At 46.4% G+C, this 114238-nt stretch carries 129 protein-coding genes (1 of these 129 running past the window's edge); 92 read left to right on the top strand and 37 right to left on the bottom strand.

The annotated features are described in order from the left end of the window. Window positions 1-159: 159 nt before the first annotated feature. A complete protein-coding gene (locus BVI01S_RS02985) occupies window positions 160-3120 on the top strand; it encodes a carbohydrate binding domain-containing protein (RefSeq protein ID WP_061809177.1) in 2961 nt (986 codons plus the stop codon). Between the two features lie 167 nt (window positions 3121-3287). On the opposite strand, the gene BVI01S_RS02980 is transcribed toward BVI01S_RS02985, so the two are convergent. The 6 genes from BVI01S_RS02980 to BVI01S_RS02955 form a co-directional block, all read right to left on the bottom strand. Beyond that, window positions 3288-4868, bottom strand: coding sequence for an FMN-binding glutamate synthase family protein (locus tag BVI01S_RS02980; RefSeq protein WP_034761283.1), 1581 nt, complete (start codon window positions 4866-4868; stop codon window positions 3288-3290). Window positions 4869-4919: 51 nt separating this feature from the next. Next, complete coding sequence (locus BVI01S_RS02975) at window positions 4920-6641, bottom strand: pyruvate oxidase (RefSeq protein WP_061809176.1); 1722 nt, start codon at window positions 6639-6641, stop codon at window positions 4920-4922. A 162-nt stretch (window positions 6642-6803) separates the two neighbouring features. Then, the gene (locus BVI01S_RS02970; RefSeq protein WP_061809175.1) at window positions 6804-7601 is read right to left on the bottom strand and encodes an endonuclease/exonuclease/phosphatase family protein; all 798 of its coding nucleotides are present in this window, start codon (window positions 7599-7601) and stop codon (window positions 6804-6806) included. A gap of 3 nt (window positions 7602-7604) precedes the next feature. Further along, on the bottom strand, window positions 7605-9239 hold the full coding sequence (locus BVI01S_RS02965) for a PTS transporter subunit IIBC (RefSeq protein WP_034761289.1): 1635 nt from the start codon (window positions 9237-9239) through the stop codon (window positions 7605-7607). A 418-nt stretch (window positions 9240-9657) separates the two neighbouring features. Further along, a complete protein-coding gene (locus tag BVI01S_RS02960) occupies window positions 9658-11574 on the bottom strand; it encodes a heavy metal translocating P-type ATPase (RefSeq protein WP_034761290.1) in 1917 nt (638 codons plus the stop codon). 212 nt (window positions 11575-11786) lie between these two features. Further along, window positions 11787-12971, bottom strand: a complete 1185-nt coding sequence (locus BVI01S_RS02955; protein ID WP_034761292.1) for an MFS transporter — start codon at window positions 12969-12971, stop codon at window positions 11787-11789. Window positions 12972-13101: 130 nt separating this feature from the next. On the opposite strand from BVI01S_RS02955, the gene BVI01S_RS02950 reads away from it, so the two are divergent. Continuing rightward, a complete protein-coding gene (locus tag BVI01S_RS02950; RefSeq protein ID WP_034761296.1) occupies window positions 13102-13485 on the top strand; it encodes an OsmC family protein in 384 nt (127 codons plus the stop codon). Between the two features lie 148 nt (window positions 13486-13633). Here the strand turns inward: BVI01S_RS02950 and BVI01S_RS02945 are convergent, their stop codons facing one another. Beyond that, a complete protein-coding gene (locus tag BVI01S_RS02945; RefSeq protein ID WP_034761300.1) occupies window positions 13634-14047 on the bottom strand; it encodes a pyridoxamine 5'-phosphate oxidase family protein in 414 nt (137 codons plus the stop codon). Between the two features lie 86 nt (window positions 14048-14133). Here BVI01S_RS02945 and cax point away from each other — a divergent pair, with 86 nt between their 5' ends. The 4 genes from cax to BVI01S_RS22440 all read left to right on the top strand — a co-directional run bounded on the left by cax (window position 14134) and on the right by BVI01S_RS22440 (window position 19149). Then, window positions 14134-15192, top strand: a complete 1059-nt coding sequence (gene cax, locus BVI01S_RS02940; RefSeq protein ID WP_079530810.1) for a calcium/proton exchanger — start codon at window positions 14134-14136, stop codon at window positions 15190-15192. Between the two features lie 125 nt (window positions 15193-15317). Beyond that, on the top strand, window positions 15318-17792 hold the full coding sequence (locus BVI01S_RS02935) for a transthyretin-like family protein (RefSeq protein ID WP_156477292.1): 2475 nt from the start codon (window positions 15318-15320) through the stop codon (window positions 17790-17792). Window positions 17793-18024: 232 nt separating this feature from the next. Continuing rightward, on the top strand, window positions 18025-18867 hold the full coding sequence (locus BVI01S_RS02930) for a YfkD famly protein (protein ID WP_061809172.1): 843 nt from the start codon (window positions 18025-18027) through the stop codon (window positions 18865-18867). 105 nt (window positions 18868-18972) lie between these two features. Next, complete coding sequence (locus BVI01S_RS22440; protein ID WP_156477291.1) at window positions 18973-19149, top strand: hypothetical protein; 177 nt, start codon at window positions 18973-18975, stop codon at window positions 19147-19149. 238 nt (window positions 19150-19387) lie between these two features. Here BVI01S_RS22440 and yfkAB read toward each other — a convergent pair whose 3' ends face one another. Continuing rightward, a complete protein-coding gene (gene yfkAB / locus BVI01S_RS02925; protein ID WP_061809171.1) occupies window positions 19388-20515 on the bottom strand; it encodes a radical SAM/CxCxxxxC motif protein YfkAB in 1128 nt (375 codons plus the stop codon). A gap of 116 nt (window positions 20516-20631) precedes the next feature. Here yfkAB and BVI01S_RS02920 point away from each other — a divergent pair, with 116 nt between their 5' ends. The 10 genes from BVI01S_RS02920 (at window position 20632) to BVI01S_RS02875 (ending at window position 29264) form a co-directional block, all read left to right on the top strand. Continuing rightward, on the top strand, window positions 20632-20814 hold the full coding sequence (locus tag BVI01S_RS02920) for an SE1561 family protein (RefSeq protein WP_034761313.1): 183 nt from the start codon (window positions 20632-20634) through the stop codon (window positions 20812-20814). A 200-nt stretch (window positions 20815-21014) separates the two neighbouring features. After that, complete coding sequence (locus tag BVI01S_RS02915) at window positions 21015-21461, top strand: GNAT family N-acetyltransferase (RefSeq protein WP_061809170.1); 447 nt, start codon at window positions 21015-21017, stop codon at window positions 21459-21461. 84 nt (window positions 21462-21545) lie between these two features. After that, on the top strand, window positions 21546-23102 hold the full coding sequence (locus BVI01S_RS02910; RefSeq protein ID WP_061809169.1) for a fumarate hydratase: 1557 nt from the start codon (window positions 21546-21548) through the stop codon (window positions 23100-23102). A gap of 124 nt (window positions 23103-23226) precedes the next feature. Continuing rightward, window positions 23227-23799 carry a DUF4825 domain-containing protein gene (locus tag BVI01S_RS02905; protein WP_061809168.1) on the top strand — a complete coding sequence of 191 codons (573 nt, stop codon included), beginning with the start codon at window positions 23227-23229 and terminating at the stop codon, window positions 23797-23799. Window positions 23800-23963: 164 nt separating this feature from the next. Continuing rightward, window positions 23964-24740: a delta-lactam-biosynthetic de-N-acetylase gene (gene pdaA / locus BVI01S_RS02900; protein WP_094075130.1), complete on the top strand. Its 777-nt coding sequence runs from the start codon at window positions 23964-23966 to the stop codon at window positions 24738-24740. Between the two features lie 119 nt (window positions 24741-24859). Next, window positions 24860-25729, top strand: a complete 870-nt coding sequence (locus BVI01S_RS02895) for a DNA-3-methyladenine glycosylase family protein (RefSeq protein WP_061809167.1) — start codon at window positions 24860-24862, stop codon at window positions 25727-25729. A gap of 15 nt (window positions 25730-25744) precedes the next feature. Further along, on the top strand, window positions 25745-27145 hold the full coding sequence (gene rlmD / locus BVI01S_RS02890) for a 23S rRNA (uracil(1939)-C(5))-methyltransferase RlmD (protein ID WP_061809166.1): 1401 nt from the start codon (window positions 25745-25747) through the stop codon (window positions 27143-27145). Between the two features lie 192 nt (window positions 27146-27337). Continuing rightward, window positions 27338-28459, top strand: a complete 1122-nt coding sequence (locus tag BVI01S_RS02885) for an NADH-dependent flavin oxidoreductase (RefSeq protein ID WP_034761325.1) — start codon at window positions 27338-27340, stop codon at window positions 28457-28459. Window positions 28460-28634: 175 nt separating this feature from the next. Continuing rightward, window positions 28635-28829: a helix-turn-helix transcriptional regulator gene (locus BVI01S_RS02880; protein WP_061809165.1), complete on the top strand. Its 195-nt coding sequence runs from the start codon at window positions 28635-28637 to the stop codon at window positions 28827-28829. A 3-nt stretch (window positions 28830-28832) separates the two neighbouring features. Then, entirely contained in the window at window positions 28833-29264 is a 432-nt protein-coding gene (locus tag BVI01S_RS02875) for a hypothetical protein (protein ID WP_034761329.1), read from the top strand. Between the two features lie 192 nt (window positions 29265-29456). On the opposite strand, the gene BVI01S_RS02870 is transcribed toward BVI01S_RS02875, so the two are convergent. Further along, on the bottom strand, window positions 29457-30230 hold the full coding sequence (locus tag BVI01S_RS02870; RefSeq protein ID WP_061809164.1) for a TerC family protein: 774 nt from the start codon (window positions 30228-30230) through the stop codon (window positions 29457-29459). A 354-nt stretch (window positions 30231-30584) separates the two neighbouring features. Between BVI01S_RS02870 and abc-f the strand changes: the two genes are divergently transcribed. The 9 genes from abc-f to BVI01S_RS02825 all read left to right on the top strand — a co-directional run bounded on the left by abc-f (window position 30585) and on the right by BVI01S_RS02825 (window position 42065). Further along, window positions 30585-32213: a ribosomal protection-like ABC-F family protein gene (gene abc-f, locus BVI01S_RS02865; protein ID WP_061809163.1), complete on the top strand. Its 1629-nt coding sequence runs from the start codon at window positions 30585-30587 to the stop codon at window positions 32211-32213. Between the two features lie 160 nt (window positions 32214-32373). Further along, window positions 32374-33492 carry a sugar ABC transporter substrate-binding protein gene (locus tag BVI01S_RS02860; protein ID WP_061809162.1) on the top strand — a complete coding sequence of 373 codons (1119 nt, stop codon included), beginning with the start codon at window positions 32374-32376 and terminating at the stop codon, window positions 33490-33492. Window positions 33493-33568: 76 nt separating this feature from the next. After that, the gene (locus BVI01S_RS02855) at window positions 33569-35089 is read left to right on the top strand and encodes an ATP-binding cassette domain-containing protein (protein WP_061809161.1); all 1521 of its coding nucleotides are present in this window, start codon (window positions 33569-33571) and stop codon (window positions 35087-35089) included. A 14-nt stretch (window positions 35090-35103) separates the two neighbouring features. Beyond that, on the top strand, window positions 35104-36276 hold the full coding sequence (locus BVI01S_RS02850; protein WP_061809160.1) for a sugar ABC transporter permease: 1173 nt from the start codon (window positions 35104-35106) through the stop codon (window positions 36274-36276). Window positions 36277-36431: 155 nt separating this feature from the next. Continuing rightward, window positions 36432-37412: a sugar ABC transporter substrate-binding protein gene (locus BVI01S_RS02845; protein WP_156477290.1), complete on the top strand. Its 981-nt coding sequence runs from the start codon at window positions 36432-36434 to the stop codon at window positions 37410-37412. Next, a complete protein-coding gene (locus tag BVI01S_RS02840; RefSeq protein ID WP_061809159.1) occupies window positions 37409-38869 on the top strand; it encodes a sensor histidine kinase in 1461 nt (486 codons plus the stop codon). Before BVI01S_RS02845 ends, BVI01S_RS02840 begins: the two co-directional genes overlap by 4 nt. After that, the gene (locus BVI01S_RS02835) at window positions 38844-40370 is read left to right on the top strand and encodes a response regulator (RefSeq protein ID WP_061809158.1); all 1527 of its coding nucleotides are present in this window, start codon (window positions 38844-38846) and stop codon (window positions 40368-40370) included. Before BVI01S_RS02840 ends, BVI01S_RS02835 begins: the two co-directional genes overlap by 26 nt. A 15-nt stretch (window positions 40371-40385) precedes the next feature. Beyond that, on the top strand, window positions 40386-41438 hold the full coding sequence (xylF, locus tag BVI01S_RS02830) for a D-xylose ABC transporter substrate-binding protein (RefSeq protein ID WP_061809157.1): 1053 nt from the start codon (window positions 40386-40388) through the stop codon (window positions 41436-41438). Window positions 41439-41621: 183 nt separating this feature from the next. After that, the gene (locus BVI01S_RS02825) at window positions 41622-42065 is read left to right on the top strand and encodes a hypothetical protein (protein WP_156477289.1); all 444 of its coding nucleotides are present in this window, start codon (window positions 41622-41624) and stop codon (window positions 42063-42065) included. 143 nt (window positions 42066-42208) lie between these two features. Here BVI01S_RS02825 and BVI01S_RS02820 read toward each other — a convergent pair whose 3' ends face one another. Further along, window positions 42209-42400, bottom strand: coding sequence for a hypothetical protein (locus BVI01S_RS02820; protein ID WP_061809155.1), 192 nt, complete (start codon window positions 42398-42400; stop codon window positions 42209-42211). A 230-nt stretch (window positions 42401-42630) separates the two neighbouring features. Between BVI01S_RS02820 and BVI01S_RS02815 the strand changes: the two genes are divergently transcribed. The 3 genes from BVI01S_RS02815 to BVI01S_RS02805 are packed head-to-tail and all read left to right on the top strand — an operon-like array spanning window position 42631 to window position 45134. Then, on the top strand, window positions 42631-43059 hold the full coding sequence (locus tag BVI01S_RS02815) for a DUF6526 family protein (RefSeq protein ID WP_061809154.1): 429 nt from the start codon (window positions 42631-42633) through the stop codon (window positions 43057-43059). A 60-nt stretch (window positions 43060-43119) separates the two neighbouring features. Then, a complete protein-coding gene (locus BVI01S_RS02810) occupies window positions 43120-44046 on the top strand; it encodes an ABC transporter ATP-binding protein (RefSeq protein WP_061809153.1) in 927 nt (308 codons plus the stop codon). Next, window positions 44043-45134 (top strand): ABC transporter permease, encoded by a 1092-nt coding sequence (locus tag BVI01S_RS02805; RefSeq protein WP_061809152.1) that lies wholly within the window; start codon window positions 44043-44045, stop codon window positions 45132-45134. Before BVI01S_RS02810 ends, BVI01S_RS02805 begins: the two co-directional genes overlap by 4 nt. Window positions 45135-45172: 38 nt before the next feature. On the opposite strand, the gene BVI01S_RS02800 is transcribed toward BVI01S_RS02805, so the two are convergent. Both BVI01S_RS02800 and BVI01S_RS02795 read right to left on the bottom strand, forming a co-directional pair. Further along, window positions 45173-45790, bottom strand: a complete 618-nt coding sequence (locus BVI01S_RS02800; protein WP_061809151.1) for a sterol desaturase family protein — start codon at window positions 45788-45790, stop codon at window positions 45173-45175. Further along, a complete protein-coding gene (locus BVI01S_RS02795) occupies window positions 45787-46479 on the bottom strand; it encodes a GntR family transcriptional regulator (RefSeq protein WP_034761351.1) in 693 nt (230 codons plus the stop codon). Before BVI01S_RS02795 ends, BVI01S_RS02800 begins: the two co-directional genes overlap by 4 nt. 186 nt (window positions 46480-46665) lie before the next feature. On the opposite strand from BVI01S_RS02795, the gene BVI01S_RS02790 reads away from it, so the two are divergent. The 11 genes from BVI01S_RS02790 (at window position 46666) to BVI01S_RS02740 (ending at window position 56183) form a co-directional block, all read left to right on the top strand. After that, on the top strand, window positions 46666-47118 hold the full coding sequence (locus tag BVI01S_RS02790) for a MarR family winged helix-turn-helix transcriptional regulator (protein ID WP_060671363.1): 453 nt from the start codon (window positions 46666-46668) through the stop codon (window positions 47116-47118). Continuing rightward, window positions 47115-49523, top strand: coding sequence for an MMPL family transporter (locus BVI01S_RS02785; protein WP_061809150.1), 2409 nt, complete (start codon window positions 47115-47117; stop codon window positions 49521-49523). The genes BVI01S_RS02790 and BVI01S_RS02785 overlap by 4 nt, the downstream gene beginning before the upstream one ends. A 395-nt stretch (window positions 49524-49918) precedes the next feature. Then, on the top strand, window positions 49919-51418 hold the full coding sequence (locus BVI01S_RS02780; RefSeq protein WP_061809149.1) for a malate:quinone oxidoreductase: 1500 nt from the start codon (window positions 49919-49921) through the stop codon (window positions 51416-51418). A gap of 72 nt (window positions 51419-51490) precedes the next feature. Next, complete coding sequence (locus tag BVI01S_RS23045) at window positions 51491-51616, top strand: hypothetical protein (protein WP_256503986.1); 126 nt, start codon at window positions 51491-51493, stop codon at window positions 51614-51616. Window positions 51617-51638: 22 nt separating this feature from the next. Then, on the top strand, window positions 51639-52457 hold the full coding sequence (locus BVI01S_RS02770; protein WP_061809148.1) for a P-loop NTPase family protein: 819 nt from the start codon (window positions 51639-51641) through the stop codon (window positions 52455-52457). A 134-nt stretch (window positions 52458-52591) separates the two neighbouring features. Beyond that, on the top strand, window positions 52592-53182 hold the full coding sequence (locus BVI01S_RS02765; protein ID WP_061809147.1) for an aminoglycoside phosphotransferase/kinase family protein: 591 nt from the start codon (window positions 52592-52594) through the stop codon (window positions 53180-53182). 72 nt (window positions 53183-53254) lie between these two features. Continuing rightward, a complete protein-coding gene (locus BVI01S_RS02760) occupies window positions 53255-53539 on the top strand; it encodes a hypothetical protein (RefSeq protein WP_061809146.1) in 285 nt (94 codons plus the stop codon). Continuing rightward, window positions 53536-54270, top strand: coding sequence for a DUF5694 domain-containing protein (locus tag BVI01S_RS02755; protein WP_061809145.1), 735 nt, complete (start codon window positions 53536-53538; stop codon window positions 54268-54270). Before BVI01S_RS02760 ends, BVI01S_RS02755 begins: the two co-directional genes overlap by 4 nt. A 27-nt stretch (window positions 54271-54297) precedes the next feature. Continuing rightward, window positions 54298-55215 carry an MBL fold metallo-hydrolase gene (locus BVI01S_RS02750; RefSeq protein WP_061809144.1) on the top strand — a complete coding sequence of 306 codons (918 nt, stop codon included), beginning with the start codon at window positions 54298-54300 and terminating at the stop codon, window positions 55213-55215. Then, window positions 55208-55972 carry an alpha/beta fold hydrolase gene (locus BVI01S_RS02745; protein ID WP_061809143.1) on the top strand — a complete coding sequence of 255 codons (765 nt, stop codon included), beginning with the start codon at window positions 55208-55210 and terminating at the stop codon, window positions 55970-55972. Before BVI01S_RS02750 ends, BVI01S_RS02745 begins: the two co-directional genes overlap by 8 nt. Window positions 55973-56000: 28 nt before the next feature. Continuing rightward, window positions 56001-56183 (top strand): DUF4177 domain-containing protein, encoded by a 183-nt coding sequence (locus BVI01S_RS02740; RefSeq protein WP_034761370.1) that lies wholly within the window; start codon window positions 56001-56003, stop codon window positions 56181-56183. 38 nt (window positions 56184-56221) lie between these two features. On the opposite strand, the gene nagZ is transcribed toward BVI01S_RS02740, so the two are convergent. The 3 genes from nagZ to BVI01S_RS02725 form a co-directional block, all read right to left on the bottom strand. Continuing rightward, window positions 56222-57421: a beta-N-acetylhexosaminidase gene (gene nagZ, locus BVI01S_RS02735; RefSeq protein ID WP_051758359.1), complete on the bottom strand. Its 1200-nt coding sequence runs from the start codon at window positions 57419-57421 to the stop codon at window positions 56222-56224. A 153-nt stretch (window positions 57422-57574) separates the two neighbouring features. Continuing rightward, on the bottom strand, window positions 57575-58267 hold the full coding sequence (locus tag BVI01S_RS02730) for an LrgB family protein (RefSeq protein ID WP_034761372.1): 693 nt from the start codon (window positions 58265-58267) through the stop codon (window positions 57575-57577). Beyond that, window positions 58252-58635 (bottom strand): CidA/LrgA family protein, encoded by a 384-nt coding sequence (locus BVI01S_RS02725; protein ID WP_034761375.1) that lies wholly within the window; start codon window positions 58633-58635, stop codon window positions 58252-58254. The genes BVI01S_RS02730 and BVI01S_RS02725 overlap by 16 nt, the downstream gene beginning before the upstream one ends. Window positions 58636-58800: 165 nt before the next feature. Between BVI01S_RS02725 and BVI01S_RS02720 the strand changes: the two genes are divergently transcribed. The 3 genes from BVI01S_RS02720 (at window position 58801) to BVI01S_RS02710 (ending at window position 61250) form a co-directional block, all read left to right on the top strand. After that, window positions 58801-59232 (top strand): MarR family winged helix-turn-helix transcriptional regulator, encoded by a 432-nt coding sequence (locus BVI01S_RS02720; protein ID WP_034761377.1) that lies wholly within the window; start codon window positions 58801-58803, stop codon window positions 59230-59232. 138 nt (window positions 59233-59370) lie between these two features. After that, window positions 59371-59976 carry a TetR/AcrR family transcriptional regulator gene (locus BVI01S_RS02715; protein WP_034761380.1) on the top strand — a complete coding sequence of 202 codons (606 nt, stop codon included), beginning with the start codon at window positions 59371-59373 and terminating at the stop codon, window positions 59974-59976. Next, on the top strand, window positions 59976-61250 hold the full coding sequence (locus BVI01S_RS02710; RefSeq protein WP_034761382.1) for an MFS transporter: 1275 nt from the start codon (window positions 59976-59978) through the stop codon (window positions 61248-61250). Before BVI01S_RS02715 ends, BVI01S_RS02710 begins: the two co-directional genes overlap by 1 nt. A gap of 35 nt (window positions 61251-61285) precedes the next feature. On the opposite strand, the gene BVI01S_RS02705 is transcribed toward BVI01S_RS02710, so the two are convergent. The 4 genes from BVI01S_RS02705 to BVI01S_RS02690 form a co-directional block, all read right to left on the bottom strand. Further along, window positions 61286-62047 carry a DUF3891 family protein gene (locus BVI01S_RS02705; protein WP_034761385.1) on the bottom strand — a complete coding sequence of 254 codons (762 nt, stop codon included), beginning with the start codon at window positions 62045-62047 and terminating at the stop codon, window positions 61286-61288. Between the two features lie 101 nt (window positions 62048-62148). Further along, window positions 62149-62613, bottom strand: coding sequence for a FixH family protein (locus tag BVI01S_RS02700; RefSeq protein ID WP_061809142.1), 465 nt, complete (start codon window positions 62611-62613; stop codon window positions 62149-62151). Between the two features lie 16 nt (window positions 62614-62629). Next, window positions 62630-63961, bottom strand: coding sequence for a PepSY-associated TM helix domain-containing protein (locus BVI01S_RS02695; protein ID WP_082804645.1), 1332 nt, complete (start codon window positions 63959-63961; stop codon window positions 62630-62632). 16 nt (window positions 63962-63977) lie between these two features. Next, a complete protein-coding gene (locus BVI01S_RS02690) occupies window positions 63978-64547 on the bottom strand; it encodes a DeoR family transcriptional regulator (protein WP_061809140.1) in 570 nt (189 codons plus the stop codon). Between the two features lie 382 nt (window positions 64548-64929). On the opposite strand from BVI01S_RS02690, the gene BVI01S_RS02685 reads away from it, so the two are divergent. From BVI01S_RS02685 to BVI01S_RS02675, 3 genes are all read left to right on the top strand, one after another. Next, window positions 64930-65325 (top strand): VOC family protein, encoded by a 396-nt coding sequence (locus tag BVI01S_RS02685; RefSeq protein ID WP_034761399.1) that lies wholly within the window; start codon window positions 64930-64932, stop codon window positions 65323-65325. 72 nt (window positions 65326-65397) lie between these two features. After that, window positions 65398-65631 (top strand): DUF3953 domain-containing protein, encoded by a 234-nt coding sequence (locus tag BVI01S_RS02680; protein ID WP_061809139.1) that lies wholly within the window; start codon window positions 65398-65400, stop codon window positions 65629-65631. Between the two features lie 55 nt (window positions 65632-65686). Beyond that, complete coding sequence (locus BVI01S_RS02675) at window positions 65687-66364, top strand: MBL fold metallo-hydrolase (RefSeq protein ID WP_061809138.1); 678 nt, start codon at window positions 65687-65689, stop codon at window positions 66362-66364. 58 nt (window positions 66365-66422) lie between these two features. Here the strand turns inward: BVI01S_RS02675 and BVI01S_RS02670 are convergent, their stop codons facing one another. Both BVI01S_RS02670 and BVI01S_RS02665 read right to left on the bottom strand, forming a co-directional pair. Then, window positions 66423-67355 carry a nucleoside hydrolase gene (locus BVI01S_RS02670; RefSeq protein WP_034761403.1) on the bottom strand — a complete coding sequence of 311 codons (933 nt, stop codon included), beginning with the start codon at window positions 67353-67355 and terminating at the stop codon, window positions 66423-66425. Between the two features lie 54 nt (window positions 67356-67409). After that, entirely contained in the window at window positions 67410-68378 is a 969-nt protein-coding gene (locus BVI01S_RS02665; RefSeq protein ID WP_061809137.1) for a helix-turn-helix transcriptional regulator, read from the bottom strand. Between the two features lie 109 nt (window positions 68379-68487). Here BVI01S_RS02665 and BVI01S_RS02660 point away from each other — a divergent pair, with 109 nt between their 5' ends. The 3 genes from BVI01S_RS02660 to BVI01S_RS02650 all read left to right on the top strand — a co-directional run bounded on the left by BVI01S_RS02660 (window position 68488) and on the right by BVI01S_RS02650 (window position 70630). Next, the gene (locus BVI01S_RS02660; RefSeq protein ID WP_061809198.1) at window positions 68488-69321 is read left to right on the top strand and encodes an SDR family NAD(P)-dependent oxidoreductase; all 834 of its coding nucleotides are present in this window, start codon (window positions 68488-68490) and stop codon (window positions 69319-69321) included. Between the two features lie 111 nt (window positions 69322-69432). Next, window positions 69433-70143 (top strand): YwaF family protein, encoded by a 711-nt coding sequence (locus tag BVI01S_RS02655; protein WP_244886843.1) that lies wholly within the window; start codon window positions 69433-69435, stop codon window positions 70141-70143. 46 nt (window positions 70144-70189) lie between these two features. Next, window positions 70190-70630, top strand: coding sequence for a hypothetical protein (locus tag BVI01S_RS02650; RefSeq protein ID WP_061809135.1), 441 nt, complete (start codon window positions 70190-70192; stop codon window positions 70628-70630). A 39-nt stretch (window positions 70631-70669) separates the two neighbouring features. Here BVI01S_RS02650 and BVI01S_RS02645 read toward each other — a convergent pair whose 3' ends face one another. The 3 genes from BVI01S_RS02645 to BVI01S_RS02635 all read right to left on the bottom strand — a co-directional run bounded on the left by BVI01S_RS02645 (window position 70670) and on the right by BVI01S_RS02635 (window position 74127). After that, window positions 70670-71131, bottom strand: a complete 462-nt coding sequence (locus BVI01S_RS02645) for a GNAT family N-acetyltransferase (RefSeq protein ID WP_034761410.1) — start codon at window positions 71129-71131, stop codon at window positions 70670-70672. 154 nt (window positions 71132-71285) lie between these two features. Continuing rightward, the gene (locus BVI01S_RS02640) at window positions 71286-73028 is read right to left on the bottom strand and encodes an ABC transporter ATP-binding protein (protein WP_061809134.1); all 1743 of its coding nucleotides are present in this window, start codon (window positions 73026-73028) and stop codon (window positions 71286-71288) included. 499 nt (window positions 73029-73527) lie between these two features. Next, entirely contained in the window at window positions 73528-74127 is a 600-nt protein-coding gene (locus BVI01S_RS02635; RefSeq protein WP_061809133.1) for a dienelactone hydrolase family protein, read from the bottom strand. Between the two features lie 170 nt (window positions 74128-74297). On the opposite strand from BVI01S_RS02635, the gene BVI01S_RS02630 reads away from it, so the two are divergent. Both BVI01S_RS02630 and BVI01S_RS02625 read left to right on the top strand, forming a co-directional pair. Next, on the top strand, window positions 74298-75680 hold the full coding sequence (locus BVI01S_RS02630; RefSeq protein ID WP_061809132.1) for a vWA domain-containing protein: 1383 nt from the start codon (window positions 74298-74300) through the stop codon (window positions 75678-75680). Window positions 75681-75844: 164 nt separating this feature from the next. Next, window positions 75845-77701, top strand: a complete 1857-nt coding sequence (locus BVI01S_RS02625; protein ID WP_061809131.1) for a dienelactone hydrolase family protein — start codon at window positions 75845-75847, stop codon at window positions 77699-77701. An 89-nt stretch (window positions 77702-77790) separates the two neighbouring features. On the opposite strand, the gene BVI01S_RS02620 is transcribed toward BVI01S_RS02625, so the two are convergent. Together BVI01S_RS02620 and BVI01S_RS02615 are read right to left on the bottom strand one after the other, a co-directional pair. Next, on the bottom strand, window positions 77791-78360 hold the full coding sequence (locus tag BVI01S_RS02620) for a DUF6434 domain-containing protein (protein ID WP_061809197.1): 570 nt from the start codon (window positions 78358-78360) through the stop codon (window positions 77791-77793). 58 nt (window positions 78361-78418) lie between these two features. Continuing rightward, window positions 78419-78745, bottom strand: a complete 327-nt coding sequence (locus BVI01S_RS02615; RefSeq protein WP_061809130.1) for a YnfA family protein — start codon at window positions 78743-78745, stop codon at window positions 78419-78421. A 261-nt stretch (window positions 78746-79006) separates the two neighbouring features. Between BVI01S_RS02615 and BVI01S_RS02610 the strand changes: the two genes are divergently transcribed. The 4 genes from BVI01S_RS02610 (at window position 79007) to BVI01S_RS02600 (ending at window position 80808) form a co-directional block, all read left to right on the top strand. Next, a complete protein-coding gene (locus BVI01S_RS02610; RefSeq protein WP_061809129.1) occupies window positions 79007-79378 on the top strand; it encodes a PH domain-containing protein in 372 nt (123 codons plus the stop codon). Between the two features lie 117 nt (window positions 79379-79495). Further along, entirely contained in the window at window positions 79496-79864 is a 369-nt protein-coding gene (locus tag BVI01S_RS02605; protein ID WP_061809128.1) for a YkvA family protein, read from the top strand. 145 nt (window positions 79865-80009) lie between these two features. Further along, window positions 80010-80174, top strand: coding sequence for a hypothetical protein (locus BVI01S_RS22435; protein ID WP_156477288.1), 165 nt, complete (start codon window positions 80010-80012; stop codon window positions 80172-80174). 1 nt (window position 80175) lies between these two features. Beyond that, on the top strand, window positions 80176-80808 hold the full coding sequence (locus tag BVI01S_RS02600) for a type II toxin-antitoxin system VapC family toxin (protein WP_061809127.1): 633 nt from the start codon (window positions 80176-80178) through the stop codon (window positions 80806-80808). 86 nt (window positions 80809-80894) lie between these two features. Here the strand turns inward: BVI01S_RS02600 and BVI01S_RS02595 are convergent, their stop codons facing one another. The 4 genes from BVI01S_RS02595 to BVI01S_RS02580 form a co-directional block, all read right to left on the bottom strand. After that, window positions 80895-81212 (bottom strand): DUF3221 domain-containing protein, encoded by a 318-nt coding sequence (locus BVI01S_RS02595; RefSeq protein WP_061809126.1) that lies wholly within the window; start codon window positions 81210-81212, stop codon window positions 80895-80897. An 80-nt stretch (window positions 81213-81292) separates the two neighbouring features. Further along, the gene (locus tag BVI01S_RS02590) at window positions 81293-81487 is read right to left on the bottom strand and encodes a hypothetical protein (protein WP_061809125.1); all 195 of its coding nucleotides are present in this window, start codon (window positions 81485-81487) and stop codon (window positions 81293-81295) included. Window positions 81488-81503: 16 nt separating this feature from the next. Then, complete coding sequence (locus BVI01S_RS02585) at window positions 81504-81956, bottom strand: hypothetical protein (protein WP_061809124.1); 453 nt, start codon at window positions 81954-81956, stop codon at window positions 81504-81506. 33 nt (window positions 81957-81989) lie between these two features. Beyond that, window positions 81990-82772, bottom strand: a complete 783-nt coding sequence (locus tag BVI01S_RS02580; RefSeq protein ID WP_082804643.1) for a CPBP family intramembrane glutamic endopeptidase — start codon at window positions 82770-82772, stop codon at window positions 81990-81992. Window positions 82773-82887: 115 nt separating this feature from the next. On the opposite strand from BVI01S_RS02580, the gene BVI01S_RS02575 reads away from it, so the two are divergent. From BVI01S_RS02575 to BVI01S_RS02485, 20 genes are all read left to right on the top strand, one after another. Further along, complete coding sequence (locus BVI01S_RS02575) at window positions 82888-83502, top strand: HAD-IA family hydrolase (protein WP_034761435.1); 615 nt, start codon at window positions 82888-82890, stop codon at window positions 83500-83502. Between the two features lie 348 nt (window positions 83503-83850). Continuing rightward, complete coding sequence (locus BVI01S_RS02570; protein ID WP_061809123.1) at window positions 83851-84492, top strand: SDR family oxidoreductase; 642 nt, start codon at window positions 83851-83853, stop codon at window positions 84490-84492. A 98-nt stretch (window positions 84493-84590) separates the two neighbouring features. After that, window positions 84591-85334 (top strand): hypothetical protein, encoded by a 744-nt coding sequence (locus tag BVI01S_RS02565; RefSeq protein ID WP_156030079.1) that lies wholly within the window; start codon window positions 84591-84593, stop codon window positions 85332-85334. Continuing rightward, window positions 85331-86068 carry a hypothetical protein gene (locus BVI01S_RS02560; protein ID WP_061809122.1) on the top strand — a complete coding sequence of 246 codons (738 nt, stop codon included), beginning with the start codon at window positions 85331-85333 and terminating at the stop codon, window positions 86066-86068. The genes BVI01S_RS02565 and BVI01S_RS02560 overlap by 4 nt, the downstream gene beginning before the upstream one ends. 98 nt (window positions 86069-86166) lie before the next feature. Beyond that, window positions 86167-86607, top strand: a complete 441-nt coding sequence (locus tag BVI01S_RS02555; RefSeq protein ID WP_061809121.1) for a hypothetical protein — start codon at window positions 86167-86169, stop codon at window positions 86605-86607. Next, entirely contained in the window at window positions 86600-87010 is a 411-nt protein-coding gene (locus tag BVI01S_RS02550; protein WP_061809120.1) for a hypothetical protein, read from the top strand. Before BVI01S_RS02555 ends, BVI01S_RS02550 begins: the two co-directional genes overlap by 8 nt. A 5-nt stretch (window positions 87011-87015) precedes the next feature. Continuing rightward, on the top strand, window positions 87016-87459 hold the full coding sequence (locus BVI01S_RS02545; RefSeq protein ID WP_244886849.1) for an NUDIX hydrolase: 444 nt from the start codon (window positions 87016-87018) through the stop codon (window positions 87457-87459). A 90-nt stretch (window positions 87460-87549) separates the two neighbouring features. Next, on the top strand, window positions 87550-87693 hold the full coding sequence (locus tag BVI01S_RS22430) for a hypothetical protein (protein WP_156477287.1): 144 nt from the start codon (window positions 87550-87552) through the stop codon (window positions 87691-87693). A gap of 37 nt (window positions 87694-87730) precedes the next feature. Then, the gene (locus BVI01S_RS02540; protein WP_061809118.1) at window positions 87731-88255 is read left to right on the top strand and encodes a hypothetical protein; all 525 of its coding nucleotides are present in this window, start codon (window positions 87731-87733) and stop codon (window positions 88253-88255) included. A 73-nt stretch (window positions 88256-88328) separates the two neighbouring features. Beyond that, window positions 88329-89414 (top strand): hypothetical protein, encoded by a 1086-nt coding sequence (locus tag BVI01S_RS02535; RefSeq protein WP_061809117.1) that lies wholly within the window; start codon window positions 88329-88331, stop codon window positions 89412-89414. A 96-nt stretch (window positions 89415-89510) separates the two neighbouring features. Then, the gene (locus tag BVI01S_RS02530) at window positions 89511-89954 is read left to right on the top strand and encodes a cell wall hydrolase (protein ID WP_034761460.1); all 444 of its coding nucleotides are present in this window, start codon (window positions 89511-89513) and stop codon (window positions 89952-89954) included. Between the two features lie 125 nt (window positions 89955-90079). Continuing rightward, window positions 90080-91042 carry a DUF2268 domain-containing putative Zn-dependent protease gene (locus BVI01S_RS02525; RefSeq protein WP_061809116.1) on the top strand — a complete coding sequence of 321 codons (963 nt, stop codon included), beginning with the start codon at window positions 90080-90082 and terminating at the stop codon, window positions 91040-91042. Window positions 91043-91121: 79 nt separating this feature from the next. Next, window positions 91122-92894, top strand: a complete 1773-nt coding sequence (locus BVI01S_RS02520) for a M3 family oligoendopeptidase (RefSeq protein WP_061809115.1) — start codon at window positions 91122-91124, stop codon at window positions 92892-92894. 218 nt (window positions 92895-93112) lie between these two features. Next, complete coding sequence (locus tag BVI01S_RS02515; protein WP_061809114.1) at window positions 93113-94675, top strand: phosphodiester glycosidase family protein; 1563 nt, start codon at window positions 93113-93115, stop codon at window positions 94673-94675. Between the two features lie 179 nt (window positions 94676-94854). Continuing rightward, window positions 94855-95643, top strand: coding sequence for a class I SAM-dependent methyltransferase (locus BVI01S_RS02510; RefSeq protein WP_061809113.1), 789 nt, complete (start codon window positions 94855-94857; stop codon window positions 95641-95643). A 4-nt stretch (window positions 95644-95647) separates the two neighbouring features. Beyond that, window positions 95648-96361 carry an alpha/beta hydrolase gene (locus tag BVI01S_RS02505; RefSeq protein WP_061809112.1) on the top strand — a complete coding sequence of 238 codons (714 nt, stop codon included), beginning with the start codon at window positions 95648-95650 and terminating at the stop codon, window positions 96359-96361. A gap of 116 nt (window positions 96362-96477) precedes the next feature. Beyond that, the gene (locus BVI01S_RS02500; RefSeq protein ID WP_439951093.1) at window positions 96478-96909 is read left to right on the top strand and encodes a GNAT family N-acetyltransferase; all 432 of its coding nucleotides are present in this window, start codon (window positions 96478-96480) and stop codon (window positions 96907-96909) included. Between the two features lie 27 nt (window positions 96910-96936). Further along, complete coding sequence (locus tag BVI01S_RS02495; protein ID WP_034761476.1) at window positions 96937-97554, top strand: NUDIX hydrolase; 618 nt, start codon at window positions 96937-96939, stop codon at window positions 97552-97554. Window positions 97555-97599: 45 nt separating this feature from the next. Next, on the top strand, window positions 97600-97887 hold the full coding sequence (locus BVI01S_RS02490) for a TIGR04104 family putative zinc finger protein (protein WP_034761477.1): 288 nt from the start codon (window positions 97600-97602) through the stop codon (window positions 97885-97887). An 18-nt stretch (window positions 97888-97905) separates the two neighbouring features. Then, window positions 97906-98508, top strand: coding sequence for a hypothetical protein (locus BVI01S_RS02485; RefSeq protein ID WP_034761479.1), 603 nt, complete (start codon window positions 97906-97908; stop codon window positions 98506-98508). A 587-nt stretch (window positions 98509-99095) separates the two neighbouring features. Here the strand turns inward: BVI01S_RS02485 and BVI01S_RS02475 are convergent. Beyond that, window positions 99096-99647, bottom strand: coding sequence for a GNAT family N-acetyltransferase (locus BVI01S_RS02475; protein ID WP_051758366.1), 552 nt, complete (start codon window positions 99645-99647; stop codon window positions 99096-99098). Window positions 99648-99675: 28 nt separating this feature from the next. Beyond that, window positions 99676-100101 carry a YybH family protein gene (locus tag BVI01S_RS02470; protein WP_034761481.1) on the bottom strand — a complete coding sequence of 142 codons (426 nt, stop codon included), beginning with the start codon at window positions 100099-100101 and terminating at the stop codon, window positions 99676-99678. Window positions 100102-100245: 144 nt separating this feature from the next. Here BVI01S_RS02470 and BVI01S_RS02465 point away from each other — a divergent pair, with 144 nt between their 5' ends. Both BVI01S_RS02465 and BVI01S_RS02460 read left to right on the top strand, forming a co-directional pair. Next, complete coding sequence (locus tag BVI01S_RS02465; RefSeq protein ID WP_082197445.1) at window positions 100246-101187, top strand: RNA polymerase sigma factor; 942 nt, start codon at window positions 100246-100248, stop codon at window positions 101185-101187. A 77-nt stretch (window positions 101188-101264) separates the two neighbouring features. Further along, a complete protein-coding gene (locus tag BVI01S_RS02460; protein WP_034761484.1) occupies window positions 101265-101639 on the top strand; it encodes a VOC family protein in 375 nt (124 codons plus the stop codon). A 39-nt stretch (window positions 101640-101678) separates the two neighbouring features. On the opposite strand, the gene BVI01S_RS02455 is transcribed toward BVI01S_RS02460, so the two are convergent. Beyond that, window positions 101679-102152: a GNAT family N-acetyltransferase gene (locus tag BVI01S_RS02455; RefSeq protein ID WP_034761487.1), complete on the bottom strand. Its 474-nt coding sequence runs from the start codon at window positions 102150-102152 to the stop codon at window positions 101679-101681. 127 nt (window positions 102153-102279) lie between these two features. Between BVI01S_RS02455 and BVI01S_RS02450 the strand changes: the two genes are divergently transcribed. From BVI01S_RS02450 to BVI01S_RS02395, 13 genes are all read left to right on the top strand, one after another. Next, window positions 102280-102750 (top strand): DinB family protein, encoded by a 471-nt coding sequence (locus BVI01S_RS02450; RefSeq protein ID WP_034761488.1) that lies wholly within the window; start codon window positions 102280-102282, stop codon window positions 102748-102750. A gap of 15 nt (window positions 102751-102765) precedes the next feature. Continuing rightward, the gene (locus tag BVI01S_RS02445; RefSeq protein WP_061809110.1) at window positions 102766-104526 is read left to right on the top strand and encodes a M3 family oligoendopeptidase; all 1761 of its coding nucleotides are present in this window, start codon (window positions 102766-102768) and stop codon (window positions 104524-104526) included. After that, a complete protein-coding gene (locus BVI01S_RS02440; RefSeq protein WP_061809109.1) occupies window positions 104523-104741 on the top strand; it encodes a hypothetical protein in 219 nt (72 codons plus the stop codon). The genes BVI01S_RS02445 and BVI01S_RS02440 overlap by 4 nt, the downstream gene beginning before the upstream one ends. Before the next feature lie 23 nt (window positions 104742-104764). After that, complete coding sequence (locus BVI01S_RS02435; RefSeq protein WP_061809108.1) at window positions 104765-105415, top strand: uridine kinase family protein; 651 nt, start codon at window positions 104765-104767, stop codon at window positions 105413-105415. Window positions 105416-105485: 70 nt separating this feature from the next. Beyond that, window positions 105486-105881, top strand: coding sequence for a hypothetical protein (locus BVI01S_RS02430; protein ID WP_061809107.1), 396 nt, complete (start codon window positions 105486-105488; stop codon window positions 105879-105881). Between the two features lie 70 nt (window positions 105882-105951). Continuing rightward, window positions 105952-106374 carry an NUDIX hydrolase gene (locus tag BVI01S_RS02425; RefSeq protein WP_061809106.1) on the top strand — a complete coding sequence of 141 codons (423 nt, stop codon included), beginning with the start codon at window positions 105952-105954 and terminating at the stop codon, window positions 106372-106374. A gap of 94 nt (window positions 106375-106468) precedes the next feature. Next, a complete protein-coding gene (locus BVI01S_RS02420) occupies window positions 106469-106783 on the top strand; it encodes a hypothetical protein (protein WP_244886842.1) in 315 nt (104 codons plus the stop codon). A gap of 14 nt (window positions 106784-106797) precedes the next feature. Then, complete coding sequence (locus BVI01S_RS22845) at window positions 106798-107043, top strand: GNAT family N-acetyltransferase (protein ID WP_244886840.1); 246 nt, start codon at window positions 106798-106800, stop codon at window positions 107041-107043. After that, a complete protein-coding gene (locus tag BVI01S_RS22840) occupies window positions 107016-107375 on the top strand; it encodes a GNAT family N-acetyltransferase (protein WP_369690871.1) in 360 nt (119 codons plus the stop codon). The genes BVI01S_RS22845 and BVI01S_RS22840 overlap by 28 nt, the downstream gene beginning before the upstream one ends. Continuing rightward, window positions 107372-107896: a 5' nucleotidase, NT5C type gene (locus BVI01S_RS02410; protein ID WP_061809104.1), complete on the top strand. Its 525-nt coding sequence runs from the start codon at window positions 107372-107374 to the stop codon at window positions 107894-107896. The genes BVI01S_RS22840 and BVI01S_RS02410 overlap by 4 nt, the downstream gene beginning before the upstream one ends. Before the next feature lie 33 nt (window positions 107897-107929). Next, window positions 107930-109855 (top strand): DUF2207 domain-containing protein, encoded by a 1926-nt coding sequence (locus BVI01S_RS02405; protein WP_061809103.1) that lies wholly within the window; start codon window positions 107930-107932, stop codon window positions 109853-109855. 31 nt (window positions 109856-109886) lie between these two features. After that, on the top strand, window positions 109887-110201 hold the full coding sequence (locus BVI01S_RS02400; RefSeq protein WP_061809102.1) for a hypothetical protein: 315 nt from the start codon (window positions 109887-109889) through the stop codon (window positions 110199-110201). Next, the gene (locus tag BVI01S_RS02395; protein ID WP_244886838.1) at window positions 110198-110791 is read left to right on the top strand and encodes a non-canonical purine NTP pyrophosphatase; all 594 of its coding nucleotides are present in this window, start codon (window positions 110198-110200) and stop codon (window positions 110789-110791) included. Before BVI01S_RS02400 ends, BVI01S_RS02395 begins: the two co-directional genes overlap by 4 nt. Before the next feature lie 199 nt (window positions 110792-110990). Here BVI01S_RS02395 and BVI01S_RS02390 read toward each other — a convergent pair whose 3' ends face one another. Genes BVI01S_RS02390 through BVI01S_RS02380 form a run of 3 tightly spaced genes read right to left on the bottom strand, consistent with a single transcriptional unit; the run spans window position 110991 to window position 112723 of the window. After that, the gene (locus tag BVI01S_RS02390) at window positions 110991-111371 is read right to left on the bottom strand and encodes a hypothetical protein (RefSeq protein WP_061809101.1); all 381 of its coding nucleotides are present in this window, start codon (window positions 111369-111371) and stop codon (window positions 110991-110993) included. Between the two features lie 16 nt (window positions 111372-111387). Next, window positions 111388-111828, bottom strand: a complete 441-nt coding sequence (locus tag BVI01S_RS02385; RefSeq protein ID WP_061809100.1) for a hypothetical protein — start codon at window positions 111826-111828, stop codon at window positions 111388-111390. Further along, a complete protein-coding gene (locus BVI01S_RS02380) occupies window positions 111821-112723 on the bottom strand; it encodes a WD40/YVTN/BNR-like repeat-containing protein (RefSeq protein WP_061809099.1) in 903 nt (300 codons plus the stop codon). The genes BVI01S_RS02385 and BVI01S_RS02380 overlap by 8 nt, the downstream gene beginning before the upstream one ends. 97 nt (window positions 112724-112820) lie before the next feature. On the opposite strand from BVI01S_RS02380, the gene BVI01S_RS02375 reads away from it, so the two are divergent. Genes BVI01S_RS02375 through BVI01S_RS02365 form a run of 3 tightly spaced genes read left to right on the top strand, consistent with a single transcriptional unit; the run spans window position 112821 to window position 113601 of the window. Next, window positions 112821-113018, top strand: coding sequence for a hypothetical protein (locus BVI01S_RS02375; protein WP_061809098.1), 198 nt, complete (start codon window positions 112821-112823; stop codon window positions 113016-113018). Continuing rightward, window positions 113015-113308 (top strand): hypothetical protein, encoded by a 294-nt coding sequence (locus BVI01S_RS02370; RefSeq protein ID WP_061809097.1) that lies wholly within the window; start codon window positions 113015-113017, stop codon window positions 113306-113308. The genes BVI01S_RS02375 and BVI01S_RS02370 overlap by 4 nt, the downstream gene beginning before the upstream one ends. After that, window positions 113305-113601, top strand: coding sequence for an RNA polymerase alpha subunit C-terminal domain-containing protein (locus BVI01S_RS02365; protein ID WP_061809096.1), 297 nt, complete (start codon window positions 113305-113307; stop codon window positions 113599-113601). The genes BVI01S_RS02370 and BVI01S_RS02365 overlap by 4 nt, the downstream gene beginning before the upstream one ends. A gap of 425 nt (window positions 113602-114026) precedes the next feature. On the opposite strand, the gene BVI01S_RS02360 is transcribed toward BVI01S_RS02365, so the two are convergent. Then, window positions 114027-114238, bottom strand: partial view of a class I SAM-dependent methyltransferase gene (locus BVI01S_RS02360; RefSeq protein WP_082804649.1) — the 3' portion only. The gene runs 520 nt beyond the window's last position; the window shows 212 of its 732 coding nt (coding positions 521-732); the start codon falls outside the window, past its right edge; it ends in the stop codon at window positions 114027-114029.

Below are 114238 nucleotides of genomic sequence, written 5' to 3'. Positions count from 1 at the left end.
TTTTACTTTTGCCCATTCTTCTTTATCCATTAAGGACGGGCTTTTTCTAATAAATAAGAAATCATTATGGTAGAAAAATATTGTCAAACGAAGTTGGTGGTTTTATAGTTATACACAAATGTCCCACGTGAGACATAAATGAAAACAGGAGGAGTTCACATGTTAAAAAAAGCAGTCACTTCGTTTACCGCTGCATGTCTCATCATGACTCTGCCACCCGCGAACATAGGTAGTGCCGCACCACAAAAAGACAAACCTTTTCACCTCAAAGATTCAACCTTAGAAGATAGAACGATAGAAGGCGACCTCGTGATCACACCGGCTGCCGGAAAGGACATTATCCTTGAAAACGTGACGGTAGAAGGAAAGACGCTGATCAAGGGAGAAGCACCCGACACCCTTCAATTGACAGATTCCGAGTTGAAGAGTCTTTCAGTTGAAGGACCCGGTCATTTGTCGAAGATCACGGTTTCCGGGGATTCGGTCGTTGAACAGACCCTCCTGGGAGGAAATGTGTTATTGGAAGAAAACGAGATTACTTCCGAAGGGTTTCAAGACGTTGCGGTCTCGGCATCAAATGTAAAAACGAAAAATGCCGAGTTGAAAGGTGAATTCGATACGATCGAGACGACAGGGAAAAAGGGAGAAGCGCAAGTAGAGCTTGACGGTATTGCCGGTCGGTTAGAATTGAACGCGCTTTCAAATGTCTTCCTTACGCCTGATGGGATGGTGAAGGAGCTCCTCGTATCGAAAGCAGGGGAGGGATCGGCCATCGATGGAGAAGGTTCCATCGAAAAAGCCACGCTGGATGGCGTCATCGTATGGAATGGAACAGAAACAATTGAAGCCTCTTCGGTTGTCACGCCATGGACCCTTGTGTGGAATGATGAATTCAATGAGGATGAGATCGATCGCGACAAGTGGACGTTCGATATCGGAAACGGATATACCGATGCGAATGGTACTTTCATTTCAGGATGGGGGAATAATGAAAAGCAATACTACACGGACCGTCCTGAAAATGCGCGGACTGAAGACGGGAAGCTTCTGATTACGGCTAAAAAAGAAAACTATCAAGGATACGGCTATACGTCTTCCCGTTTGAAGACGAAGGGCCTGTTTTCCAAAACGTATGGAAAATTTGAAATGAAGGCCTCCCTCCCGGTTGGAAAGGGATATTGGCCGGCGTTCTGGATGCTTCCGGAAGATGACCGGTATGGCGGATGGGCTGCATCCGGTGAGATTGATATTTTAGAAGCACAGGGCAGCAATCCGGGTGAAGCGATCGGGACGCTTCATTACGGGGAATCGTGGCCAAATAATAAATACACCGGCGATCATTATGCCTTTGAAGATGGAAGGACGATTGCGGACGAGCATGTGTACTCCGTTGAATGGGAGCCGGGGGAAATCCGCTGGTATGTGGATGGGAAACTCCGCCAGACCCAGAACAATTGGTACAGCAAAGGGACCGGCAACGCTGCCAACTTCACGTACCCTGCGCCGTTTGATCAATCCTTCCATATGCTGTTGAATCTTGCGATAGGCGGAAATTTCGACGGTGAACCGACGGAAGAGACGATGTTCCCTCAATCCATGGATGTGGATTATGTGCGTGTGTATGACTTGACGGGAAGACCGTATCAAACGCCCGAACTGCCGGAATTTGAACAAGCTCCACTGCCTGACGATGCAAAGCAGCCACTGGAAGACGGAAACCTCATGTACAATACCGGATTTGATCAGGAATGGGAAGACGTTGACGGGATTCCAGGAGTGGAAAATACGGATTACTGGTACTTCTTGACCGTCCCTGATTTCGGAGGGAAAGCCAATGTCTCCCTTGATCAGATCGAGGGAAGAAATTTTGCCAAAGTGGATGTGGAAGAACCGGGAAGCCAGCCTTATTCCGTTCAGCTCATCCAGGACGTATCACTCGGAAAGGGACGTTACTACCGGGTTTCCTTCGATGCAAAATCGACGGGATCACGGAAGGTCAATGTAAAAGTCGGCGGGGGTGAAGCCAGGGGATACAGTGCCTATTCAAACAGTGAATCTTTTTCACTGAAAGATGGGGTGGAATCCTATGAAATGGTGTTCCAGATGACCGAGGAAAATGATTTGGCAGCACGTGTGGAATTTAATCTCGGATTGTCCAAGCTCCCTGTGTGGCTCGGAAATATCCGGGTGGAAGAGATCCCGCCTGTGGAAGTGGATCCGGATGCTTCCAAACCTGAACTGCCGACGGGGAACCTTATTTATAATGGGACGTTCGACCAGGGATTCCCTGACCGCCTTCTTTATTGGCATCTGCTAGGTTCCGGGAATACGTTGGGAGTGGACCCTGCTGAGCGGGTATTCTCAGCCAAGCCTTCTAGCGAAACGGAAGAAGCCGGGCTGGTGCAAAAAGGCATCCAGCTTAAAGCGTTGAATGAATATGAATTGACGTTTGACGGAGTGGCAGAAAGTGGTCGTGATATACAGATCGAGATGAGAAGCAAGGATGGGGAAGAGGTGTACGCAACGGAAACGATCCCTCTCACCGCTGATTGGGAGGGTCATGCCCTGACGTTCACGATGCCGGATGTGACGGATTTGGAGTCACAGCTGGTGATTGATCTGGGTGGCAGTACCGATGAAGTGAAGATCGATAACCTCTCATTAAAGAAGAAAGCGGGACCTCCTGGTGCAAACGTCATCCAAAATGGTTCGTTTGATTCCGATTTAGAATACTGGGCAAATTACATCCATTTTGATGCTGTTGCCGGTATTTCTTCTGAAAACGGACAGGCTAAGATTTCAATCGGAAATGAAGGAATGGAACCTTGGAGTGTACAACTTTTCCAAGAAGGGCTGAAGCTTAAGCCGGGAGTGGAATATACCCTTTCCTTCGATGCGAGTTCGACAGTGGACCGGACGATGGAAGTGACGATTGAAAATGCTGCGTATACGCGCTATTTATCAGAAGTCGCTCAGCTGGGTGGAGAGATGACGCATTATGAGTATACATTTACGCCACCTGTTGGCGAGGACACGAGCCTTAAATTCCTGATTGGGAAGACTAGTGGATCGCCGATTGGTGCTCATGATGTAGTGATTGATAATGTGGAATTGAAGTAGGAGTGTGGGGCACGGCGTCTTGTTTTGGGGGCGCTGTGTTTTTTTGTGGATAAACTTGACTGAGCGCTCGGTCTGGAAGGGGGCGGGTTTTGTCGGGAATGAAGAACGGTCAATATCCACTCCCGTCACCAAAAAAAGAAGCAGCCGACATCGGCTGCTTCTTTCCATTATGACAGTGCCTTTTCCGGTTTGACCGGATGCAATCGTCCGTCTTCATCCCGGAATACAATGTGCTCACGCCCGAATTTTGTCGGTGTATCGATCCCTGCAGCTGCAGCCATATTGTACAGGCCTTCACGGAGGGAGATGATGTAGTTGCAGACGCGAAATGCTTTTTCTTCGACGATCAGTGCCCGCTGCAGTTTCTTGTCGGTGGTGGCAACGCCGACGGGACAGTTGTTCGTGTGGCATACTTGAGCCTGGATGCAGCCCACGGAGAACATCAGTCCCCGGGCGATGTTGACAAAGTCGGCACCGAGGGCGAGTGCGAAGGCAATTTTGTCGGGTGTTAACAATTTTCCGGAAGCAAAGATCTTCACTTTGTCCCGTACGCCGTATTTCACCAGGGTGTCGTGAAGGAAGGGAAGGGCGGATTTGATCGGGACTCCGGCAGAAGCCGCAAGTTCCTGATACGATGCACCTGTTCCTCCTTCTCCGCCGTCCACGGTGATGAAGTCGGGATGTTTTCCGGAAGTGGCCATGTAGGAAGCGAGGCTTTCAATATCATTCGTGTTCCCGACGACCAGTTTGATCCCGACGGGTTTGCCGCCGACTTCCCGGAGTTGTTCGATGAAATCCAGCATCTGTTCGTTGTTGTTGAATTCCTTGAAGCGGTTCGGGCTGTCGATGGATTTCCATGGCTCGACGTTACGGATGTTGGCAATCTCCTGTGTCACTTTTTTTCCGTCAACGTGACCGCCGCGCGTCTTTGCGCCCTGGGCGAGTTTCAATTCGAAGGCCTTTACTTCTTTGAGATCACTCTTTTTCTTGAATTCTTCCCATGAAAATTCGCCGTCCTTCGTTCTGACGCCGAATAAGCCCGGTCCGATCTGACAGATGATGTCGACTCCGCCTTTCAGGTGATGCTTGGATAATCCGCCTTCCCCAGTGTTCATCCACGACCCGGAAGCAAGGTTCAACCCGGTTGAAAGAGCCGTGATGGCCTGCTCACCGAGGGAGCCGTAGCTCATGGCGGACTGACCGACGAGTCCTTTCACTGTAAAGGGATGCCTGCACGTATGTTCACCGATGACAGGGGCATCTTCGTCTTTCAGGAGAAAGGGATCGGTTTCAGTTTCTTCACGGTGTTCCCTGCGGCTGAGCAGATTATCTTTATCGATTTTATAGATTTTGGTGTTTACTTTTTGTGAGTTGTCGATGCGGAGTTCGTCCCGTTGGACAGGGAAAAGGGTGTTTCGTATGTAGTAGCCTTCCTTTTCGAAGTCCCGCTCGGAACCAAAGCCGAGCATCCGGGATTTGTATTTACCCGCCATGACGGTATTCGTGTATTCAAGTCTCGAGAAGGGCTTTCCTTCGTTGTCATTATGAAAGAGGTATTGTCTCAGTTCAGGGCCGATCTTCTCGAGGATGTACCTCATTTTTCCGAGAACCGGAAAGTTCCTCAATACCGCATGCTCCTTTTGTTTTTCATCGGTCATCCATAAATAAAAAATAAGGACAGCTGGGATAAGCAGTGCGAGTACGATGATGATAAGGAGAATCCACTGAATGATGGATATGCTGTTCATTTTCATTCCTCCAATAGGGAAAAGGAGCCCTTTTATAGGCTCACTTCTTTGTTAAAATAGTCGTTTCATGGCTTTGCGTAACGGTGGCATTTCGGCTTCATGCTTCTTGAAGAATTTCTTCATGACATGCTTTGAATAACCGGCGGCCTGTTCGAAGTTGATCTTACCGGGTAGCGGTGGCTGATCTTCGATGACACAATCGATGATGACCGGCTTATTGGATTTTGCAGCCATATCAAAGGCAGGCTGAAGATCCTCATGTTTCATGACACGATAACCTTCCCCTCCACATGCTTTGGCGAACTGGGCGAAATCGATGTCCTGAAGATCCGTTTCATATTCCAGGTGGCCGATGGATTCCTGTTCATACTTGATCATGCCGATTTTACTGTTGTTCATGATGACGACGATGATCGGCAGCTTGTATTTGACCGCCGTAACGAAATCATGCATCACCATGGTGAACCCACCGTCTCCGCATACGGCAATCGACTGGCGCTCAGGCTCTGCCAGGCCGCTTGCGATCGCCCCTGGTAGTCCGCATCCCATGGTCGCCATCCAGCTGGAAATAATCATTTTCTGATTGGTCATCTTGAAGTGTCTGGCGGTCCAGACGGTTACATTGCCGACATCGACGGACAGGATCGCATCGTCGTCTGCAATCTTCTGGAGGGCCGCAATGACTTGAGGAGCCTTCATGGGCATCGTCGCTTCTACTTCGTCTTTTTCAACATGCTTCCACCAGTTCTTCATATTGTTCTGGCATTCTTCCAAAAAGGATCGGTCCTCTTTGACGGGAAGCTGTTGATTCCATCGTTTTAATACAAGGTTCGAATCTCCGACGATCCCGACGCTAACGGGATATCTCTTTCCGATTTGTGCCGGATCCGCATCGATCTGAACGGCTGGCGTATCATCGGGAAGAAAATCACGATAAGGGAACGACGTACCGATCATGATGAGAAGATCTGCTTCCTCCATGGCTTCATAAGCAGGTTTTGTCCCGATTTGACCGAGCTGTCCGAGATTATGGGGATGCTTGTCAGGGAATATTCCTTTAGCCGGAAGCGTAAAGATGACCGGAGCCGCGATCTTTTCAGCGAAAGCCTCAAGTTCACGTGCTGCATGCCTGGATCCCGTTCCTGCAAGGATGACCGGACGCTGTGCCTTATGTACATATTCCATTCCGGTCTTCATATCTTGTTCAAGGGGAGCGGCGATGGTTGCAGCCGGGATACTGGACGTATCTTTTATGGAGTCCTTGATTTTTTGCCCGGGGATGTCGTCGGGGATGATCAGCACGGACACTCCTTTTTTTGCATAAGCGGTCCTGATGGCCTGATTCATGAGATCGGGAAGTGATTCAGGTGATGAGACCAGTTCACAGTATACGGAAACGTCCGCAAACACCCGGTCCAGATGAACTTCCTGGAAGGAATCCATTCCAAGCTCTTCTGTCGCGACCTGTCCGGCCAAAACCAATACGGGTGCTCCGTCCGCCTTTGCGTCATACAATCCATTTAACAGGTGGATGGCACCGGGTCCGCCAATGGATAAACATACCCCGATATTTCCCGTAAGTTTTGCATACGACGAGGCGGCGAGTGCCCCGACTTCCTCATGTCTGACTTGGATGAACTCGATTTCCTCTTTTTCACTTCGCAGTACGTCGACAAAGTGATTGATGGAATCACCGGGAAGACCGAATACATGCTTGATCTTCCATTGTTCCATGATGTCGGCAGCTGCCTGCCCTGCGAGTTTATGTCCCATAGTTGAACCTCCTTTTAGTGTATAGTGATTTTTTTACCACTGATGGGGATTTATTAAACGTGGGGGGAATAGGGAGGTTGAGAGGTTTGTTAATAGATGTAGAACGGTCGATATCTTCCCGTAAGACCTTTTCGAACGCAAAAAAAAGCAACCGATCCACGATCAGTTGCTTTCTACTAACTCAACTTCCACTCCGAAATGATCCGATACGACAGGTTTATTACCATCATTGAAGATGACCCGGGAGGAAGCGACATCTATTTTTTTACTGGAGAGGATAAGATCGAGCCGTAAATCGACTGTATTCTCATCCCAACCGGCAATGTTTCCGCGGACGGTGATGCCGTTGTCCCGTTCAAGGGCTTCCCCGAATGTATCTGTGAGTCCTTTGGAAAGGAGATAATCGTATCCTTCATCACGAACCAGGGCATCGTTATTGAAATCGCCCATCAGGAAGAAGGGGGATTCCGGGGTGACCTGTTCCATTAAGGAGTCTGCCTGGTACTTGAATGGTTCTTCTTCGTCCGTCCACCAGCCGAGGTGGCAGGAGTAGAAGGTGAGGGGCTTACCATGATAAGAAATGGTGGCCCCGACGATCTTACGGGTTTTCCAATAGGATGGATCATGGCTTTTCGAGATGAAGAAGCGATGTTCCTCAACTATGGGGTACTTCGTCAAAATGGCGACGCCTTCTTCGTAGACATCATAGCCGATATGAGCGAAGTCCCAGACGAGTGTGTAATTTGTCACGCCTCGCTTCTCAAGTTCCCCAAGTAGGACAAGGGCGAAATTGTCTTTTTTGACCAGGCCATGGACGATTTCGCTTTCGATCAGCTGACTGACTTCCTGAAGGGCGATGACATCATAGGATTTCTCCGCGATGTCATCGGCTAGAATCGAGATCTTGTCGAGCTGGTTGTCTTCCTGCCAGGAGTGACAATTAAGCGTCAGTAATTTCATGGCTTACGCTCCCAGCAGGTCTTGAATGTCCGACTTGATGACGTCTGCTTTCGGACCGTAAATGGCCTGGACGCCTTTATCTTTTAGGATGAGGCCGAGTGCCCCGTTTTTCTTCCATTCCTGTTCCGTGCCGACAAGGCTTGTGTCTTTTACCGTTACACGAAGACGGGTCATGCAGGCATCGACGTCCACGATGTTTTCTTTACCGCCAAGCATGGCAACGACTTTTGGCGCGATGGAATCGGCACTTACCGTACCTCCGCCCGTCGAAGCTTCATCTTCAATGTAGTTTCCATTACGGCCCGGTGTCGGGAAGTTGAACTTTTTGATCAGTAAGTTGGCAACGGCAAAGTTCAGACCAAAGAATACGAGGCAGGCAATGACAAAGTTTACAAGATCTACCCACAGACCTGCTTTAATGATCATCGGTACACGGGTGAGAAGCTCGATGGATCCAAAAGAGTGAACGCGGATGTGGACGATATCCACAATCGCAAAAGCAAGTCCCGTCATGATCGCATACACAACATATAAAAGCGGGGCAGCGAACATGAACATGAATTCAATGGGCTCGGTAACTCCCGTTAAGAATACAGCCAATCCTGCTGAGAAGAACATAGATTTGTATTTCTTCTTTTTATCTTTATCCACATTGCGGTACATGGCATACGCGATACCGATCAGGGCAGCTGTGGATAAAATCATTTGACCGACTTTGAAACGTGCCGGTGTCACATCGTTTAACAATTGTTTATAGCTTGCCGTGTCTCCTGCAGCCAGGAAATTGTTTAAGTCGGCGATCCAGGCAAGCCATAATGGATCTTGTCCCGCAACCGTCGATCCTGCGCTTGAACCTGTCAGGATTGTATATGTTCCGCCAAGTTCCGTGTAGTTGATCGGAACGGTCAGCATATGATGCAGACCGAATGGCAGTAACAGTCGCTCTAACGCACCGAATACGAAAGGCGCGATGATGGGTGCCGTGTTACGTGATGTGGCGATCCATTGACCAAAGTCATTCAGTAACCCTTGAATGAACGGCCATACAATTGACATGATGACGGCGATGATGACAGAGCCGACGATGACCACAAATGGTACGAAACGTTTTCCATTAAAGAAGGAAAGGGCATCAGGCAATTTGCTGTAGTTGTAATACTTGTTGAAAAGATTCGCTCCAAGGAAACCGGAAATGATTCCGACGAATACCCCCATGTTAAGGGCAGGTGCACCAAGGACCGAAGTGAAATAATCCGAAACGACCAGCGTTTGGCCGAATAGGGAAGAGACCGTTGCTTCAGGGTCTGAAAGCATATCCCCGCTCACTCCGAAGATCGCTCCTGTGATCCGGTTGATCAAAATGAAGGCGATCAGGGCAGCGAAGGCTCCGCCTGCACGTTCTTTCGCCCATGAGCCCCCGATGGCTACGGCGAAGAGGATGTGAAGATTCGTAATGACGCCCCAACCAATATCCTCCATTACTCTTGCAATCGTTTGCACTAATGTGATGTCTCCACCCATCATGGCAATCAACTTACCGAGGGAAATCATGATCCCTGCAGCTGGCATGACGGCCACGACCACAAGCAATGCTTTCCCGAACTTCTGCCAAAAATCAAATGACAATACATTCTTCATAAACCCGTTTCCTCCTTTGATATCAATCTATTTGACTATATTTCTTACATTGGATGACATGTGTGCGTTTACATTTCAGTTTAAAGTGAAACGCGTGTCGCTGTGTCTTCATAGTATGGTGCTATGTAAGTGAAAATAGATGCATAATAGATGCAACCGTTTGCACTAGCTAAACACATTTTATGATATCCCTTTCAAGAAAGCAATAACAAAATAGTATTTTAGTAAAATATTAGTGGTGTGAGGGACGGACCTTGGTAGTAGGAGGGCTGCGGTGGGGACGGGGAAGTGAGAGGTAGTTGTTTAGTAGTGGGTGAGAGGTTGTGGATAGTATTTGAAGGTTTCGAAAGTTATTCACATGTGGATAAAAGAGGTTATTCCTATACAAAAAGAGCACCCGGCCGGATGCTCTTCATCATTATTTCAGTAACCGTAATCCATTTAAAATAACCAATATCGTACTTCCTTCATGTCCGATGACTCCATAAGGGAGGTCGAGGATCTGCAGGAAGTTGGAGGCAATCAACAGCATGATGACCGCAATGGAGAAAACGACGTTTTGCTGGACGATGCGCTTCATCTTTTTCGATAGTTTGATGGCTTCAGCGATACGTGTCAGATCGTTTTTCATCAAGACGACATCGGCTGTCTCCAAGGCGACGTCGGTTCCTTCTCCCATGGCGATTCCGACGTTGGCCGTTGCGAGGGCCGGTGCGTCATTGATGCCGTCTCCGACCATACCGACCGTTCCGAATTGATCCTTCAACGTTTTCAATTCTTCAACTTTCGTTTCCGGCAGGCATTCGGCAATGAAGGAAGCGACGCCCGCTTCTTCTGCGATGGCACGGGCCGTTTTTTCATTGTCGCCAGTCAGCATGATCGTCTGGACGCCTTCTTTTTCCAGAAGCTTCAGTGCTTCGATGGTTTCATTCCGGACGACGTCCTTCAGGGCGATCAGTGCGACGATTTCATTTTCTTTTGCCACAAAAACGGTCGTCTTTCCTTCAGAGGCGATTCTTCCGTATGCTCCATTCATAAACGTTTCTGCCAAACGTTTATTCACAAAGTCGGCTTTCCCGATTTTCCATTCGGACCCGTCCACAAGGGCTTTGACTCCCCATCCGGATACATCCTCCAGGGAATCTGGCTGGAATAGTTGTACGTCGAACTCGCGGGTTGCGTGACCGACGATGGCCTGTGCGAGTGGATGGTTCGACTGATTCTCTATGGAAGCAACTGCGCTTATTACGTCACGTTCATTCATCGTATCTGCAATCAGGATATCCGTCACTACGGGTTTTCCTTTCGTCAACGTTCCTGTTTTATCAAAGGCAATCGCTTTGATATTACTCAAATTCTCCAAGTGGGCGCCGCCTTTGAAAAGGATCCCGTGGCGGGCACCGTTTGAGATGGCCGAAAGACTGGCCGGCATGATGGCTGCGACCAGGGCACACGGGGATGCGACCACCAGGAGGACCATGGCACGGTAGAATGTTTCCGTCCAGCTCCATCCGAGGATGAAGTGAGGGAGAAACATCATCAGGAACACGACGGCGAGGACGATTTTTACATAGGTCCCTTCGAAGCGTTCGATGAACTGCTGTGAAGGGGATTTTTCGCTTTGGGCCGATTGAACCAGGTCGATGATTTTTTGGAAAAGGGTTTCGCTGCTCGGTTTGGTCATTTCCACCGTGATGGCACCGTTGATGTTGACCGTTCCCGCGAACACTTCATCTCTTTGACCTTTTGTGACAGGGACGGCTTCACCGGAAATCGCTGCTTCATCGATGGATGTTGTTCCTTTTACGACCACACCGTCCGTCGGTACCCGTTCACCCGGTTTGATCAGGATGTGATCACCGATTTCGAGGCTTGAAACATGGACTTTCTTTTCGCCTGAACCTGTGACAAGCCATGCTTCTTCCGGTTGAAGCTGCATGAGGGCGGAGATTTCCTTCTGACTTTTGTTCATCGTATAGGTTTCAAGGGCTCCGCTGACGGCGAAGATGAAGATCAGGATCGCCCCTTCCGTCCAGTACCCGATGATGGCAGATCCGACAGCGGCAAAAATCATCAGCATCTCAACATTCAGTTCTTTGTTTTCGATGGTTTCTTCAATTCCTTCTTTCGCTTTCGCAAAACCGCCGATGGCAAAGGCAAGGAGGTAGAAGATGATGCTCATGCTTGAGTCATTATGAGATGTCAGCCATCCGAGTAATATGAACACACCGCTGATAAGGGCCGCGATTAGTTCGGCATGAGGCTTTATTTTTTCAAGGAAGTGCATGGTATCTTTCGGTGACCCCATGGATAGTGCTTTGGATTGTGAGCTCATAGGTATTCCTCCTTTTAGTAAATGAAAATGGGGGTTTCTCATTGAGAATAATAATCAACGTCATTACCCCTATAAAACGACGAAAGCTGCCACCAATGAAAGGTGACAGCAAAACGGCACGTGCTCTTAGCTGAAACTATATGAAGTTTGTAATTTGTAATGATTATAATCTAATCCTACCACATGTATATGAGGATGGGAAGGATTTTGTGCTAGTTATTCTGGGTTATTTCTCCACGCCTATTTTGCATGGAAAAGACAAGGAGACTCACAAAAATCATCAGCATCATGCAGGCAATCAAATAGAAGAAGCTTGATCCTTTGAACCAGTCGATGGTGATCCCGCCGATGAAAGGACCGATCATGCTGCCGAAGCTGAAGAAGATCCCGCACATGATGTTTCCGGCAGGAAGTAATTCCTTTGGCAGGAGGTCCGTCATGTAGCTGATGCCGAGGGAAAACGTGGAACCGACGGCCATGCCGGCAAGTGTGAAGCAAATGAACAGTCCGACCGTGGACTCAGAAACGATCCCGGCAGCTGAGAAACAGAGGAAGCCGATCATCATGACGATGAGGAGGACATTCTGTCTACCGTATTTGTCGCTCAGGATACCAAGGGGCACCTGTGAGATGATGCTTCCCACTGCAAACGCAGGGAGTAGGATGGCGACGGCTTCAATGGAAAGGCCGTTTCTCAGGGCGAAAACAGGGAAGTTCCCATTTAATGAAGCTTCCAGGAAGCCATACCCGAGAGGCGGCAGCAAGGCGACCCAGGCATATTGAAGGACCTTTCCGAAACGGTGGAATGATCCGAGGAAAGAGGCGCTGCCGATGTTCTGCTGTTCGGGAAATTCATTTTGCAAGCGAAACACGAACATCCATACTGTCAGGCTCAATAAGGAAGAAATGATGAACGGTAAGGCTTGATGGATCGTGATGAGCTGCGTCATCACCGGGCCGACGGCGAATCCGATCCCAAAGGATACCCCGTAAATGGAGATGTTCCGTCCCCTGCGTTCTTTCGGTGAAAACGACGTGATCCACGTCTGGGTCGCGAAGTGGAGCATGTGGTCGCCGATCCCGATGAGAAGGCGAAGGGCGAACCAGAACCAGAAGGACTTCCAGACCGGGAATAGTAAGAGCGAGACGGCGACGATGATCCCACCGATGATGATCATCGGTTTATAGCCGACTTTCTGCAGTGGTCTTTCCATTAATGGAGAGGCGAGCAGGATTCCGATATAGAGGGCCGTTGCGTTCAACCCGTTCAGGGAAGAGGACAGTCCATCCTGTTCGAAAATGATGGCGATGAGGGGAAGGAGCATTCCCTGTGAGAAACCGGAAATGGCGACGATCCCGACCAACACCTTGAAACGGAAAGCTAATGTTTGATTCATTTTGTCAAAACTCCCAATCGTAGTAAATATCTTCTTTGATGGTACCCTCAATTTCAATGTTTGGCAATACGGTGGGAATAGAGTAAAATCAAAACAACTACTAGCATATTAGGGAAGGAATGATGAAGAAATGGAATATAACATGCAAGAAGGCGGATTTTACAGTGATTTAGGGTTTGGGAAGCTGGAGGTATCGGGTAACGAAGAGTATGGTTTCCGACCATTTCAATTATTAGTGTCATCCGTTGCCGTATGCAGCGGTGGCGTACTACGCAAAGTACTGGAAAAAATGCGTATACAATTTGATGACATCCACATCAAAGCCGACGTCACCCGCAACGAAGACGAAGCCAACCGCGTCGAAGCCATTTCCCTCCACTTTACGATCCGAGGGACGGACCTTGATGAAGCCAAAATCGAGAAAGCCATGAAGCTCACACGCAAGAACTGTTCCATGGTGCAATCGGTCCAGGACAGCATCAAGATTGAAGAAACGTTCGAGTTGGTGGGATAAAGAATGGTGAGGGACGGACCTCAGAACGTTTTTGTTTTGGTTGAGGTCCCTAAAAGTGAAGTGCGTAAAGAGAAGAGGGACGGACCTCGAAATGGAAAGAACGCGTGCATGCGTCTGACCATCTTAAGGTCCGTCCCTCAAGAAATCCCTACAGCTCCTGGGGCTCGCTGCCGGGTTTTGAGTAGTAGAGGATGGTTTTGGGAGTGAGTTTGAGGAGCAGGTATTCGGGATCATCGGGGCTTGCGATCCAGTGTTTGAGCTCCTCTTTCCAGAATTTCGCTTTCAGGTCCGGTGAGTCTTCGACGGACGCCTCAGCTTCGATTTCTACATAATGTTCATGATCGGAATCGCGGTCATAGCCGAGGAGGATGTGCACATGAGGATTCTGTGCAATGTCTTCCGCCTTATGGGCATGTTCGTTGGTTGCCGTATACAGAGTAAGATCGTCGTGATCGAACATCATAAACCGTGAGTACGGTTTGTTGTCACGGATGGTGGCAAGAGTGCCGATTTTATGATGGGAAAACAGCTCTGTTATTTTATCTTTTAAGGTTTGTGCCATGGATATCCCTCCTAATTGGGTTCTATCTATAATGTGTCTAAACAGGCCTGTTTTAATCAAATTTATTATAAAGGATGGATCGTAACGTGAATAAAGTATTTACGCTGCTTGTATTTGCAGGGGTCCCGATTTCGGTGATCGGTTCCCTGCTTCATTGGCCGAGTGTCATTATGTTCGTCATTTATTGCGTCACGATCATTGCCCTAGCTGCGTTTATGGGTAGGGCGACGGAAAGCCTGGCGGTTGTGTCGGGCCCCCGTATCGGCGGACTCCTGAATGCCACATTCGGGAACGCCGTGGAACTGATCATATCCATTTTTGCGCTGAAGGCCGGTTTGATCGGGGTCGTATTGGCTTCCCTGACCGGGTCCGTCCTCGGGAATCTTCTCCTGGTGGCAGGATTGTCCTTCTTTGTTGGAGGTGTGAAGTTCAAACGTCAAAAGTTCAATGTGTTCGATGCGCGCCATAACTCAGGGCTCCTCATGTTCGCCATCATCGTGGCCTTTGTGATTCCTGAAGTGTTCTCCATGGATATGAATGAAGGGAGGACAATGAGCCTCTCCATCGGTATATCGATCATTTTGATCCTCCTCTATCTATTCGCCCTGTTCTTCAAACTCGTGACACACCGCGGTGTATATCAGAGTGAAAACAGCGAAGCGGCTCACGGTCATGATGAGGAACCGGAATGGAGCAAGGGGAAAGCGTTACTCATCCTCTTTCTCTCGACTCTTGCCGTCGCCTATGTATCGGAACGACTTGTCCATACGTTTGAAGAAGTGGGGGAAGCGTTCGGCTGGAGCGAGCTCTTCATCGGGGTCATCATCGTCGCCATCGTAGGAAATGCGGCGGAACACGCTTCAGCGGTGATCATGGCGTATAAAAACAAGATGGATGTTGCCGTTGAAATCGCCGTCGGTTCCACCCTGCAGGTCGCCATGTTCGTAGCACCTGTGCTCGTGCTGGTTTCATTATTTTTTGAAAAAAGCATGTCACTTGTGTTTACATTGCCGGAACTTGTGGCCATGGTGGCCGCGGTCCTCCTTACAGTGATCATCTCAAATGATGGGGAAACGAATTGGTTTGAAGGATTAACCCTTCTTGCCGCTTACTTCATCATGGGAATCGGATTTTATTTATTATAGGTGTCAAGATAAGACCCGGCAGGATGTCTGCCGGGTCTTTTCGGTGGAAAATCAATTCCGTGAGAACCGCCTACTCATTCTTGAATAAGATAACAGGAGAGTTTTTGTGCAAAGGAATGAGTAGCGTGAGAAAAAAGAAAAAACCGATGAACGGTAAAGTCATTGATTGTAAAATCGATTTACCTCCGAGGGGATGTCCAGGGATTTTTCCTTTTGAAGGATGCACGAATCCAACGATCCAATTGGATGATATCGGCATCATCAGCTGCGAAGGCATCATCAGTGGAAGGGTCCTGTGCGATTATCAGCCCCTTCAGGGTGTGACGGTTACGCTTAAATCCTCGTTTACGGGTCTCGTCTTTGAGGATCCCACACCTGTCACGGACAGTACGGGCCGGTTTTCCACGAGGGTGACCGTGCCACTCGGGACTCCGATTACACCGAATGTCACGATCACAGCAACGGCGGTCGTGATCGGAAAGACCATCAGTGATACGATTTTTGTCAGGGTGGATTGCATCCTTTGTAAAAACCCAGTGCTTACACTCGAGCCGGTTCCTTGTCCGGTTGGATGCAAGGGTACACAGATCAGAGGCAGACTTGTTTGCGACGGTCAGGCAATAGGGAGTGCAGCCATATCATTTATCATCGAATCCGCCTCGATCCGCGTTGTCATCACCCCGAATCCCGCGATTACACAGAGTGACGGGAGATACACGGCGACACTGGTCCCTTTTCCCGATGTGGATGAAACGATCCGCATCACGGCTGTGACGAAAATCGGGGGATTAAAGGTCGTTTCGAAAACGAGGGAAGTGGCTGTGCGATGTGTGAAGTGTAAAAATCCCGTCATCAAGCTGAACAATTTGAAGAAAATGGACTGCCGCTCAACCATTTCAGGGAAAGTCACATGTGATGGTGTCCCACAGGCGAATGTACCGGTCACATTATCAGGATCATCCATTCTGATGTTCCAGACACCGAATCCCGTCACGGATGAAAACGGAAGATTTTCATCCATTGTCACCGTGAAGAAAGGGACACCGTTTCATACCGCTTCCTATACAGCGACAGCCGTGATCGATGGGAAGTCCATCAGCGCCACGGATACCGTCATAGCAGGATGCAAAAAGTGCCGCAAGCCTAAGTTGACCCTTGAAGTACCGTGTGAGACCGTCACGTGCGAAGGGACGAAATTGACGGGAAGGCTGACATGCGACGGAGCGCCTGTTAAGCATGCCAGGATTTCGTTTACGGTCAAGGCCTCGGAGCCCGATGCAGTGGAGATCAATCCGAATCCGGCGTTTACGGATGAAGAAGGCAGATATGTCACGGAGCTCTGCCCACGACTCGGAGTCCATGAAACGATCATCATCAAAGCGTCTGCCACCGTGGAAGGGGAGCAGATCGTCGCGTCCCGGGAGGTCACCATCGATTGTCGATGCAAGCATCCAAAGATTCATATCAAAGAAAATAAAAAGCTGAATTGTAAGGGGATCATTTCAGGCTGTCTATCCTGTGAAGGATTTCCCCTGGCGAATAAAGAGGTCTCGCTTTCAAGTCCAGTGCTAACCTTTAAGCCACAGGTTGTCACTACTGATGAGAACGGGGAATTTTCAACCCTTGCCTTTGTTCCCCCGAATACCCCATTCCGGGAGGTCCCATTCACGGCGACGGCTGTGGTAGGTGGAAAAGCGGTATCGGAAATGGTGTTCGTCTATGCAGGGTGCCTCATATGCGAGAAGCCTAAGCTGACCTTATGTGTACCTGAGTGTGTGGAATGTGAAGGAGCAGCGGTTACCGGGAAATTCACCTGCAATGGAAGGCCGGTCGCCAATGTGGAGATTAAGCTGAACGTCACCCCGAGAGTTGCAACCATTACGCCTGATAAGATCAAAACGAATGCAAAAGGGGAATATGAAGCGGTGCTTACCCCGGATTCACATGTATCCAAAGAAGTGATGATTCAGGCAACTGCTTTGATCGAGGGGAAGGAAATAATCGTTGAGAAGAAAACGATCAAGATTCATTGCACATGTCCCCATCCTGAGGACGATGTGGATGAAATGGAACCAATCGACTGCTGTGATGAAGGTAGAGGGGATGGAGAGTGTGACAGCAGTGCCCGGGAAGACGGTGAAGGTGAATTGCACCCGCACCTTCCTGAAAAAAGAGCGGATGACTCAAGCTGTTCAAATGACTTCACAGTGACTTCAAAAGCAGAAGCTGACAGTATTCCTGCAGAACCGGAAAGCATTTCAGTTGAATCCAAGGAACACGTGAAGCCGAGTGTGTCCCTGAAAGTTCCGGTGATTGTAAGCTGCAAGGGAGGCTGTCTCACAGGGAAAGTTCAGTGTGAAAAGATGAAACAAATCGAGGTATACTTCGAAGTATTGGAAGAACATTTGAAACATACCATCAAACCGAATCCTGCGATCCCCAATGAAGAAGGGAATTACTCAGCAGACATCATCCCAATACACGGTATGACCGAGTGCATCACGATCCGGGCCTTCATCTTTTGGAAGGGGAAGAGGATCGTTTCCCATCCGGGTTGCACGATTCTGGCATGTTCTTCTAAAAATAAGGATGACGATTAAAAAAGCCATGGAATCTTAGGAGATTCCATGGCTTTTTTTAGGGAATGCAGGAATGATCGGAAACGCCGATTTGCTTTGTAGGAGAAGCTCGGACGTTCCCGCTTCAATAAAGATAGTATAAAATAAAATGCGAATTTTGTAAATATTCTTTCTAATGAAGTTTTTTGGATAAGCTTCACCTTCTAGGAAAAACTAACGGCAAACCCTTATATGCTTGAAAGGAGTCAAATACATGAAACTAATGCGCACTGCTCTTATGGTCATACTCGCATTTTTCGTTGCAACTACAGGGATTCACGCTGCAAATAATTCCAAAAAAGAAAGTAAACCAAAAACGGAGAAAACTCCACAGTCAGTCGAGGATACTTCTATAAAGGTCCCGAACTCAGTATTGAATATCGCCAAGGAAAATACGTATCCGAACTCCACACAGGATCAGCCGTATCTTCAACCGAGCGAATGGAGTCAGGAGCTGATCGAAACCTCCAATGTGAGAATCGAAAATCCGAACCTGATCCGCATGCTGAACGAGTCAACGGTCAATAAAGCACCGACGATCGGACTTCGTGCCACCATATATCTTGGGGAATGGCCGCTGAACTATGCATCAACCGAGACCTCCCCGAACTGGGAGTACCAAAAGGTCAACACGAATTACTTTGATAACCGCGGAGGAAAATCCAACTATCAAATTCATTACGTTCAGGAAGCTCAGAAGGTCGTAAAGGGTGGACTCACGGCAAAGGTTCCCCATGCAGATGATGTGGAGAAAATGATGCTCATCAAAGCCATGGATAAATCCAAGCTGCCACTCGCCTTCCAGACCATCGTGGGGGCAGGCACCAAAAAAGATCAAGTGTACAACATCTCCCCTAAACGACTTGGCTATCTATATGCATATGCACCAGCTATCAATGAAAAGGGAAAAGTGACATATGGGGAAGTGTACCTCGTCATGAAAGGAACCAAGCGCTCCATCATCGTCAAAAACGTTACCTCACAAGGAGTGGGGGCCTGGATTCCGGTTCAGGATCATGTCCACTTCGGATTCATGGCAAGCGAATCTCCAAGATAAAGGTTTAAGAAAGAGTGAAATCGGGTAAATCCTAATTTCACTCTTTTATTATTTCTGGTCATATGTTATAATAATTAGAATATTCTGAATTAAAGGAGGGATCACATGGAGTATCTATTACTATTCGGCGGACTGCTGGTGGCATTCATCACACTTCGCGTATGGTTCGGCGCCAGAAGAGCGAGAATCTACGCAGAAATCAAGAAACAAAAATACAACGTCATGGACCCGGCACTCGAAAAAATCACCACCACAAACAGTGACCGCAAACCCATAGGATAAAAAACACTCCGGATGTACATCCGTGGTGTTTTTTTTTTGCAGATTGGAGGGACGGACCTTGGTTTTGGATGGGGAAATGGCGTGGTATAAGGATTTTGGTGTGGAATGGAGGGACGGACCTTCGGCAGTTCTTCACTATTTGGAATGTCTAAGTGTGAATAAAGAACTCTACGCTCCTATTACTGAACTCATCAAAAAAAGCCCAAATCCATCACAGATTTGAGCTTTCACCTTCAGTTTATCGGGAAATCTTCGCTTCACGCTTCGAAAAGTCTACATCTTTATAGTACATCGACTTCACGAGTACATTCGGTCCGAGGCAGCGGGCCATGGGACAGTGACAGTTCAGTTCTTTTGCGAGAGGCTGACCTTTCCACTTTTCGAAAATATCAGGCAGTGTATCTTTGGTGATATTCCCGAGTGGCGGAGTGTCACCAAAGTCGGTGACGATGACGTCTCCCGTAAAGATGTTAACGTTTAGACGGGAACGGCCGTCGGGGTCATTCCTCACGCTCACTTTTTTCGCCGAGTACAGCTCCTTCAGGAAATCCAAATCTTCCTGTGAAGAGCTGCATGGATAAAATGGCAGAGTGCCGAATAGCATCCACACATTCTCATCACGGAACCTAAGGATATCCCGGATCGCTTCACGTGTTTCTTCCAAAGATAGAGTCTCAAGGCTTGATGCAAAGTCGGAAGGATACATCGGATGAATTTCGTGACGTCCGCATTTCATTTCATCGACAACCTGGCGATGGATCTTTTCGAGGTACGGCAGGGTGTTTTTATTTAGCATGGTTTCTGCGGAGACAAGGACCCCGCGTTCTGAAAGGGCACGGCTGTTTTCGATCATGCGGTCAAACAACTTCCGGCGCTGCTCCCTCGTTGGCTTCCGTTCCATATTGGCAAATCCTACATCGATGAATTCATCGATCGTTCCCCAGTTATGGGAGATGTGCAGGACATCGAGGTACGGGGCGATCATCAAATAGCGGTCGAGATCCAGGGTCAGATTCGAGTTGATTTGGGTATGTACGCCCCTGGAATGTGCATACTTGAGTAAGGGAAGTACATAATGTTCTACGGATTTTTTGGACATCATCGGCTCCCCACCGGTAATACTAAGGGAACGGAGCGTTTTGATATCGTCGAGTTTCTGCAGGATCAGTTCAATGGGCAGGGCACTTGGGTCCTTCGGTGACAATGTATATCCGACGGCGCAGTGCTCGCATCTCATATTGCAGAGGGTCGTGGTCGTGAATTCGATATTGGAAAGCGTAATATCACCATGCTCATCCACATCTAAATAAGCCTCCCAAGGATCATGGTCAATGGACATTTTCTTGGAGAGAGTGTCAATTTTCATTTTGTAAAAGCTCCTTTATGATTCGGTCATCTATCCATTATTGAGAAAGGGCCAGCCCTTGTCAATCGCAAAGTTATTGGTTACCATAGTAAACGTATTGAAAGGAGAGAGAACTCTTGGGTAAAGCTATCAATGATAAAGACTCACAAGTAAGCTATCTGAAACAACGCCTGAACCTGTTCGTCGACGTGCTGGATTCAATCGACCCGGAACAAGCGGACATTGACGATATCGATCGCCTGATCGCCATGATCGATGACATAGAAGTGAAATGCGAACAATTTAAGAAAAGCGAGTAGGAGTCCTGGATGGGGCTCTTATTTTTTTGAGGGACGGACCTTGGGGATAGCGATTGCTGGTGCTGATCGGGAAATTTGTCATGTCTTGTAGAACCGTCCATTTCCCCATCCATCACACGCCCTCCGAATCCACAAGCAGGAATTCCCCGCGGAAACGTCAAACTTTAATACAAAACCATCTATTAAAGGAGCGACACCCCATGATCATCACACCCATCCAAGTACACCAAAGCGAGCAGGCAAAAAACGTGATCCTCTCTGGATTCCTTGAACGGTTCGGATTCATCGATCACTCGCTGAACCCCGATATTCATGATATTTCCACAGAGTATGACGGCACGCAGCATCATTTTTTTGTAGGAAAAGAGAATGAAAACATCATCTGTACCGGCGCGATCCGGAAAGAATCAGAGAACACCTATCAGATTGTCCGGATGTCTGTGCTGTCCCCATACAGAAAACGTGGACTGGGCCGCATCATGCTTCGACATCTGGAAGGAAAAGCACACTCCCTCGGTGCCCAACGACTCGTCCTCGAAACAAATAAACAGTGGGCGGATGCCATCCAATTTTATCAAAACAATGGGTTCATCTATATGGAAGAAGACGAGATTTCTTGTTATTTCGAGAAGGAAATTCCATTGTGAAATCCCTTTCAATCTTATTCTTATAGGAGTATAATGATGTATGAAAATTACGACTGTTATTGAGATCTTTAGAGGGGGAGAACGATGAATAAAGAGACATTACAGCAAAGTATGTACGATCTGATTGTGGAAACGTCCACGAACCTGCCAAAGGATGTGCGCCGTGCGATCCGCTCGGCAAAAGCCCGTGAGAACGCAGGCACGCGTGCAGCGATGAGCCTGGACACGATTTCAAATAACGTAAAGATGGCGGATGACAATGTATCCCCGATTTGTCAGGATACAGGTCTTCCTACTTTTAAAATAAAAACACCGGTCGGCGTGAATCAGCTCCAGATCAAGGAAGCGATCTATGCGGCCATGGTACAAGCGACAAAGGACGGAAAGCTCCGTCCAAACTCTGTAGATTCCTTGACGGGTGCGAATTCAGGGGACAATCTCGGTCTTGGGACGCCTGTCATCAAGTTCGAACAGTGGGAAAAGGATTATATCGATGCGCGCCTGATCTTAAAGGGCGGCGGTTGTGAAAATAAAAACATCCAGTACAGCCTTCCGTGTGAGCTTGAAGGTCTGGGCCGTGCAGGACGTGACCTTGACGGGATCCGTAAATGTGTGATGCATTCGGTGTATCAGGCGCAGGGACAAGGCTGCAGTGCCGGTTTCATCGGTGTCGGAATCGGTGGGGACCGTTCTTCCGGTTATGATCTGGCCAAAGAACAATTATTCCGTTCCGTCGATGACGTGAATCCGCATGAAGATCTTCGTAAGCTGGAAGAGTATGTGATGGACCATGCCAACGAGCTTGGAATCGGCACGATGGGATTCGGCGGGGAAACGACTCTTCTTGGTTGTAAAGTGGGCGTCATGAACCGGATTCCGGCAAGCTTCTTTGTATCCGTTGCGTATAACTGCTGGGCGTTCCGTCGTCTGGGTGTGAAACTTGATCCGGCAACTGGTGGAGTCGATGAGTGGTTCTATCAGGAAGGTGACAAGATCGATCTGACAGAAGGATCAGCGGCCGAGCTTGAAACGGCAGCGGCAAGTTCAGGGGAACAGCCAAATGTAGTCGTTCTTGAAGCTCCGATCACGGAAGAGAAAATCCGTGAGCTGAAAGTGGGAGACGTCGTTCACATCAACGGTCGCATGTACACAGGCCGTGACGCGATCCACAAGCATCTGAGCGAAAACGATGCACCGGTTGATCTTGACGGACAGATCATTTATCACTGTGGACCGGTCATGCTGAAGGATGATGAAGGGAACTGGCACGTGAAAGCAGCCGGACCGACAACGTCCATCCGTGAGGAGCCTTATCAAGGCGATATCATGAAGCGCTTCGGTATCCGTGCCGTCATCGGTAAAGGCGGAATGGGTCCGAAAACCCTTGCCGCCCTGAAGGATCATGGCGGAGTGTACTTGAATGCCATCGGTGGAGCGGCTCAGTACTACGCAGACTGCATCAAAGGGGTAGACGGCGTCGATCTGATGCAGTTCGGTATCCCGGAAGCGATGTGGCACTTGAATGTAGAAGGCTTCACGGCCGTTGTGACAATGGATTCACACGGAAACAGTCTGCACGCGGAAGTCGACAAATCTTCTTTAGAGAAGCTGGCTCAGTTCAAGGAAAAGGTGTTTAAATAAGAAATTGGTACCATCCCGTACGTGCTGCGGGGTGGTTTTTTATTGGTTATTTATGTTAAAATCAGGATGAAACTTTCACGAGTGTTCATTCGTATGTCATACAAACAGGAGTTGGAGGGCGAGTATGATTTTTAATAAATTATTTGGCATGTTGATTCTTACCTTGATGATTTTCTTAACAGGATGTGCGGCCAATCCTGAAAAAGAAGCGGATATCACGTCCATTGAGGATGTGAATGTGGATATGTTAAAAGAAAATAGCGGAACCTATGTAGGAGATAACTCGAAAGTGCAGGCGATCCTGCAAGAGCTGCCCGGTGGGGAAACCATCAAAGAAATCGATCTTTCCGGTGAAATGGTGAAGGTGACATACGGCTATGAAAAAGAAGGGAAGCTATCTGAAAGCGATGTGAATGAATTCTGGTTCGACGGCAGCAACGTCAACCGGAAGAACTTTTACTACAACGCCATTTATCTGACGCTTCTTGTACCGAATGCAAAGGAGTATCACTTCACCGTCGATGAATCCATGGTGTCGGTCTCCAGGGATAAAATGGTCGCAGGATTATCCAAAGAATTCAGCGACTTCCCGAAAAACGACGACATCTGGGACAATAAAACCGTCTCCACCTTCATCGAAGAACACGAAGGCAAACTGACCGAAATGGCAACGAAGTATCAGACTTTTTTTGAGTAGAGGGACGGACCTTGGGTTTGGAAAAGGAATGGCAACGCGAACAACCTGTATGTCGGTTGCAAACCAAAATCACCACATGAACACCCATTTCTGGATACTATTAGTACACATGAATCCTTCCCGTTCTCAAAAACTAAGGGAAATGCAAGGGAAAGAAGGGTTCAATGTTGCGAAAATCACTAAAAGTGTTGATCATAGCGGCAATCTTAGTATTGCTCATACCCGCCGAGGCTTATGCAGTATCCAATAATCCGATCGGCTGGGGTTTCAAAAAGAGTCAAAATGAAGAACAGCCGGAAGCAGGCGCTGCCTATGACCAGCTCCTCGATAAATACGATGCCTTCTATAAAGGCTCACCGGATAAAAAGGTGCTTTATGTCACTTTCGACAATGGATACGAAAACGGCTATACAGAAAAGATCCTCAATGTACTAAAGCGGGAGAAAGTCCCTGCCACCTTCTTCGTGACAGGTCACTATCTGCTCAGTGCAGAAGACCTCGTGAAGCGCATGGCGAAAGAGGGGCATATCATCGGGAACCATTCGTGGCATCACCCGGACTTCACGGCAAGCTCCGATCAAAAGATCAGGGAAGAGCTCGAGAAGGTGAAAGTGAAAACGAAAGAATTGACCGGCCAGAAAGAAATGAAATATCTGCGTCCGCCAAGGGGCGTCTTCTCGGAACGTACGCTCCAAATCGCCAAAGAAGAAGGCTACACACACGTCTTCTGGTCACTTGCCTTCATCGATTGGAAGACCGACCAGCAAAGAGGATGGAAATACTCCTATGACAACATCATGGCCCAGGCGCACCCAGGTGCCATCATCCTTCTGCATTCCGTCTCCAAAGACAACGCAGACGCACTCGAAAAAGCCATCCAAGACCTCAAAAAACGGGGCTACACATTCAAAAGCCTCGATGAGCATCCGATGATGAAATAAGAAGCTGAATAAGAGGGACGGACCTTCATTCCTAGGACTTGGTCCTAGGAATGAAGGTCCGTCCCTCTTCTGTTTATGCTATAATACACATACAAGTTTTGTGCGGAAGGGTGAGGACAATGGCAGGCAGGAGTGTTAAGGTAGAAGGTCCGTATGATTTTGACCGGGTGCTGGACAGGCTGGCTTTAGATCCGTTGAATGCCGTGGATCAGGAGAATCGAAGCGTGAAAGTCCCGTATTATCTAGGCGGAGAAAATGGTGAGGTGATCGAGATTCAGGCAACGGGAACAACAGATGAGCCCGAATTCATGATCACGTTTGAAAATGAAGAAAATCTGGAAGCGAAACAAAACCGCATCTCAGACATTTTCCAATGGCAAACCGGTCTCCACGACATGCACGCGCATTTTCTGGAAACCGACCTGAAGCCGATCTTTGAGGAGCATGTCGGAACACCGCTCGTCCTTGAGTTCGATCCCTTCGCAACCATCGTGAAAAGCATCATCCATCAGCAGCTGAATCTGAAGTTCGCCTTTACCCTGACCCATCGATTCGTCACCACGTACGGTTGGGAAAAGGATGGAGTCTGGTTCTACCCGTCACCTGAGAAAGTAGCGGTCCTCACAGTGGAAGAACTCAGGGAGCTCCAATTCAGTCAGCGGAAAGCGGAGTATGTGATCGGCATTGGACAGAAGGTGTCAACCGGCGAACTCGACCTGAATCAACTGGCGAAACAAACAGACGAAGAGGTCATCAAGGAGCTCACAAAAATCCGCGGCATCGGACCATGGACGGCACAGAGCTTCCTCTTATTCGGGCTCGGAAGGCCGAACCTTTTCCCGAAAGCGGACATCGGCATCCAAAACGCCATCAAACAATTATTCCAAATGGAACAGAAGCCGACTATGGACGAGCTGGATGAATTCAGTGCGGCCTGGCACCCTTATTTAAGCTATGCATCACTCTATTTATGGAGAAGTATCGAATAGAACGGACGTGAACCAATGAAAAAGCAATACGCAAAAAAGCCACAACATAATGATGTGAAAATCGAGCTGAAACAACAGTTTCCTCTGACCATAAAGAAAATCGGTATCAACGGGGAAGGAGTCGGTTTCTTCAAGCGTAAGATCGTCTTCGTACCGGGAGCCCTTGCAGGGGAAGAAGTGGTCGTAGAAGTGACGAAGGTCCACCCGAAATTCACCGAAGCCCGTATCAAGAAGATCCGGAAAAAGTCACCACAGCGTGTGAAAGCACCATGCCCGGTCTATGAGCTATGCGGAGGCTGCCAGCTTCAGCATCTGTCTTACGAAGGACAGCTAGATGCCAAACGCGACATCCTTCTTCAATCCCTTGAGCGCCACACGAAGCTTAAGCTTGAAGACATGGACATCCGTCCGACGATCGGCATGGATAACCCGTGGCATTACCGGAACAAAAGCCAGTTCCAGGTCGGGACGCAAAACGGCAAGGCCATTGCAGGCTTGTACAGCATGAATTCCAACAAGCTGATCGACATCGATGAGTGCATCGTGCAGCACCGGCTCACGAACAAAGTGACAAACGAAATCAAACGTATCATCAACGACTTCAACATCCCTGTTTTTGATGATAAAAAGAAAAAGCCGATCCTAAAAACGATCGTAACGCGTGTCGGATTTGAAACAGGGGAAGTGCAGGTCGTCCTTGTGACGTCCGAGAAAAAAATCCCCCGCAAGGAATTGCTGATTTCGGAAATCCAGAAACGTCTTCCTGAAGTCGTTTCCATTGCCCAAAACATCAATCCGCAGAAAACGGCCCTCGTCTTCGGGGACGAAACGATCCATCTTTCTGGAAAAGAAAGCATCGAAGAACGCCTGGAAGAGTTCACCTATGAATTGTCCGCACGTGCCTTCTTCCAGCTGAATCCGATCCAGACGAGCAAGCTGTATAACGAAGCGAAGAAAGCGGCAGCCCTTACTGGTGAAGAAAGAGTCGTCGATGCCTACTGTGGAGTCGGGACGATTGGATTGTGGCTAGCAGGTGGAGCGAAAGAAATCCGGGGAATGGACGTCATCAAGGAAGGAATCGATGACGCGAAGAAGAACGCGAAGAAATTCGGAGTCGAGCATGCCGAATACTTTGTCGGCGGTGCTGAAACCCTCATGCCAAAATGGAAAAACGAAGGCTGGCGTCCCGATGTCGTCGTGGTGGATCCGCCGAGGACGGGCTGCGACAACAAGCTTCTCGATACGCTGAAAGAAGTGAAGCCAAAGACATTCGTGTATGTATCGTGCAACCCGTCGACGCTTGCGAAGGATATCGACTATTTGAAGAAGCAGTACCGGGTGGACTATTTGCAGCCGGTGGATATGTTCCCGCAGACAGCGCATGTGGAGGTTGTCGCGAAGCTGGTTCTTAAGTAATAAGTGGATTCACTGTAAACACTCTCTATTTTACTGGTTACGATCACACTTTAAAGCAAATACTAGGGCATCCCTCCATCATCGAGGGATGCCCATTTTTGATCATACCGGCACATCCTTCAAGCAGATGACTGTTCAAATAGTTAAACATCTATTAAGATTTCCTTTGAACAACCACAAGGAGGCAAAATCATGAACAACAAATATAAAGAGTTATTAACACCCTATACATTTAAAAACGGAGTCGAATTAAAAAACCGGATCATCATGGCACCGATGACGAACTTTTCATCGGATGAGAAGGGCAATGTCACGGATGCGGAAGTTGCCTATTATGAAAGACGTTCTCAAGATGTCAGCATGGTGATTACGGCCTGCACATATGTAACGCCTGATGGAAAGGGGTTCCCCGGTGAGTTTGGCGGGGATTCCGATGAAATGATTCCAAGCCTGGAACGATTGGCGAAAGGAATCAAGGATCAAGGCGCTAAAGCGGTCCTCCAGATATTCCACGGGGGTGTACAATGCCCACCTGACCTGGTTCCTGATGGGGATGTTGTTAGTGCCAGTGACGTAATGGGTGAAAATGGAGAGAAGAAAGCGAGAGGCTTATCGGAAGCTGAAATCGAGAATATCATCGAAGCTTTCGGTGAGACTACCCGCCGCGCGATTGAAGCAGGCTATGATGGCGTCGAGATTCACGGAGCTAACGGGTACCTGATCCATCAGTTCTTTTCACCGATGACCAATCAGAGACAGGACCGTTTTGGCGGCAGCCTTGAAAAACGCATGACGTTCCCACTTGCCATTGTGGATAAAGTGAAGAGTGTGGTCGCGGAGCATGCGGATCCATCCTTCCTCGTTGGATACCGTTTCTCACCAGAAGAGCCGGAAGACAATGGATTCACGATGGGGGATACCCTTACCCTTGTGGATGCCCTTTCTGACAAGGGTCTTGATTACCTTCATGTATCCCTGTTCGATTTCTTCTCGAAGCCAAGAAAAGGCGTGGAGGATCTCGAGAAATCAAGAATGGACTATCTATTGGAAACGATCGGTGACCGCGCGCCATTGATCGGGGTAGGTTCTATCTACTCTGCAGACGATGCCCATAAAGCATTAGGTTCAGGTGTGCCGTTACTGGCTCTCGGCCGCGAACTCATCATCGATCCTGATTGGCTGAAGAAAATCAAAGAAGGAAAAGAAAATGAAATCGTGACGGAGATCGACAAAGGAAAGCAGGAAGAATTGGTCGTTCCTGATCCGTTATGGAATGCGATTGTGAACACTCCTGGCTGGTTCCCTGGAGTATAAGATTTCGATCAGGCATTGAAAGAAAATGGCGTGCCATCTGACACGTCATTTTCTTTTTTTTTGTTGAATGGATGGTAGCTTAATAAAATCCGCACAAACAGATTACAAAATGTCAATTATAATTGACATTTTGTAATCTGTTTAATAGTATATATATGGAAGGAGATGAATTTCCTTGAAAAACAAACGGATGAAGATAGCCCGCGTTGAATCTGATGTATCTCAAGAACAATTGGCAAGGATTGTCGGAGTGACCAGGCAAACCATTAATTTAATCGAATCAGGTAAATACAACCCTAGTCTAAAACTATGTATTGACATTAGCAAAGCACTGAATAAGACGTTAAATGATTTATTCTGGGAGGAATGAAGAATGAATGCTGGAAAAATTGTGAAAGAAGTAAAATGGACCATTCTTGTATCGTTGCTTGTCAGCCTGGCCCTTTTAGTTACGTGGTTTATTTTCGAAATATCGGATATTCCATTCGCCAACAAATCCCTCTTAGCTCTTTCCCTCATTTCTTCTAGCGCAGCCCTGGCTTCTTTCCTAAAACTATTGAAAATAAAAAAGGATCCTAATGTGATGGTGTCCGAGACGGATGAACGATTGGTAGCAGAGAAAAATGAAGCCGATTCGAAAGCCCTGAAGTTACTTCAAGGTGTTTTGTTTTTATCGTATTTGGGATACACATTTATCATTCCAGAGGATATCTTCAAAGCGACCGGCTGGTGGATCTCGCTGGGGACCCTGCTTTTATCCTTGTTCGCTCCATTGATGTTTCGACGTATCACGAAAGAAATGTAAGTGAATCAGTTGGTATTCCTTATGGTCATGTGGAAGTAATTCATGAAGAAAGGTGGAAGTAAAAATGGCAAAGGGTATGTTTTTACTCATTATTGTATTAACCGTAGTCATTATTATAAGAAGAAAAAAGAAATAAATCTTCAAAAAATGGCGTGGTCATATGACCACGCCATTTTTTCTTACATTGCTTTTTTATCCCACATTTTGCTCAGAACCCTTATTACCGGGAGCAAACCAGCCCAACAAGGCAATCCCCACCAGTACTCCGTAGAATATCAGGGTCCATACGGTACTATGCGGAAAATCATGATCGAGCACCCCGATATCCTCATGGGCTAGGGTGATGACGGCAAGCTTCACTCCGACCCAGGCAACAATGGCATAAGCTGTCGTTTCCAGAGCAGGGCGCTTTTCCAGAAGCTGAACGAACCAGGTGGCTGCATATTTGATGAGGATCAATCCTGCAATTCCGCCAAGAACGACCACAATGAATTGTCCGCCGTCCATGCCGCCGAAATCTCCAAGGGGAGAGTCAGGCAGGCCAAGTGCAAGGGCGACAGCGGCAAGGATGGAATCAATGGCAAAAGCAAGGTCTGCCAGGGCGATTTTTCCAACCGTCGGCCAGAATCCTTTGCCGGCAGCTTCTTCTTCCGTTTCTTCCTGATTCTTCTCATTATCTTTCCCGAACTTCGCTTTGATGACATGTTTGAGCCCCAGATACAGCAGGTAAGCTGCACCGATCGCCTGGATCTGCCAGACATTTGCGATGAATGAAATGGCAAAAAGGGCCACAAACCTGAAGGCAAACGCCAGGAAAATCCCGTATTTTATCGCTCGTTTCTTTTCATCTTCTGGTAAATGCTTCGCGATGACTGCGAGCACGAGGGCGTTATCTGCTGACAATAAGCCCTCGAGGCCGATTAAGATTAATAAAGTCCATCCATATTCTAACCAAATTGATTCCAAGTGTATCGCTCCCATCAAAAATGCTAGCCTAAAAGTACTCTTTAGCTTATCTTACCACTTATTTTCCATCTAATACGAATCTAAAATGGTTTTGCACGATAGGAGGTTTTCGTGTTATAGTAAATTTACTAATTATGACAGGAGTGATGGGTGGACGATGAAGAACTAATCTTATTTTCGAGACGTTTGAAATTCCATATTTCAAATTAACCTAAATAGGATTAGTCTGCCCATTTTTATACATGTTTTTAGCTATTGATCATCCATAGCTTTCTTTGTGCGCAGTGCTAATCCTTCCAGAACCATTGGGAGGATTTTTTTGTTCTCCCTTTTTTGAAGAGAGGGGAAGATGGTATGAGAGAATTGATGAAACTATTGAATATAAGCTATGAAGTGATGGACGGGAAGATTTTTGAAGGGGTGAATGCCGGCGTGCAGGAAGGGGAGGTCATCGGGATCATCGGACATAACGGTGCCGGAAAGTCGACGCTGCTGCAACTGATCGCAGGTGAACGGACCCCAACGGAGGGGCAGATTCAATGGCTTCGGGATGCAACCATCACCATGGTGGAGCAGGAAACGGAGACCCATTCTTCGGAAGGACTGACCCCTTCTGAAAGTAAGCTGCGGGAGAAATGGCAGGTGCCGACGCATGAATTTCAGCAGTTGAGCGGGGGAGAGAAGCTGAAGGCGAGACTCGCCAACGGGTTCTCTCAAAAGGCTGACCTCCTGTTATTGGATGAGCCGACGAATCATCTTGATCAAGAAAGCCAGAAATTCCTGACCACACAGATCAGGGACTACAAAGGGACCATCCTTCTCGTTTCCCATGACCGCTATTTCCTGGATGAGGCTGTGACGAAGATCTGGTCCATCGAAGGAAAGAAGCTCATTGAGCATAATGGGAATTATTCCAGTTATATGGATGCGCGGAAGCAGCGGAGGCTGACGCAGCAGCGGGAATATGAAAAGCAGCAGAAAATGGTGGAGCGGATCGAGAGCCAGATGAAGGAACTCACCTCCTGGTCGAAAAAAGCCCACGCCGAGTCCACGAAACAGGAAGGGTACAAAGAACATTACCGCGTCAAAGCAAAACGCATGGACACCCAGGTCAAATCCAAGCAAAAACGCCTGGAGAAGGAACTAGAGAAAGCAAAGGTGACAGAGGTCGAAGAAGAACATAACGTCCGCTTCAGCATCCAATCCACACACAAAACAGGGAAACGGTTCCTTGAAGTGAGGAATCTGAAAAAATCCTTTGAGGGACGGACCTTATTCAAGAACGTCCATTTTACCATCCAGCATGGGGAAAAAATTGCGGTCACAGGACCGAACGGAAGCGGGAAAACGACATTGCTGAAGATCATCCTTGGAGCGGAAGCGGCAGAAGGGGATGTTTGGGTGTCGCCGTCTGCCACGATCGGCTACCTGACCCAGGAAGTGTTCGATCTGCCCCTCGACGAGACACCGGGAGAGCTTTTTCATAAAGAAACCTTTGCGGAAAGAGGGAAAGTCCAGACGTTGATGAAGCATCTTGGATTCCAGACGTCTCATTGGAAGGAACCGATCCGAAATATGAGCATGGGAGAACGGGTGAAGATTAAGCTGATGAAATATATCCTGGAGGAAAAGGATGCCTTAATACTGGATGAACCGACGAACCACTTGGATCTCGCTTCACGTGAACAGCTGGAGGAAACCCTTTCCCAGTACAATGGAACTCTGATCATCGTCACCCATGACCGATATTTCCTTGAGAAAACGACGGACATCAAGCTGGTGATCGAAAACGGGACCATAAAGAAGGAGCTGGATGAGCCGGCATCTGAACGTGATGACAAAGAAGAACAGCGGATGAAACTCGAGACGGAGAGGCAGGAAGTGCTGGGGCGTCTCAGTTTTATGGTACCGGGAGATGAGGGATATGCAGAACTCGACAGGAAGTTTATCGAATTGAGTAGACAGATGAATGAATTGAAGTGATAAAAGGGACGTTCCGAATCAACATGGAACGTCCCTTTTTTTATCACCTATACCAAAAAAGTCCAGACAATACCAAAAGAGTGCTAGTGAAAGCGATTACAAACACTCAGAATTCTCAATATAATTAACCTTGAGCTTGATAACAAAGGGGGAGTAAGAAATGAGGAAAACGGTAAAAGTTGTTTCAATGTTAATGGTTCTCATTCTATTCATGGGTATGCTTGCAGCATGTAACAGTAGCAGTACGGGTGGCAAGAAGGGTGTCAGTGTAGGAATCGTCCTGCCGACAAAAGACGAACCGAGATGGGTGCAGGATGAAAAGCGCTTTAAAGATGCGTTGAAGGATTCCGAGTATACCACGGAAATTCTGTTCAGCCAAGGCTCTTCTGCCAAGGAGAAAGAAAATGTAGAAACTCTGATCAATAAAGGGATCGACGTACTGATCATCACGCCGCAGGATGGGGCTGCAGCAGCGGCTGCCGTTGAGTCAGCGAAGAAGGAAGGCATTACGGTCATTTCATATGATCGTCTGATTACGAATACAGATGCGGTTGATTATTATGTGACATTCGACAGCGTAGCCGTTGGGGAAGCCCAGGGACAATACCTGATCGATCACGCTGAGGGCAAGGATGTACCACTTTACTTGTATGCCGGTGCAGCTTCCGATAACAATGCGTTCCTGTTCTTTGAAGGCGCTTGGAAAGTCCTTCAGCCGAAGATTGCAGATGGAACATTTAAAATCGCGAATTCAAGTGAAGCAGAGTCACTTAAGGATACAGCTGAGTTAAGCCGTGACGAAATGAGTAAAATCCTTGGCCAGGTGACAACGAACTGGGATCCGAACGAAGCGAAGAACAAAGCACAAACACATCTGACAGCAGCAGGCGCGGATATGAAGGGGAATGTGGCCGTCCTTGCACCGAATGATGGTACAGCACGTTCCATCGCGGATGTATTTGCTTCTGACAAAGCAGTAACCAGCTACGTTGTCACAGGTCAGGATGCAGAAAAAGCGTCTGTTCAATATGTGATTGATGGTAAACAGTCCATGATAGTCTTCAAAGACGTACGTACGCTTGTAACGGATGCCATGGGCATTGCCGTTGACGTACTGGATGGAAAAACACCTGAAACGACGGGTTCTTATGATAATGGTAAGAAAGATGTTGAAGCGAAGCAAACGGAAGTCATCGTGGTTGATCAAGACAATGTGAAGGAAGAACTGATCGATTCAGGATATTACAAAGCGGACGAATTTACAGGATTAAAGGAATAGCCATAAGCGGGATGGTGGCCGGAAAGCCGCCGCCATCCTGTATTGTCATTGCTTTTGTTAAAGGGGGTTAAGTGTGATGAAGAAGTATTTGTTAGAAATGAATGATATCTCCAAGGAATTTACGGGTGTCAAAGCACTGAGTGATGTGAATTTCAAGGTGGAAGAAGGGGAGATTCATTGCTTGATAGGTGAAAACGGTGCTGGGAAATCCACGCTAATGAAAGTGCTGAGCGGGGTGTATCCGTATGGGACGTATACGGGGGACATCGTGTTCGATGGAGCCGTTCAGCAATTTAACAAAATCAGTGACAGTGTCAACACAGGGATTGCCATCATCTATCAGGAGCTGGCTCTCTTTCCGGATCTGACCGTTTATGAAAATATTTTTGCAGGGAATGAAGTAAAGCTCGGTGGTTTCATTGATTGGAACCGGACCATCGTGGAGGCGCAGAAGCTTCTGAATAAAGTGAAGCTGGATGTGAATCCCGATACTCTTGTGAGGGACCTCAGCGTAGGGAAACGCCAGCTGGTCGAGATAGCGAAGGCTTTGAGCAAAGACGTGAAATTATTGATTTTGGATGAACCGACAGCAGCATTGAATGAAGACGACAGTGAGAATCTGCTGGAATTACTGAAGGATCTGAAAAAACAAGGCATCACATGTATCATGATTTCCCACAAGTTAAAGGAAGTCATTCACATCGCCGATAAGGCGACCGTTCTCAGGGATGGTAAAACCATTTGCACCCTGGATGCATCAAAGGAAGAAGTATCGGAAGGGATCATCATCAAGAATATGGTGGGCCGTTCCATTGAAGATATCTACCCGAAACGACCGAATAAATCCCATGGTGACCCCATTTTGGAACTTCAAAATTGGTCTGCCTATGACCCGCAGCTTGGCAGACAGGTGATCAAGAATGTGGACCTTCATGTGAAAAAAGGGGAAATCGTAGGGATTGCGGGCCTCATGGGATCTGGTCGAACAGAGCTTGCCTTGAGCATATTCGGCAATGCGAAATCATACAAGCTTGAAGGAAACCTTATATGGAATGATAACCTTACCACACTCAAACATACGAAGGATGCCATCAAGGCAGGAATCGCTTATGTAACAGAGGATCGTAAAGATGACGGGCTTTTCCTTTTGCAGGATATTAAAAGTAATATATCGGCTGCCAATTTAGGCGGAATCTCCTCCAAAGGGGTGATCAATGATAATGAAGAAATCAAGGTGGCTGAACGCTATCATTCTTCTCTTCATATCAAGGCATCTTCCCTTGAACAGCTCGTCGGGAACTTGAGCGGGGGGAATCAGCAGAAAGTATCCATCGGGAAATGGCTCTTCGTTGGACCGAAGCTTCTCATTCTGGATGAACCGACCAGGGGAATCGATGTCGGGGCGAAGTTCGAAATCTATACGGTGATGAACGAGCTGATCGAGCAGGGACTCAGCATCATCATGATTTCCTCCGAGCTCGGGGAAGTACTCGGGATGAGTGACCGTGTATACGTCATGGCCCAGGGTGAGATCAAAGGGGAACTACAAGTGGACGACGCCAGTCAGGAAAAAATAATGGAACTTGCAACGCAATAAGGGGGTAAACACATATGAATATCTTTCAAGAAACTAGAATGCTGATTCGCGACAACATCCGTGATTACGGCATGTATATTGCACTATTCGCTATCATACTTACATTTACGTTTATGACGGACGGGTTATTCATGACGTCAAGGAACATTAGTAATCTATTGGATTCTGCAGGTTATATCGCCGTGCTTGCTGTCGGGATGACCCTTGTCATCGTCATCCGGCATATCGATCTGTCTGTCGGGTATGCGGCGGGATTCCTTGGTGCCATTGCAGCCATCCTGCTGACACAAGCGGGTCTTTCCACATGGCTGACAATTCCGATCATCCTCATCATCGGAGCCATCGTCGGGCTATTCAACGGTCTTCTTGTGGCGCAGATCGGAATTCCATCTTTCGTGGCGACGTTAGCCGGAATGCTGATTTTCCGCGGAGCGCTTTTGCAGGTGACGGAGAAGACAGGGACCATCATCATTCAGGACGACCATTTTAATGCCATTGGAAACGGGTTTATCCCATCCCTGATGGAAGTGGGCGGACTTCATCTTCTATCCCTTCTTGTGGGGCTCGTCGGGATCATCCTCTATATTTATAGTGAAATCTCGACAAGACGAAATAAGATCAAATACGAGTTTGAAGTCATCTCTTCACCGATTTTCGCCTTGAAGCTCGTCTTCGTTTCAGCCATCATCGGATATGTGACATGGATTCTTGCGGGATATCACGGATTTTCCTGGACGGTCATCATCATTCTGATCGTTGTGGTCGTCTATCACTTCCTGACCTCCAAAACGGTCCTTGGCCGCCATATTTATGCCGTGGGAAGCAATCCCGAAGCGGCCCATCTCAGCGGGATCAATGTAAAGAAAATCACCTATATCGTCTTCGGTTCAATGGGGATGCTTGCAGCTCTATCCGGTATATTGTTCACATCACGTCTTCAATCCGCCACGACCACTGCCGGAACGTTATTTGAACTGGATGCCATCGCTGCTGCCTACGTGGGAGGGGTATCATCTGCAGGCGGTGTCGGGAAAGTGACGGGTGCCATCATCGGGGCCATCGTCATGGCTTCATTGACAAGTGGCATGAACCTCCTTGGCGTCGGGATCTCCTATCAATATATGATTCGCGGAGGGGTGCTAGCAGGGGCTGTCATCTTTGACGTCATGACCCGCAAGAAAAGATAATCGAAGCAGCCGGATTCCTTAGGAGTCCGGCCTTGTTCTTTTTTTAAAAAATGCTGTTGTTGATTGAGAATATTCAAAAAGTACATGAACCGTCCCAAAGTTTCCTGTGCTATGATAAAAGTAATAGTTCAAACTGATGGGAGGGGGCGTGTCGGGTGCGTAAGATCCGTTTTGTCGGCCTTGTAGTGGTCGTACTTATGTTGTGTCATTTAACATTTTTATCTGCAAAAAAGGTAATCGAAGCCGACGCGCACCTACCTGGTGAGATGGGGATGGCGGGTGAAGACCGGCACAGGCTCGTGCTGATTACTCAGGATACCCGGACGCCGTTTTGGGACAAGGTAGCAAAGGGTGCAAAGCGGCAGGCAGAAGAAGAGGGTGTGAGCCTTGAAGTATGGGGAAGCTTCGGGAAAAATCAGGAGGAGTTCCTGAAAAATATTGAAATCGCCATTCAATCGAAGGTCGATGGGATCCTGATCCAGGGGACGGATACACCTGATTTCAAGGAGCTCACAAAGGTGAAGGCTTCCTTCAACGGGATTCCTGTCATAACGGTCGCCAACGATGTTCCGATGGAGGAGAGCTTGCGCCGTACATATGTAGGGTCTGATCAATATGAAGCAGGGAAACTGGTGGCAAAAGAGCTTCTCCGTAAAATGGGGGATAAGGGAAAGATTGTCCTCATGGTGGATCGTGATCAGGAATATTATCAAAAAGAACGGATCAGGGGCATCCGCGATGTGATGAAGGGATACCCCTACATAGAACTGGTGGACGGTGAAACAGGAAGGGAACGGGATCAAATCATCACAACAACGAGGGATGTCATGAACCGCTACCCGGATATCGATGCGTTCATCTCTGTCAATGCAAGTAATCTCGGGGCCATGATCGATGAAATAAGTAAGCGCTCTCAAGAAGAATCGTATTTCATTTATTCCTTTGATGATGGACCGGAATCGTTGACCCTATTATCACGGGGGATGATTGACGGTGTGGTGGAGCAGGAGCCGGAGAAAATGGGCGAAATGAGCGTCCGTCTCATGGAAGAGTGGCTGAATGGGGATACCGTCCCCCTTGACGAGAAAGGGTATCTGACCGATTTGAAGATGTTGAAAGTGGAGAAGGACCAATGACAAACATCCAGAAAAAAATCCTTACCCTCACCACGGTGGTCATGATCATCATGTCCGCCATCTGGCTCGCCCTGACTTACTATAATTATAGGACACATGAGGAATACAATGAGATTCTCAAGCGCTATCTGAACATGAATGAAGTATCAAGGGCAAGTCAGCAGGTGGTCACCGACTTGAATAACTACATGGTCGACACCAATGACAAAACCCTTAAACAACTGGAGAAAAGCAAGGAAGGACTTGAATCGACCAAGTCCGGTGTCTATTCCCTGCGAAATCGGGATAACGACTTTACCTTGACCAACTATCTTAACCTGATTGATAGTCTGGTAGAAACGACGGACCGATTGATCCTGTTCCAGAAAGAACGGGATGCCGAAGCTTCTGCACAGGAGTTTGCCGAGGCAAACCGGATATCAGGCTATATTTCTGAGATGACCCTGACCCTCATCGACAAAGAATTGACGACGTACAATGTGATGTACAGGGGAATCATGGAACAGTCAGCGGAGGTCATCAAGCTTGGGATTTGGGTGCTCCTTCTCATTACTTGTCTGCTCCTGATCGCTTCCTATTGGTTCTCACTCGGGATTACGCGTCCGGTCTTTCAGTTGACGAGAGCCGCAAATGAACTGTCAAAGGGGAATTTCAGTCGGCAGGTAAAGGTAGAGGGAAGCGATGAAATCGCCTTTTTGGCGAAGACCTTCGACCGCATGAGGATCAATATTAATAATCTGATCTCGGAAATCAAGCAGAAAGCGGCACTGGAACGGGAACTTCAGGAAAGTAAGCTCCTCTTGCAGGAAAGCCAGTTTAGAAGCCTCCAGAGTCAGATCAATCCACATTTCTTATTTAATACGTTGAATACCCTTTCGAAGAAGGCGTACTTGGAAGGATCAGAGGAAACGAGCGACCTCCTCGTGAGTGTGGCGGGGATCCTCCGTTATAATCTGAAACGACAGAACAGGTCTGTTACCTTGAGGGACGAAATTCATGTACTGGAACAATATATGCATATTCAAAAAGCACGTTTCACTGATCGATTGCAGCTTCATATGGAGGTCGATGAAGCCTGCATGGACGTTCCAATCCCGGCACTGACCCTGCAGCCCATCGTGGAAAATGCCGTCATACATGCGGTGGAACCGAAAGAGGATGGGGGGACGATCTGGTTTCGTGTCCGTGAAGAAGACAGTATCATCCTGGTTGAGATACAGGATGATGGCGTGGGGATGTCACGTGAGAAAATGCGGCAGATCCTCCAGGAAGAAGGATCCCGTGAAGGCCATTCAACAGGGATTGGCTTTAGCAATGTAGTAAAGCGGCTTCAATTATTTTATGGGTTTGAAGATGTCCTCCGGATTGAAAGTGAAGAGGGCAAGGGTACTAAAATTTCGCTGAGGATTATAAGGGAAGGAGCAGGTGTGGATGATCAAGCTTCTCATAGTGGATGATGAGCAGTTGGAACGTGAAGGAATGCAGACGATTTTACAGAAGAATTTTCCCGGACTTGACATTCAGCAGGCAAAGAACGGGATGATGGCTGTGGAGAAGGCAAAGGAATATTCTCCCGATCTGATTTTGATGGATATTAAAATGCCTGTCATGAATGGTCTTGAGGCTATGGAAATCATCAACGGGGAACAGCCCCATATCAAATTCATCATGGTGACGGCCTATGATACCTTTTCGTACATGAAGGCAGCCATCAAGCTTGGTGTCAAGGACTATATACTGAAGCCCAGCAAAGCTTCTGAGATCGTGCATACAATCAGCAAGGTGCTCGAACAGATTGAACAAGAGCGTGAACGGCATGTAGAAACCTTGCATCAGAAGGAAAAGTGGCAAAAGACACAGAGGCTGGTTGAAACCGATGTGGTCACCCAGCTATTATTCGATCACGTCCATGAAGTTCATGTCGATATGCTCATGGACATGCTCGAAATCCCTTCGTCAGAGGAAATGTTCGTGATGGTCCTGCACCTTCCTGAAGGAGGAGAAATACAATACTCAGCCATCCGGAAGAAAGTGTTACAAAGTGGATGGACCGGGGCGTTATACGGCAGGCAGCTCCCCATCATCGTGTTCAGGCAGCCTGCGACCACCTACAGGTCCCAGGCAACCCTCTTGGCAAGGGAATTACTTTCACTTGCTAAAGACAATGAAAAGGAATGGTTCATCGGAATCGGAAAGGTATATCATTCATTGGATCAAGTGCGTCATTCCTATCAGGAAGCGATGCTTGCCACTGTCGATACACTGGTGAAAAAAAAATACCGCTTTTTCGAAGAAATCCCCCTGGAGCCCGGAAAACGGAAACAGGCCATGATGGATCAGAAGGACTTAATGGAAAAAATCAGACTGGGGAAGTGGGATCAGGTGCATGCCCGGATCATGAATTCTTTCACATTATTGGAGAAAGAACGGACGCCCCTCGTTTACACCCAGCAACGGACCCTCGAGGTACTGTGGATGATTTCCCGGACCTTGAGTGAATGCGGGGTCGAAACAGCCACGCCTCTTTTCGCGGTACAGCCAATGGATTATCGCCAGTTGCGGGAAGAGACCGAACGGCTCCTAAGCGGGATGAAGGACTCTTATACAGAACGCTTCAACCGGATGGAGAGCGATACATTTCAACAAATCAAACAGTACATCCAAGATCATTCCCATCAAGACATATCATTGGATACCCTCGCACAAAAAGTGAACCTGAGCCCTATTTATATTAGTAAGATGTTCAAGGAGAAACAAGGGGTCAACTACATCGATTTCCTGACGGAGTGCCGTATGGAGAAGGCGAAAACGCTGCTCAGTGACATGGAGAAAAGCATAAAGGAAATCACATTCGAAGTGGGATACCATGACCCGAATTACTTCAGCAAGGTCTTTAAGAAAATGACCCATTATTCTCCAAAAGAGTACCGAAAGACATTGCTTGGCCAACATGCATGAAGGGGAAGAGACACCATGGTGCATTGGAAGAAACGGATAAACATAGGCTGGATAATGATCATCGTGCTGATACTGACTGCATGCGTGCAGAGGGATCCCGTCGAACAGGTGCATAAGGAAGAAGAGAATACCCCTCCCGACGTCGTGAAAATCGGATTCTCAATGGATACACTTGAGGAGGAACGATGGGTGAGGGACCGTGATCTATTCAAACAGGCAGTCGAAGACCTGGGGGCGGAAGTGGAGATCATGGAGGCAAGAGGGAACGATGCCCTTCAAGTCCTTCAGGCAGAAACGTTGATCAGTCAGGGGATCGATGTGCTTGTCATCGTCCCTTATAACGCGGAAGCCGCGGCGGCCATTGTGCAGAAAGCCCATCGAGCCGGCATTAAGGTGGTTTCGTATGACCGGCTTGTGAAAAACGCCGACATCGATCTGTATATCTCATTTGATAACGAACGGGTAGGGGAGCTCCAGGCAAAAGCCCTTACAGAACGTGTCCCTAAGGGGAAGTATGTGTACATTGGAGGGGCCGATACAGACTACAATGCCCACCTGATGAAAAAAGGGGTCTTCAGCGTATTGGATTCTCTAATTGACCAAGGGGATATCCAGATCGTCTATGATCAATGGACAGATAACTGGCTGCCCGGGAACGCCTATTCCAATATGAAAGAGGCACTGACAGTCAACCACAATGAAATAGACGCGGTTATTGCGGCCAATGATGCAACCGCCGGAATGGCATTGAAGGCACTGGAAGAAGCAGGCCTCGAAGGGAAAGTCCCCATCGCCGGACAGGACGCAGAGCTTGCCGCTGCCCAAAGAATCGTTCGCGGTACCCAAACGATGACCGTCTACAAACCGATCAATACCCTTGCCCGTGAAGCGGCATCCCTTGCCATCGCACTCGCCAAAGACGAATACATCGACACCGATAAAAAAATCAACAATGGTAAAATCGAAGTCCCATCCGTCCTCCTTGAACCCATTGCCGTAAATCGGGACAACCTTGACCGCACCATCATCGCGGATGGTTTTCATTCAAAGGAGGACGTTTATAAGTAATCCTGTGCGAGAAAAGCATCCGAAATATCGGGTGCTTTTATTTTATTCTTTTTATAGGAAAACACTGTGCAATCGTACCTCTCGTCAAGAAAATGGGAAGAACCCTGCAAAAATAGTACTTTCATAATTTTTCCAATTCAATTATACTCAACATAAACGAATGGAATGGGGGATGGGGAAATCGTGCGAAAAATGGCTTTTATGTTCCTGACAGGTTCTTTACTCTTTGCAGGCTGTTCAAATTCAGAACAAGCAGATGCCTACACCGTGAAGGAAGCGACTGACAATGGTGACACGCTGGTCGATGAGGAAGGGGAAGTAACCAACCTGGACAAACTACTGCGTTTTGTAGATGGGGTACAGGAGAAGAAAGAGTCTGAAGTGACGGTATCGAACTTCTTCAACAACCAGATAAGTGTGAATGAAATCTCGTTCGATGGAAATAAAGTCAATTATCTTTTAAAGACCGGAACCGGGGAAGAAAAGAGAAGTGCGGTTTGCGAAGGAATTGAAGAGAGGAGCGGATTCATCTCTTTGCAGGGGTGCGACGGCGAAGAGGAATCCATTGGGATCGTGCAGGTCTCGGAATATAAAATAAATAAGGCCAGGGCTTCCATGAAAGACTGACTGGCAGCATCCATATCCTTTAGATAAGAAAGGTTACTCCCCAGAGAGTAACCTTTTATACATTTGCTTGGTGGAAGAAGCTTTACTTTGCGCTACTACGTTCGTCAGAGTTGAATCAAGCGATAAGGAGAACGATCTTATCCTTACCGGCCTCCCGTCCAAAACTTCAAATGATTGGACTGTCCACGACAATAGGCATCATACCCTTCGTTTTTATGGGTATCATAGCAATCCCCTGTTAAGTACCCTTGTGAAAAATATCTCTCCTTAATACTGCCCACGATGACAACTCCCATCATGAATGAAAAGGGAATCAAGACGAATAACCAAACCATCAGCACAACCTCCTTTTTTAATAGGAAAAGCAGGTGAACTTCCAACTCTTGTCATATCTATTACTATCGTATCATATATGATATGGAAAAATATAGATAATCATTCTGGGTAAGGCATTCCTTTTGTCCTCCGCATACCTCAAGATATTACCGAATATGATTTTTAACAGGACGGTCCTATCCGTAGGCCATCTGGTATATAATGAATCTATCACCCTCAGGAGGTACATATGAAACAGCAAAACTATGAAAATCACAGCAAGGTCGATCCGGTGTTTCATGTAGGGATCGCCCTGTCAGCCCTTGTCACCCTTATTTTGACGATTATATTTTTCGTGAAGAATGTGGGCACGGAGACATTGCTTAGCTTTATTCTTCTCCTAGTCGTGATCACATTGATCCTGGTCGGGGTGAGGCTCCGGACGTATGCCCTTCAGGTGCAGGACCGTGTTATCCGTACGGAAGAGCAATTCCGTTATTATCGGTTAACAGGTAAAGACCTTGACGGCCGGCTATCCCTGAAGCAGATCATCGCACTCAGGTTTGCTCCGGATGAAGAATTTCCGGTGCTGGTCGAACGGACACTGGCGGAAAACTTAACACCCAATGACATTAAAAAAGCTGTGCAGAACTGGCGTGCAGATCATCATCGTGTATAAACAACAAGGATTGGACCGCTCATTCATGGGCGGTTACGTTTTTTTAGAAGGAGGCTCGTTATGCCGAACGAAATCATGGTGGATGTGAAAGAGTTAGTGAAAAGATATGGTTCCTTTACGGCCGTGAAGGGAGTCCGTTTTCAGGTGGAGAAGGGTGAAATCTTCGGATTGCTCGGGCCGAACGGGGCCGGGAAGACGACGACGATCGAGATGCTCGTGGGACTCCGGAAGCCGGACGCGGGGACGGCAACCTTAGCGGGATTTGACGTGAAAAAAGATGTGAATAAAGTAAAGGAAGTGATCGGGGTCCAGCTTCAGTCGACCTCACTGTTTGAACTGCTCAAGGTGGAGGAAATCCTTCATTTGTATGCGAGCTTTTATCCGAAGAATGTGGACATCGATCAACTGATTGAGGACATGCTGCTGACGGAGAAGCGGAAGGACCGGATCAAGGGACTTTCCGGCGGACAGAAGCAGCGTCTGGCGATTGCCCTGGCACTGATTCATGATCCGAATATTGTGTTCCTAGATGAACCGACAACGGGACTGGATCCTCAGGCAAGGAGGACGCTTTGGGATATTGTGCTTCGACTCAAGGAGAGGGGAAAGACGGTGATCCTGTCGACTCACTATATGGATGAAGCCCATGTTCTCTGCGACCGTATCGGCATCATGGACCAGGGGGAGCTGATCGCCCTCGATACGCCGACGAATCTTGTGAAAACGTTGCAGTCAACGAGTACGATCGAGTTCCATTTGGACAATCCTCCTGAGCAAGTTTGGTTTATGAAGATGGATGGAGTGGAAGAAGTAGCGATCAAGGATACCTTCGTCCAGCTTTACACCGATGAGCTGCAAAGGGCGTTGACTTCCCTGATTACCTTGTCGACAGAGCATGATTTGAAAATCGAGGACCTCCAGACGCGTCAGGCGACGTTAGAGGATGTCTTCATTCATATGACAGGAAGGAGGCTGCGGGAATCATGAGAGCGTATTGGCAGCTGACACTGGCACAATTGCGGATTTTTGCACGAAACAAACAAGTATTATTCTTCACTCTTCTCTTCCCGGTCATCCTGATGGTGGCCCTCGGTTCATTCGCAGGGGGAGGGGACTCGGTTTCGCTCTCGGTAGGGATGGTCGACAATGATCAAACCGGTGCCTCAAAGGATTTAAAGGACTTATTCTTAAAAAATGATGGAATCGAAACAGCAAAATTTGACGACATCAAAACGGGGAAAAAAGCCGTGAAGAACGGTGATATCCAGCTTCTGATCACAATTCCGAAAGGATACAGTGAAAACGTGAAGGCACGGGAAGAACCATTTTCGATTCCCGTTTACTATAACGAAAAGAACCTGGCAACCGCTGAGCTTGGACTTACGGTTGTGAATGGGATCATCGATCAATACAGTAAGGACCTTGTCGATTACAAGCCTGTCGTGACGGTGGAAAAAGTGGGAATCGAAGCATTGAACATTCGCTATGTCGACTTCCTTGTTCCCGGGATTGTCGCCATGATGATCATGAGCAACAATATGAACGGGGTGGCCGGTCAGATCTCCGCTTGGCGGGAGCGTGGAATCCTCCGCCGTATGCAGGGGACGAGACTGAAGGCCTCTACCTTCATCGCGGCTCAGATCACGGCCCGCCTGATGCTAAACGGGACGCAGGCACTCCTGGTCGTATTGATTGCCGATCTTATTTTTGACATCAACGTGGCAGGCTCGTGGCTTGCGATGATATTCTTCATCATTCTCGGGACCCTGGCGTTTATGTCCCTCGGCTTCATCATTGCGGGGATGGCGAAGAATCCGGAAAGTGCGGGTCCGATTGCGGGCTTCGTGACGTTCCCCATGCTGTTTCTAGGCGGGGTGTTCTTCCCGATCAACGATATGCCGGACATCATCCAGCCCATCGTGAAGGTCTTGCCGATCGCTCACCTCAGTTCCGCACTGCGGGAGACGATGAATCTCGGGACACCGTTCCTGGAGCTTGGGATGGAGACACTGATCCTTGGAGCGTGGCTCGTTGGTGGGTTTGCGTTGGCTAGTTATGTGTTTAAGTGGGAATAGAAAAAAAGTCCAATCGGATCAGCCCGATTGGACTTTTTTCATGCCCTCTTCTCCAAATCCTTTGCCGTCTCACTCATCTCCACGTCGCTTCCTTCTTTATAGGTTCCGAACAACACATCGACAAATGGGGTGGAGACCCCGTACCAATAGTTCTCATTCTTATAATGATGGAGGATATGGGTCTTTTTAAGCCAGCGACCGAACCGTGTCTTCGGCTTCATTGGACGGTGTGCGACATAGTGCTTCCATTCGTATACAAAGAACATGAAGAGAATCCCGGTGGTGAAAGCAAGGGTGAAGGACATCGAACCGGTCAGGAAATAAAATAACAGACACAGGACAAAGAGGTTGGGTGCGCTGTACCAGATCGGCAGAAAGAGGAGCTTCAAGTCATTCGGCTTCTTATGGTGATCATAGTGCAGGCGTTTGATTAAGTTCAGTAAAAAAGGGTTCTTCGGTGACTTGATGTGAAAGAGGAAGCGGTGGGTAAGGTATTCACTGAACATGTAGGTGACGATCCCGACGGCAAAAAATAACAAGCTGAATAGGGAAAGCTCCATCGTGAATAAAAATCCGAGTACCATTAGAAAAATACCTACCATTACTAAAATATCAAAGTGTAAAAAGAAATCCCGATACAATCGATTCTTTTTCATCCTTCCTTGCCTCCATCCATTTTTTGTTTCCATAGACGTATGCTTGTTTCCATCATGTCCCGGATGGTTTGCCCGGCTTGTTGGATGTCCCCGGCCAATATCCATTCCAGAAGTCTGTTGTAATAGTCACGTGAAGCGTTCCTGTGTTCGGATTCCGAGAAGTATTTCTCTGCCATCCTGATATAAATATCCTTAAAGCTGTTCAGGATCAAGAGATAAATGGGATTCGGCGACAGCATGGCGACCCCGTGCTGAATCTGCCAGTCGAATTCCGCATAGGCATTGGCTTCGTCCGGTATGTCCTCAAACGGGGCAAAGAGGGAAACGACCTTCAGCCTGCTGTTTTCCAGGGCATCCTTGAAATAAGCCGGTGTAATCGAGACCCGCAGCTGTAGCATATGGACGATGAATTCATCCGGAATCTCCTCCTCGTGCTGAAGGATGGTGACGATCGTCATCAAGTTCCCCTGCTTCCAGTAATCATTCACGACTGAGGGCATACCCTTACGGCTGGTAATCCAGCCGTCCCGTTCCAGGCGCTGTAGAGCTTCGCGAATAGTGGGGCGACCGACTTTGTATTGGGCAGCCAATTCCCTCTCAGATTGAAGGGGTTCCTCCACCTCAAGAGATCCTGCCAAAATGGATCGTGTAATGTCCCGAGCGATGAGATCCGAAGAACGTTCTTTCATGTAGGTACCTCCTGATTGGTAATACCAATTTTTATTATGGTAATACCATTATATGATTCTAGTGTATGTATTTGTCAATAAATTCTGAAATTTAATTACGGTACTTTTCAACACCTTATTTCTTGACTCCAACTAGTTGACCCCCTAAACTATAAAATAGAATAATTAGTTTAGGGGGTCAACTAGTTGGATAAGCGGTTAATTGAAGCAGTCGAGCTGTTCGAGGATGTGATGGTATTCGGAACAGATCGGGTGCTGAAGAATGTAAAGGCTGATGTGTGGCAGGAATATTCACCTGAGCAGATTCAGGTGCTGAAGCTTGTCAATAAGAATGGTCCGCTTGCAGGGGGTGTGATCGCCGAGCTCCAGGGGGTTCATAAGAGTGCGATTTCGAACCGGTTGAAGAGGCTTGAAGAGAAAGGGCTCATCGAAATCGTAAAGGCGGAAGGAGATCAGCGAAGCAAGCTTGTATGCCTCACGGAGGATGGGCAGAGGGTCGTGACCGAGTCCGATCAAGCGGTCTATGCTTATATCGAAGACTTATTCGCCGATCACGTGAAGGACGAGGAGCTGGATCAATTCCTGACCATGTTCAGGAAAATCAGATCGATTTTGAAATTGGAGGGTGAAAAAGGATGAAATCCATCATCAAATTCAAGTGGCCGGTTACCATCGGCCTTCTTATTATAACGGTTTTATTGTTTATGATTTCGCCAAACCTGTCGAAGCAGGCAGAAGATGCTGGGACATTCCAACTCCCTGAAGATGCCGCGTCAAAGAAAGCAATGGAAATGCTGAATGACGCCGGGGCAGGTGAGGAAACAATATCTCTTGTTTATTCACTGGACGAAAAGCTGACGGATTCAGCGAAGAAAGACATTGCCTCAAATGTAGATGAACTGAAAGAGCTTGGGGACCCGGTCAGTTCGGTCCTCGATCCATTTGAAAGCAAGGAGCTGGAAGCACAGCTTGTCTCAAAAGACAAAAAGACCGTCCTTGTTCCCATCACCGTTGACGGAACACAGGAGGAAGTGGTGGAGCTTGCTGATTCTATTAAATCAGACATCCTGAAAGGTGAGTCATCCGTTTACCTGACGGGGGAAGCCATCATCAACAACGATGTCAACCTGAGCGCGCAGGAAGGATTGAAACGGACGGAAATTATTACGGTCGTGCTGATCTTTGCCCTGTTATTAGCCGTATTCCGTTCGATTGTGACCCCATTGATTCCGTTAGTGGCCGTTGGGATCACCTATTTACTCAGTCAATCGATCGTCGCGTTTTTCATCGATTGGTTCGGCTTTCCCGTATCGAACTATACGCAGATCTTCCTTGTGGCTATCCTGTTCGGGATCGGGACCGATTATTGCATCCTGTTACTGAGTCGGTTCAAGGAAGAGCTGGGTGCAGGTCAGCCCATCAATGAGGCGATCATCCGCACGTATAAGACCGCGGGACGCACGCTTTACATAAGCGGTCTCGCCGTGTTCATCGGATTCTTCGCCATCGGGTTTGCCGATTTCCCGATCTTTAAATCAGCTGTAGCCGTGGCGGTGGGGATCGCGGTTCTGTTATTAGTATTGAGCACGGTCATGCCGTTCTTTATGGCGACCTTAAAGGAAAAATTGTTCTGGCCTTCGAAGAAATCCGTTTCCCACAATGACAGTAAGTTATGGGCATGGATGGGCAAGCTTTCCGTCAATCGTCCCCTGTTGTCCATGGCAGTGGTGGCGGTTATCACCGTTCCACTTTTATTCACATACGACGATGCCCTGTCCTTCAATACGGTGGATGAAATCGGGGACAGCTATGATTCAGTAAAAGGTCTACAGGCGATTGAAGATGGATTCGGTCAAGGGGATTCCCTTCCAGTCCAGGTTCTGCTTTCAAGCGATGAGAAGCTTGTGACCGAGGATGCCGTGCCTTATGTAGAAAAATTGAGCCGTGAGCTTGCAAAAGTCGACGGGGTGAAGAGTGTACGTTCCATCACACGTCCTGCCGGGGATGCGATAGAAGAATTCAATGCGGACTACCAGCTTGGAAAGATTGCTGAAGGTGTGAACGGAGCGGCTGACGGGCTCGACCAGGCCGTAAAAGGACTCAGCCAGCAGGCAGCCTTAGCAGGTCAGGGTCAGGCGCCTCAACAGGGAGCACCAAATCCACTGGATGGATTGAACCAGATCACAGGTGGATTGAAGCAGGCCGGAGATCAACTTCAGGGGATGAGTGACAGCGAGACCATCCGCGATACCGGGTTATACTTACCACCGGGTACATTGGAAAATAAAGAATTTGCCCAGGTGATCGACCGGTATTCTTTTGGAGAAGAAAAAGGGTTGAAGCTTGAAGTTATCCTGTCCGATAATCCGTATTCACCGGAAGCCATCGACACCGTGGACCGGATCAATGAAACGACGGTACGGGTCATCAAGGATACGCCTCTTGAAGATACCGAGGTCGCCATCGGAGGAGTCTCAAGCATCAACCGTGACCTGAGTGATATTTCAACGAGTGACTTCACCCAGACGGTGACGATCATGCTCATCAGTTTGTTTGTGGTCCTGGCAATCCTGTTCCGATCCTTCATCATGCCGCTTTACATGATCGGATCCCTGCTACTGACGTACTTCACGTCTGTTGCCGTAGCTGAGTGGATCTTCGTAGAGGGACTTGGATATGACGGCATCAGCTGGGCCGTTCCGTTCTTCGGATTCGTCATGCTCGTAGCACTTGGGGTAGACTATTCGATCTTCCTCATGGATCGTTTCCGTGAACAGTCGGCAGGAGGCATGACGGTGACCGACGCCATCAAAGCATCGATGGCAAAGATGGGAACCGTCATCATTACGGCAGCCATCATCCTCGCAGGTACATTTGGGGCCATGGTGCCGTCCGGGGTACTCAGTCTTGTGCAGATTGCGACAATCGTCATAACCGGACTGCTTCTGTATGGACTGATCGTCCTGCCACTATTGATACCAGCCATGACCGTGTCCTTCGGTAATGGAGTGTGGTGGCCGTTCCGACCGAAGAAGGAAAAGTAGATGGAGAGCAGCCCGTTCTATTAGAGAGCGGGCTGTCTTTTGAGTAAAAGACTAGTTTTGGTAAAAAAACAGGCGGAATACTCTGAATTTTAGTTCGATTAATAGGGGAAAAATATTTTTCTGGAAAACTAATCAGAATCTCTACTGATGTTGTCGGGTTTCCCTTTGACATATAAGGGTTCAGAGGGTGTGAAGGTACTTCCAAACCTTTATCACCAAGCATTCATGCCACTATTTTCACTTTTGTTTTTTCACAAAATAGTTTATAATAATCAGATAATACTAGATATTTTACCCTATGAATCATTATAATAGAAGATGGTATGGTTTTTTTTAGACACATGAAGGTGCTGGGTTGAAAGCGCCTGCAAATATAGTGGATGAGGAAGGTTATAATGAGCAGCTTACAGAAGAAAACAGATGTTATCTTAATTGGTGCTGGTGTCATGAGTGCGACTTTAGGAGTGATCCTGAAAGAGTTGGCGCCGGAATGGGAAATCACAGTGTTTGAAAAGCTCGCGAAGCCTGGGGAAGAAAGCTCGAACGAATGGAATAATGCCGGAACCGGACATTCTGCACTATGCGAGCTCAACTATACGTCCGAAAAGCCTGATGGATCTATAGACATTACGAAAGCAATCAAAGTCAATGAACAGTTCCAACTATCAAGACAATTCTGGTCTTATCTCGTCAACCGCAATCTGATTGGTCAACCACAGGAATTCATCATGCCGATCCCGCATATGAGCATGGTTCAAGGTGAAGAAAATGTGGAGTTTCTGAAAAAACGTTTGGAAGTGCTATCAGCAAGTCCGTTGTTTGAAGGCATGGAATTCTCCGATAATCCGGAGAAATTGAAGGAATGGATTCCGTTGATCATGGATGGCCGCGAGTCGGATGAACCGATCGCAGCGACGAAAATCGATTCAGGGACGGACGTCAACTTCGGGGCATTGACCCGTAAATTGTTCGATCACCTGAGTGATAAAGGCGTCGAGATCAACTACAACCACAGTGTGGAAGATATCAAACGTAAATCCGACGGGTCATGGGAAGTGAAAGTCCATGACATTGACGGCATCAAAATGGAATATCATACGGCGAAGTTCGTCTTCATCGGCGGCGGTGGCGGAAGCCTTCCGTTACTTCAGAAAACCGGCATCCCTGAGTCGAAGCAGATCGGTGGATTCCCGGTATCTGGGCTCTTCATGGTGTGCAATAACCCTGAAGTCATCGAAAAGCATCATGGGAAAGTGTACGGAAAAGCCAAGGTCGGAGCTCCTCCGATGTCGGTCCCGCATCTTGACACCCGTTACATCGATAACAAGAAGTCCCTTCTGTTCGGACCATTTGCCGGGTTCTCCCCGAAGTTCCTGAAGACTGGCTCGAATATGGACTTGATCACATCGGTCAAGCCGAATAACCTTTTCACCATGCTTGCTGCAGGCGTCAAGGAAATGGGGTTGACCAAATACTTGATCCAGCAGGTGCTCCTGTCCAATGAAAAACGCATGGAAGAATTACGCGAATTCATCCCGAACGCCAAGAGCGAAGACTGGGATATCGTCGTAGCCGGCCAGCGTGTGCAGGTCATCAAGGACACGGAGGCAGGCAAAGGAACCCTTCAGTTCGGTACAGAAGTGGTCAGCGCTGCAGATGGTTCAGTCGCAGCCCTGCTTGGGGCGTCACCGGGTGCCTCCACAGCCGTTCACGTCATGCTGGAAGTATTGGATAAATGCTTCCCGCAGCACATGAAAGAGTGGGAGCCGAAGATCAAGGAAATGATCCCTTCCTATGGAGTGGCCTTGGGAGAAAATCCTGAGCTCTTCAGGGAGATTCATACGTCAACTGCGAAGGCGTTGGGTTTGAGGGATAAAGAGGTTGCGTATAGTTAAGTGAATGAATGGAATGCCCTGTGGATGCAGGGCATTTTTTTATCGAAATATTGTTTTAAGGGGAAATGCATCATGATCGTAATTGGAATTCTAGCACTCATCACTCTTTTCTCCATTGAACTACAGGTGAGGAGAATGAATAAATCAAATGAACGGGTTGTTGAGTTGTTGGAGGAAATGAAAGAAAAGAACATGTAGAAAAGGAAAAAGGGGTGCAATCTTGAAATCGAATCTTATGATCGTCGAGGGAATACCAGGGTCAGGCAAGTCGACCACGGCTCATTTTATGAAAGAGCATTTGGAGAAAGAAGGGGTCAAAGTCAAGCTCTTTCAAGAAGGAGACACCAGTCATCCTGCTGATTATGAATCGACCGCCTGTTTAAATGAGGGACAGTTCAATGCCATACTTGAAAGATTTCCTGAACATGAGGAGAGTATCAAAGAGTCTGCCAAGAAGAAAGGCGATCACTATTTTATTTCGTACCGTCACTTTCTTGATACGGATCCTTCTGTTGTTGAATGCCTGGCTTCTTATGATGTCTACGAGTTGGATTTGGATACGTTCGAAGAAGTCTCCTATAACTATTGGAAGGAATTCGTGGAAGAAACGGATTTTGGCGATGACGTGTACATATTTGAATGCTGTTTCCTGCAAAATCCGTTTACCAAGTTCATCGCCATGCATAATGCGGAACCAGAGAGGCTTGAGAACCATTTAAAGAAAATCAGCTCTTTGATTGTCCCATTGAATCCTCTGCTGGTTTATTTTTATCAGGAAAACCTGGATCAATCCTTCCATCATGTCTATGAAGAGCGCAGTCAGGAGTGGCGTGAGTTTTTCACGGATTATCATGTGAATCAAGGGTATGGGAAAGAGAATGGGTTGAAGGGATATCAAGGGCTTGTGGATTTTCTGGAGATGCGCAGGGATTTGGAGTTGCGGATTCTTGAGGGGTTGCCGGTTAGGCATATGCTTATTGAGAATGGAGAAAAAGACTGGGAGCTTTATTATGAAAAAATGAAGGAAGCGATTAAGTAGCTGGAAGTTACACGTAAGATAAACAAAATGATGAAGAACAGCAGGCGGCTCACAGGAGGTCGCCTTTATTTGTGTTTATACCAGTAATTTGAAATAATTACAATATAAGGACCTTGCAAAAGGGGGGGATACAAGTGAATGTTTTGGAAAGCAGGTTGAGTAAAATGAACCTGGAGACTCTGAGCATGGAGGTAATCGATGGCGCCCATGCGGGAAACATTTATAAAGTCGAAGCTCTAAGTGAAAATGAGAATACGAGAGAGCACTACATCTACAAGGAATTTGCTGAGGGACGGGATCAGGAAGTAGAGATTCATAAGAATATAGAAGAAATAATGACCTCTTTTAGTAGAGTTGTGAATGTATGGGACACTTCCCCAAAAGCGATGCTGATGTGTGATTTGGGCTATCCTGTTAAAGCTGTGTTTGAAGCATTGTCTGTAGCTGAAAAGAAAATTTTGATCAGTGATATTTTAAACGTATTGGCTACTATTCATGGTATGGATACCACTCAGGACGAGCTTCCTGTCCACCAGTTAAACGCTGAATGGAAGGATTGGTGCTTAGATCAGCTGGGCAAGTTATGCTCAAGAAAATCGTGGGCCAGTCCACGATGGGAGAGAACAATCCAGGAAGCATTTGAGCGACTGGATATCCCACATTATCAATCGAAATGTCCATCCGTCATAACCCACGGGGACCCCCATCTGGAAAATGTCTTTTAAAAGGATAACGAGGTCTGGTTCATCGATTGGGAATGGGGAGCCATCGGGTCTCCCTTAAGGGACGTGACGATCTTGATGCAGGATATATATGACGATGACCTGATTGTCTATGTCTCTGAATACTACCTGCAATGTATGAGGAACCGGGGGATCCCTCTGGATAATGACGATTTTAGGAGTGATCTGAGCTATCTATACATAGACCATTTGACGATGATGCTTGCTTGGGAAGTGGAGAAGTTTTTTCAGGGGCATCTGTCTGAAAAGAAGATTCGCGGAATCATAGAGTGGAAGATTGGGGAGATTGAGCGGGTAAGAAAAGAGTTAGAGATGAAGGGGTTGAATAGAAGGATATGAATGAAAAGCCAAAGGTAATGGTGCTCGGAACATTCCATATGCGCTACACACCCGATCTGCAGAGGGTGGAGCTCGATGATGTATTGATGAATGATAGACAAGAGGAAATCAAGCAAGTCGTCAACAGTTTGAAAGAGTTCCAGCCTACCAAAATAGCATTGGAAGTCGAGAAGGAGAAGGATGAATCTCTTAATGAGGAGTATCAAAAGTATTTGAACGATCATTTGTCGTTAGAGGTAGATGAGATTCATCAGTTTGGGTTCAGGACCGCATCTGAATTGGGACATGAGCGACTATATGCCATCGACTGGATGGAGAGTGTCGGCAATATGGGATTGGGACAGGTCATGGAGTGGGCGAAGGAAGAGCAGCTGGAAATGTATGAGTACATTAATGAAACATACCGTCCGAAACTTCACTTAAACGTCGATCCCCCCGATATTTATGAAATGGTCAAGAAATGCAATACAGAATTGAGGATCATGCTCGACCACGAAATGTATATGGCAGTCGCCCGTATCGGCAAGGAGACGAATTATGTTGGGATCGATTGGGTGAGATGGTGGTACCAACGGAATTTAATCATATACTCGAACCTCGCTGAGATTACCTCTTCACCTGATGACCGGACACTGTTGATCATCGGGGCGGGGCATGTTCACTTAGTGACTCAGTTTTTGGAGGAGAGCGGATTGGTGGACGTGGTTTCTCCTAATGGTTATATGAGCTAGTTGAAAATAAAAAAAGAGGTGAAACGGATGAATGATCCATTCAATAAACACTTCATGCTAGAAAAGGTCAGGGATGGGATTTATGCCGCAATTTCAAAACCTGGTGGCGGGGCAGTTGCCAATGCAGGGTTCGTAAATTTAGGCGATGGAGTAATCGTTTTTGATACGTTTAACACGCAACAGGCATCAAAGGCGTTGAGAGAAGCCGCTGAAAGAATCACGAATCAGAGTGTCACGTGGGTTGTAAATAGCCATTATCACGGAGATCACGTCCGCGGCAATCAAACATTTAAGGACACTTCTATTATTTCAAGCGAAACCACCTTAGAAAAAATGAAAGAAATCCATCCTTCCCGAATAGAGAAACAGAAAGCGGATATTGACGGACTCTCTAAATATATTGAATCTCTGGAAAAGCAGCTTCATGAATCAGGAGACTCAACCCTTCAAGATCAGGTGAGCTTTTTACATGAAATGAAACGGTCTTTACCTGACCTTGAGTTGACTTTGCCCAACGAAACATTTATGGAAGAGAAGACTATACAGGGAACAACGAGAACCGCAAAACTATTTACGCTGGGAGGGGGGCACTCCTTTTGTGATAGCATGCTTTACCTTCCTGAAGAGAAAGTGATCTTTATGGGGGACTTGGTATTTGTTCAATGTCATCCGACGTTCTTTGATGAAACCGATCCAAGAAAATGGATGGATATTTTACGAGAATTAAAGAAGCTGGATATTGAAACAGTCATTCCTGGACATGGCGATATTGGGACGAAAGATGACATTGATACAATGATTCTTTATTTGACTCATCTTTTATCCGCTGAACATAAAGAAAGTGCCGAAATTCCTCCTCTTTATAAAAATTGGGCGTCTCCAGAAGTATACTTTCAAAATATAAAAAGTGTGAAAAGCAAAAAGGGGACTTCCGTACATGAATAGAGAAATGTTAGTACCGATCAAGAACTTTAAACTATATGCCAAACTAACAGGTAAGAAAAACAATAAACCGACGGTGGTGATGGATGCCGGTTACGGGGATTATTCAAAAGCCTGGGATTCAGTGATTGGGGAACTATCGGAAATAACAGAAGTGCTGGTATACGACCGTGCCGGGCTTGGGAAGAGCGAGAAAAGTCCAAATCCTAGGACGAGCCGCGAGATGGTAAAAGAGCTGAAGGGATCGTTGTGTGGTTTGAATATCAAACCTCCATACATATTGGTCGGGCACTCTTTTGGAGGAGTGAATGTGAGCGTATATGCTCATGAATATCCTGAAGAAGTCGCGGGCATGGTGCTGGTTGATTCAACTCCGGTGGATTATAGGGAACGCTTCCTTCCTACGATGACGAGTGATTTTCAGGAAGCTTATCGCAAACAATTTGTACGAGAAGGCAACTACGAAGAATTTATGGAAAGCCTGGGGCAGTTAAAAGAATATGAGGAGACTTTAAGTATGCCAGTCATCGTACTTTCCGCTGGTCAAAAAGATCATTATTCAGAAGCATCCCAGGTATTGTGGAATGACATGCAGAGGGAATTGGCTCTGATTTCTTCTAAGGGTGAATGTGTGCTTGCCAAGAATAGCGCTCATTATATTCAAAGGGATGAACCACGGGTGGTTATAAAGGCGGTTGAAAAGCTGATAAAACTACATTCCGATGAAAAAGTTGAAACCATCTCTGCCATGAATACGTAAAGTAAGAAAACCCCACGGAGGTGCAACCATGTACGAATACACATACGTCCAAACCAGTCTGGGTGGATTTTTCACCGAGCCGAAACATAGGGAAATCATCGAGGAGTATGCCGCTGATGGATGGCGGCTCGTTCAGGTGCTTCCGCTAAAGTACAACGGCCACGGAAAACCGACGGATTATGAAATCATTTTTGAAAGACCGTTGTCTTAACAAAAGCGGATTTCTCACTAAGAGAGATCCGCTTTTGATTAGGGTGAAATTTTCGAATTGATGGATTTGATCGCTTGATTTAGTTCCGTCAGATCGACTTCACCTGATTGGGTATCATCCAGATGATATTTTTGTTTCAGGTTGATGATTCTTTTTACGCTTTCATCGATTCGCTCCCCTGAGATTTCTCCATTTTTAACGGCCGATTTCAGTGCTTCCATGGCTGTCACTGCCTTTTGAGCATCGTGGGCGATGAGGATCAGGTCGCTGCCGGCTTTGACAGATAGCACCGCCGCTTCTCCCATTCCATAATTGTCCGCCACGGCTTTCATCGTCATATCATCGGTGATGACGACACCCTTGTAGTTCAGTCTCTTTCGTAAAAGATCCGTCACGATGGCCTCCGATAGTGATGAAGGATAGGTGTCATCGAGTTCAGGAAGCAGGATATGCGCGACCATGATGAGATCCGCTCCGTCATCGATGGCGCGCTTGAAGGGGATCAGTTCCAGAGACTCGAGTTCTTGCAGGCTCTTGTTGACTACGGGAAGCGCCAGGTGTGAATCGACGGATGTGTCTCCGTGGCCAGGGAAGTGTTTGATCGATGACAGGATATTCTGGGATTGGATTCCTTTCATCGTCTGTATCCCCAGTTCGCTCACGATATCAGGGTCCGGGCTGAAGGAGCGGTCGCCGATGATCGGGTTATCCGGATTGCTGTTCACGTCAAGGACAGGTGCGAAGTCCAAATTGAACCCGAATTCTTTCAATCCTTTGCCGAGAATGGTGCCGACCTCATAGGAAACGTCGGGGTCGTTCGCGTTCCCGATTTTTTGATTGGTAGGGAAGTGCTCGAGTCCTCCTGGGAGTCGCGTCACATTCCCGCCTTCCTCATCGATACTCAACAGGAGAGGGAGGGGGTTATCGGCGTTTGCTTCTTTCAATTGATTCAGAAATTGGACGGTTTGCTCCGGGTTCTTTAAATGGTCCGAGAAGAAGATGAATCCGCCGACCTTGTGCTTCTGGATCAAATTCTTCGTCGGCTCATCCATTTGGGTTCCATTTACGCCGGCTACGAGCATCTGACCGATTTTTTCATCAAGGGTCATATCTGAGATCAGGGAACCGGCGTCACCCTCTCGATTTTTGCCCCCGATCGGGTTAATGGCGAAATAGGATAGAATGAATACAAGAATCATGACGATCAAAAGGGAATAACCAATCTTATTTTTCGACATAGCATTTGTTCCTTTCAATGTTGGATACTTGGTATCATTCTGTTCGTATCTGGTGGGCCGTAAACGGAAAAATAGAAAAAGACCCGGTGTGAACGGGTCTTTCTACGATTTTTTAATTCAATTTGTCGAAAAAACTTTGCGGCCTACACACCATTACACTTGAAACACCCACACCACAATCGGCCCAAACACCGAACCTAACAGGGCACTCAGTGTCATGGATACGGAACTCATGGATACGGTCAATTCCCCATATTCCATCGCTTTCGACGTACCGAGGGCGTGGGAGGCGCTGCCTAAGGCGATCCCGCGTCCGAGTGAGCTGTGGATGCGGACCATTTTCAGGATCATCGGTCCGAGGATCACACCTGAGAATCCGGCGATCATGACGAAGACGACGGTCATGGCCGGGACGCCGCCAAGGCCGGATGCAATTTGGATGGCGACGGGTGTTGTGATCGATTTCGGCACGATGGACAGGATCAACTCATGATCGATGCCGAGAACCCGTGCAAACAGGAGTCCGCTCACCATTCCAGTCAAGAGTCCTGCGAAGACACCTCCGATGATTGGGAATCGATACTTCATCAGGATCTTCCGCTGCTTATACAGGGGATACGCAAGGGCGACGACGGCAGGACCAAGCAGGGAGTGGATCCATTTCCCGCCGATCATGTACTCCTCATACGGAATATGCATAGAGATCAGCAGTCCGACGATCACGATCGTGGTCGTCAGGACCGGGATCAATACGGGATAGGAGAAACGCTGATACACCTTCACCATGCCAAAATAAAGGACGGCAGTGAGGGTGATGATCAGGATGGCGATCAGTACTTGCTGCATGTTTGTTCCCTTCTTTCAGATCGTTTTTCTAAGTGCTGACTGGCAAAACCGGATACGGCCATGGTCACGACCGTGCTCACGACAACAATGAGAAAGAGCATGGCACCGGTCCCTGATAAAAGAGCGGGGTAGTTCATGACCCCCGTCATGGCTGGGATGAATAACAAAGGAAGGATGGCGAGTAAAAAGCTTGCGCCGTCCTCGACGATGATCACGGGGATGATTTTCAACGACAGGCAAGCAAGAAGCAGGGTCAGGCCGATGATGCTTCCGGGTATCGGAAGGTGGAGAAGCTCCTCGACGGCTCCCCCTATAAATGAAAAGGCATAGAGAATGCCGATTTGGATGATGATTCGAATGATTTTCATAACACAGGTCCTCCTGACAGGAAGCCCTTTTTCCCACCTTTCAATGAAAACGCTTTACTTTTCTTGGGATTACTTGTACGATACAACTATATACTTGTATTATACAAGTACCTGAATCGTTGTCAATGAATCTGTAGGTTGATTGACGTAAAAGGAGGGATTCCTATGTCTAAAGAGAACGCAGTTGAACGGATTGAATATGAATTGACCACCCTGATCCGAAAGGCGGTCTTCCGGGATCAGTCCGAGCGGAAAATTGGGATATTGGAGAGGTCGGCCTATCTTTTGATGAGGCAGTTGGATGAAGGCGGACCGTCCCGGCTGAAGGAATTGGCGGAAGCGTTCCAGCTTGATATTTCGACTTTGTCCAGACAGGCATCTGCCCTTGAATCAAAGGGGCTCATTCAGCGCTTTTCAGACCCTGGTGACGGACGCGTTAGCTTATTTGACCTCACTGAGTTGGGGAAGGAAAAGCTCGCCCTCGACAGCCGCATGAGGCTCGAATGGTATGAAGGCCTGCTTGAAGGTTGGTCCGATGAGGAGAAGAAAATGTTCGGGGAACTGCTGGTCCGGATGAACGGGGCGTTTGACGAATAAAATAGGTCCGCTTTCTGTTGTTTTCACACATCGGAAGGCGGATTTTTTTGTCGAAAAATAATGATTGACCTTGGAAATATCTAACAGTAAAATAAAAATTGATTAATCAATCATTTTTGACAAAGGAGGTAGAACAACATGTCACGTGAGGAAAAGATGATGAAAAAGAGAGCGGCGATTCTGGGAGCAGCCGTCAAAACATACAGCGAAAACGGTTTTGCCGAAACGACCATTTCGGCCATTGCAAAGGAGGCTGGGGTCAGCTTCGGATCCGTGTTCACATACTTTGCTACAAAGGAAGTCCTCTTTGAAGCGGCGATCCTTGAACCATTGGAGGAGATCAAGCCTTATTTTAGTGAGATAGAGGAACGGTACAGGGGGACACCGATGGAGATGGTCCGAAACATGATCGACTGCCAGCTCGATGTATTTGCAAGGAATAAGGATTTCCTGCGCCTTTCCCAGCAGGTATTGGCGAGACCGGATCGGTATCCCGTGCTGTTTGCAGAGTTGAGTGCCTTTGTCGATGTGTTTGCAGAACGCATATATCCCATCATTGAAAGGGGACAGAAGGAAGGATGCTTCTATGAAGGGTCGCCGGTGTTAGTGGCTCAATCGTATATTTCCTTATTGAATGGGTTGAGACTTACCTTCATCGATGACCATACGAATCTGATCTGGAGCAATATGAAAATACAGGCCTTGCGGTTATTCGGTCCTGTGACGGAAGGGTGGGAATCTTGATGAGGATACGCGATATTCATCCTAACCTGAAATTACGGCTTGCCATGCAGTTCCTCGGGGGACTTGTGTCCATGGCGGTCATTCCGTTCATGGCCATCTATTTTGCCCAGAAAATCGGGGCCACCCAAACAGGAATCATCCTTGTGTTGATTGTCATCAGCGGAATCATCGGCGGTTTTATCGGCGGGCATGTTTCCGACAAGATCGGACGCAGGAAGATCATGATTCTGGCCGAACTCGGAATCATGGTGACGTACTTCTTCATTGCCCTGTGCAATTCACCGTGGTTCGATCTGCCGTATGTCACAGCGGCGTTCTTCGTCCTTAATATGTTTGCAGGAGGGATGTTCCAGCCTGCAGCGCAGGCGATGATCATCGATGTGACGGATTCGGATTCACGGAAGCTCGTTTTTACCGTCAGCTACTGGCTCGGAAATCTCGCGACGGCCATCGGAGGCATCATCGGTGCGTTTCTATTTAAAGCCTATCTGTTTGAATTATTCCTTGGGATTACAGGAATCACACTCCTGTCCGTACTGATCACCATTTTCTTCATCTCAGAAACCTACACACCTGAACCCACCACCAATGAAACCACTTCTTCATCCAACAGGATGGTTCAAAGCTATTCGACCGTTTTGAAAGATAAACTATTCATGATGTATATCCTCGGGGCCGTTTTCATTCTCACCTTGGAGCAATCCCTGACCAATTACGTGGGAATTCGCCTTGAGAGGGATATCCCCGATCAGAAAACTTCTCTCTTAGGCTTTGACTTCACGCTTGACGGTACGAGGATGCTCGGATTCCTGCGGACGGAAAATACGTTGATTGTCGTACTCTTATCCGCGGTCGTCCTAATTCTGTTCAAAAAGTGGAGGGACCGCTGGACGCTTGTGATGGGGATGTTCATCTTTACCCTTTGTTTCAGCGCGTTTGCTTTTACGAATAACATTTTATTCCTCTTTATCTTGGGCTTTGTCGGGACGTTCGGGGAGCTCATGTATGTGCCAATCAAGCAGGCGATGATCGGGGACCTGGCTCCGTCCAATGCCCGCAGCACGTACATGGCCTTTTACAGCCTGACCTTTTATGGCGCCATGATCATTGCTTCCCTGCTCATCATTGTAGGGGAATGGGTGAGTCCTTTCATGATGGGCGGGATCCTGTTTATCCTCGGGATGACCGGGACTGGCATGTATCATCTGATCATGAAAACACTGGAAGCAAAAGCAGTGCCGGAAGTCGAAGTGAAGGCATCGGTTTCTTCTTGAGATAACGAGTGAAGACCCTGGTCCCAGGGTCTTCTTTACTTTCTGATGAAAATCGTATGTTTCTCCAACTGGCTCTCTCCATATGCCTCTGCGATGCCAATCTGCCGGATTGCCGCCTTGTCCACTTTTTTATAAGGAAGCGTCACTTGAAAATCCGTTTCGAAAGGATAATCATCCAACGTCACCTCATGCTCATTCACCCACCCGGCTTTAAGCTTTTGATTCCCGGAATGGAAACCTTCCGTATTCTTAAACCCGTCCTTAAACCACGGGTGCTCGTTTTCTTTCTCCACCCCCGGCTCGTTCAGGCAAAAATAGAGTGATAGATTATCTGAAAGTTGAAGGAGCTGAAAGTGCTGGGTAAGCAATGCTTCATCGAGTTCTGGCAGCTGCTTTCGGATCTTCTGTTGCCTACTTGCTTCATCCTGTAAAAATTGCAGGCAGTGCGGGTCCTTCGATTTGGCGAAGAATGAACAGAAATGAAGGCTGCATAGGAGTGCCGCATAGAGGTTGCCCTCCTCGATTTCATTCAGCCCGATTTGATAGAATGCAAGCTTGGGAAGGAGGGGATAGTCTGAGAAAGTGAAGGGAATCTGCTTCCCATCGTTCCAGATCGGTGTGTCGTCAAGACCGATCCAGCTCCGGTCGTGCTGATGGGATGCGTATACGAAGTCATCGAAAAACTGATTGGAATGTAATAGATTGCGATTGATGTGTTTGATCGTTTCACCGGATACATAAGCGTGGTCGTGCTGTTTGATCATGATGAAAGAATCGTCGGTTTCTCGGATTATCATGGAATCAACATCCCCTTTTTATTATTCATTATAGCAAACCTTGAATCGCGTCATTAGACAAAAAAAGATCGAAAGCTGCATGGGCTTTCGATCTTTAGAGACTAGTGGTGCTGACTGTGATTTCCACTCTCGGCAGGAGCATGATCATTTAAGGCATCGACGTCTGCTTTGGAGAGCTCACCGACGGCAAAGGGCGGTGTCGGCATGATGGTGGATCCGTTGTTTCCTGCATGGACTTTAATGTAGTAGAGTCCGTCTTTAGACAGGTCCTTTTTGAATGTGTACATGCCTTTTCCTGCATTCTCTGCTTCTTCCATTCCATCATGGAAGGATCCGTCGCCTTTCCAGATTTCCACGTGAACAAAGTCGGCATCCTCCACTGTTTTGTTGTCTTGTGTGAGTTCAATCTTGATCGGGTCATTTCCGGAAAAATCGTCCGGCATCGTAATATCCGCCTGAAGAGGTGATTCCTGATGGTACAATTCCGTTGCATCTTCCTTCGGGGCGCAGGCACCAAGCAGCGTGCAAAGAAAGAGGATACTAACATATTTTAAGGTTGTTTTCATATTGCATCGTCCTTTCTTATGCTGCACCGAAGAATTTTTTCGTGGCAGGGATTTTTTTGATCAATAACCGGTCAAGGAGCAGGACGACAATTAAGGAAGCCCCGACAAGTGGGAACAGGATCCCGAGTGCAATCATGACAAGCAGGAAGTACTTCATTTTCAGGATGGCCGGTGATTTTGGTGCTCCCATTTCTTTTTTCGGTTTCCGTTTCAGCCACAGATAGAATCCGCTGACTGCGACCAGCATGATACCAAGACAGATGAGCAGGCTGATCAGCTGATTGATGAAGCCGAATTGGGTTCCTGTATGGAGGGTGATCCCCATGGCGACGATCTTGCCACCGATCCCGTAGTTATCGAAACGGTAATCAGCAAGGACGGCTCCTGTGTACTGATCAAGGTGCATCGTGACTTCATTTTGGGCTTTGGCCGGGAAGGCGGATAGAGTATAGACACCTTTATCATCCTGAGGGATGTAGACGGTGTAACTTGGATCGATGCCTTCTCGTTTGGCAATCGATACAACATCATTCATGGATAATGGCGTGTACCCTTCAAGTGCCGATACAGGGACTTCCAGGTTTTCCGCCGCCCAAGGAACATCTGCGATTTCCTTGGTTTTGACGATGGACTGTGGAGCTTCCCCACTCCAGATGGAAGGAGGATAACCCGCCCCTGCGTTCGTCATGAGGTTCTGGAAATTGGTTCCCCAGAATCCGGACCAGGGCAGTCCCGTCATGATGAGGAACAGCATTCCCGCTGTGACCCAGAAAGCCGGTACTGCGTGAAGATCCCTTCTGAAGATCTTCTTTCCTTTATTGAAGCGGGGAAGAAACACGCCTGATAGCTTGTCTTTTTTACGGGGAAACCATAGGAATAATCCCGTGACAATCAGGACGACGGCCCAGCATGCAACAAGTTCCACAATGCGGTCACCGATGGTACCCGCCATCAGTTCCCCGTGAATTTCTTCGACTTTATTCATGATCCGGTCTTCAGGCTTCAATTCACCCAGTGACTTACCAGTGTAGGGGTTCAAGAAGACTGTCCTAGAACCGTCTTCCGTGCTGATGCCGATTTCACTGGAACGGTCGGCGCTCTCCCCGGGGCGGAAGCTTGTGATCTGTGCACCGGGATGAAGCGGTTTCACTTTATCGATAAGTTCAGTTGGAGGAAGCTTCTCTCCCTGTGGATTGACTTCGTAGTATTTTTGATAGAGATTCTGTTCGATTTGGGGCTTGAAAAGATAGATTGATCCCGTCACAGCGAGGATCAATAGAAACGGGGCAATAATGAGGCCCGCATAGAAATGCCATCTCCAAATCGTTTGATATGATTTTTTGTCCATCGTTTTTCCTCTTTTCCTAGTCGTGGCAGCAGCCCGTTCCTTGCATGTCATTTGAAATCGCTTTGATGGCTTGTGGAAGCGTGTAGATTTTACCTTTGAATCCAGTCTGGAATTGTTCCGCCTGCTTCCTCGATTCAAAGGAAATGACCTGTGGCTGACAGCAGTTCAGGTTCAGGTCCGCATCAATCAGGTAAGTGGCGGTTTTTCCGCTGATGGTCATATCCGTCAGGAAGTCACGGCAGAGGATCTGCATCACATCCTCCTTGATGTCTTCATAACGAAGTAATCCACAGTGCGGACAGCAGGTTTGTTCGATGGTGTGATCCTTCTTGATGAGTTGAACCGATCTTCTTGAGGTGGTCGGTTTCAGGCAATATACACAAGAATCGGATGGGATACCCTCAGATTTCATGGCAGAAATGCCATTTGAAGTCTTGCGGACTTTGTTCGCTTCCATCAGTGGCTTAAGGTCCCGGTAGACCGTCATTTCCGATACCTCTAGGCGGGAGCTGATGTCTGAGACACGCAGTGTTCCCTCTTCTTTTAGCCAGGTTAAAATCTGTTGTTGTCGATCGATTGGCAGCATAATACCCTTCCTTTCTTCTTTGTTTACTAGATTCATAATAGTTAAGCTTCAACCTTTGTTCAATAATATTTGTGTGAAAAAAAGTGAAGAAATGTGGATATGTAACATAACCGACAAAGAAACTTTTGACTTTCTTCACAAATGTTATATATGAAGAATACGTAATGATAGACGGGTTGGATCATAAAATATTTCTTGTTTGCCCGATTATATCTGTTTGTTTTTGTTAGTCTTTTGTGATTTCATCCTTGGGGTTGGTCAGGTATTGTGTCAGAAAGTAAGTCCACTAGAATGAACCGTATTTAATAAAAATAAAAGAAGGTTTTCTCCTCTTAATAACGAAATCATACTAATGAAAGACAGTATATGGGAGGTATGAACCATGGGGAGAATGGTACATTTCGAAGTACATGTGGATGATATGGAACGGGCCAAGACGTTTTACGGGGAAGTATTTGGCTGGAAGTTCGAGGACTGGAGCGAATACGCCGGAATGCCTTATGTGGGGGCTGTGACAGGGGACGAGAATGAGATGGGGATCAATGGTGCATTGATGCAGCGTCAAAGTCCTTCACCTCAGCCGAATCAGCCGATGAACGGGTATTCTTGTACGATGGGCGTTGGGAATTATGATGAAACCGAGAAACTGATTCTTGAGCACGGCGGCAAGGTCGCCATGCCGAAGTATGCTCTGCCGGGAATGGCATGGCAAGGATATTACATAGACACGGAAGGCAATGTGTTCGGGATTCATCAGCCCGATAAGGACGCGAAGTAGAGGATGGGGTGTCTGACCTGAATCGGGGGTCAGGCCCTTTTTTGTTACATAAGAAGAGATGAGGAATCTACCGTGCTGAAAAAAGTTAGAATTACGAGTGCCCTTATGGTTTTGGCACTATCACTATATGGATTAAGTTCAAATAATAATAGCATCCTTCCTTTTACAATGGCAGGTTTGGCAATCATGATGGTCGTGATGGGAGCGGAAGAACGACAGAAGAACCGGAAATCCTATCGAAGCTATCTGTTTTTTGCTGTGTCTCTTTTATTGATTCTGGTGTCCATTGAAGGTTTGATCTACTAATTTCAACTTCTATTTGTGGTATGGAATCAAGTGGAATGTAGGAGGGGGAGCGAAAGTGGAATACAAATTGGAGCGGGTGAATGATCGTATCTATGTGCTGGCGATTTGGGATGCTGAGTGGAATACCTATACGAATGCGTACATCATTGAGGAAGAAGCAGGATTGACTGTGGTCGACTCGTGTAAAGAAGGCCACTTGGTGTTTCTGCAGCACGCCTTAAATAAAATCGGGAAAACGGCAGACGATGTAAAGCTGATGCTCATCACCCATGGTCATGAGGATCATGTGGGAGGTGAGGTGTTATTTACGAAGGCTAGGAAGGTCATCCATGCTGAGGAGACGTTGCCTTCTGAGTCTTCCATAATGGGAGAGCTCCTTGACAGGGGAACGATAGGGGATTACGACTACAGGAGAGTCGGGTACCATTCTCCGGGTTCTGTGATTTTCTTTCATCGTCCGTCCAGAACATTGTTCACTGGCGACTTCCTCTGTTTCTTTGGAGATCCTCTATCAGATGGAGGGCTTGTTTCAAAAGGGGATGACCTGAGAGAAGCCTGGGTCGAGTATCTTCAAGGTGGCGGGGTTACGGACCTGCCTGTATTCCTGGACGGCCTGAGAATCATGAAGGAATATGATGCGGATGTACTGTGTACAGGCCATGGAGGCGTGCTGGTGGGGGAAATTGACGTGTTCCTCCAGGAGTTAATCGCGATTGGGGAAAAGAGTCAGTAGGATAAGAAGGGATTGGCTGAAGCAAATGGGCCAATCCCTTCTATTTTATTTCAACAAGTTATCTTTTTCTGGTCATGACCTCTATGAAATCGTTCACGAACATTTGGTAGTCAATCTCCAGATAGATGTTGATATTCTTTTCAGCCGGTTTGGAGCTGACCCTGAAATCAGCGATGGAGGTACCTTGGCCGAGCCCTGTAGTCAGTACTTCCACGTCCCTTCTGATCGTTTTCCCCATGTCGGGGTTTACCATGAGTGAGAGGGTGACGACATCGTGGAGCGGGGCGCCGTTTATGCCGGGGATCAGTTTCTTGTAGGCATTGATATAGTAAGTCATGACGTCATCGAGGATCTCGATGAGTGGATTCCCGTTCATCTCCTGGATGGTTTTGACCTGTTCAAGGGTGATGATTGCTTTGTTCGTAACGTTTAAAGGGGCGATGTACAGATTGTCGAGATTCTTGACCAACAGCTCTGAAGCAATGGGATCTCCGTAGAAGTTTGCTTCGGCTGACGGGGTGACGTTTCCCGGTACGAAAAAGGCACCTCCCATAATATAAAATTCTTTTACTTTTTCAGCTATGTCTTCGCCCAACAGGTAAAGGGAAGCGAGTGACGTATTCCTTCCGACATCGACGATCGTGACGTCCTGATTCTCTTCAATGATGGTGTAAAGTTTGGAGAAATTCGTGAGTTCACCCGCAAAGTTTTCCGGAGGACGAATCGGACCCAGTCCTTCCTGTCCGTGAATTTCGGGATAATAGGTAGGGATCTCACCAGAGGATGGGCTGTTGGAACCACCGATGATGGGAATATCCGTCCTTCCGGCAAGTTTGAGCAGATAGGCGATGTTATCGGTGGCCTGCTTCTTTTCGACATTTCCGTAACTGGATACGATGCCGAGTATGTTAATGTCCGGATTCAAGAGGGCGTACATGATGGCCACTGAATCGTCTATACCCGGATCGGCAAATAATAGAATATTTTTCATGGGAATTCTCCTCAGTTAGCGTTTTTTAAAAAACATATCGGAGAAAAGGAAAAATTATTCCATTTGTCGATAAAATGAAACCGTAGCCTCAGCCATCTCCAGGACCTTTTGCTTGAGGTCAGCCGGTTCAATGATGTTTACTTGATCGGCGAACCCGATCAGATAGCCTTTTGCCTCTTCTTCCGTATTGAAAGAAAGCGTCACAGGTATCCATTCCGCGCCTCTCCGTTCCCCGACTTCAAGGACCCGGGCAAACCGTCCCGTGAAGGTGAGCCTGGATAACACTTGTGGCGCCACCTCGACTTTCACTTCGAAAGAGGGAAGAGTCTTGATAAAGGATGTTGTGGAGGATGACCAATACTGTGCCAGGTCAAAGCCATCGGGTCTTCGGAATGTCCCGTCCATTTTTTCGGCATGATGAATCCGGGAAACCCGGTAGTTACGAATTTCCCCGTTTTCCTTGGCAGCGACGAGATACCAAAGATCCCCTTTCGCCACGAGCCCCAGTGGTTCCACCACGCGGTCATCGGTTTCTCCATCTGCACGTTCATAGGTGATGACTAGTTTAATTTCCTGGAAGATCGCCTCTTTGATCATTTCAAGGGAGGCTGTCTTGTCTTTCTGTTTTCGCCAGGAACTGGTGTCGATCTGGATCCGGTTCCACACGTCTTTCGCCTTTTCCTGGTAAATCGATGGGAGGGAGGCGATGAGCTTGTTCCGCGCTTCTTCGGTCGTTCGGGTCAGTCCGAGATCATCCAGGAGATGTAGGGAAGGAGACACGAATAGTGCACGGATTTCCGATTCCTTCAACCCGGTCAGATCCGTCCGGTAATCTTCGAGGAGCGACCAGCCCCCGTTTTGGCCCCGTTCCGCCACCACGGGAATTCCGGTGCCGCTCAGGGCATCCATGTCCCGGTGGATGGTCCGCTCCGATACCTCCAATTTCTCCGCTAATTCCTTCGCGGTCATTCGGCCGTGTGTTTGTAGAAGTAGCAGAATGGATACCAATCTATCTCCTCTCATATCGATCACCTTTTTCTTCGTTTTTCTATTATTTAATGAAATATGACAAAGGATGTCAAGAATGGAATCGTATAATGGGGTTATCTTAGATGTTGAAAGGAATGGTTGGATGAAAACACTCGAAGGAAAAGTAGCACTCGTAACAGGAGCAAGTCGGGGCGCAGGGCGTGCAATCGCCATTGAACTTGGAAAAGCAGGAGCCACGGTTTATGTCACCGGTCGCAGTACGAAGGGACATTCAACACAGAACTTTCCGGGCACGATTGATGACACGGCTGCCCGGATTGATGAAGCCGGTGGTACAGGGATTGCGGTACGCTGTGATCATACAGTCGATGCCGAAACGAAAGCAGTCATTGAGCAAATTCGGGAGGAACAGGGAAAGCTTGATATTCTCATCAATAACGTATGGGGCGCACATGATATCGGCGTGAACCCGGGAGCATTCTGGGAACAGTCCCTTGAAAACTGGGATACAATGTTCACGGCAGGCGTGAGGGCGCAGCTTGCGACCAATCACTTTGCTATCCCTCTGCTTCGGGAAAATAAAGAAGCCCTGATCGTTCATACGACGTTCTGGGATGAAGGGAAGTACACGGGACAGTTCTATTATGATCTGGCGAAAAATGCCCTCGTCCGCATGGCGTACGGACTTTCAGAAGAGCTGAAAGAAGACGGGATTGCCGTCATGGCCGTATCCCCGGGATTCATGAGGACAGAGCTCGTACTTGAACATATGGGAGTCAACAAGGAAAACTGGCAGGAATCCGAAGACTTGAAGGTATCTGAAACCCCTCATTATGTGGGTCGTGCCATCACGGCACTCGCGATGGACTCAAATGTGATGGAGAAGACGGGACGTGCGTTGAGGGCAGGTGACCTTGCGAAAGAATATGATTTTACGGATGTGGATGGTCGGTATATCCCGCCGTTTACGTTATAGAATGGATGTCCCCTCTCGAAGGGGGCTTTTTTATTGGAAGGCAGACTTAGTCAACCCCTATACCGAATACACTATCCATGATAACCACTTTTCAAACGGAATAGGGGTGGCATGATGTTTTCTGTGACAGAGATGCAGACGTTCGAGTTGTTTTCTGTTCCCCATATCTCGGTGCTGTTGATGTTTGTGGCATTATCGTTTTGGCTGGTGTATTTCAGACATTTCCTGAAGAGGTATCAAAATGTGCTAAAATGGACGCTTTTTTCGATGCTCGTGCTGAGTGAGGTGTCCTGGCACATCTGGCTCGTGTCAACGAGACAGTGGGAGTTGGGGGATCTGCCTCTGCAGCTCTGTTCCGTCAGTACGTTCATCGCCATTTATTTATTCTTGAAACAGAATCAGAAGGCCTTTTATCTCCTGTTCTTTATCGGATTTCTCCCCCCAATCTTAAGCATGGTGACACCAGAAATGGCTTATCAATTTCCTCATTACCGCTTTTTAAAATACTTCCTCCATCATGCAGCCATTGCGTGGTCTGTCCTTTATTTCATCGTGTATGAGGGCTACCGGGTCCCAAGGAAAGCCATTTGGACCGGGTTCCTTATGGTCAATCTTCTCGCCGTGCCGATCTTCTTCCTGAACATCCTTCTTGATACGAACTTCTTCTACCTGGCCAATCCCACAGAATCGAAAACGATCTTGTCCTTTTTCGGAACGGGGATCATATATTATATTAATCTCGAAATTGCGGCACTTGTCGTGTTTTATGTGACGTATGTTCCCATGGGGATGCTTGTAAGGAGGGAAAGGGTGGAAGGGTAACCCTTTTCCTATGGGATACGTCTAACGTTTAAAAGGGGAGATGGAAATGAAAAAGGCATTGGCAATGAGTAATATCATTGCAGTGATCGCGATTATTCTATTTATTATTCAACCTTTCCGTACAGCGCCACCGACACCAAATGTAACAGCAGGAGAAGTCAGTATCCCCACAACAGAAGGTTCCTATTGCTGGGACGGACTCCTTTCAGGGGGATGTGTGGATAAAGCATATTCAAGTGTAGTGGCGATGGCAGGGGAAGATCAACCAACCCCCGTGTCACCAGGTGAGGAAATCACAGTGACATTTAAAAAGAAACCTCAAAAGATCGGGGCAGAGCAGTGGATCGGGAAAGAGCAGGTGGAAAGCGTGAACATGAAGAATCATACGATCGTGGTTCCTAGCGAGAAAGGGGTCTATGTCTATCATCTAGTGGCCCATTGGAAGCAGGGGGACGGGAGTTATGTGTTTTCAGTGGAAGTGAAGTGAACCACAAAACGCTTGGATCTCCAAGCGTTTTGTCATATCTCACTGCTTAAGCTTCAGCCCTTCATGGGTGGCTTTAAAGCCCAACCTCTCATAAAACCTCAATGCATCCGGTCTTTGCTTATCCGTCGTCAATTGAATGAGGTGGCATCCGCGTTCTTCAGCACGGGCGATGGCCCACTGGATCATCTTCGTCCCCACGCCTTCCCCTCTTACAGAAGCAGATGTCCTGACACCCTCAATCGTCGCTCTCCATCCGCCTTGATGGGTGAGGTAAGGAGTGAACGTGATTTGCTGGACGCCGACAACTTCCTCCCCTTGACAAGCGACGACCAATTCATTGTTGGGGTCAGTATCGATGGCGTTAAATGCTTGGATGTAGCTTTCAGGTAGGGGATGCTCATAACGTTCCCTTTTACTTCCGAGTACGTCATCAGCAAGCATTTCCACGATACGATCAACGTCTTTTTCAGTAGCTTCTCTAAACTGCAATTCTCTCTCCAAGTGAATCCTCCTAATCGAAAAAGCCTTTTGATAAGTTCTATGCTAACTGAATTCATCTAATAAGGTAATGATTATTATTTTATGAAAATCAATAAGTGTATCTTATGGAAATTCAAAAGGCTCTCACACCCAAACGGTATGAGAGCCTTCTCCTTTATACCTGAACCTCAAACTGCTTCGAATACAGTCTGGAATAATGACCATTCTGTTCGAGCAGCGCTTCATGTGTCCCTTCCTCGACAATCCTTCCATCTGACAGCACCACGATTCTTCCAGCGTTCCTGATCGTCGATAACCGATGGGCGATGACGAGTGTCGTCCTGCCCTTTGCCAGTAGCTCCAGGGATTCCTTGACGACACTTTCGCTTTCATTATCAAGGGGGCTCGTCGCCTCATCAAGAATGAGGATGGGCGGATTCTTTAAAAATACACGGGCGATACTGAGCCTCTGCTTCTGACCGCCTGATAATCGGACGCCGCGCTGACCTATCTCGGAGTGATATCCTTGTGGCAAACGGGTAATGAATTCATCGGCGTTCGCTTGCTTTGCCGCCTTCATCACCTCTTCGTCGGTCGCTTCAGGTTGACCATAGCGGATATTCTCCATCACGGTGCCGGAAAAAAGGTACACATCCTGCTGTACGATACCGATGTTGCTTCGGAGAGAATTCAAGTCCAGGTTTTTTACATTTTCCCCATCTACAAAAATCCCACCTTCAGAAACGTCATAAAAACGGGAAATCAGGGAGCTGAGCGTCGTTTTTCTCACTCCCGATGGTCCGACGATCGCGACGTATTCCCCTGGGAGGACTTCAAGAGTTAAATTCTTGAATACAGACCCTAAGGCAGAATCATAATGAAATGATAGGTTCTTCAATAAAATATGTCCCTCTACGCTTGAAAGAATCTTTGCATCAGGGGCATTCTCGATGTCAGGCTTGATATTCATGATCTCCATGAATCGCTGAAACCCTGTCACACCTTCTTGAAATTGAGTACTCATATGAGTGAGCCGCTGAATGGGCTCGATCATAAAGCCGATATATAGCAGAAACGTAATCAAGTCGGCCAGGTCAAGGGACGCATTCATAATCTGAAGGGACCCGAAGACGACAATGGTGACCGTAATCAGTTGAATGAATGCTTCCGTCCCGTTATAGAAGTACGCCTCAGCACGATAGGTTCCTTTTCGGCTTTCCAAAAAACGTTCATTCTCCACATTGAATTTCCTGATTTCAAGAGATTCATTGGCAAACGACTGAACGACCCGAATGCCTGATAAGGAATCCTCCACCTGGGCATTGATGTCTCCGATCCGCTCTTTATTATCCGTCAGCGCCCTGTTCAACTTTTTATTGAAATAAAGAGAGAAGAACCCGAGGACCGGAAAGAAACAAAAAACAGTCAGGGTAAGAGGAGCGTTGATCCAAAACAAAATCACAAACGCCCCAAGGAAACGAACCAGGTATTTCACATAATCTTCAGGTCCGTGATGATAAAGCTCCGATACCATCAACAGATCATTCGTCACCCGGCTCATTAACCGGCCCGTCTTCTCTTTATCATAAAAACGGAAAGACAGCTTCTGCAGATGAGCGAATAATTCACCTCTCATATCGGTTTCCATTCGTGCCCCGATCTCATGCCCCTTGTAATCCACAATGTAATTCCCAACGTTTTGAGCAACGACAAGAGCCACCATCACAACACCGACCCATAGGACATCCTCAAAAGCCGTAGAAAGACTCCCGGCCAGAACATCCTTCGTCACATAGCGGACAAGCAGCGGGAAAAAGAGAGACAGGGAAGACGTGACCAATGCACTGAACAGCACAATCAAAAAAATGGAACGATACGGTTTGTAATACGAAAGAAATTTTTTCACAGGAAAAGTCATAACATACCCCTTTACGCGTTAGTTCACAAAACACATATAAGGGGGAAGACCGTCACGTTAAAAAGGCGTTCCATCCTTATATGTTCGTACGGTTATCATCGCAATGTTTCTCATGAAAACAGCCTCCTTTAATTTCGATACCTTTATTGTATGATGGGGTTGGTGAAAAATAAAGTTAATTTTCTGATAATTAATTGAATCGGAAAACTTGTATCACACGGTATCCAGTTTTAAATCAAGTCAGTATATTAAGGTCGAGGGTGAGTGGGGGGCCAATACATATGTAAGATAGAACAATAACATCATTTAAGGATCTTGACGAACATGGTGCCTCCCTATTTTCCTTTGCCCAAAACGATGTGAATCACCCATGGAACCCAAGCGAAAACAGACTGTAGATCTTTAGAGAAAGAAGAGAGAAAACAACACCAACAACGTGCGTGTAGCGGGCGCGCGTAGAGATGGTGTCAGTATCCTGAAAGGAGGGACAGAAGGAAACCTATTCAACCTTTTCAGTCAAAAAAACTATGATTCTATCCCTCGCTTTTTGTGCGGATTCATTATGAAAGTTTGTCGAATAGGGGTCACTGAATCCATGTGTACCGCTATATTTTTGAATGTCGATATTCTTTCGTCTTAATCTTGCAATCACTTCATCCACTTGGAAAGAGGGTTCTTCTTCTGGGAAAAACAACATAGTTGGACACAGTGGTTTGACCTCTAAATAGTTTCGTATTCGTGAACCGTAGTAGCCGATGACACCATCCACCCTTTCATCATCGCTGCATAACCAGGCCACCGTCGCCCCTGCACTGAACCCTATGATCACAATTTTCTTGTATTTTTGTCGGTAGATTGAGAGAATGATCTTTATTTTGACAACCGCCTCTTCAAAGCCTATGTCCTTGATGAAAGAACGGTAAGCCATCTCTTCCTGAGAATAATCAAAAGCCGATCCTTTTTTTAGAAAATCTGGACAGATGACGTCCGTTCCTTGGGATGAGATGAATGCACAGAAGTCTTGTATGTGTTGATTGATTCCATAGATTTCGTGAATCACTATCACTAGCGTACTAGAATTTTGGTGAAGTCGAATCATGTTATTCCTCCTTTCATGCTCCTTTTATTTTACTCGTATTTAAGGTTGGACTGAATAAAAAGTAATGGATATGTTTTCCTGTTGAACCACATGGGTACTTTGGAAAATAATGATAGATGGGTCATTTTATGAACATACATAAACCATCTAATAATGGAAAGGAGAACTTCATGAAAAAAGTAGTGTACACGTTGATTGTGATGGTGTTGATTGTGGCATTAGCTGCCTGCAATTCCAATGAATCTGCCACATCTCAATCTGAAGAGAAAGAACCGAAAAAAGAAGAAAAGGTAAAAAAGGATAAAGAGGCGAATAAGAAAACGGAAGAAATAGACAAAGACTATCCACCGGTGCCGACAACATTCTCGGAATCAGCCGAGTATCCAACGATTGGGGAGTTTTCGGGTAATGAGTATGAAAAAGGGTTTACGGGTGAGGAAGACATAAAAAAGAAGCTTGATAGCCTGCCAACGCTAACGGAGGAGTCTTCTAAAGAGGATATCGAAAAGATGCAGGGGTATGTGTATTCCCTTTTTAAAGAGGATTTGACGAAGGTGGATGTACCAATCGATCAGTGGAAGTCCATGCAGTTTGAAGATCCGAACGGCAAAGAGGGTGAGCTTCAATTAAAAGAGAACTACAATGTTGCCATTCTGTTGGATTCAAGCGGCAGTATGGGGAAGGTGGAAAATGGAAAGACGCGGATGGAACTTGCGAAGGATGCCATCCAGCAGTTTGTGAAGGACCTGCCTGAGAATGCCAATGTTTCACTCAGGGTTTACGGACATGTCGGTACAGGAAGTGATAAGGACAAAAAGTCTTCCTGTTCTAAAATTGAAGAGGTCTACCCATTTGGGAATTATGATGAAGGAAAATTCTCGGAAGCGCTGAATCAGTTTGAGCCCGCTGGATGGACGCCCATGGCTAAAGCCATCGATGAGGTAAATGCGGATTTCCAACAATATGACGGAAAGCAAAATACTAATATTATTTACGTAGTCAGTGATGGAGTGGAGACCTGTAACGGTGACCCTGTGAAAGCAGCCAAATCCCTGGCAGATTCCAATATCAGCCCGGTCCTGAATATTATCGGGTATCAGGTAGACAATGAGGGATTAGCACAGTTGAAAGAAATGGCCGATGCTTCAGGGGGAAATTACATCAATGCGAGAAGTCATGATGATCTGGTGACGGAATTCAAACAGACAGCAGATATGGCGAAGGTTTGGTCACAGTGGCATGAGGATTCGGTGAAGGCGTTGAATGAACTGTTCGATACTGTCAAAACTCAATTGGATAACTGGTATGACGAGCAACAAATGAATAGTAATCGAGAAATCAATAACCTTGAACATGCAACGAACTACCTCAATAATCAGGGAATCATTGATGATTCTGTATTCCTTGACATGATGGATCTTTACAGAGATTATTTTCTTACAATATCGGATGAGGCAAGAGATCAATTTCTTGAGTTGTATGATACAAACAGAGACAACTTCTTAAATAAACATGATGAAGTCACAGACCGGTTCCTGGAATCGGATGAATGAGTAAGGAAGAAGGTCCGTCCCTCAAGAGTGAGGGACGGACCTTCTCGTATATAGCCAATCAATCTAGTGCCCCCAGGTCTTTTTTTCTGACAACCCCAATATCCTTATATTGTAGGGTTATCCACACCACAAACCTATAAGAACGAGCTACAGGGGGTTTAGAGATGAGCAAAAGGAAGTCGTTCCGTTGGGTTGTCATTGCTTTGGTCTTGTGTTTAATCAGTGCGATAGGTGCCTCGTTTGTACAAACGTCAGGTGGGAAGGTGACCGTAAAAGATCTGCGGTGGGAAACTCCCTCAGGTCATATGATGAGTGCGCTCTTGTATGTTCCGGATGATGTGTCGAAGGACAATCCGGCACCGGGGATTGTGACAAGTCACGGCTGGTACAATACGAGGGAGATGCAGGATCTGAATTATGTGGAGCTTGCAAGACGCGGGTACGTCGTCATTTCAATTGATATGTACGGACATGGAAATTCGGATGCCGTGAAACCGGAGGAATGGATGAACCGGGGGACGGGCATGTATGATGCCGTGGAGCTAATGGCGGATCTTCCTTATGTAGATAAAGAGAAGATTGGAGTGACGGGTCATTCCAATGGAGCACGTGCTGCCAACTGGTCCATCAATGAAGATAATAAGAAGGATGAACCTTTAATTTCGTCTGTGCTGTTAATTGCCAATGATGCCATGTATACGAGTGATCCGGCAGAGCCATTGTATTGGTCGATGCAGCCGAAGGATCGTGAGTATGTGAATGTATATGGATCAAGGGATGTTGGAATCGTGGCCGCACAGTATGATGAATTTTTCTTCAGAAGTTTGAAAGAAGACGGTACTGCCACTGTTCCGAGGGATTTTATTGATACGGAACCTGCACAATCATTCCTGAATTTCGGAATCGATCCAACCGGAGGGGAGAAGCGGAAGAGCTACGAGATCTATAAGCAGGAGGTAGACGGTCAAGAAGCAGCAAGGGTCATTTATAATCCTGCGCAGATCCATCCGTGGAACCATATTTCTAAGGATGTCGTGACGAGTACTCTCGAGTTTTTTGAAGATTCTCTTGGGGCACCTCATCCGATCGCAGCTAATAACCAGGTTTGGCAGTACAAAGTGTTCTTTAATGCCGTAGGCTTGGTCGGGTTTGTGATTTTCATCGTGAGCATCACCAAGTGGCTTCTTTTCACTGAAACATTTGCTTCACTACGAGCTGTAAAGGAAGCGGAGCCTATGACGTTCCGTGATGGAAGAGGAAAGCTTTGGTTCTGGGGTGGCCTCATTGCGGGTGCGCTCGTATCTTATTTCAGTTATTTGAAGTTATCCACCTGGACCGTGGAACACATTACACCGTTCTTTCCGCAGTACCCTCCTTTTTATATCGGGATGTGGTGTTTGGTCACTGGGCTCTTTACGTTAATGGTTGTGGGGGCATGCTATTTCTTCTATTCCAAGAAGAACGGAATGGACCTGAGGGTGTCTGGGGTGGTCATCAGCTTCCGGACCCTGGTAAAAACGATCGGGCTTGCCCTTTGTGTCACGGTATTGTCCTACAGCCTTGTGTTCATAGCGGATTATTTCTTCAAAACAGATTTTCGTTTATGGGTGCTGACAGTAAAAGCATTCACCCCTGATAAACTGTTGATCGCATTGAAATATCTACCTTTCTTCCTTGTATTCTATGTAGCGAACTCCATTGCCATCAATAGCTTTAACTTTATCAAACTCGGGCAGAAGGAATGGATGAACACGGCCGTATTGACCCTGTTCAATTCACTTGCCATCATCATTCTGGTAGCCATCCAGTATATTTCCTTCTTTGTGAAAGGGGAAGTATATTACAATGATCTGTCCCACATCATCGGAATCTGGCTGTTCCCGATCATCGTGATCCTGATGGTGGCAGCCGTTGTTTCCCGTAAGATTTACAAGGTGACGGGAAATCCTTATCTTGCAGGGTTCATAAATGCGTTCATCATTACGATTATGACGGTGACAAATACGTTGACGCAGCTTTAAAATAGCAAAGCCTCCGGAGTTCTCTGTAAGAAGGTCCGGGGGCATTTTTTATCTGTGGGATAAAACATTAGGGACGGACCTTCTTTGCATCAGGAACCACCAACGTATTTATTACTCCCCGGAAGCTTCTTGATTTCATTCCAGGCTTCAATGGCATCTGCCCTCTTTTTTCCTTTATTGGCCGGATCGGCAAAGAAGTCTCGTGTGAATTGATTGTATTCGAATTGAGGTGCGATTTCCTTCTCGTATGACGGGTCTTTCTTCCGTTTGTCTTCTTCATGCCAAGCTTCGATTGCATCACGATACGTCTTTCCTGCGTTATTTTTAAAATAGTTTTGGATATAAGTAGAGAAATGAAAACCGGGTATGACAGACTTAAAGAAGGTTCTGACGTTTTGACTGCAACGGTGATGGTCCGTGATGACGGTATCTAGACTTAACACTTCATTATGGTTTGTGTTTCGAATCCCTTTTGATTTTCTGACGGGCTTTTTGATTTCGCCTGTTTCCAGGAAAGTGCAAATTCGATCTGATAGCTCCATCTTTGAACCGGAAGTGCTGATTCCGTTAGCGCGACAGAATGATTGCAGTTCTTCCTTTAACCAATAGTACTCTCTAAACACTTCAATTGGTGTGCTCCTGTTTAAGGTGGGTCTCAATGCTACCAGCTCCTGAAATTCCATTTACATCCATTTTAGAACAAGTGTTCCTATTTGTCTACTGCCTCGGCCCAAGCAGCATCACACCAACCCCAACGATACATATCCCGGCACCGACCCAATCATACAGATCAGGTGTCTTCTTATCGATTCCCCATCCCCAAAGGACGGACAGGACAATGAACACCCCGCCGTAAGCAGCGTAGACACGGCCGAATGAAGGGAAGGACTGGAAGGTGGCGATGACGCCGTAGAGTGCCAGGGCGATCCCGCCGGCGACTCCCCAATAGGCGGGTTTTCCTTCCCGAAGCCAAAGCCAGATAAGGTAGCCTCCTCCGATTTCGGCGATTCCGGCAAGAATGAATAAGATGATGGCATTTATCATGTGATCACTTCCTTTATCAGTTTAGCTACTTGAATTATAACGTACTTAGAGCAAGGTTTAGAATCTACGTTTCTTTGTAGATGTCTATCACCATCAAACCTTCTAGATTAGGGATACATTTTGTCTAGGTGAAATGTATATAACTGATATGTTAAAAAGGTCCGGTGTGAATGCGGAGCATCAATCCCAGGAGAAAAGCAGGGTTTCTCCTCCTGATACAGAATTGGTTATAGTGAATGATAATTTCAGGAGGTTATAGAAATGGCTGTAACGACAGGAATATTGGAATGGACGCTGTTGTCGGAATGCCCGATTCCAGATGATGTGAACGATCTTTTAATCAGTGGGGAAGAGGCAGTGGCTGCGTATAAGACACTCCGGGATAGTGCCATTTTCACTAATAAGAGATTAATTGTAAGAGATGCGCAAGGGCTGACCGGGAAAAAGGTGGAGATTTATTCTCTCCCGTATTCTTCCATCAATATGTGGTCAACGGAGAATGCAGGCAGTTTCCTTGACGTGAATGCGGAAGTAGAGCTTTGGACGAGAGCCGGTCATATAAAAGTGAAGTTGAAGAAAGGGATCGACGTCCGCAAGTTTGATAAATTGATTGCGGATGCACTTTTATCGTGATTCTGATTTGATTACAGGACAAAGATCCCTATCAAAATGTTTGTCTATTCCTACCAAACCTTCTACAATGTAAGGAACAAGAGATGGGACTCGTCTCAATACGGAGGTGGAAATGAAATGGACAACACGGAGAAACATTTTTCTGAAGAGAAATTTTGGGATAAGTTAAAAAGATATGGTGTGAAGGCCGGACATTCCGTCGTATATACGGCGCTGCTCCTTTATTTTGTCCTGCAAAAACCGGATGTTCCGAAGAAGTCGAAGATGATCATCATCGGGGCGCTCGGATATTTCATCCTTCCAACGGATTTCATTCCGGACATGGCAGTGGGGGTAGGGTTTACCGATGACCTTGGTGCACTCGGTCTCGCGCTATTGCAGGTATCGATGTATATCGATGATGAAGTGAAAGCGAAGGCCAAGGCGAAGCTCGCTGACTGGTTCGGTGATGATGTGGATACGTCTGAGGTGGATGGTAAGTTGTGAAATGGGAAAGTTTAGGTTGTTTGCTTTTCGGGAAAAGAGTAAAATAGTCTTACAATAATGTTTAGTTGTAAAGAACGGTCACTAGTATCTTTTCCCCCTTTGTTGCGTACAATGTTTGTAATAAATCCTTTGAGGAGGAAGTTGTATGCGTGGGAAAAAGGAGGATGATTTGGACATGTCTTTAACAGTAGATAAAAAAGAAATATCTGAGTCAGATAGGAAAAACTTAGAGAAGTTTGCCAAAAAATTCAAGAACAAAGCCCAGATTGATTCTCAACAAATATGCAGGGAGATAAGGGGAAAAAATTAAAATGCCTATTGTTAGTGAAGATTTCGGAAGAAGTGTCATTAACCTTAATGTTAATGATGCTTTTTTTGTGGACACGAACTTTATTATTGCTACGATTGACCAGGGGGATGGACGGCATGAAGCGTGTTATCACTTTCTCAGTTTCTTATTGAAAAATAATACTAAATTGTTCATTTGCGAAACAGTATTAACAGAAGCCATGCATGCTTTAGGTAGAATGATTTATATAGAAAATGAGATTGTGATTAATTATCCTAATTTTCTATCATTAGATCCCCAAGAAAGAAGAAAGATTAAGAGTAAAATTAAATCCAATTTTGGAAACTTGCCCAAACAGTCTGCTACTCTTCCAAAATTAGCCCATGCAAATGAGAAAGCTAACGAAATGCTGAAAGGGTTAGTGGAATTATCCATCATATCAATCATCCCTACCAATAAAGAAATTTTAGAAAAAGCAATGAATCTAAGTCATGAAACCCCATTGTTGAGTTCAGATTCAATCATCCTGGCTACTGCCCTATCTGCAGAAGTGAAGGGTTTGATTTCCTTAGACGGTGACATGACGAATGCCCCAATCAACATCTATACCACACAAACAACAAATGACGAATTTGATGAAGAAATTTATCTGTAACCAACTAGGGAATGTTTTTATTGCCTGTAAGAGGAAACTTTTGCATAAAGCCTCAAAACAAGTGATGAACTTTAATTCTTTTTGTTCTAATCTATGATTTCTACTTTCAATGCCCTGGTCTGAGGCGGATCGGACTCCCGAACAAAGTCATACCACACAGATAATTCCTGTCCTTCCTCTATCAGCTTGATCATATTTTCATCCCGAACAGATACACGAATCCTTTCAGAGTATCTATCCCTTGATTCTCCAGTTAAAGTGAGAGTCATTCCCTTGCTGCGTTTTTCAAGAACCTTGCCATTCAGTATTTTATTGTCGGACATTTTGTCATAAGCCAGGTCTTGGTCTTCACAGCCTAGAAGCAGGGTGGAAAATAGTAGAATCCATAAGCCATGCATTTTCATTGAATTCACCTCAGTGAATTAGTCGAGAGAAGAGGAAGTGATGTTACATCCTTTTTCACTAACATCATCCCAAACAACCATCATTCCCCCTTGAACGTATCGTCGTACAAATCTTCATCCCCCTGTGGTTCTTTGATTCCGTGCTTTTCTTCGAGATATCTTCCGATTACGGAGTTATTAATCCCTTCCCGAACGGCCCGTTCCACTAAGATGTAGAAGATAAATAGAAACACGATGAGGAGGATGACACTTATGAAAATTATAAAGAGTTCCATGCTGTTCACCTCCTTATTATTGAATGACAATATTCCCAACATACTGTGCATTGCCTCTATCTGTTTGAAGGTCGACCTCCAACACGTAGGACCCTTTTCCTCTAGGAAATGTGATGGAACGGCCTTCATCCAAATCCAGCTGCCACTTTTCATTACCCAGCCATAAGAATGCACGTAATTCCTCAACGGCAAAGTCTTCGCTGTCAAAAAGCACGTCTACCTGCTGACCGGATGGAAATGTCAGTTCCTTCTGTTCACGTGCGAAGTCTACTACTTCTTTCGTTTCTTTTTCCATTGCTTTCCCGTTTTCTCCATGCCAATCAATATTGGTTTCGGTTAATTCAACGGAGTCTACGCTGTCTGTTTCCATAAGGGTGACAGTGGGGGGAGTGAAGTCATAGTCTTCTGCGATGCAACCTGTCAGGACTATGGTGAGGAACAAACAGATGAACGGTTTTACATATCTCATTTTGAAAACCCTTTCGTTTATCACGTTTTTAATTTAGTTTATCCACCCATTCAACACCATCCCCATATTCATCACCATATGAAAGGAAATTGAAGGATAGATGCTATCTGTCTTCAAAACTACGATGCTGTAAAAAAGTCCTCCGAAAGAGAATAGAAGACTGAGGAGGAGCGGGATCCCGATGGAGAGATGCAGGAGTCCGAATCCAATACTTGTCACCGTGACGGCGTAAATGACAGAGGTATCCCGGAGCAATGACGACAGCATGACGCCTCTCCAGATGAGTTCTTCCAGCGTAGCGTTCAGGATGGTGAATCCTATTGCGAATAGGAATAATGATTTCACCTCACTGATTCCCTCCGACCAGATGAGGGGAATGAAGATGGTGCTTGATCCCGCAAGTCCGATCAATAAAAAAAGTGGCAATGAAATTGTGTGTGAAGGCATGGAGATGCGCTTACTCCAATCCGGTAATCTCATGTAGCAAAGGACCTTTTCCTTTGCCATCCATTGTGAGACGGCTAATGCCACCAGGATGAATATAAGAAAACTTCTGTTTAAAAGGATGTTGATTTCTTTTGATATATCCCAACCATTGATCCAGCCTGTTGCCCATTGAAAGGTCAGGAACCCGATAAGGAAGAATAGGAATAAGGAAGCGACGGACCGGTTATTTTTTGCAGATGAATAGAGGATGAGAAGCCCAAGCATCAATAGCAGTCCCCATCCGTATGCTCGATACGAAAGAAGGATGATGCCTGAGAAAAACAGGGAGGCAGAGCTTATCAGGAAAAGGGAATGCGGTGAATGGGTCATATAGTCCTCCTGGGGCAATCGTTGAAAATAGTTTAGCATAATTTTCCTGTTTTGTATCTGTTCATTTTTCAGTGTGGTACGATGAATATAGTTTACATAAGAAAGGGGAATGGACATGTACAAGCATATCATTTGGGACTTTGACGGCACTCTTTTTGATACATATCCCGTGATGGCGGGAGCCTTCAAAGACACGCTGGACAGCCAGGGGATTGATGAACCGTTAGAGGACATTATCAAACAAATGAAAGTATCGATGACTCATGCTTTTAAACACTATGGTGAAAAATATGGGATCGGGGACGAGTTTATTGCAGCCTACGATACCCGCAGAAAAGAAGTCGAGTTCGATTTGTCCAAGCCCTTTGAAGGAATCGCTGAAATCTGTAAGTATATTCATGAGTCGGGGCGCAGGAATTACCTGTACACCCACAGAGGTGAATCTTCCATCACGATGCTGGAGAGCTACGGGTTGACGGGTTATTTCTCTGATTTCATCACCTCCGAGCACGGATTTGAAAGGAAGCCGAGTCCGAATGCCATTCAGCATCTGATCCGCACCCATGATATCGAGCCATCAGAAGCAATCATGATCGGCGACCGGGATCTGGATCTCGAATCGGGGAAAAATGCCGGAATCAGTTCCTGCTACTTTGCAGATGAGATGGTAGAAAATCCCCACGCGGATTACGTCGTGACGAGTGTGGAGGAATTGTATAAGATTATTTAAGGATGGAGACCATTGAGGGACGGACCTCGATGGTTTTTTATGGGTAATTTTGGTAAGTGACGCATAAAACAAAATAATGACGCAATTATCGCGAAAACGACGCAATTCCTCTCCACCGACATCCCTTTTAAACATAGATCAACTCTTCAAAAGTCTATAACACTTCCAATTTCCTGCTTCTTTCAAAATCGATCTTCATTTACGAACTGTATGTGCTCATCTTTGTTTTGAACCCCCTCATTTCGGATACATTATATGAGCACAGACCAAACAGATGATTTGTCATCACCCTGCCAAGCATGTGATGATAAATTCAAACCAAAATTATCGGAATAAGGAGATGAGGTTATGAACGTAGCAGTTGTTGGAGCAAATGGACAGATCGGGAAGCAAGTGGTCGGATTCTTGAAGGAAGACGGACATACTCCGAGAGCCATTGTGAGGAAAGAAGAACAGGTACAGTCGTTTGAACAAGAAGGCGTGGAGGCTGCACTGGTTGATTTGGAAGGCACGGTTGAGCAAATCTCAAATGGATTGAAGGGAGCCGATGCCGCCGTATTCTCTGCAGGATCAGGTGGCAGCACGGGTTCTGACAAGACCCTCCTCATCGATCTTGACGGAGCGGTGAAAACGATGGAGGCCGCAAAAGAGGCAGGCATCGAACGCTTCATCATTGTGAGTGCCCTGCAGGCTCATCATCGTGAAAACTGGAACGACTCCCTGAAACCTTATTACGTGGCGAAGCACTTCGCGGACCGGGCGCTTGAGGATAGTGGACTTACCTATACGATCATCCGTCCGGGTGGATTGCTGAACGAAGAAGGTACAGGTAAAGTATCGGCGGCTGAGAATCTTGAAAGAGGATCCATTCCGCGTGAAGATGTGGCGAGAACCATCGTGGCATCGTTAACGGAGGAGAGCACGTTTAATAAAGGATTCGATCTTATTTCAGGAAGCACTGGAATAGGAGAAGCCGTTAAAAACGTATAAATAAAAGGAAGGAATGATCATCGTTGGATGGTCATTCTTTTTTTATGTAAAATCGGGTAGACCATTATATGGGTATAGATGGTAAAATGGGTTGGCGTATGATTCTTATAGAAATAGAGGAGGGGGAGATCATCGTCCATATCGATTATTCATTTAGCATCGTGTCCACCTTGATGTCCATTGTGGAATGGGCAATCATTGGCTATCTTGCATTTAGATCATATAAAAAACTTTCGGCAAAGCCAAAGGTGTGGAAAGTCATATTTGCCATTTTTGTTGGGTTGTTTTCCTTTACCATCAACATGGAATGGTTTCATACCTTTGTAAAAATTCCAATCCTGCCGCTCGGTGTATGGATCCTATACGCTGTTCTTAATCGAAAAGAGGATCGCTGGGATACCTATCGCCGGTTTGCCTGGATCGGGTTCCTGGCCAACTTCATCTTCCTGGCAGGAACCCTGCTCACCATCCCGGTCCAATCCCTTCTCTATCCAGAAAACCATCTCTCTACCTACATTTCAGGGACCAAAGAAGCTTCCCTCAATGTCATCCATCCATCTGGTGAGGGACGGACCTTGGATCAGGAGGAACTGAAGAAGCAGCTTTCTGATGTGGAGCAGGTCGAATTTGAAAGTTGGCAATGGTTTGATGAAGCAGGCGGCCGTTATTCGAATCACGAACGCTTTCCGCTTCAGTTGGTCGGCACTAGTCCGAAATGGGGAAGCGGTCTCGAGCCGGATATCTATGTGGAACAGGACGGGAAAGGAATCCTCGTCTCAACTCGAAAGACCCAGTATTATTACCACTTCCCTGAAACGGTGCTGAAGGAGGCCAAACGATGAAGAAGAGAAGCATCCTGGCTGGGGGACTCCTTTTCGTAGGGTTATTTGCCTTCTATTGGCTGCATGTAGTGAAAACAGATTCACGTCCGAAAAATGAAGAAATACTGTCACAGATTAATTCCTCCCTTCAGAATGCACAAGCCGTTGACATACAGGATTTTCTGAAGCTCGATGATGGTCACGGAGTGGCACCTTTCATTTCAGATAAAGAGCAATATGGTGTTAGCTATTGGGAGAGACATCTGACCGCCTGGAAGGTAATTAGCATCCGGACCGACGGGGAGCCAAAGGTATGGATGCTCGATGGGAGTGATCCGTCAAGCTTCCATATCGTCTGGAACATCAATCCCGGCAGTGATATTCAAACATTGCAGTATTTCTTCACGAGGGAAAGGGGTTACTCGAGTAGCGGAGAACAACAGCATTATGTTCCCGGTATCTTGATGAAGACTGAAGCCTCTTTGGCAGGCAACTCCTACGGGGCAATGAAGGTTCCCGGAGAATGGGGAGACGCATTGACTTTATCAGATGGTAGTGATGTTCCTGACACACTTTTCGGGGATAACAACAATATGGGAATACATTCCCGGTTCGGCTGGATACCACTTGATGAGAATAACAAGGAAGTCGAATGGAACAACAGTATTAACAACTCAAGTTACTACAAAGGGAATGTTCGTGAGCAACATATGCAGCTGCTTGACCAGTACCAGATTCAAAAAGGCCAGTTTTAAGAAAAAAAGGAATGATCCATAACCGGGTCATTCTTTTTTTGGGTTGAGAATATTGTTTTAATTTGGAATAATTGGTATAAGGATACAGGTGATTCGAATTGAACTATTTTATCAAAATAAATGTGGTCAGTTTGCTTTATGCCATGATGATTCTAGTTCCGGTCGAGCTGATGGTGAATGGTCATCGGTTGACGAGGCTGACGGGCTGGGAAATGGAAACGGTGATGAATGCGATTGGATTCATGATCGTCGCAATTTTTCTAATGGGAACTGTCTTTCTCTACTTTCTAACAGGGAAGTGGATGGAAGGGCGGAGGGCGAGCTATTGGACGGTGGTTCTTTGGTTTCCGTATTTTCTGCTATTTACGTATATTATCGCCACATTCTTTCCGACGACATATGGGGGAGATGCTCCTAATCCTGCAGCGGGTTTAGTGATGATCGGGGCGTTGGTCACTTTTCCTTTTTATGTGTTGGTGTTGAATTTCATGAGTTTGAGTACGGAAGATCATCAAAAGGAGGGAATCAAGCTTGAGTAGAAACATCATCGGTTTTTCATTATTCGCACTTGGATTGGCCTTATGGGTATGTGCGTCCTTGTTTCGTTTTCTGATCACCTCCGATATTCCGGTAAGCTTTACTCCGGAGGAAGCCATGTTTACGCAGAAAACATTTGTTGCTGCGGGAGTGCTCATTCTAGTAGGAACATTCACGGCAAAAGCAAATGCGTTTCACCTCACCGCATTTGCACTATTTGCTACAGTAGCGGCTTTTCAGTTTTACATGAACTTCAGTTATCACAGTTCAGCCACATATTATACGGAGGAATATGCTGAACTGGCGAATGTCAGTAGTTATATCGCACTCGCACTGGCACTGGTCAATTTGATTTTAATGATGAAACCTTATTTGAGAGTGTGGAAAATGAGGGTGGACCGTTGATAGCGGTGTTCGGAGAAAAGATTCAAGGTCTCAACTATCAACGAAGAACAGGTGTCTATGCCGTCATCTTTCATCATAAAAAAGGCAAAATCCTGACGGTTCGAAACGAGATGGGGCATCACTTTCTTCCTGGTGGAGGCATCGAAGAGAATGAAATTCATGTAGACTGCCTGAAAAGAGAAATGATGGAGGAAACAGGTTACTGTGTATCGATTGGTTCTTATATCGGACATGCCATGTGCTACTTTTTTTCTAAAAAGGGAGATCCACTTCTTAGTGAAGGACACTTTTATCTGGTAGAGCTGAAGGAAAAGATGCTGGAACCGATGGAAGAGGACCATGTTCCAGTGTGGATGGATCGTAAGGATGCGAAAAGGCTCCTGGTACATGAGCATCATTATTGGGCAATAGAGGAAGCGTGGGAAAAGAGTGCCTTAGTCAAAGAATGATGCAGATTGACACATTGGTTGATGTGTATCAAAGGTTAGGGCATAGCATATAAATAGAGGAAGTACATGCTAACGAAGGAGTTGTTCTAATTGGGTCTATTCATCGGCATCATTTTATTCTTTGGTCTTGCCAGTGCGCTTGGCAGAAGGACTTTGAGGGGAAGCAAGGAAGAACAGCTGCAGGAATTGGAGCGGGTCAAATCGAATGGTAACGGGTTCGGCGGAGGAGTATAGGCTGAATCATCTGGTATAACGACAAGGGGGAAACCATTTGAAAAGGAAAATAGTATTCTTTCTGACCGGACTCCTGTTACTCGGGGGACTGTTGTTTTACCTTTTTGAGGATAAACAAGTATATGGAAATAACAAAGATTCTATCGTAAAGGTCATCCATTCTGTTGAAGGATATGAAAATCGATCTATCAAAATCTTAGAAATGAAAGATTTTGATGATCGGAGAGTGGCTTCTTTTTTGGCTGATAATAGTCCAGGATATATAGAGCTTGAAAAAGATAAGAAAGGGAATTATCGGTGGAATCACTTAGAGTTTGCTGAAGATCAGACATTTGCATCCTTCAGTCTTTTTGACCGGACCCTTCTATATGTGACGAATGACCGTAATGAAATAGCCCGGATGGAAGTGGAAATCAATGGTCAAAAAGTCCAGCGGGATTTTATACCGAATCGAGAGACTGTTACTTGGGCTGAACTCCCACTCAATGAGGAAAAAGAATATACCTTTCGGAACTATAAGTATTATGACAAAGAAGGAAAGATAATAAGTGAAATAGAGTAGTATGTCAACAGCCGGTAGGGAGACGGTACTATCATCAGCACAATAGAAAAGTAGAAAAAGGAGACCACATAAAATGCATTTCCTCACAACCACAGCACTTACAGAACAGGAGCTCATCAATAAAGCTCTTAAAAACGAAGGAATAAATCAAATCTCAAGTGATTCCGAAATCACCAGATTAGGAGAAGGTGCCTGGCACTACGCCTACTTGATCGAGGCAGAACAGCTCGTCCTCCGCATCCCGAAAAGGATCGCCTATGAGAAAGAGGTCGTCTTCAACAAGGACGAGCTGACGGCGGATTATGCCGGGACCAAGGCCTTTTATGAGCATGCCAACAGGACGGGGAAAGGGATGTGTCCTGCACATTATGAATACTGCATCTCTGAGGAATTAACTTATACGATTGAAACGTATGTCGGAAAATCAGTCGGGCTTGCCGGACAGACCCCGGACCAATCGAAACGGTATGGAAGGGAACTGGGTGAGTTCTTCCTGGCCCTTGAAGAGCTGGCTTCACCGATTCCAGGCATCGGATACATAACCGTTGGGGAACATGGAGAGATCAAAGGGCAATACGAGGGAGACCTGAGTGCCTTTATCCAGGAAGAAACGGGAGAATACCGGGAAGAATGGGAGTCGCTTCTTGTAAGCTCTTATTCTTTTGATAAGGAAAAAGTGAAAAGCACAGGGGATGAGCTGTTTGCCGCCCGCTCCGTCGAACGGGAAAAACTCGTCCTGACGAATCAGGATACATCGCCTGAGAATATGATTTTTACTAGTAGCGGCGTCAAAATGATCGACCCGTTCCCGATTATCTATACAGGAACTTCCCTCGCTGCCAATTACGTCTTCAACTACCGGACACTGTTTCATGCCCTGCACAACACAAAGCGGCATGGTAAGAACCAATACCATCTCCTGATTCCACAATTGAAGGCCAGTGCAGAAGGTTTCGTGGAGGGGTATGTGAACGGTTCGAAGCAGAAATGGAATGACCTGAATGTGGAAGTGTACTTGAAGCTCGTCACCATGACCCATGAACATGATCAGCTTCTGAAACAGGAGTCTTTGAGCCGTGAGCAAGTGATCCGGTACGGGACGAAGGCGCAGATTCAAGAGCGGATTGGGTTTCTTTTAAAGGAACTTGAACAATTTTAAAAAAGATGGCGTTGAAAGCTTATCCGACTGCACCTTCTCGAATAATTCCTGACATGAAACCCGGTATTCCTCATAAACTATTCTGAGGTGAGTAAAATGCCAAGAGTCAAATACACCGATGCCGATGTGGCCTTGATGGCGAGGATGATGAGAGCGGAAGCGGAAGGCGAAGGGAAACAGGGGATGCTGTACGTGGGCAATGTCATCGTGAACCGTGCGAAGGCGGATTGTTTGGACTTCAAGAAGGTTAGGAGCATCCGCCAGGTCATTTTCCAGGTGCAGGGTGGGAATTACTCCTTTGAAGCGGTCCAAAAAGGAAATCTTTTTTATAACAGAGCAAGATCGGTTGAAAAGAAATTGGCCAAAAAGAATCTGGATTATTGGGCCATGCATCCGGCGAAATATGCCCTTTGGTATTTCAATCCTTATGCTCCTTGTCCTCCAACGTGGTACGATCAGCCGTTTGCGGGACAATTCAAAAACCATTGTTACTATGAACCGGCGGCAGGAACGTGTGCAAGTGTATATACCGGCGGGTGAGGATCGTGAGAACTTCCTGGTTAGAATCGGGTGGTTCTTTTTTTGTTCATATCTATTTGAAACCATTTCCAGTTGAGAAACGTATAGTTAGGTACAAATGGAAATGAATGGAGGGGATGGACCACATGAAGACGGTTGGCAAGGCGTTACTCATACCGGCATTATGCTTCATGTTTGTAGGCTGCTCCAATAAAGAGCCAGTGGATAAGAAGGAACAGGAAACGCCTATCACCTTCTCCCACGAGGAACAGAATTTCGAAATCATTTATATGTATGATGAAGTGCAGGAGTACGTAGACACCGTACGGAAAAAGACGGGGAAAAGCAATGAGACCGTGTTCATTGAAAAGGTGTTTGAGCCATTTAAAAAGAAGTCCAATATGGAGGAAATCAGCTTGCGATATACGTTTGATCCGTCCTCAGAAGTGGACAAGCTTGCAGAATCCATAAAGGAGTTGGAAAAAGAAAAAGATACGACGAGCAGGATTATAAAAGAAGCATTGCTTAAATCCGCTAAAGAACTCCCTGGTAAGGATAAGAAATATATTATCATGCCAGCGAACCCAGAGGATACGTTTACAGTGGAGCAAATGGGAGGCGTATCGGGGTTTGTCCTGTCAGAGGATGTCATTGTGTTGCAACTTTCACCATCCATGCAAGAAGACAAGTTGAAGTACACTGTCGCTCATGAATACCATCATCTCTTGGCGGAAGAAAGTAATCGGGGAACGATCAGGACCATCCTCGGCGGGGTTGTGGTGGAAGGAAAGGCAGATGCCTTTGCCCATACCATTTATCCAAAGGTCCAGGTCCCTTGGCAAGAATCGATGACACCGGAGGAAAAAGAAAAAGTAGTAGCTGAGATTACGGAACTTAGATACTCCGATGATATGAAGTACTACGAGAAACTAAGAGCAGGAGACTCTTCTAAAGGCATTCCCCAATGGGCCAACTACAAAATCGGATATGAAATCGTCCAAAGCTACAGGAAGAATCATCCTGAAATTTCGATCGAACGATGGACCAGCATGCATGAAGCCGAAATCATAGCAGGAAGCGACTTTGAGAAAATCACGGCCTATGATTGAGACGAACTCAGACTTCAGTCTGATGTAAAATTTTCCATTTTTCTATACCATCATAATAGAGTAATAGGAGGGGATCAGTGTGAACCAAGTACGGGACAAACAATGGAATCTGGGAAGTGTACGACCCGGAAGCGGGCCGGTGAAAGATCAAATTCAGGATATTCTTCTACATATCGAGGAAACGCAATCCGTATTGAAGCATGGGATGAATGCCGATGAAGCGGTTGACGTCACGAAAGGTGTGCAGGACCTTTATACGGAAGCGTTTCACATGGATGAATATATCATCTGCCTGCTATCGGTGGATGTCATGGATGAGGAAGCGCAGGAATTAAGCGCCCGGAGCACCCAGCTGCAGGCAAAAATGGACACTTTGCTCCTCGGATATAGCCAGTGTCTTGCCCATATGGCGGACGAGGACTGGGAAGCCTTCATCGGACGCAGGGAAGTGGCAGGCAGTGAGCGGTTTTTGAAGCAACAGAGAAGAAAGGTGAAGGACCAGCTTGATCCCGAGATGGAGAAGTTGATTCATGCCCTTTCCGTTGACGGATTTGCCGGGTGGGAAGATCATTATGATCAGGAATACGCCCGACTGAAAGTACCCGTAACGGATAATGGGAAGACGGAATACATTTCTTTTGATATAGCCTATATTCGCGGGATGCTCTCGAATGACCGGGAGACGAGGATGGAAATGGGTGAAGCCATTTCTAAGGTTTGCCGTGAGAACGAAGACCGGTTTGCCTCGATCTTCAACCACTTTGCCGGTTTCCGAAATGAACTGTACCGGCTGAGAGGATGGACGAATCCCCTGAAGGAAATGTTCGAACAAAACCGGATCAGTGAAAGGTCCGTGAACACCATGATGGAGACGCTCCATCAGCATAAATCCCTGCTTCACCGTTTTTTTGAACGAAAAGCCAAACTCATTCAAATGGAAAAACTGAGCTGGTATGACATCTATGCCCCGACCTTCACGTCCAAGACGACCTTGACGTATGAGGAAGCGGCAGACATCGTGATCGAACAGTTCCGTCGCTTCAGTGAGAAGCTCGGTCAATTTGCCCAAACGGCTTTTGAAGAAGGCTGGATTGACGCCGAACCTGGAGATTCCAAACAGCACGGTGCATTCTGCGCCTCATTCCCGAATGCGAAGGAAAGCCGTGTCATGCTTTCTTTTACGGGCAACTACAACGATGTCGTCACCATCGCTCATGAACTTGGGCATGCCTATCACAATTCCCTGCTTCATGAACAGCCTGGTTTCTCCCATAAGGTGGGGACGGGGCTAGCCGAAACTGCGTCGACGTTCGCGGAAAATCTCGTCCTGGATGCGGCGATTGATATGGCGGAAACAGAAGAGGACCGGCTATCTCTATTAGAGATGAAAATCACCAACGGACTGAAATACACCACCTTCATCCCGGCCAAGTTCGAGTTCGAAGCTGCCTTTTACAAAAAACGATTGAACGGGAAGCTATCAGCAGGAGACATTGTTCAGCTGATGGAAGAAACAGAAAGGAACTGGTTCCATGACTCCGTGGATGAAGTGTTTACCCATAACTGGATGACCATCCCCCACTTCTTCAGTACGGAGAAAGCCTTTTACAATCTGCCGTACACGATCGGCTATTTATTCAGCAACGGAGTCTATTCACTCTATCAGCAGGACAAAGAAACATTCCCTGAACGGTACGACCAACTCCTTACTCGATCCGGGAACCATTCCATGGACGAACTGAGCATCGAGTTCCTCCAGGAAGAATTAGGGACGGACTTCTGGGAGGCGGCTGTACGCCCGTTGAAGGAAGCGGTTGAGATGTACTTGGAAGAAACGGAAAAGTATCGTTGAGTTTTTGAAAGCAATCTCTGTCATAGGAGGTTGCTTTCTTTTTTGCATATGAGGAACTATCCCTTCCAACTCTACTAAACATGAATATACATAGTAATAGAAGGGAGGGATAATGATGCTTTGCAAATTCACCAAACCTTTATACTGTTGTAACCTTCCATTATTAATTCACAGTTACTATGAGGGTGCATTAAAAAATTGTCTGGAGGTTTTACATCATGCATCGCTCTCTCATGAAAACGGTTATTGTATCTGCGCTATCTCTTTCTACTATCCTGACGGTAGGATGGCAGGATCAAGATGCCGAGGCTGCCAATACTCAGGAACTTTCAATCGGTAAGAACCATTTACCTGAAACACGAGTCACACAACCATTAGCCAAGGGAGTGACGTATACAGATATTACAAGAGGGTATTATTCAGATAAATCGTACTATACGGTGGATGTAGCCTTTTTTGATACAAAAGAGCAAGCCCGGATCCTTATTCAAGATTTGAAGAAAAAAGGATACAAAGTGAAGCTTCATAAAGTAGAGAATAAATACTCGCAAAACACAGATGTCAAAGAGAAAACCATCGGATATGTGGTTCGTACCGGTGAATTCCAAGAAGAGAAAGCAGCGAATGATGTGGCTGATCAACTGAAAGCTCAAGGATTTGAGAAGGCTAAAGCTACTTATTCAGAATATGATGGAACAATGAATTCAACGGGGCCATGGAAAATTGATGTACTTGAGATCGATCCTGATGAATTTCAGGGTGAGCTGACGAATTCTTTGGCAAAGGGTACAATCACAGGTCGCGAAACCGTATCGTCCATGGCGGGTCGTACTGAAGCGTTAGCTGGAATGAATGGGAGATACTTTGTAGTAGGTTCAAAGGATGGAATCCCTGGTGATCCGGCAGGTATTTCAGTCGTAAACGGCCAGTTAGTAAGCGAAGCGATTGGAAGTCGTACAAGTCTCCTTCTTTCTGGTAACGAAGCAGAGATAGCCAATATCTCCACTTCATTGAAAGTCGAAACGGAAAGTGGCGAAAGCTCAGTGATTGATGGGATCAACCGTAAGCCGGGATTGATCCGCAGTTGCGGAGGGGTCGAGGACAAGGAAACCAATCAGCCGAAGCATGATGTGACATGTACGGATTCAGAAGAGATCATTGAATACAACGCATCTTTTGGTGGTGAAACGCCAATAGGGAATGGCTTCGAAGTCATACTGGATGAAAAAGGTAAAATTGTTGACATGTACTACGAGCGAGGTCACAGTATTCCTGAGAACGGCAGTGTGCTTTCAGCGACAGGAGCTCAGGCAGATTGGTTGAAGCAGAAGGTCTCAGAAGGAGAGACGTTATCAATCACAAGGAACGTATCAGCAGATGGAAAGCAGGTTAAGACTTCCTCTGATTTGGATATCATCGGTGGGGCACCTCAGCTGCTTGATGATGGCAAGATCGATATTAAGGCAAAAGAGGAAGGATTTGCATGGAGTCATGACTTCTTCTATCATTTTGCACAATATCGTCACCCAAGATCCTTTGCCGGCATTAAAGAAAACGGAAATATACTATTGGTTACTGTAGAAGGCCGTAACCCTGAAAAGAGCATTGGGGTCAGTTTCCATGAAAGTGCTCAAATCCTGCGATCTCTTGGAGCGGTTAAAGGAATGAATCTTGATGGCGGTGGCTCCTCAGCAATGGTGGTTCATGATCGACTTGTAAACAAACCGTCAGACGTCACTGGTGAACGCCCTGTGTCAGACGGCATCCTCGTTATGCCATAATGAAATTTCTAACGATAAAGCCAATCCATCGGTACACTGGTGGATTGGCTTTTAATATGGACTGATTTCTCAAAGGTCACTCTAGCGCCATTCCTTGAAAAAATCATTGTGATAATACCTGTTATTTGAAATAATTGGTATAAAAGATAATATGTCTCAACTCTAGTGGGGAGAAAAAAATGAACAAGTACGGCACAGAATTATTTAAGGGGTCAGCACCCTATTATTCAAAATACAGACCAATCTATCCATCTGCTTTAATCAGATTCCTAGTAAAAGAGTTCTCGTTAAACGGAGAACAGAACCTCCTGGACTTGGGTTGCGGGACGGGACATCTGACCATTCGGTTTTCAGATTGGTGCAAAAGAATTGTCGGGATCGACATGGAACCGGAAATGATTGAAGAAGCAAAACGGCTGCACGGAGAACTGAGGGTAGGAGAGATTCAGTGGTTCAATGGTACGTTGGAAGAATACAACCATTCCCATACATACCAACTTGTGACGATCGCCAAAGCCTTTCACTGGATGGACCGGGCAAAGGTGCTGGATGAATTATTTGACATCGTGACACCAGGCGGCGGGGTAGCGATCATAGACAACTACGAGCCCGATAAGTCATTGAAACCATGGCAAGAAAGGTTTAATGAACTGGTCCATAAATGGTATGGAAACGAGCGGAAAGCAGGGAACTCCACCTACACCCATCCCGTCACCCCTCACGAAGATATCATTTCTCAATCCAAGTTCAATCTTGAAAAACATATTCTGCCTACATACGAAATCACCTGGACGATCGAGTCGCTCCTCGGGAACCTTTACTCGACTTCCTATGGCTCGAAGCGTTTCCTTGGATCGGATGTACCGCTATTTGAACGGGAAGTGAGAGAGGCGATGCTTGATATGAGTGCATCGGGAGTGTTTAAAGAGGAGTCGAGGTTGTCGGTGAAGATGGGGAGGAAGGGGTAATTGTATGCGAAAACACACGATCAACCCATACAACTATTATTCTATTCAACCAAATAAGCAAAACGAATCGGCTAAAGTCAGCATCATCTATCACGGTTGGGGAGGCAGTGCTCTCGGGTACAGAGACCTGGCGGAAGAACTTGCCGGCGAAGGATTTAACGTAGTCGTTCCAGAAATCATCTATCACGATACACGACAGAAGCTTGCAGACCATTTTGAATCAAAAACCGTACAGGATTATTTCTGGGAAACGATCATGACGACGATTGATGAATTCCATGATTTTGTGAATACGTTAGGAATAGATAAAGAGAATGTCATCCTTATAGGCAGCTCAATGGGTGGCTGCATTGCTAATGGGATTTTCGCCCGTGAACCAATGGTTGAAGGATTGGTTAACATGAATGGGTCGGGCTCATTTGTTTTGACAGAGCGGCTTTTTAGAGAAAGAGACGGTCGTGGTGACATACCTGATCAGTTGAAAAAGCGTTTAATGGATTATGATCCTGTTGATAGCGAACCAGGTCTTTCTCCGGTTCTTCTCATGCACGGGGACAGTGATGCCATTATGCCGATTGAGGGACAAATGGATTATGATCGTTATCTGAAAGAGAATAGAAGACATGTAGATTTCCGTGTTTATGAGGGTGTAAATCATCAGATTACATCGGACATGATTGGGGATTTGATACGGTGGTTGAATGGCTTGTCGAAATGAAATTAAAAGCTGTATGTATGGACGTCATAGGCAGCTAAGGAATCATAACAGCTAATCATCTCCAGTTTTTAATAGGAGAAATAATATCTTTTGGAGAGACTATGGAAAAATACAGGGTGACGAAAATTAAAAATCTACTTGAGCATGAGGTGAATACGTTAGTACAAGAAAGTAAAGAAGAAGGTTTCCGCTTTGTTGAAAGACTTCTGAACGATTACCGAGAAGGAACCAATCGTTTCAATAAACAAGGTGAAGCTTTATACGGTATTTATGATGAGGAGAATGATTTCGTAGCGGTAGGTGGGCTGAATGTCGATCCATCTTCGGCTGAAACAGGTAGAGTAAGAAGGTTTTACGTGAAAAAGGAGCACAGAAATGAAGGGATAGGAACTCTTCTATTAAAGCAAATCATCTTTGATGCCAGACGCTCTTTCAATGTCTTGGTCCTCCATACAGATACCGAGAAAGCGGATCATTTCTATACATCGTTCGGTTTTACGAAAGGCGATCGGTATCCGAATGCTACGCATTATTTGGATATCAGTTAATTCGGAACACGAAAGGAGCGCAAAGCGATGAGCGATAAATGGCTGGAATGGGCGAAGCGGATACAGGCTTTATCTCAATCGGGTCTGGCCTTTTCCAAGAACGTTTATGATAAGGAAAGGTATGAAGAATTAAGGGCGATCAGCACGGAAATCATGCAGGAACATACCGGCTTGGAGATGACGAAGATAAAGGATTTGTTTGCGAACGAATCGGGCTATCAGACACCGAAAGTGGACGTGCGGGGTGTCGTCTTCAAAGACGATAAAATCCTGATGGTCAAAGAAAAAATCGATGACAAATGGGCATTGCCGGGTGGATTCTGTGACATCGGCCTGTCCCCCAGTGAGAACGTCGTAAAAGAAATAAGGGAAGAATCAGGATATGATGTCACCCCTGTAAAATTACTCGCACTGCTCGACTTGAACAAACATCCCCATCCCCCGCAGTCACACCATTACTACAAAATATTCATCCAATGCAGTATGACCGGCGGAGAAGCAAGAAACGGCGTCGAGACCAAAGGGATCGGATTTTTTGAAGAAGACAATTTGCCGGAGCTGTCTGTTGGAAGAAATACAGAATCGCAGATTAAGATGATGTTTGAATTTTTGAGGGATGGTGGGAAGGAAGCGGTGTATGATTGATCAGGTTTATATAGGGGCGTAGATAACCATGAGGGGGAGTGGCTGATGGCACGCTGTATCCATTGTAAAACAAACTTGTCTTGGTTTTATATTTTCAAGAGATTAATGATCGTGAAAAGACTTGATATGGAGTGCTCTCACTGCGGTCAGAAGCTGTATTTCACTTCACGTTCCAAGAAGATTTTGATGGGCATGACCGTGCTCATACCCGTGTTATTTGTGCTTGCATTCATCCTTGACTACATGGCTCTCTTCATGGTGTGGGTCATTGGGTATTTACTAGTGATGCCATGGTTCGTGACTGTAACCGATAATGACGAGCCATTATTTTAACAGATGGAGGTTGATCAAATGAGACGCATGCCGTTCGAACGACCAACAGAATATTATGATGAAAGACTTTTACCAATCGATGAGGAACTATGCTCATTGTTACAACAAAGAAAACAATTATCTCGTAACAATCCGGGTTATCCAAAACTCGAAGATATTGCAAAATGGGCAGAAAAGTATGATGTGTATGAGGACCTTTTAAGGTCGATCTTTGGGGTGCTGGAAAATGAAGAGGCTTTCAAGCCACACATTGAACCCGAAGACTTTCAAAAATATATACGCATTTTACAAGCGGTTGAAACAGAAGAATGTTTATATACCGTTCCGTTTATTAAGCAATATGCCAATGCCAGTGTGGTCCACTTGAACATCGATAAGGAGTATGATGAAAGCTATGAACGAGAGAGGTTTCATCGAAACAGCTTCTGGCACCTGGAGATAGGGGACCGCTATGATTGCCGGGTAACGGGTGGAGGCGGATCGCAGGAACATACCAGTTTTGACTTTATTGTCACTCCCAGGTTACCTGAAGACCTATCCGGCATGACCTTGACATTCAAAGAATATGGGACTCCTTTTAAAAAGAAGCCGACGGGACTTGACGTAACGTTCAATCTTTAAGCAGACAATTGCATGGAGGTTTTATTATCTGGTGGATGCAAAGTATCTTTAAATACTCGTGGAAAGTCATCGTGTTATATCTATTTTTCACCTTTTTTTTAGCAAACGGATTTATTATGGGATTTGACACCTGGGGCGATGGTCGATTTCAGTTCAGTGACATAGTGGCGCCATTGTGTTTCATTATTTCTATGATTCTATTATTGATTATAAGAAAGTTATCGATACGGGAATTTAATGAACAGTATTCGGATGCTTCAGAGGAAAAGTAGGAGAGTGGAGCGAATCATGAAACTTATTCCAACTAAATGGAAAACAAAGGGGTTTTTACATAAACGATGAAAAAAGCACTTGGGATAGTATTGATGCTTACTTGGATCACGTTGTTTTTTTACTATTTTAATATGATCATGCCGAAAAATATATTGTACTGGTTAGTGGCGCTGCCGGTTGTTTATTTTTCGTCGGCATTCATTTTAAGAAAGTGTGGAATTGAATTATGATGATTTGACCGCTGAAAGGTAGCGGACACTCATGGAACTGAAAAGACCGGATGCCATTTGTAGAGAACTTCCCTTAGCCGTTCCCTATGGACTTAAATCCATAGACCATATTAATTTCACTTCATCCTCTACCAACGAATCCCGGTATCCATGTGGATCGATCGTCTCTAAATTAAATCCCTTGCCGGAGTAAAAGGTACAAGCCGGGGCATTCACGTTTTGAGTTTCCACCATCAGTGTATGGTAGTCTCGTTGTTTTGACCAAAGGATGACCGCTTCAAGAAGCCTGCCACCAACGCCTTTGCCCCTGGCATCGGGCTGCACGCGCAAGTCCCATAAGGTCGCGGCGCCTTCTGTTTCTGGAGCCACGGCAGCGGCCCCTACGTACATGCCGTCTTCAATAGCGAGGAACAATCCCCATTCATCTAAGTCAAACTGCTTTGTCCAAGAGAGTGGATGACAATCCGGTAAGAGGTCATAGTCCTTCAAATAGGGGGAGCACGGCTTTTCGACCAACCGAAGCCCTCCCAGCCCGTTGTGAATGGGACAAACGTGTAGCTCGGTTGTCACTTCGTATGCAATTGAAACGGTTGCGTATTGGGGAAGCTTTGAACGGTCAATTTGTTGAATGTACATGGTGTCCTCCGAGTCTGTCTGATTATTCCTACCTGAGCCCGAACATCCCTTTCCCATCCTCCATACTGATCGGCAATGAAGAATGTTCGTGAGTGATCAGCCACGTATCCTTTACTTTTTCCAAGCAGAATGTAAAGCGGTTCGTCATCTGGCGAAGTTTCTCCCCCGATGTTTCTTTGTAGGCAGCATAAGTCACGGCACAATGGGCAAAAGCGAGATTGGCATTTTCCTCAATCACCACATCTTGAAAGTCGACTTTCAGTATTTCTTCTTCAGCCTTTAATCCGATGAACCATTCCGTCACATTCTCCTGCCATGAAGCAAGGCCGATACACTCCCATTTCCCCCAGCAGTCATAGATATGGACAGCGGGATCATAGATGGAGAGGAAGTTTTCGATATCTCTTTCGTGAATCGCATTTTTGTATTGTTCGAGCACATCCTGGACGTTCATTATCTCATCTCCTTTGATCTCATCTTTAACTATTTCAAGACATTGAGGTGAATTCTCTCCTAAAAGTATTCAGAATTTTCCTATCGTAAATGTTCACTCTGTATTAACATGAAAATAATATGGTAAACAACGAAAGAAGGAGAAATGATGACCACACAATTGAGCGATGACATGAGAGGGATCGAACAGCGGTTTAAAAAGGAAATCGAGCCCTATCGAACGGATCTCTGGCACTACTGCCATCGATTGACGAGATCCCAGTGGGATGCAGAGGACCTGGTGCAGGATACATTGTTTAAGTCCCTGGCCATGCTTGCCAAAATGCATCAGCCTGTAAAGATGAAATCATACTTATTTAAGATTGCGAGCAATCTGTGGATTGATCGTTATAGAAAAAATCCATATATTGTAGAGGTTTTGGAAGAGGAACTTCAGCCTGACCACACGTCAGCCATTGATCTTGAACTCATGGATCATCTCGAGTTTCTTATCCAGCATCTGACTCCCCATCAATATGTCTCACTCCTGCTCGCAGAGGCTTTCCGGTTCAAGGCGAGTGAGATTGCAGGCATGATATCGACGACGGAAGGGGCTGTGTATACCAATCTGACGAGGGCAAGATCGGTCCTTCGAAAAGCAAAGGGAGGGCAAATAAAATCGACACCCGTCCTTGATCTTGTCCCCAATGCGACGCTTCACACATTATTGACTGGTTTCAGAAATAAGGATCCCGAGTTGATTGCTTCAGTGTTGAGTGAAAATGTCACAGTCAATATCGTCCATGCCGGGATTGAAGTCGGCAGAGATGAAGCGAAGGGGAACTCCCTCAATGACTGGAAAGAAGTCGTCGATACCCAACATCAAATTGTGGTGGAATATAAAATGCTTTGGGGCAAGCCGGTCGTCGTCGAGATGGAGAAAAAGCCTGACGGAGACCTCTACCTCAATAATCTCCATTTAATCGAGACGGTTGGAACGGAGATCACCCACTGGGCTTTCTATTGTTTTTCGTGGGACTTGATGAAGCACGCGGCTGAAGAACTGCAGGTGAAATTGAACGCCACTTGTTTTTATCATATTTTTTAAATTTACCTGTAAGGTTTTGACCGTTTCCTGCGTTGTTATGTATGAAGACAATCCAAGGAAAAGGGAGCGGGGAATCAATGAAAAGTCCGATATTAAATCAAATCAATACGGTGTTCGTCCATGTCAGCAATCTGAAGGATTCCGTCCGATGGTACTCGAAGTTACTGGGCCAAGAGTATGACGTCGATCAGGTGGAGGATCCCGTCTATAACCTGACCATCAATCATTTTACCGGTCTTACTCTGGATGCAGGACCAGATGGTGTCATGAAAGAGGCTGGTCGTAGTAAGCATCCTCTCTTTAATTTCCACACTGAAAATATTGAAGAAGCTTATTCGTACGTAGAACAGCTGAACTATGAAATCGTCTCTGACATTACAAGGTTCGATGATTTTTCCTTTTTCGTCATTCAGGATCCCGATGGAAATCGGATAATGATTTGTACAGGATAAAGAAACGGGAATGCCCAAGATAGCGGGCATTCCTGTTTTTTATATGTTCAAATGGAGAACATGCTGAGGTCCTTTGGGTCCCACATATTCTTCGTCATGGTCGGTGAAGCCAGTCCTCAGGTAGAGACTGATGGCTGCCTGGTTCCGTTTGTTCACGCCGAGGACCACTTCGTCCGTCTCGGGAAGATTCTCCCTGATGAAACCTGGCAGCTGGTTGAGCCCCTCTTTGGCAATGCCTTGTCCCTGGTGTCTTGCATCAATAGAAAAAGAGGTTAAGAGTCTTGCTTTTGGATTGGACGAATATTTACGAAGCTTCTCCCCGTTCTCCAATGCAAAATAACCGACAGGGGTGTCATCACTCAGGATCACTATGTGGCGGGTGTCTGGCGAGATGGTGGGATTTTGGATTTTATCTAGGGGCAGGCTCGTGAATTGGAGCTGATCTTCCGGGAGATGGAAGTCCTTAAGTTGATGTTCATGGGTTTCGTTGTATACGGATAAAGTGATTGGCATGATGATTCCTCCGATTTAGCAGTATAAAGAAATTATAATTGATTTAGAAAATTGGGACAAATAATGATTGGAAGATAGTGGGGGATAAGATAAAATAAGAACATACGTTTGAATAGGGGGTTATTAGATGAATGCAATTCAATTAATCATACTCAATTTGGAAGAAGTGAGACGGAGAAGCGTAAAGCTTTGGTCTGGCATTCCGAAGGACTTTTTACATTGGAAACCGGATGAAGGGGCCATGTCTTGTATCGAGATGGTTCGTCATGTTTTAGAAAGTGAACATTATTATCATTTGGCATTAATCAATGGAGGGAGTTTAAGTGAATACGAATCACCCTTTTCAGGTAAGCCCTACATTTCAGTGGAAAATGAGTTGGAGCTTGCCGATCCGTTCAGAAAGAGTTTTTTGGAGTATGTATCGGGTTTAAACGAAGAATCTTTATCTGCTGTTAAGATTGATCGTTCCGATGTAGGATATGTGAGGGAAATGGGCGATATGCTGATGAGAATCGCTTATCACGAATCCGTTCACGCCGGTCAGTTATTGGATTACTTACGAACAGGCGGGATTGCGAGGGCGAATCTCTGGGATTAGGGGGGAGAATGGAATATGAATCATACGGAATATAAGACGGTTTGGAATCTCGACAGCATCTTCAATGGGGGAAGCGCATCACCTGAATTGGAAAATCATATGAATCAGACGAAAGCCAGGGTTTCCGAGCTGGAAGAACTCATGCAGAAAGTGACGCCAGTCCCGGAACAACTGGAGAATGTTCTTAAACGCCTCACGGAAATAAGGGTTAGGATATCACAAATAAGGTCATTTGCGATCTGCCTGCTTTCGGTAGATTCGAACGACCAGGGCGCCCAATTTTATAGAGGGGAAACGACTGCCCTTCAATCAAAATATGATTCTATGACGAGTGACTTGAAGAGAATGTTAGCTTCCATAGAGGAAATGGAATGGGGAAGTCTGCTTGCTTCAGAGAATCTCAAAGACTATCGCTTCATCCTGGGGGAGTGGCGAGAAGAAGCGGAACGGGAGCCTTCACGGGAAGTCTCGAATCTCATGGTAGACGGATACCATGCATGGGGACAATTCTATCAATCATTCATGAGCAGCATCAGGGTGCAGGTGAGGGGAGAGGAGCTTTCGGTTGGACAGGCCATCAATCTCCGCACGCATGCAGATGAGTCCGTCAGAAGGGAAGCCCATGAAGCGCTGGTGGCAAAATGGACCGAACACGAGGGACAGTTCGCCCAGATCCTGAATCATCTGACAGGCTTCAGATTGAATATGTATAAGAGCATGGGCGTCGAGGATGTTCTTCAGATTCCTCTTGCGCAAAACCGGATGAAGCCGGAAACGCTGGATGCGATGCTTTCGGTGATGGAGAAGTATAAAGAGCCGTTTTCGGAATACCTGAATGTGAAGGCAGGTATGGATGGCGATGCCAAAATGAAATCCTATCACTTCTGGTCTCCGATGAACCATGAACATCAAGGTATGGAGTACGGGGAAGCAGCAGCGTTAATAGAGGAACGGTTTCACGCGTTTGGGACCGAGATGGGAAGGTTTGCACAGACGGCATTCCATGAAGGATGGGTGGAAGCGGAAAACCGACCCGGTAAGTCGGCAGTTCCGATTTGTGCTGGGTTTCCCTTGACGGGGGAGTCGAGGGTGTTCATGACGTTTCCCGGCACATTTAAAGGTGTGCTGACCCTGGTACATGAATTAGGGCATGCCTTTCATAACCATGCAATGAAACAAGTGAACGGGATGAACAGGTCGTATCCCATGAATTTGGCGGAAACGGCGTCGACCTTTGCAGAGATGATCATCTTAGAGACCGCCATGGAGCAAGCGGAGACCGAAAAAGAGAAGCTGTTCCTGCTGGATGAGAAATTGAAGCGGAGCGTCATGAACTTCATGAACCTGCATGCGAGATTCTTTTTTGAGAAGAGGGTGCACGAAGAGCGGAGAAAAGGGTTCATACCGGCCGCACGCCTGAACGAGCTGATGGGGTCGGCTATGGAAGAGGGGTATGCGGGAGCCCTTGATGAGGTCCCGGTTCATTCATGGATATGGACGCCCCATTTTTATAAAACAGAGTCTCCTTTCTATAACTTTCCGTACACCTTTGGGTATTTACTGGCACTCCAACTTTTCGCCAGGGCGAAGGAAACAGGAGAAGGATTCGAGGACGATTACTTGGCTCTCCTTCGGGATTCAGGCAGCATGTCGGCAGAAGAACTCGTCATGAAGCATCTGGGGGAAGACATTACGAAGGAATCATTTTGGGAAAAAGGGATGGAGCTGTGCGTGAAGGATAGTGAGGAATTTGTAAGATTGGCAAGATCACAATGAAAAAGCTTCAACTGCTCATAGCGCTTCCATCGATTTTGGTATTAACTGTGGCTTTGTTTTTTCCTATCGATTTCCTCTTCTATCTATCCTTGGTCGGGGTCTTACTGGCCATGATGATCAAGCAATTCAGAAAACGTGGGCAGTTGTATGAAATGAAGCATCCAGACGGTGTGGATGAAGACGGTTTGGAAATCGATGTCAGCGGAGAAGAATAATAGTTGAAAGAAGGAGTAAATCCATGGATAAAATCGTACATACCATAGCCGATCGATTGACGAAGCAGGAAGGGAAAATGGTCATCGGCATCTCAGGGCACGGTGCTTCGGGTAAAACGACATTTGCGAAGAAACTGCAGACGCTGCTAGGAGAAGTCAATTATATCAACACCGATCCGTATATCGTGAGTTCGGCTGTCAGGAAGCATTCCTTCATAGAGTATAAATATAAGAACGAAAAGCATCAGTCCAAAATGACCGCATGTCATCCGGACGCCCATCATATATTCTCCCTTGACCGGGACATCAGGATGGTGAGAGAGGGAATGGATTTTTACACGTTGGACGTACCCTATGATCCAAGCCGGCCCATCTCTTCCCGAAACAACCTGACGATTGTAGAAGGGATGTCCGTCGCCTTCAGCAAACCAGATTTATACGATCTGAAAATCTATTTCTATACAGATGGGGAGACAGAGCTCATGAGAAGGGGCATCCGCGATGTGAACGAAAGAGGGATGGAAGTAGAATATCTACGGAAAACCCATGACGAGCGGAGGGTTCAATATGAAGTCTTTATGCATCCGAAGAGTGAGCATTTTGATGTAGTAGTGAGGAATTCGGATGAGGGGTATTGTATGGAGAAGAATTCTTTAATAATGAAAAATAATTGAGTCTAATGGTTTATTTTGACATAATTGGTATTAGTGAGATATACGATTAAGCGATGGGGTGGTGGAAGAGTTGAAGAGACCTATGGGTGTATCCCTAATTGGATATTTCTATGTGTTTGGAGCATTGGTGTTACTATTCACCGCCATTTTTTATCAGGCCGATGCTGACGTCATCAACATTTCGGAACGCTTTGGCGTATCGATCCTGCCTGAACGGATGATGAGAATAGTCTTGGCACTGTTTTCTCTGTTGATGGTGTATGGGTACATGAAGTTGAAAAGATGGGGATTCTGGTTGATCGTCTCGTACTCAGTGCTGTTTGGTGTGGTCAGTTCGGTTATCGCAACGATCCAGCCTCAGCAACCTTTTATAGGGAATGTTGTTTTTTCGGTGATTGTCTTAATCTATACGATTTATGTGAAAGGGGCATTTTTCACGACTGCTGAAAGAGATCAGGCTATATAAAATAAGGGGTATTAAGTATCGGGGGCTTATCGCAGAAGGTAGGCTCCTATTAATATAAGGGGGAAGTGTGATGACACAACAAACATACATACCGCCGAAACATATCGTTTCAGCGGCTACAATCGTTCTGAATGAAAACCGGGAAATTCTATTAATAAAGGGACCAAGGCGTGGTTGGGAAATGCCTGGCGGTCAGGTGGAAGAAGGAGAGTCGTTAAAGGATGCGGCGATCAGGGAGACGAAAGAGGAGACGGGCATTGATATAGAGGTGTTGGCTTTTTGCGGGGTATTTCAGAATGTGAAACGGTCCATCTGCAATACCTTATTTCTTGCAAAGCCTGTTGGAGGAGTACCGACTACTTCTTCTGAAAGTCTGGAGGTAGCATTTTTTCCGATTGACGAGGCGCTCAAAATGGTGACGCATTCGAATTTTAGAGAGCGGATCGAATGCTGTTTGGATGAGGAGCAGCATCCGTTTTTTGTGGAGTTTTAGAATCTAATCAATACTCAAAATCATTGTTATAACTGAAAATTGAAACTTTTTACAATCCCAATCGTAAGTATGAATAATACGAGGGGGAATCAAAATGAAAAAATTCTTCACAAGAACATCTTTAGTGACGGCCGTGATCCTTGCCGTTGCGATTTGGGTCGGGAGTCTTCTGTTCTCATTTTCTTTCGGGGAATGGAGCTTTTTCATCGGTCTTGGATTAACAGTGGGGCTTTTCTTTTTTAATAGCAGTGGCGGTGCGTTATCCAAAAACGCTACACTCGGAGCAAGTCAGGCAGGGTGGAAGATTCAGAAGGATAATGAGCTGAAATCCAATGTAGGATCGGTGTTTTATGGTGTCCTTTTGTTTACGGTTATTAGTTTTGTGGTGATGATGGTGACTTATTTTTAGACCGGAGTGACGGCATGATTTACTTTAAGGGTACCCCTGTTTTAAGAACAGATCGACTGAATCTTAGAAAGTTGTGCATGGACGATACGCAAAGAGCCTTTGATCAATGGCTATCTGATGAACGGATTTCCGATCATCGTGTCAGTCCTGCACACAAGACCATTGCTGAAACACATAAGCGAATGGAGAAGACTGTGGATGGTACGTTTCAAAAGAGTTTTGTCACTGGGGAATCGAACTCAAGGATGGCAATGACCTGATCGGAGAGATTGATTTATATGATTTTGATTCTTCTACAGGCAACTGTGAGGTCAGTTATTCCATTGGATATGACTGGTGGAATAAGGGGTACGGGACCGAGGCGTTGAAAGCCGTTGTGGAATTTGCCTTTATACACATGAATGTACACAAACTATCTGCAGCCCATAATACGGATAACCCCGCTTCAGGCAGGATTATGGGTAAAGCCGGAATGAAGCAGGAAGGCGTCATCCGGCATATGATCCGCAATGCAAAGGATCAGTATAAGGACTGTGCGGTGTATGGACTTCTGCGAGAAGAATATCTTCTCCAGAGGGGAGGGAACGTATGAAAAGGATAGCCATTGATATGGATGAAGTAATCGCTGATTTACATAAAAAGCACCTGAATCTATTTAATGAGAAATATAATGAGAGTTTGACTCCAGATGACTTACAGGGGACAAGACTATGGAAAATACGACCCGATGATGCCGATGACATCCTTTCGTATATAGATGATCCCGCTTTCTTCAGGGATTTGGAAGTGATGGAAGGGAGTCAGGACGTGATTAAAGAACTGAGTGAATCCTATGAAATTTACATCACGACTGCGGCAATGGAGCATCCTGCTTCTTTTACGGCAAAATACGAATGGCTAAAAGAACATTTCCCGTTTCTATCAGACTTGCAATTTGTATTCTGCGGGAACAAAAGCATCATTCATGCAGACTATTTAATAGACGACAGCCCAAGGCATTTTAAAGACTTTACGGGAGAGGGGATATTATTTTCAGCTCCTCATAACCGGTATGAGTCGGGATATGTACGCGTGGAAAATTGGTATGAAGTGAAAAGGTTCTTTTTATCATAAGTCCTGAATTTTTAATAAGGAGGAGTAAAGCATATGTTCAAGAAATTAGCCATCCTACTTATCCTGCTTTTCTCCTTTGGACAGACGGCTTATGCAAAGTCCTATAGCATCGATGAAGTACAGATCCGTGCGTGGATCCAGCCGAATGGGAATTTGCTGGTCAATGAATTGTTCACGTACACGTTTGATGGGAAGTACAAGAGTATCAGAAGGGCCGTCCATGAGGATAATCATGAGGGAGTGCAGTGGTTTAAAGCCTCTGAAGTGATTAATGATGAGGCGAAGCTTGGCTTCATCGAGGATGGGGATCTGCGTCAGCTTGATGTGAAGCGGGAGGATGGTACGTATCGTTCATCATTCCCCGTAGAGGACGCTACAAAGACCTTTTTATTTGCGTATGAACTGAAGGATGCCGTGAAATCGTATGATTCATACAGTGATGTAACGATTCCTTTTTTCGGAACAGATACTAATCATGATATTGATTTACATAATGTGACGATTGATTTCGTTTTTCCTGAAAAACTCGATCCTGCGGAGTATCATGCTTTCTTTCACGGTCCAAAGGGGAAGGTGGAAGAAGAGGGGCCAGAGGTGGTGCGCTTTACAACACCTGTTTCCGATATGTATTCCTTAACGGAAACCCGTGTGCTCTTCCCGTCTTCAATCATGAGTAAGCAGGAAAAGACCGCTGCTCCACAATCGTTGGAAGCGGCCATTCAGGAAGAAGAAGACCGGGTGGCCCTTGTCGCACAAAGGGAAACTCAAATGAAAACATACAATGATGTGTTGGGTGGGCTCGCAGTCATTCTTGGTGGAGCTTTATTCATCATGATGCTTGGCTTCTTGTTAGGCAGAATAAGAGGCAGTGGCAGAACGAGAGATGTGTTGGAAGCAGATCCTCTTCTTTTATATATGGTCCATAGGCGGGGGAAGTTCACCCACGGAGCCTTGATGGCAGGGTTGTACTCCCTGGTGGAAAGAGGGAAGGCGACGGTTCGCAGACAGAAAACGACGACCCGTTTTCTCAGCGATGCCCGATCACCGGATGAAACCTTGTTCTTTACCTTGACCTCTGAAGGTCACTTATCGACGATCGAAGAAAAGCTGGTGTCCTGGATTTTTAAAAGAAAAGGGAAGAACGGTTCAGCATCCTTTGCCATGACTGATCTTACCGGGGCGACAAAGAGTGAGAAAGACCTCAGCCGCCATGTGAAAAAGTATCATACGAAGGTCAAGACGCTAAAGGAACAGGAAAGAGAATGGTTTACCGAAGTGTTGAAGGAAGCCAAGGAAGCGGGACTCCTCCATGACTGCTGGTTCCACTTCATTACGAAACTCGCCCCTCTTTCCGTTGTAGTCGGAACTTTATGGGCCTATCATTTTGACATGCAGTCGACGTTTGCCATGTGGTTGTATGGAATCATTGGTTGTGGGTCCCTTCTATTCCGATGGTGGAAAAAAGAAAAGAAGTGGCCGGTACTTGTTTTTGGTGTTATTTCATTTTTTGCGGCTGCTCAAATCAAAGACGAAACCGCCATTGCTCTCCTGCTTTTATGCCTTTTTCTAACCTTGTTGCTATTATTTTTCGTCCCCCGCCATACACTGTCGGGAGCGGCACTTAATGTGAAAGCGGGGATTCGCCGATTCCGGAAACAGGTGAAGAGGGAAGGGTACCCTAAGGGGACGAGCGAGGAAATGGATGTGTGGATGATCCGGACACTCCTGTTTGAACGAAAGAGGAAACTGAAAAGGATGGCAAGCATGGAAGACAGTACGTTGTTTTCAGCCGCACCCCTGACTGCCCTCATCCTATCGGGACAGGACCCTCATGAGTTTTTGACGAATTCATGGAAGTGGAGCGGTCCCCCTCCGAGCATGTCTTCCGGTTCCTCTGATGGCGGATTTTCCGGAGGAGGATTTGACGGCGGCGGTGGTGGAGGTGCAGGTGCAGATTGACCATTAGCGGTTTACGAAAGGGGAAACGCCCATGTCAAAGGATAACTTGACACTTGTCATCATCCTGGGGATTTTGTCAACGATGGTGGGTTTTATTATGTTTTTCTTTAATGTTTATTTTGGAAGTGCCACTGCGGAGGCACAGTTTTTCAATAATGGTATTGGCGGTCCAGAATATTACAATGTTATTTTAAAAGGGTATATCAATACCTATTTGGTGGGAGGAAGCATCTTATTTGTGGTGGGCGTGTTGGCTATTGTCTTAGGGTATCATCAGCTTCAATTGAAAAAAGTCAGTGACTCACATCTGGATGAAAGCATTGAGGATCGGGAGGAAGAAATGTGATAACAACGAAAGAGAAAACCATAAAAGAAATCATCTTCGTCACTACCAACAAAGGGAAAATTGCATCTGCTCAAAAGGAGTTAACGAACATAAAGGTGTTACCGATCGAGGCGGAATTAAGTGAACCGAGAAGTGATGATATCAAGGAAATAGCAAAACAAAAGGTGTTGCAGGCATACTCTATCGTAAAACAACCATGCATTGCCCTGGATTCCGGCTTTTTCATCTCGGCATTGAATGGTTTCCCGAGGGCATATGTGAATCATATGCTGGACACGATCGGCATCGAAGGGATTTTAAAGCTGATGCATGGGGAGGAGAATAGAGCCTGTGAATTCAGGTCCTGTCTGGCTTACTATGACGGGGAGGAAATGAGATTCTTTGAGAGCAGATCTCCCGGCGTCATCTCGGAAAAAATACGAGGATCCGAGAATGTGAATAGCTGGTCCGATCTTTGGTATATCTTTATTCCGCGCCATTTTCAAAAAACGATGGCTGAGTTTGATGAAGGTGATTTCATTGAATACAACCGGGTAAAAGAGGATTCGGGTATGAAGAAGTTTGGGGAATGGTATTCGGGTTCACGGTAGGGGGATAGGGATGATTATTGGTTTGGTAATAGTGGCTATTACTCTACTCATTATTGGGTTTTTGACACCCGTCGGTTCAGTCATGACTTTACTGGTTTCTGCGATTCTATTTGTAGTGGCATTGGTGCTTTCTTTTAGAAAAAAGAGGAGTCATTAACCAACAAAGGCGAGATCCTAATGAGGATCCCGCCTTTTATTATTATTCTACAAACGAAAGCCTCACAGGTTTCACATAATCCATACTCGCCCGGTACAATGTAATCTCCCCTGAGGGAGGCTTCGGATCATTGGAGTGACTTTGAAAGTTTTCATTTAACCCGATGGTCCATTCCGCTTCTCCATCATTCATAAGGACGATGGCAATCGTGCCGAATTGGACAACATTGTCCCAGCTATACTGGCTGGATTTTCCGTTGTAGTCAATGGAAATGCCCTTCGGTGTGCTGTCAATACTGACATCGTTTCCTTTCCATTGTCCCTGAATCGTGGGTCCTACATAAGTATACGAAATAGCTGAATCCCTTGCGCCGTATGTACCGATGTACTGGTGGATGCTGTTGTCCGAGGCCCGATAGGTCAATGCCGCAATGTCATTTTCAACACTTCAGCTTGAATTCCCCTTGTGTTTCGTAGGGTAGGACTTCTTTCGGTCGGGCGAAGATACGGTAATAGGTTCTGTAATAGACGGCTTCCCCCGTTTTTCTGTCTTCTTTTAAAACGAACTGATTTTTCATGTCTGGTGAAAAGCTTACAATCTGCTTTGTTTGCTGACTTTGGTTCATGATGAGTCCCCCTTGAAGGAGGATAAGAATACCTGCTGTCACGTATGAGACGATCTTCCACACTTTTGGAATGGGAAAGAGGAGGAAGATAGAAACGACCATGCCCGCTACGATCAGGATATTGAAGGCATAGAACAGGCGATGGTCGATGTATTCCAATTCATATGATGCATGGAGGAAGAGGTACCCCATCTGGAAAATGAACAGAGCGATGGATAAGATAAAAAGTATCCGTCCTGCTATTTTCTTATTCATCAGGCTGTACCTCCTCCTGGAATGACCAGGTCCGTCCCTGATCTTCTGAGATGAATTTCCCTTTTACTTTTCCGCCTTCATAATCACCGTTCGGACCTTGATTGACATAGACGGCCAGGTGATTTTCTTCCTTGAAGGGTACCTCCGCTATCACAAAGATCCTTTTATACTGATCCGGGACCTCCATCGTTGCCTTGCTCCACGATTTTCCTCCGTCCTGTGTGACATGCAGGTCCGGTTCTTCCGGGTTCAGGATGCCGAAGGAGAGGAAGCCGGTGTTTTCGTCGACAAAGCCCCCGTCATAGATGAGCCGGGTGATGTCAGGTCGGGGCATCTCTTTCCACGTCTTTCCGCCGTCTTTCGATAAGTAGACCGTGATCATTTCCTGTGACATGGTCCGATCGGCAGAGAGGATCACATAGCAGAAGGATTCATTGAGAAAGCCGACCTTCCTGAAACGGATGGGCGGAGAAGCCGGTGTGACTTTGGCATCTTCCCATGTCTCCCCTTTGTCCTTTGAATAGAGCAAGTGGATGCTTTTATCGACGGAATAATCACGTGCATATAAGAAGGCAGCAAGATCTTCTGTCAGGATATAGCTATCCGGAATCAGCTCGTCCTCACTCCCGGAATACTCCCCTTGGAATAAATTTTCCTTATCCACAGGAACTTGAATCCACTTTTCTCCATTGCTGTAGGTGATCTGCAGCTGATCCTGTTGAAGCGAATATCCTACAGGTGCCGTTTCGTCCACCGATTGAAGTGGTGGGGGACCGGGATCACGTATTTCCGGCGTCAACGGTTGACTTACATTAGGCTCTTTTTCAAAAAAGTACGTGCCTGCGATGATTCCGATGACCATCAGACAAGCCGTCCCGATCATGAAGTATTTCACATTACCAGACTCCTTTGGTTATATTTTCTATTTTAACATGAGGAAAGGATTGAATAGGATAACATATTTTGGAATAATAAAAGGGAGGAGGGATGGTATGAAAATGCATGCCTATCTTATACGCTTGTCGTTTTCCATCATGATCATCTTTGGGGGGACGCTTGCGATTGTTTATATAAAAACGGGAGATCTTCTTGTGTATCATCTGATCGCAACGTGTGTTGGAGTGGTTCTCCTATTAACTTCTTGGATGTGGAGAACAAGGAACAAGGTAAAAGAGGGGGAAATGGTATGATTGTTTGGCTGAATGTCGGCAGCCTGGTGCTTGGGCTTCTGGCGTGGACACTACCGTTCGTCACATATAGAAAAGATCAACTGACCCTTGCCGTCATGAGCATGGGAGCGTGCGCCCTGTCTCTTTCCTTCCAGATTTTCTATCACCATCATCTGGTCAAAATCGGGGACTGGTCGGCAATCATGGATACATCGGGAGCCATGGCGTTCGCTTCTGCCGTGCTGATCATCGTCACGATTCTAATAAATGCGTTGACACTAATGCGAGAGAAGAAAGGAGTGGCAGCATGACTTCCAATGAAAACGTGAAGGTATGTGCCAACGGACATACCTATGTAAAAAAGAGTGATTGCCCGACCTGTCCAGTTTGTGAAAAAGAACGGAAACCTGACACCGGATTTCTATCGATACTCTCAGGACCGGCGAGAAGAGCGTTGGAGAATAACGGGATCACGACGCTTGAAGAACTGGCTGGATTCAGTGAGAAGGAGGTTCTTGCTTTTCATGGGATGGGACCGTCTTCGATACCGAAGCTTCGGAAGGCGCTTGGGGAGAAGGGTTTGGGGTTTAAAGAGGAGAGGTGAGGGGAGATGGAGGTTATACATAGACGGAGCGAAGGTATGCAAGACTACCGATCTCTAAGTGTACGTGAGATCAGGCAGGGCCGATAAATAGACGGAAAAACTCCGCCTAATTAGTCATTACTAGATGAAAAGTGCTGAAATAGACGGAAAGATTCCGACTATTAATCTTAAAAGAAAAAAAATAGGTGATTTTTCTGTGCGTAAGCGGAAAAGCTCCGCTTATTTACCCCAAAAATAAGTTCCATTCTGAAAGTAACCGGAAAAACTCCGCTTAATTTATTTTGGCCCATTTTTCTATTTATTAGATTAAGATGAAACGTATCACAAGTATGGGAGAAACTCACAAAAGTACTAAGGCGAGTTCTCCTTTTTACACCCTATATCATCTCAAGACAGAACAGTTTATAAAATGCCTCGAAGCTTATTTATTTCGTCTTCTTTCCATGGAACACCATTGCATTCCCCAGTACTTTTTTGTTCAGCAGAAGTTTGGGTAAGTCCAAAACTTCGGTTAGTTTCTCCTGTTTCAGTTCAACTGTATCAGTCAGGTCCGCTACCAACACTGCCCGCTCACCAAACGCAGCCTCATCCAGGAAAAGGTCCATAAAGACAAAGGTACCACCGGGCTTTAACACTC

Source organism: Rossellomorea vietnamensis NBRC 101237 (genome assembly GCF_001591825.1).
Classification (GTDB): Bacteria; Bacillota; Bacilli; order Bacillales; family Bacillaceae_B; genus Rossellomorea; species Rossellomorea vietnamensis.
This window is presented reverse-complemented; position numbering and strand designations above follow the sequence as displayed.

Bases quoted from the DNA above. Each gene is read 5' to 3' on its own strand.
- BVI01S_RS02985 (WP_061809177.1), top strand. From the start codon at position 160: ATGTTAAAAAAAGCAGTCACTTCGTTTACCGCTGCATGTCTCATCATG.
- BVI01S_RS02980 (WP_034761283.1), bottom strand. From the start codon at position 4,868: ATGAACAGCATATCCATCATTCAGTGGATTCTCCTTATCATCATCGTA.
- BVI01S_RS02975 (WP_061809176.1), bottom strand. From the start codon at position 6,641: ATGGGACATAAACTCGCAGGGCAGGCAGCTGCCGACATCATGGAACAA.
- BVI01S_RS02970 (WP_061809175.1), bottom strand. From the start codon at position 7,601: ATGAAATTACTGACGCTTAATTGTCACTCCTGGCAGGAAGACAACCAG.
- BVI01S_RS02965 (WP_034761289.1), bottom strand. From the start codon at position 9,239: ATGAAGAATGTATTGTCATTTGATTTTTGGCAGAAGTTCGGGAAAGCA.
- BVI01S_RS02960 (WP_034761290.1), bottom strand. From the start codon at position 11,574: ATGAGCTCACAATCCAAAGCACTATCCATGGGGTCACCGAAAGATACC.
- BVI01S_RS02955 (WP_034761292.1), bottom strand. From the start codon at position 12,971: ATGAATCAAACATTAGCTTTCCGTTTCAAGGTGTTGGTCGGGATCGTC.
- BVI01S_RS02950 (WP_034761296.1), top strand. From the start codon at position 13,102: ATGGAATATAACATGCAAGAAGGCGGATTTTACAGTGATTTAGGGTTT.
- BVI01S_RS02945 (WP_034761300.1), bottom strand. From the start codon at position 14,047: ATGGCACAAACCTTAAAAGATAAAATAACAGAGCTGTTTTCCCATCAT.
- BVI01S_RS02930 (WP_061809172.1), top strand. From the start codon at position 18,025: ATGAAACTAATGCGCACTGCTCTTATGGTCATACTCGCATTTTTCGTT.
- BVI01S_RS22440 (WP_156477291.1), top strand. From the start codon at position 18,973: ATGGAGTATCTATTACTATTCGGCGGACTGCTGGTGGCATTCATCACA.
- yfkAB (WP_061809171.1), bottom strand. From the start codon at position 20,515: ATGAAAATTGACACTCTCTCCAAGAAAATGTCCATTGACCATGATCCT.
- BVI01S_RS02915 (WP_061809170.1), top strand. From the start codon at position 21,015: ATGATCATCACACCCATCCAAGTACACCAAAGCGAGCAGGCAAAAAAC.
- BVI01S_RS02910 (WP_061809169.1), top strand. From the start codon at position 21,546: ATGAATAAAGAGACATTACAGCAAAGTATGTACGATCTGATTGTGGAA.
- BVI01S_RS02905 (WP_061809168.1), top strand. From the start codon at position 23,227: ATGATTTTTAATAAATTATTTGGCATGTTGATTCTTACCTTGATGATT.
- pdaA (WP_094075130.1), top strand. From the start codon at position 23,964: ATGTTGCGAAAATCACTAAAAGTGTTGATCATAGCGGCAATCTTAGTA.
- BVI01S_RS02895 (WP_061809167.1), top strand. From the start codon at position 24,860: ATGGCAGGCAGGAGTGTTAAGGTAGAAGGTCCGTATGATTTTGACCGG.
- rlmD (WP_061809166.1), top strand. From the start codon at position 25,745: ATGAAAAAGCAATACGCAAAAAAGCCACAACATAATGATGTGAAAATC.
- BVI01S_RS02885 (WP_034761325.1), top strand. From the start codon at position 27,338: ATGAACAACAAATATAAAGAGTTATTAACACCCTATACATTTAAAAAC.
- BVI01S_RS02875 (WP_034761329.1), top strand. From the start codon at position 28,833: ATGAATGCTGGAAAAATTGTGAAAGAAGTAAAATGGACCATTCTTGTA.
- abc-f (WP_061809163.1), top strand. From the start codon at position 30,585: ATGAGAGAATTGATGAAACTATTGAATATAAGCTATGAAGTGATGGAC.
- BVI01S_RS02860 (WP_061809162.1), top strand. From the start codon at position 32,374: ATGAGGAAAACGGTAAAAGTTGTTTCAATGTTAATGGTTCTCATTCTA.
- BVI01S_RS02855 (WP_061809161.1), top strand. From the start codon at position 33,569: ATGAAGAAGTATTTGTTAGAAATGAATGATATCTCCAAGGAATTTACG.
- BVI01S_RS02850 (WP_061809160.1), top strand. From the start codon at position 35,104: ATGAATATCTTTCAAGAAACTAGAATGCTGATTCGCGACAACATCCGT.
- BVI01S_RS02840 (WP_061809159.1), top strand. From the start codon at position 37,409: ATGACAAACATCCAGAAAAAAATCCTTACCCTCACCACGGTGGTCATG.
- BVI01S_RS02835 (WP_061809158.1), top strand. From the start codon at position 38,844: ATGATCAAGCTTCTCATAGTGGATGATGAGCAGTTGGAACGTGAAGGA.
- xylF (WP_061809157.1), top strand. From the start codon at position 40,386: ATGGTGCATTGGAAGAAACGGATAAACATAGGCTGGATAATGATCATC.
- BVI01S_RS02820 (WP_061809155.1), bottom strand. From the start codon at position 42,400: ATGGTTTGGTTATTCGTCTTGATTCCCTTTTCATTCATGATGGGAGTT.
- BVI01S_RS02815 (WP_061809154.1), top strand. From the start codon at position 42,631: ATGAAACAGCAAAACTATGAAAATCACAGCAAGGTCGATCCGGTGTTT.
- BVI01S_RS02810 (WP_061809153.1), top strand. From the start codon at position 43,120: ATGCCGAACGAAATCATGGTGGATGTGAAAGAGTTAGTGAAAAGATAT.
- BVI01S_RS02805 (WP_061809152.1), top strand. From the start codon at position 44,043: ATGAGAGCGTATTGGCAGCTGACACTGGCACAATTGCGGATTTTTGCA.
- BVI01S_RS02800 (WP_061809151.1), bottom strand. From the start codon at position 45,790: ATGAAAAAGAATCGATTGTATCGGGATTTCTTTTTACACTTTGATATT.
- BVI01S_RS02795 (WP_034761351.1), bottom strand. From the start codon at position 46,479: ATGAAAGAACGTTCTTCGGATCTCATCGCTCGGGACATTACACGATCC.
- BVI01S_RS02785 (WP_061809150.1), top strand. From the start codon at position 47,115: ATGAAATCCATCATCAAATTCAAGTGGCCGGTTACCATCGGCCTTCTT.
- BVI01S_RS02780 (WP_061809149.1), top strand. From the start codon at position 49,919: ATGAGCAGCTTACAGAAGAAAACAGATGTTATCTTAATTGGTGCTGGT.
- BVI01S_RS23045 (WP_256503986.1), top strand. From the start codon at position 51,491: ATGATCGTAATTGGAATTCTAGCACTCATCACTCTTTTCTCCATTGAA.
- BVI01S_RS02755 (WP_061809145.1), top strand. From the start codon at position 53,536: ATGAATGAAAAGCCAAAGGTAATGGTGCTCGGAACATTCCATATGCGC.
- BVI01S_RS02750 (WP_061809144.1), top strand. From the start codon at position 54,298: ATGAATGATCCATTCAATAAACACTTCATGCTAGAAAAGGTCAGGGAT.
- BVI01S_RS02745 (WP_061809143.1), top strand. From the start codon at position 55,208: ATGAATAGAGAAATGTTAGTACCGATCAAGAACTTTAAACTATATGCC.
- BVI01S_RS02740 (WP_034761370.1), top strand. From the start codon at position 56,001: ATGTACGAATACACATACGTCCAAACCAGTCTGGGTGGATTTTTCACC.
- nagZ (WP_051758359.1), bottom strand. From the start codon at position 57,421: ATGTCGAAAAATAAGATTGGTTATTCCCTTTTGATCGTCATGATTCTT.
- BVI01S_RS02730 (WP_034761372.1), bottom strand. From the start codon at position 58,267: ATGCAGCAAGTACTGATCGCCATCCTGATCATCACCCTCACTGCCGTC.
- BVI01S_RS02725 (WP_034761375.1), bottom strand. From the start codon at position 58,635: ATGAAAATCATTCGAATCATCATCCAAATCGGCATTCTCTATGCCTTT.
- BVI01S_RS02720 (WP_034761377.1), top strand. From the start codon at position 58,801: ATGTCTAAAGAGAACGCAGTTGAACGGATTGAATATGAATTGACCACC.
- BVI01S_RS02715 (WP_034761380.1), top strand. From the start codon at position 59,371: ATGTCACGTGAGGAAAAGATGATGAAAAAGAGAGCGGCGATTCTGGGA.
- BVI01S_RS02710 (WP_034761382.1), top strand. From the start codon at position 59,976: ATGAGGATACGCGATATTCATCCTAACCTGAAATTACGGCTTGCCATG.
- BVI01S_RS02705 (WP_034761385.1), bottom strand. From the start codon at position 62,047: ATGATAATCCGAGAAACCGACGATTCTTTCATCATGATCAAACAGCAC.
- BVI01S_RS02700 (WP_061809142.1), bottom strand. From the start codon at position 62,613: ATGAAAACAACCTTAAAATATGTTAGTATCCTCTTTCTTTGCACGCTG.
- BVI01S_RS02695 (WP_082804645.1), bottom strand. From the start codon at position 63,961: ATGGACAAAAAATCATATCAAACGATTTGGAGATGGCATTTCTATGCG.
- BVI01S_RS02690 (WP_061809140.1), bottom strand. From the start codon at position 64,547: ATGCTGCCAATCGATCGACAACAACAGATTTTAACCTGGCTAAAAGAA.
- BVI01S_RS02685 (WP_034761399.1), top strand. From the start codon at position 64,930: ATGGGGAGAATGGTACATTTCGAAGTACATGTGGATGATATGGAACGG.
- BVI01S_RS02670 (WP_034761403.1), bottom strand. From the start codon at position 67,355: ATGAAAAATATTCTATTATTTGCCGATCCGGGTATAGACGATTCAGTG.
- BVI01S_RS02665 (WP_061809137.1), bottom strand. From the start codon at position 68,378: ATGAGAGGAGATAGATTGGTATCCATTCTGCTACTTCTACAAACACAC.
- BVI01S_RS02660 (WP_061809198.1), top strand. From the start codon at position 68,488: ATGAAAACACTCGAAGGAAAAGTAGCACTCGTAACAGGAGCAAGTCGG.
- BVI01S_RS02655 (WP_244886843.1), top strand. From the start codon at position 69,433: ATGATGTTTTCTGTGACAGAGATGCAGACGTTCGAGTTGTTTTCTGTT.
- BVI01S_RS02650 (WP_061809135.1), top strand. From the start codon at position 70,190: ATGAAAAAGGCATTGGCAATGAGTAATATCATTGCAGTGATCGCGATT.
- BVI01S_RS02640 (WP_061809134.1), bottom strand. From the start codon at position 73,028: ATGACTTTTCCTGTGAAAAAATTTCTTTCGTATTACAAACCGTATCGT.
- BVI01S_RS02635 (WP_061809133.1), bottom strand. From the start codon at position 74,127: ATGATTCGACTTCACCAAAATTCTAGTACGCTAGTGATAGTGATTCAC.
- BVI01S_RS02630 (WP_061809132.1), top strand. From the start codon at position 74,298: ATGAAAAAAGTAGTGTACACGTTGATTGTGATGGTGTTGATTGTGGCA.
- BVI01S_RS02625 (WP_061809131.1), top strand. From the start codon at position 75,845: ATGAGCAAAAGGAAGTCGTTCCGTTGGGTTGTCATTGCTTTGGTCTTG.
- BVI01S_RS02615 (WP_061809130.1), bottom strand. From the start codon at position 78,745: ATGATAAATGCCATCATCTTATTCATTCTTGCCGGAATCGCCGAAATC.
- BVI01S_RS02610 (WP_061809129.1), top strand. From the start codon at position 79,007: ATGGCTGTAACGACAGGAATATTGGAATGGACGCTGTTGTCGGAATGC.
- BVI01S_RS02605 (WP_061809128.1), top strand. From the start codon at position 79,496: ATGGACAACACGGAGAAACATTTTTCTGAAGAGAAATTTTGGGATAAG.
- BVI01S_RS22435 (WP_156477288.1), top strand. From the start codon at position 80,010: ATGCGTGGGAAAAAGGAGGATGATTTGGACATGTCTTTAACAGTAGAT.
- BVI01S_RS02600 (WP_061809127.1), top strand. From the start codon at position 80,176: ATGCCTATTGTTAGTGAAGATTTCGGAAGAAGTGTCATTAACCTTAAT.
- BVI01S_RS02595 (WP_061809126.1), bottom strand. From the start codon at position 81,212: ATGAAAATGCATGGCTTATGGATTCTACTATTTTCCACCCTGCTTCTA.
- BVI01S_RS02590 (WP_061809125.1), bottom strand. From the start codon at position 81,487: ATGGAACTCTTTATAATTTTCATAAGTGTCATCCTCCTCATCGTGTTT.
- BVI01S_RS02585 (WP_061809124.1), bottom strand. From the start codon at position 81,956: ATGAGATATGTAAAACCGTTCATCTGTTTGTTCCTCACCATAGTCCTG.
- BVI01S_RS02580 (WP_082804643.1), bottom strand. From the start codon at position 82,772: ATGACCCATTCACCGCATTCCCTTTTCCTGATAAGCTCTGCCTCCCTG.
- BVI01S_RS02575 (WP_034761435.1), top strand. From the start codon at position 82,888: ATGTACAAGCATATCATTTGGGACTTTGACGGCACTCTTTTTGATACA.
- BVI01S_RS02570 (WP_061809123.1), top strand. From the start codon at position 83,851: ATGAACGTAGCAGTTGTTGGAGCAAATGGACAGATCGGGAAGCAAGTG.
- BVI01S_RS02565 (WP_156030079.1), top strand. From the start codon at position 84,591: ATGATTCTTATAGAAATAGAGGAGGGGGAGATCATCGTCCATATCGAT.
- BVI01S_RS02560 (WP_061809122.1), top strand. From the start codon at position 85,331: ATGAAGAAGAGAAGCATCCTGGCTGGGGGACTCCTTTTCGTAGGGTTA.
- BVI01S_RS02535 (WP_061809117.1), top strand. From the start codon at position 88,329: ATGCATTTCCTCACAACCACAGCACTTACAGAACAGGAGCTCATCAAT.
- BVI01S_RS02530 (WP_034761460.1), top strand. From the start codon at position 89,511: ATGCCAAGAGTCAAATACACCGATGCCGATGTGGCCTTGATGGCGAGG.
- BVI01S_RS02525 (WP_061809116.1), top strand. From the start codon at position 90,080: ATGAAGACGGTTGGCAAGGCGTTACTCATACCGGCATTATGCTTCATG.
- BVI01S_RS02515 (WP_061809114.1), top strand. From the start codon at position 93,113: ATGCATCGCTCTCTCATGAAAACGGTTATTGTATCTGCGCTATCTCTT.
- BVI01S_RS02510 (WP_061809113.1), top strand. From the start codon at position 94,855: ATGAACAAGTACGGCACAGAATTATTTAAGGGGTCAGCACCCTATTAT.
- BVI01S_RS02505 (WP_061809112.1), top strand. From the start codon at position 95,648: ATGCGAAAACACACGATCAACCCATACAACTATTATTCTATTCAACCA.
- BVI01S_RS02495 (WP_034761476.1), top strand. From the start codon at position 96,937: ATGAGCGATAAATGGCTGGAATGGGCGAAGCGGATACAGGCTTTATCT.
- BVI01S_RS02490 (WP_034761477.1), top strand. From the start codon at position 97,600: ATGGCACGCTGTATCCATTGTAAAACAAACTTGTCTTGGTTTTATATT.
- BVI01S_RS02485 (WP_034761479.1), top strand. From the start codon at position 97,906: ATGAGACGCATGCCGTTCGAACGACCAACAGAATATTATGATGAAAGA.
- BVI01S_RS02475 (WP_051758366.1), bottom strand. From the start codon at position 99,647: ATGTACATTCAACAAATTGACCGTTCAAAGCTTCCCCAATACGCAACC.
- BVI01S_RS02470 (WP_034761481.1), bottom strand. From the start codon at position 100,101: ATGAACGTCCAGGATGTGCTCGAACAATACAAAAATGCGATTCACGAA.
- BVI01S_RS02465 (WP_082197445.1), top strand. From the start codon at position 100,246: ATGATGACCACACAATTGAGCGATGACATGAGAGGGATCGAACAGCGG.
- BVI01S_RS02460 (WP_034761484.1), top strand. From the start codon at position 101,265: ATGAAAAGTCCGATATTAAATCAAATCAATACGGTGTTCGTCCATGTC.
- BVI01S_RS02455 (WP_034761487.1), bottom strand. From the start codon at position 102,152: ATGCCAATCACTTTATCCGTATACAACGAAACCCATGAACATCAACTT.
- BVI01S_RS02450 (WP_034761488.1), top strand. From the start codon at position 102,280: ATGAATGCAATTCAATTAATCATACTCAATTTGGAAGAAGTGAGACGG.
- BVI01S_RS02445 (WP_061809110.1), top strand. From the start codon at position 102,766: ATGAATCATACGGAATATAAGACGGTTTGGAATCTCGACAGCATCTTC.
- BVI01S_RS02440 (WP_061809109.1), top strand. From the start codon at position 104,523: ATGAAAAAGCTTCAACTGCTCATAGCGCTTCCATCGATTTTGGTATTA.
- BVI01S_RS02435 (WP_061809108.1), top strand. From the start codon at position 104,765: ATGGATAAAATCGTACATACCATAGCCGATCGATTGACGAAGCAGGAA.
- BVI01S_RS02425 (WP_061809106.1), top strand. From the start codon at position 105,952: ATGACACAACAAACATACATACCGCCGAAACATATCGTTTCAGCGGCT.
- BVI01S_RS02420 (WP_244886842.1), top strand. From the start codon at position 106,469: ATGAAAAAATTCTTCACAAGAACATCTTTAGTGACGGCCGTGATCCTT.
- BVI01S_RS22845 (WP_244886840.1), top strand. From the start codon at position 106,798: ATGATTTACTTTAAGGGTACCCCTGTTTTAAGAACAGATCGACTGAAT.
- BVI01S_RS02410 (WP_061809104.1), top strand. From the start codon at position 107,372: ATGAAAAGGATAGCCATTGATATGGATGAAGTAATCGCTGATTTACAT.
- BVI01S_RS02405 (WP_061809103.1), top strand. From the start codon at position 107,930: ATGTTCAAGAAATTAGCCATCCTACTTATCCTGCTTTTCTCCTTTGGA.
- BVI01S_RS02400 (WP_061809102.1), top strand. From the start codon at position 109,887: ATGTCAAAGGATAACTTGACACTTGTCATCATCCTGGGGATTTTGTCA.
- BVI01S_RS02385 (WP_061809100.1), bottom strand. From the start codon at position 111,828: ATGAATAAGAAAATAGCAGGACGGATACTTTTTATCTTATCCATCGCT.
- BVI01S_RS02375 (WP_061809098.1), top strand. From the start codon at position 112,821: ATGAAAATGCATGCCTATCTTATACGCTTGTCGTTTTCCATCATGATC.
- BVI01S_RS02370 (WP_061809097.1), top strand. From the start codon at position 113,015: ATGATTGTTTGGCTGAATGTCGGCAGCCTGGTGCTTGGGCTTCTGGCG.
- BVI01S_RS02365 (WP_061809096.1), top strand. From the start codon at position 113,305: ATGACTTCCAATGAAAACGTGAAGGTATGTGCCAACGGACATACCTAT.